Origin of the sequence: Herbaspirillum sp. WKF16, assembly GCF_028993615.1 — a bacterium.
Classification (GTDB): domain Bacteria; phylum Pseudomonadota; class Gammaproteobacteria; order Burkholderiales; family Burkholderiaceae_D; genus Herbaspirillum.
This window is the reverse complement of the sequence record NZ_CP118632.1, coordinates 4,648,917-4,760,449: the sequence shown is the minus strand read 5'-3', so window position 1 is coordinate 4,760,449 and position 111,533 is coordinate 4,648,917. Positions and strand designations below refer to the sequence as shown.

Genomic DNA, 111,533 nt, shown 5'->3' with positions numbered 1-111,533 from the left:
TCGGCCGAGCGCCACGGCTTCTGGGTGGTGGAGGACGATATCTTCCGCGAGCTGGGCCAGGCCACCGACCCCATGCTGGCCGCGCTCGACGGCCTGCAGCGGGTGATCTACGTGGGCAGCTATTCGAAGACCATCGCGCCCTCGCTGCGGGTCGGCTATGTCGCCTGCCAGCGCGACCTGGCGCGCCAGATCGTGCATACCAAGATGGTGCTCACCCTGACCAACTCCGAGATCAACGAGCGCCTGGTGCACAACGTGCTGACCGAAGGCCATCACCGGCGCCACGTGCAAACGCTCAACGCCACGCTGCTCAACGCCCAGTCCACGCTCAACGCCAAGCTGGCCGAGGCCGGCCTCACGCCGTTCACGGCCGCGCGCGGCGGCATGTTCACCTGGGCCACGCTGGAAGACAGCAAGCTGTCGGCGCGCGAGATCGCCGACCGCGCGCGGCAGAAGGGCATCTGGCTGGCGCCGGGCGATTTCTTCCACCTGGCCGCGCCCGAGAAGGCCAGCTTCCGTTTCAACGTCGGCTATGCGGACGCGCCGGAACTGTTCGAGTTTTTCCGCTCGCTCTAGGACGGGCCCGCTTACACTTCTTCACGCGTGCGCCGCGGCGCGCCAGTAGAATGGAACGCCCATCTTCCGGAGGAAGCCACGCATGACCATCCCCGTTTCCGCTGCCGGCGTGCACGCCGTCGTGTTCGATTTCGGCGGCGTTTTGTTCGACTGGAGCCCGCTGCACGTCTACCGGCACCTGATCGCCGACGACGCCGAGCGCCTGCATTTCCTGACCCACGTCTGTTCGCCCGAATGGAATGTCCGCCAGGACGGCGGCCGTTCGCTGGTCGACGGCACTGAGCAGCTGGTGCGCGAGCATCCGCAGCACGAGGGCCTGATCCGCGCCTTCTACGACCGCTGGAAGGAAATGCTGCGCGGCCCGCTGGACGATGGCGTGGCCTTGCTCAAGGAGTTGCATGCCAGGCAGGTGCCGCTGTTCGGCCTCACCAACTGGTCGGCCGAGACCTTCCCCTATGCGCGCGAGAACTACGACTTCCTGGACGTGTTCCAGGACATCGTGGTCTCCGGCGTGGAGCAATGCATCAAGCCCGAGCCGCGCATCTACCAGATCGCGCTGGCGCGCTACGGGCGCCACCTGGCCGGCTTGAAGCCGGGCGAGCTGGTGTTCATCGATGACGTGAAGAAGAATGTCGAGGCGGCGCAGGCGCTCGGTTGGCATGGCATCCATCATGTGGATGCCGGGAGCACGCGGGAACAGTTGAAGGGCCTGGGCTTGCCGTTATAGGTTGAGGCGCAATGAAAGTCACTGGGTTCCTGCTTTCGCAGGAACGGCGGGCCGTGGGAACATCTCGCGCAATCGAGGGTGCAAGTTCTCTCCACCCTGTCGTCCCTGCGAAAGCAGGAACCCAGCGTCGTCCAGCGGTCGTCGATATATGACCAACGTCACTGGCCGGCGACAACGGATCGGCGCGGACGGGTCAGTTGCAATTACCGCCGTCGATATCGCACAGCGCAGGCGGTGACGCGCCGGCAGATGCCATCGCGCCGGTTTCCTGCCGCAAGAACGCCGCCCATTGCTCCGGCCGTCCCAGCCACGTCCCGGTGTCCAGCGCCTCCAATGCGTCGCCCCGCTGCAATACGAAGGTGGGAAAGCCGCGCCCGCCGACATGGTTCAGCAGCGCGCGGCTGGCCTCGATGTGGTTCGTCAATTCTTCCGCTTCCACCAAGCGCATGACGCGCGCGAAATCCTCTTCGCCCACACCCAGCTGCAGCGCCAGCGCAGACAGGGTCGCCTCGTCCGAGATGCGGCGCCCGTCCCGGTAATGCGCGCGCTGGATCGCCGCCAGCATGTCCAGGCCGGCGTCCGCTCCCTTGAGCGCCTGCATCGCAAGGATCGCGGCGATCGGCGGCGCCGAGTCGAACACCGCGCCGGTGTCGGCCAGCAAGCCGTTGAAATAATTGTCGCCGAACACCTGGCCGGTGATCTGGGCGATGCGGCGGTCGTGCGGCATCACATAATCGCGCAGCGCGGCGTCGACCGGGCGGCGGTTGCGCCCGGCCATCATGCCACCGCCGTGCGCCTGCACCGGCAGCACCTCGCGCGCCGCGGCCACCAGCGGCGCGGCGCCGTAGCACCAGCCGCACAGCGGGTCGTGGATGTAGTGCAGGACCTGGGTCGGCGCCGGCGCGCTCATGCTCAGTAACCCACGGTGAAGCGGGCGCGCACGTGCCGCGGTTGCTCCAGCTCGTCCAGCAGGGCGATGGCGTAGTCTTCGTAGGAGATCCAACTCTTGCCATCGTCGCCGGCCAGCAACTGGTCGTTGCCGAGACGGAACTTGCCGGTACGCTCGCCCGCCACGAACAGGGCGGAGGGCGAGAGGAAGGTCCAGTCGATGTCCCCCACCGCGCGCAGCTCGTTAAGGAAGTCGCGGCCGGCCGACGCTTCCGGCTTGTACTCTGCGGGGAATTCCGGGGTGTCGATCAGCGCCTTGCCCGGCGCGATTTCCAGGCTGCCGGCACCGCCCACCACGGCCAGGCGCTTGACGCCGGCCTGCTTCAGCGCGGGCAGCAGGTCGGCCGCCGTGTAGCTGGCGAAGCGGCCGCTGGAGACCACCGCGTCGGCGCCCCGGATGGCGGCCGCCAGCGCGGCGCCGTCCTTGACGTCGGCGCTGCGCGCGGTGACGCCGGCGCGCTCGGGGAGGCGGGCGGCGTCGCGGGCGATGGCGACGACGCTGTGGCCGCGGCGCAGGGCTTCGTCGAGGATGCGGCTGCCGACGTTGCCGGAGGCGCCGATGATGGCGATGTTCATGGGGTTTCCTTTCGTGTTGTCCGGGAGAGAGTGGGGAAAAGCTTAACGGCTTCTTTCGAACGGAAAAACTGCATAATCCAATACAGTTTGTTTCTGAAAACGTTCAGATAAAGGAAGCCCCATGGACCGCCTGACGGCAATGCAAGTATTCGTGACCGTGGCCGACAGCGGCAGCCTGTCGGCCGCGGCCCGGCAGCTGGACCTGTCGCGCCCGGTGGTATCGCGGCACGTGGCCGAGCTGGAGGAGTGGGTGGGCGCGCGGCTGCTGCACCGGACTACGCGGCGCCTGTCGCTCACGCCGGCCGGCAACGAGATCCTGCCGCGCTGCCGGCGCATGCTGGAATTCTCCGACGACCTGCGCCACGCGGTGGTCGCGCCCGAGGAGACGCCGCGAGGCTTGCTGCGCATCACTTCCAGCACCTCATTCACGCAGACCCAGCTGGTGCAGGCGGTGGTCGACTACGGCCGGCGCTACCCGGAAGTGGCGGTCGACCTGGTGGCGCTGGACCGTACGGTCAACCTGGTGGAGGAGCGCATCGACCTGGCCATCCGCATGACCACGCGGCTGGAGCCCAACCTGATCGCGCGCCAGCTGGCGGTGTGCCGCTCGGTGATCTGCGCCACTCCCGAGTACCTGGCGCGCCATGGCGCGCCGCAGCAGGTGGAAGACCTGGCCCTGCACAATTGCCTGACGCATTCCTACGTCGGCCGCAGCCTGTGGCAGTTCGAACCCAGGAGCGGCGGCAAGGCGTCGTCGGTGGCGGTGGGCGGCAGCATCAGCGCCAACGAGGTGACGGTGCTGCTGCAGGCGGTGCTGGCGGGCGTGGGCATCGGCCACATGCCGGCGTATTCGGTGGCTCCGCTGGTGGCGTCCGGCCGATTGGTGGCGCTGCTGCCGGAGCATGAGCCCACGCGCCTGGGCATGTACGCGGTGTATGCCTCGCGCAAGCACATGCCGGCGACGCTGCGTACGATGCTGGATTTTCTGGCCGAGCGTTTCGCCGGGCAGCCGTTCTGAAACGCAGGTCCGCCGGCGCGTTGCCGGGGAAGCCTAGGGCGTGATGCTCAGGAGTTTGTGCACCAGCTCGGAAGAGGTCGACGCGGCGAACTTGCGCATCAGCCGGGCGCGGTGCATTTCCACCGTGCGCGGGCTCAACTCCACCTGGCGCGCGATCAGCTTGCTGGTCTTGCCTTCCACCAGCAGCGCGGCGATCTCGCGCTCGCGCGGGGTCAGGCCGGGCGCGATCGGGCGCTTGGCGCTGACATCCTCGAAGGTCCAGATGCCGGCCGCATGCGGGTCGCCCAGCACCAGCGAGTGGCCGGTGACGTGGCACCAGAACATCTCGTCGCTGGAGCGCTTCATGATGCGCTCGTCGGAGTAGAAACCCTTTTCGTTGAGGATGGGCACCAGGCGCAGCCCGGTGCGCTCGAACTCGTCGGCGGTGGGATAGATCTCCTGGAACGACATCAGCCGCAGCGCTTCCACCGGATAGCCGAACATCTCCGCCATCGCCAGGTTGCCCTGCTGGATGACGCGGTTGTGCGAGACGCACATGCCGATCGGGGCATGCATGAATACCTGTTCGAAGTCGATGGGCGGTGGCGTGCTCATGGTGTGCTGCTGATCCCTGGGAGTCCCTCGGCGCCTGGCGGGCGGCCCAGCGCGGATGCGGGCCGGCCGGACGGTGTATGCTGCATTGCGCCAGGTATTTTTACCGTATTGTATGGCCTATTTCGCTGACCTATGATGATTGGCGCTTTTTTAACATCCAGTTAGTTATGCTCGCAACACAAGAGCCGAAAGGAGACTCGTGAACAAAGTGTATCCAGACGCGGCCACCGCGTTGAAAGACATCGTCAAGGACGGCCAGACCATTGCAGTCGGCGGCTTTGGCCTGTGTGGCATCCCCGAGGCGCTGATCGCCGCCCTGCGCGATTCGGGCGTGCAGAACCTGACCGCCATTTCCAACAACGCCGGCGTAGACGGCTTCGGCCTGGGCCAGCTGCTGTCCACCCGCCAGATCAAGAAGATGATCGCCTCCTACGTGGGCGAGAACAAGGAGTTCGAACGCCAGTACCTGGCCGGCGAACTGGAGCTCGAATTCACCCCGCAAGGCACCCTGGCCGAGAAGCTGCGCGCCGGCGGCGCCGGCATCCCGGCCTTCTTCACCAAGACCGGCGTGGGCACCCTGGTGGCCGAAGGCAAGGAAATCCGCGAATTCGACGGCGCCAACTACGTGATGGAGCGCTCGCTGGTGGCCGACGTCTCGCTGGTCAAGGCGCAGAAGGCCGACAAGGCCGGCAACCTGGTCTTCAACAAGACCGCGCGCAACTTCAACCCCAACGTCGCGATGGCCGGCAAGATCACCGTGGTCGAAGTGGAAGAACTGGTCGAGGTCGGCCAGCTCGATCCGGACCAGATCCACACCGCCGGCATCTTCGTGCACCGCATCGTGGTCAACGCCACGCCCGAAAAGCGCATCGAACAACGCACCGTGCGCGCATAAGGAGACAGACAAATGGCATGGACCAGAGATGAAATGGCTGCGCGCGCAGCAAAGGAATTGCAGGACGGCTTCTACGTCAACCTCGGCATCGGCTTGCCGACCCTGGTGGCGAACCACGTTCCCGACAACATCGAAGTGTGGCTGCAATCGGAAAACGGCCTGCTGGGCATCGGCCCCTTCCCGACCGAGGATCGCGTCGATCCCGACCTGATCAACGCCGGCAAGCAGACCGTGACGACCATTCCGGGCTCGTCATTCTTCAGCTCGGCGGACTCCTTCGGCATGATCCGCGGCGGCAAGATCAACATCGCCATCCTGGGCGCGATGCAGGTCTCGGGCAAGGGCGACCTGGCCAACTGGATGATCCCCGGCAAGATGGTCAAGGGCATGGGCGGCGCGATGGACCTGGTGGCCGGCGTGGGCCGCGTGGTGGTGCTGATGGAGCACGTGGCCAAGGCCAAGGACGGTTCCACCTCGAAGAAGATCCTGAACGACTGCAACCTGCCGCTGACCGGCGTGGGCGTGGTCAACCGCATCATCACCGACCTCGGCGTGATCGACGTCACCCCGAACGGCCTCAAGCTGATCGAGCTGGCCACCGGCGTGAGCAAGGAAGAAGTGGTCGAGAAGACCGAAGCGCCGCTGGATGTGAGCGCGGTGTGATCTGATTGCTGAAGCTTGATGAAGAAGGGCGCCGAAGTTGGCGCCCTTTTTCTTTTGGTGGCGTTCGCCGCGTTGCGACGTCAGCGCAACGACGCTGGATCCTGACTTTCGTCAGGGCGACAAATGCGGAGAAAACTTGAACCCTCCGTTGATCGAGTCCATCCCCTGCCTGTCGTCCCGGCGCAGGCCGGGACCCAGCGTCGTTCGTCGCGCCGTCAGCTCACGACATCAATTCCACGCCCCGGTCGTCTCCAGGAACGGCGACAACCCGGCCTCGCCCCAGCGCAACGGCAAGGCGTTCTCCAGCAATCGCGCCGACTCCACCGTGAAGCGCAGCAGCCGCTGCGCGCCGGCGAAGGATTCCACCTCCGGCCCCTCCCAGACCACCTCTGCCGTCACCCCCAGGTAGAGCAGGGCGCCCGCCTCGAAGTCGGCGAACAACAAGCCCGCGCGCGGCTGCACCAGCAGGTTGCCGATGGTGTTGAAGAAGGAGTTGCCGATGAAGTCCGGCACGGTCAGCGTGGCCCCGCCGTCCACGCGCACGAAGCCGGGCTTGCCGCCGCGATGCGAGACGTCGGTCCCATGGCGATGCGCATGCCCTTGCGCCTCGGCGTCGTCGCCGGCCAGGGCGGTGGCGATGAAGAAGGTGTCGGCGGCACGCACCATCTGCGCCATGCGCGGCGTCAGCGCCGGCGCGTCGGTGACGACGGCGGCCGGCAGGGCGGCGGCGTCCAGCAGTTCCGGCTTGCGGGTCTGGATGTACTTGGGGCAATTGCCGAAGCTCTGCTCGATGGCGATCTCGATGCCGCCCGGCGTCAGCGCATGCGCCACGCCGTTGGCGCGGTTGCGGCGCCGCGTGTGCGGCTCGAGGCCCAGCAGCCCGAGCTTGGCGCCCTCGCGCAGGTTGGCGCGCAAGGGATCTTGCTGCGCGATGTGCATACCTGTCAGGCGCAGCGTGCGCTCATCGGGCGAACGCACGAAGCCGGGCGCGCCGGTGGCGATCGAGGCCCAGGGGCGGCCGTCGGCATCGGTCGAGCCGATTACCAGGAAGGGCAGTTGCTCGAAGAACTGGCGGTGCTGGTCGGGCATGAAATCGCGGATCACGCGCGGGCCGACCGCCGCCATCTTCTCCAGCATGCCGGCGCGCTGCTGGGCATGCAGTTCGCCGCGGTGAAATGCCTGGTGCGGCGCGCCCGGCGCGGGAGCGGCGATCTCGGGAATGGATGGCATGGTGGTCTCCCTGCGGCGAGGATCAGGCGGCGATGGCGTGCGGCGACGCCACCATCGGCACGAAGCGCGGCAGTTGCTCGACGCGCGCGATCCAGCCGCGCACATTGGGGTAGGGCGCCAGGTCGACGCCGCCTTCGGGCACGTGGGCGACATAGGCGTAGCAGGCCAGGTCGGCGATGGTGGCGTGGCCGGCGGCGAGGAAGTCGCGTCCCGCCAGGTGCTGCTCCAGCAGGCCGAGCACCGACAGCGTCTTTTCCAGCGCCAGCGAATAGTCGAGGTCGCGCTTGAGCAGCTTGACCAGGCGCACGCGGTTCGGGCCTTCGAAGATCTCGCCGGCCGCCAGCGACAGGAATTGCTGCACATGGGCCGCGCCCAGCGGATCGGACGGCAGCCATTGCTCGCCGCCATAGCGCTTGGCCAGGTAGACCAGGATCGCGGTCGAGTCGTACAGCGTGACGTCGCCGTCGACGATCACCGGGATCTGGCCGCGCGGGTTCAGCTTGATGAAGTCGGGCTGCTTGTGTTCGCCGCCGGGGATGTTGACGTCGATCACTTCGTGCGGCAGCGCCAGCATGGACAGCAGCAGTTTCACGCGGTGCACGTGGCCGGACAAGGGGAAGCTGTAGAGGCGGATGGCTTGTTGCGTTGTCATGTTTCTCTCCCGGAGATGTTGGGGTTTGGCGATGATTGGATGCTTGCGTCGGATCGTGGTACAATCTGAACCGAACGATCGGTACAATAGACCATGGGCATTCCCGATGTCAACCGATGCGCGGAAAATATTTTTTGTCCCGGCGTGCGGGAAGGCGCCGCACCCGGGCCGCCAAGCGGTCTTATAATCGCTTCAAACCAAGAGTTCCGGCTTCCTCCGGAGGCGGGCCGGGCCCGCGCCGGCCGCCCTCCGGAGCTTCCAGCAAAGACAGAAAACGCCATGCCAGCACCCAGCCTCTCGCGCGATGAAGTCGCGCAAATCCTGCTCGCCGAATTTCGCCGCTCCGGCTACGAGGGCGCCAGCCTGTCCACCCTGTCGGCCGCCACCGGCCTGGGCAAGTCCAGCCTTTATCACTATTTCCCGAACGGCAAGGTCGACATGGGGCGCGCCGCCATGGAGGTGGTGGGAACCTGGATGCGCGAGAAGATCGTCCCGCTGCTCACCACCGACGCCGAGCCGGAGAAGCGCCTCAAGCGCTACTTCGCCGCCATGAGCGACTTCTACGACAAGGGCACGCTGCCCTGCCTCACCGACCTGTTCACCATCGGCGAGGCGGCGGGCTACTTCCAGCAACAGTTCAAGCAAAACATCGGCAACACCATCAAGTTGATCGCGGGCGTGCTGGAGCAGGCCGGCTTCACGCCGGCCGAAGCCGCGCGCCGGGCCGAGGACGGGCTGGTGATGATGCATGGCGCACTGGTGGTTTCGCGCGCCCAGGGCAGCACAGCGGTATTTTCACGCGTGGTACGCGGCATTCCCGACATGTTGCTGGCGCGATAAGGGTTCGCGCCCGGCGCCGCACTTTCCTTTCCTTCCTCCCATCTTTCCCAGGGGCCGCGCCGCAAGGCGGCGGCCCTTGTCGCATCCGGCCGTCGCCTGCCTTCGCCCGATCCCCCATTTCGCCTGGCCGTTGCAAACCGGCACGCGGCAATTTCCCCGCTTGACAGCCGGCTAGTTACTTCTATAATGCTAGTAACTATCTTCATGAAAGTAAGTCGACGCCAACGGCGCGGCTCCATCCATCCGACACAAGGAACAGCAATGAACACCAAGACAACCCAGGGCCGCGCCCTCATCACCGGCGCATCGACCGGCATCGGCGCCACCTACGCGGACCGCCTGGCGGCGCGCGGGCACGACCTGATCCTGGTCGCGCGCGACGTCGCGCGGCTGGAAAACGTCGCCGCCGGCGTGAGGGAAAAGCACGGCGTGCAGGTGGAGCTGCTGCCGGCCGACCTGACCAACAAGTACGAACTGCTGCGCGTCGAGCAGCGCCTGCGCAGCGACGACGGCATCACGGTGCTGGTCAACAACGCCGGCATGGCGGTGCAGGGCAAGCTGATCGACGCCGACATCGACCGCTACGAAGCCATGATCCAGCTCAACGTGATCTCGGTCACGCGCCTGGCCGCGGCGGCCGCCGCCACCTTCGGCAAGCGCGGCAGCGGCGACATCATCAACGTCGCCTCGGTGCTGGCGCTGGCGCCCGAGATGTTCAACGGCACCTACAGCGGCACCAAGGCCTACGTGCTGAACCTGTCGCAATCGATGCAGACCGAGCTGGGTCCCCTGGGCGTGCGTGTGCAAGCCGTGTTGCCGGGTGCGACCCGCACGGAAATCTGGGAACGTTCCGGCGGCAGCATCTCGCAACTGCCGCCCGAGATGTTGATGGAAGTCGACGACATGGTCGACGCCGCGCTGGCCGGCCTCGACCTGGGCGAAGGCGTGACCATCCCTTCGTTGCCGCAGATCGCCGACTGGAACACCTTCCAGTCCGCCCGTCACGCGCTGGGCCCCAATCTCTCGCTGAGCAAGCCGGCCGCGCGCTATCTCGACAATGCCGGCTGAACAGGCGCCCAAGCGCCGCGCCACCTCCGGCGCGCGCGTGCAGGCGCAGCCGTCGTCCTTGCAGGACTGTCCGGTCGCCCGCACGCTGCAATTGATCGGCGAGTGGTGGACGGTGCTGATCGTGCGCGACGCCTTCGCCGGCAAGACGCGCTTCGACCAGTTCCGGCGCAGCCTGGATATCTCGCCCGCGATCCTCACCAAGCGCCTGCAGGCGTTGGTGGATGCGGGCATCATGGTGCGCCGCCGCTACAACGATCATCCGCCGCGCGACGAGTACCTGCTGACCGATTCCGGCCGGGCCTTGCGCCCGGTGATCGCGGCCCTGCGCGACTGGGGCGAGCAACACTTCGGCCGCGCGCAGATCGAGGCCGAGGAGCATGAGCGCGCCGTCGCCTGCGGCGGCGCCGGTGAGAACGCCGCAAAGCGTGCACAATAGGTTCTCCGCGCCGGGACGCGTCCACGCCAAAGGACGCCGGCGCTGAAGCAAAACATAAGGAGAACAGGATGAAGATACTGATCGTGGGCGCCGGCGCAGTCGGCGGTTATTTCGGCGCGCGCCTGCAAGAGGCCGGGCGCGACGTCACCTTCCTGGTGCGCGACAAGCGCGCCGCGTTGTTGCGCGAGCGCGGCTTGCGGGTCAAGAGCCCGGCCGGCGACCTCACGCTGCGCGAACTCAAGCTGGTCGGCAGCGGCCAGCTGCTGCCGCAATACGACCTGGTGATCCTGAGCTGCAAGGCCTATGACCTGGAGGACGCGATCGCCTCCGTCGCCCCGGCCATCGGCGGCGATGCCGTCATCCTGCCGCTGTTGAACGGCATGCAGCACCTGGATATCCTGGAGCAACGCTTCGGCGCGACACGCGTGCTGGGCGGCCAGTGCGTGGTGGCCAGCACGCTGGATGCTGAGGGAGTGATCCAGCACCTTAACGCCTTCCACGGCATGACCTTCGGCGAGCGCGCGGGCGGCGTCACGGCGCGCGCGCGGCAGATTCATGAAACCCTGTCCGGGGCCGGCTTCGAGGTCAACCTGAGCGAGAACATCCTGCAATCGATGTGGGAGAAGTGGACCATGCTGGCCACGCTGGCCAGCTCCACCTCGCTGATGCGCGCCGCCATCGGCGACATCCTGCAGGGGCCCGGCGGCCTGCAATTCCTGGAAGGCGTGCTGGCCGAATGCGCCGGCATCGCCGAGCTGCAAGGCTACAAGCCCGGCGAGGCCTTCTACAACCGCACGCGCGGCTTGCTGGCCGAGCACGGCTCGGCGCTGACCGCATCGATGTTCCGCGACATCAGCGCCAACAACCGCATCGAAGCCGACCACATCATCGGCGACCTGATCAGGCGCGGCGACGCCAAGGGCGCCAAGACCACGCTGCTGCAGCTGGCCTACCTGCACCTCAAGTCGTATGAGGCGCATCGGGCGCGCTTGCAGGCTTGATTGTTCTGTCGTGGTCCGACCGTCGTTGGGGCACGAACGACGTCACTGGGTTCCTGCTTTCGCAGGAGCGATGGATAGGTGGGTGGGTTTAAGACGCTGGAGGTTCAACTTACCCCTTCCCTGTCGTCCCTGCGAAAGCAGGGACCCAGCGTCGTTCAGCGGCGGCCGAAGCAGAGCGAACCTCACTGCATCCCTGTCTTCGTGAACGAGGGAGAGAAGCGGAATCACCCCCCGAAAGCCTCGACTCACCACCCCCCGCCCAACGCGCGAAACACCGACACCGCCGCGCGCGCATTGTCGGCATGCACCTGCGCCATCTCGTCCTGCGCCGCCAGCAGCAGCCGGTCCTCGGTCAACACCTCGGCCAGGCTCAGCACGCCGCCCTTGTAGGCTTCCTCGGCATTGGCGCGGGCGCGCTGCTGCGCGTCCACCTGCGCGGCCAGGTCGCGCGACTGCTGCTCCAGCTGCACCAGCGACATGATCGCGTTCTCCACATCCTCGGCCGCGCCCAGCATACTCTTGCGGTACAGCGCCAGCGCCTCCGCGTTGGCGCCCCTGGCGCGCGCGATCTCGGCATCGATGCGGCCGAAGTCGAACAGGCGCCAGCGCAATCCCAGTCCGCCTTGCGCCTGCAGGCTGTTGGCCGTCAGCAGGCCGGCCGCGCCCAGGCTCTGGAAGCCCACCAGCGCCGACAGCGAGAGATCCGGATACCACGCCGCCATGGCCTGGCCGATGCGTTCGCTGGAGGCCGCCAGGCGGCGCTCGGCGGCGATCACGTCGGGCCGGCGCCGCATCAGTTCCACGCTGCTCTGCGCGACCGCGATGGCCGGCACGCTGCCGGCGTAAGCGGGCAGCGTGAGCCGCTGCGCATAGGTGCCGGGCGCGGCGCCCATCAGTACGTCGAGGCGGTTGAGCTGGCGCTCCAGTTCGATGCGCAAGGGCGGCAGCACTGCGCGCGATTGCGCCACGCGGGCATCGGCCTGCGCGGTCTCGGCCACGCTGGCCAGGCCATCTTTCAAGCGCAGGCGCACGATCTCGCCCAGGTCGGACGCGGCCTTCACCTGGTGCTCGGCCAGCGCGATACGCGCCTGCGCGCCGCGGATGCGGAAGTAGGCGTCGGCCGCCTCGGCCGCCACCGAGATGCGCACGCCGGCCTGCTGCGCCTCGGCCGCCTGCAGCTCGGCATCGGCGGCCTGCGCGCCGCGCTTGAGCGCGCCGGCCAGGTCCAGTTCCCAGCTGGCGCCGGCATCCAGGTCGAACAGGTTCTGCGTGCGCTGGTAGCCCGGCATGCTGCGGGCGATCTCGCCCAGGGGGCTTTGCAGCGACTGCCGGGCGCGCGCGGCCTGGCCGTCGAGATTGCCTTCCGGCAGCCGGCGGGCGCCGGCGACCTGCGCCGCCGCGCGCGCCTGTTCGACCCGGGCCAGCGCGGCCGACAAGTCGAGGTTTTGCGCCAGCACGCGATTGATGATCTCCACCAGCGCGGCGTCGCCGAAGCCCTCCCACCAATGATCCAGCGCAGGCATGGGCGCGGCCGCCTGCCGTTGTTGCAGCAGGGCGACGTTGTGCAGCGGCGCATCCTCGAATGCAGGGCGCTGGTAGTCCGGGCCGGTGGTGCAGGCGCTCAGCACGAGCGCCGCCGCCAGGGCGCCGCACAGCGAAGTCAGCGCGGGCAGGCGGCCGGCGCGGGAAGGGGAGTGGAGATGCATGGTGCTGGCCTTTTCATCAGTATCCGTTGCCTGGAAGCGGCATCCGGAGGGTGGACGAGCTTGTTTTTCGATAGTTACTTGCAAAATGATAGTGGCAAGTTTAAACTCACTATCGTTTTGAAAGCAACTGCTATTTGAAAGCTGTCGCATCCGAGGGATAAGGCGGCGCCGGACGGCAGGCCGCATCCACCTTTCACGCCATCGAGGCCATCATGACTACCCAAAGCACCATCGGCGCATCCGCGCAGCCAGCCGGCACGGCGCCGGCGGCGAAGAAGAAATCCACCCTGCTCAAATTCGCGGTCGCGGCCATCGTGGTGGTCGCGGTCATCGCCTGGCTGGCGCATTGGCTCGCAGTCGGCCGCTATATCGAGAGCACCGACGACGCCTATGTCGGCGGCGACATCACCGTGATCGCGCCCAAGGTGGCCGGCAATATCGAGACCGTGCTGGTGAAGGACAACCAGGCGGTGCGCGCCGGCGAGCTGCTGGTCAAGCTGGATGACCGCGACTACCAGGCGGCGCTGGCCAAGGCGAACGCCGCCGTGGCCGCGCAGCAGGCCGCGCTGGCCAACCTGGAGGCCGAGCGCAAGCTGCAGGAGTCGGTGATCGAGCAGGGCCGCGCCGGCGTGGCCGCCAGCTCGGCCGAGACCGCCCGCGCCCGCGACGACCAGGCGCGCTACCAGAGCCTGTCGGCGAAGTCGGCGGTGTCGCTGCAAAGCGCGCAGAAAGCCGATGCCGACTACAAGCAGGCGCAGGCCAATGGCCAGAAGGCGCAAGCGGGGCTGAACGCCGCGCAGCGCCAGCTGGATGTAATCGCCACCCAGAAGCAGCGTGTGCAGGCGGCGCTGCAGCAAGCCCACGCCGAGCGCAGCCTGGCCGAACTGAACCTGGCCTACACCGAGCTGCGCGCGCCGGTCGACGGCGTCATCGGTAACCGCCGCGCACGCGTCGGCGCGTATGCCACCATCGGCGCCCAGCTGCTGTCAGTGGTGCCGGCGCAAGGCCTGTGGGTGGACGCCAACTTCAAGGAAAACCAGATCGCCCACATGAAGGAAGGGCAGGCCGTGGTGATCAAGGCCGACGTGCTGCCGGGCGAAGAATTCCACGGCCGCGTGCAGAGCCTGGCGCCCGCCACCGGCGCGCAGTTCAGCGTGCTGCCGGCGGAGAACGCCACCGGCAACTTCACCAAGATCGTCCAGCGGGTGCCGGTGCGGGTCGCGCTTGACGCCGACGCCGCGCGCCTGGGCAAGCTGCGCCCCGGCCTGTCGGTGACGGCCGAGGTCGACCAGCGCGGCCCGCGGAGCTGAGCGTGAGCGCCGCCACCGCAGCATTGCCGGCTGCACCCAAGCCCATATCGATCCCGGCCGGGCCGGGCGAGCTCACCACCCGCCAGCGGGTGCTGGCCTTCGCCACCATGTGCGTGGGCATGTTCATCGCGCTCCTGGACATACAGATCGTCTCGGCCTCGCTCTCCGACATCGGCGGCGGCCTCTCGGCCGGCGCCGACGAGACCGCTTGGGTGCAGACCAGCTACCTGATCGCCGAGATCATCGTCATCCCGCTGTCGGGCTGGCTGGCGCGGGTGATGTCGACGCGCTGGCTGTTCTCGGCCTCGGCGGTCGGCTTCACCATCGCCAGCCTGCTGTGCGGCATGGCCTGGGACATCAACAGCATGATTGCCTTCCGCGCGCTGCAGGGCTTCCTCGGCGGCTCGATGATCCCGATGGTGTTCACCTCCGCCTTCTTCTACTTCCAGGGCAACCAGCGCGTGCTGGCCGCCGCCACCGTCGGCGCGCTGGCCTCGCTGGCGCCCACCATGGGACCGACCATCGGCGGCTGGATCACCAGCAACTACTCGTGGCACTGGCTGTTCTTCATCAACCTGGTCCCCGGCGCCTTCGTCGCCATCGTGGTGCCGATCATGGTCAAGATTGACAAGCCCGACCTGTCGCTGCTGCGCGGCGCCGACTACCCCGGCATGCTGCTGCTGGCGTTGTCGCTGGGCTGCCTGGAATACGCGCTGGAAGAAGGCCCGCGCTACGGCTGGATGAGCGACGACGTGATCCGCGCCACCGCCTGGGTCTCGATCATCACCGGCGTCGCCTTCATCTGGCGCAGCCTCACCTATGCCCACCCGGTGGTCGACCTGCGCGCGCTCAAGAAGATCAACTTCGCGCTGGGCTGCTTCTTCTCCTTCGTCACCGGCATCGGCCTGTTCGCCACGATCTACCTCACGCCGGTGTTCCTGTCGCGGGTGCGCGGCTATTCGGCGCTGGATATCGGGCTGGCGATTTTCTCCACCGGCATCTTCCAGATCCTGGCCATCCCCTTCTACATGATGCTGGCGCGGCGCGTCGATTTGCGCTGGCTGATGATGTTCGGCCTGGCCTGCTTCACCTTCTCGATGTGGCAGTTCACGCCCATCACGCATGACTGGGGCTGGCGCGAGCTGCTGGTGCCGCAGGCCTTTCGCGGTTTCTCGCAGCAATTCGCGGTGGCGCCGGTGGTGACCCTGACGCTGGGCTCGATCCCGCCGGAGCGCCTGAAGCTGGCCTCTGGCCTGTTCAACCTGATGCGCAACCTGGGCGGGGCGATCGGCATCGCGGTGTGCGGCACCATCCTCAACGACCGCACCAACCTGCATTTCCTGCGCCTGGCCGAGCACCTGAACGCCGGCAACGAGGCGATGCAGGACATGCTGGGCGGCGGCGCCCGCAACCTGCTGGCGGCCGGGCTGGATGCCGGCGCCAACAGCGCCGGCGCGCTGCGCAACCTGGCGCGGCTGGCCATGCGCGAGGCGCAGACCCAGGCGGTGGCCGACGCCTTCCTGGTGATCATGCTGTGCCTGCTGGTGGCCACCCTGATGGTGCCGCTGATGCGCAAGGTGGAAGCGCCCAAGGCGCCGTCGCCGGACGCGCACTGATCGGCGCGCCGCAAAGCAAAACGGGATGGCCGCGGCCATCCCGTTTTCATTGGCGCCTGGCAGAAATCAGTTGAGCGCCTCCAGGCACAGCGCAATCCCCTGGCCGCCGCCGATGCACAGCGACACCACCGCGCGCTTGCCGCCGCTGCGGCGCAGCGCGTGCGCCGCCTTGGTCAGCAGGATGGCGCCGGTGGCGCCGATGGGATGGCCGTGGGCGATCGCGCCGCCGTCGGGGTTGTAGCGCTCGTCGGCGATCCTCAGTTCCGACTGCACCGCCAGCGCGATGGCGGCGAAGGCCTCGTTGACCTCGAAGCGGTCCACCGAGCCGATGTCCCAGCCGGCGCGCGCCAGCGCGGCGCGGATCGCCGGGATCGGGCCCAGGCCGAAGTAGCCGGGCTCGACGCCCGATACCGCCACGCCGCGGATCGCCGCCAGCGGATCCAGGCCCAGTTGCGCGGCCGTGGCGCGCGTGCTGACCAGCATCGCCGCCGCGCCCGCGTTCACGCCCGGCGCGTTGCCGGCGGTGATGGTGCCCTCGGGGCGGAAGGCCGGCCTCAGGCGCGCGAGCGATTCCACCGTGGTGTCCGGGCGCACCGCCTCATCGCGCGCGAAGTTGAGTTCGCCCTTCTTGCCCTTGAGCAGCAACGGCGCGATCTCGCCGTCGAAATGCCCGGCCGCCTGCGCGGCGGCGAAGCGCTGCTGGCTGCGCGCGGCATAGGCATCCTGGTCGCCCCGGCTCAAGCCGTACTTGCTCGCCAGGTCTTCGGTATGCCAGCCCGAATGCTTGCCGGAGAAGGCGTCGTTGAGGCCGTCCAGCAAGATCGCGTCGACCACCGGCGCGTCGCCCATGCGGGCGCCGGCGCGCATCGACGGCAGCAGGTAGGGCGCGCGCTCCATGTTCTCCATGCCGCCGGCGATCACCAGCGAGGCCAGCCCGGCGCGGATCTCGGCGTAGGCGTTGATCACCGCCTGCGCGCCCGAGCCGCACACGCGGTTCACCGCCAGCGCCGGCACTTCCACCGGCAAGCCGCCGTGGATGGCCGCCTGGCGCGCCGGGTTCATGGCGTTGCCGGCCTGGATCACGTTGCCCAGCACCACGCTGTCGACCTTGGCGGCGTCGATGCCGCTGCGTTCCAGCAAGGCCTTGACGGCATGCGCGCCCAGCGCGACAGCCGGCGTGTCCTTCAGGCTGCCGCCGAAGGCGCCGATGGCGGTGCGCACCGGCGAGCTGATGACGATGTCCTGTTCCATGTTCTTTCCTTTCGAAGAGGGCGCCGGCAGGGCGGCGCGAAATCTGCCGTGCCAGCTTATGCAGTTAACTTGCGACATGCAAGTTAGTAGTTCTACTGCAGTTTCCCTCCAGGCAAGAAAGGCTCAGCGCCTCGCGCCGGTAGCGGCGCCTGCGATATGGCGATCCAGCGACCAGGCGCCGCCGCCTTGCGCGGCGAAATACAGCGCCAGCAACAGCATCAGCACCGGGTACTCGATGCCGCGGTCGATCCATGGCCAGGTCGGCCCCAGGATGTAGCTGATGGCGGCCATTTGCAGCGCCATCAGCAGGGCGACCGGACGGGTCAGCAGTCCGGTCGCCAGCATCAGCCCGCCCACGCCTTCCAGCAGCGCCACCAGCAAGCCCAGGAGTGGCGCGGCCGGCAGGTGCAGCACGCTGTCGATGAGCTTGACCGAGGCCGCCATCGGATCGGCCATCGAACCGTGCGAGGTGCCGGCCAGCTTGGGCCAGCCGTGGGTGAACATGATCAGGCCGAAGGCCGCGCGCAGCAGCGCGGCGCCGGCGCCTTCCAGCGCCGCGCTGCGGCCGGCCAGCGCGACGCGCCACAGCGGCAGGCGGCGTTCAGACATAGCCGCCGTTGGCGCGCAGCACCTGCGAGTTGATCCAGGCGCCGTCCGGCCCCGCCAGGAAGGACACCACGCGCGCGATGTCTTCCGGTTCGCCCAGGCGTTCCAGCGGCGCCAGCTTGCGCAGGTGCTCGACCTGGGCCTCGCTCTTGCCGTTGAAGAACAGTTCGGTCGCCACCGGGCCGGGCGCCACCGCATTGACGGTGATCTCGCGCCCGCGCAGCTCGGCCGCCATGATCTTCACCAGCGCCTCGACGCCGGCCTTGGAGGCGACGTACGGGCCGTAGGTCGGGAACGCCATGCCCAGCACCGAGGTCGAGACGGCGACGATGCGCCCGCCCCGCTCCACGTGACGGCCGGCCTGTGCCAGCACGTTGAAGCTGCCGCGCAGGTTGGTGGCGATGGTCTTGTCGAACACCGCCAGCGAATCCGGCGCGATCGGCGCGTTGTGCATCACGCCGGCGCTGTTGACCACCACGTCGATGCGACCGAAGGCTTTCTTCGAGGCATCGAACAGGCGCGCCATGTCGTCGGCGTCGGCGACGTCGCCGCGGATCGCCTCGGCCTCGCCGCCGGCCTGCCGGATCTCGGCCACCAGGCCCTCGGCCTGCTGGTGATTGCTGGCGTAGTTGACAACAATGGCGAAGCCGTCTTCGGCCAGCCGCAGGGCGATGGCGCGTCCGATGCCGCGCGACGCGCCTGTCACGATGGCGCTTTTTCGTATATCGTTCATGGCAATTTCCTTTCGTTCCGTTGGGGATCCGGCCCGCGCATTACAGCGGGCGACAGGCAAATTATCGGACCCGGGAGCCGCTTGCGGAAGGCCGCAGGCGGCCAAAACAGTATTCAACCGGCCACAACAATCGCGGCCCTCGCCAAACACTCATCGCCATGGACAGACTGGAGTCGTACCGCCTCTTCACGCTGATCGTGAACCTCGGCAGCTTCACCAAGGCCGCCGGCGTGCTGGGCATCCCGCGCGCCTCGGCCACGCATGTGATGAAGGCGCTGGAAGAGCGGCTCGCCACGCGCCTGCTGGAACGCACCACGCGCAACGTCCAGCCCACGCCGGACGGGCGCAAGTTCTACGAGCGCTGCTGCCGCATCCTGGCCGAGGTGGAAGACGCCGAGGCCGCCATGGACAGCAGCGCCGCCGCGCTGGCCGGCTCGCTGCGGGTCGGGCTGCACGGCACCCACGCACGCCTGGTGATCCTGCCGCGCCTGGCCGAGTTCCACGCGCGCCATCCCAACATCGACATCAACATCAGCGCCGGCGATCGGCTGGTGGACCTGGTGGGAGAGGGCATCGATTGCGTGGTGCGCATCGGCGTGCCGCGCGACTCCTCGCTGGTGGCGCGCCCGCTGGCGGTGGTCAGCGACGTGGTGGTGGCCAGCCCGGCCTATCTCGAACGCTTCGGCACGCCCAGGAAGCTGGAAGACCTGGCGCACCACCTCTCGGTCGGTTTCTTCTCGCGCAACCACGACATCCGCTATCCCTTCGTCTTCGCCGACGGCAACCAGACGCGCGAGATCAAGGTGCCCAGCTGGATCGCGGTCGATACCGCCGACTGCTACAAGGAGAGCGCGCTGCAGGGCTTCGGGCTGATCCAGGTGCCGCGCTTCGGCGTGGCCGAGCATCTCGACAGCGGCGCGCTGGTGCAGGTGCTGTCCAATTTCTCCTCGCCCCGGGTGCCGGTGCTGGCGCTCTATCCGCAACACAACCAGCAACCGCCGCGCGTGCGGCTGTTCATCGATTGGCTGGCGGAAATCTACGCGCAATATTTCGGCGCCTGATCGCCTGGACGCCGGACTGCCTCAGCCATCCTGTTTCTTGATGCGCTTGAAGGAGTCGGGTATCCAGGGGCGCATCGCCACGATCAGCGCGTTGCCGTGGCGACGCTCCAGCGGCAAGGCCAGATCTTTCCGATGGGCCTTCAGGAACTCCTTGGTCAGTCGCGCCATGCGGCGTTGCAGCTCGGCGTTGCTCTCTTCCGAGAGCATGCCGCTGATCATGATCATCTTTTCCCCGGGTTGATCGAAATGGGAGTTGAAGAAATCATTGCGTAGCTGCTCGCGGAAATACTGTTGGATAGGCCCGGCCGGCAACCATGAAAAGTCGGGCGCCACGCGCAGCCGGATGCGATCGTTGGGCAGCAGGTCGATGATGCCCAGCTTGTCCAGCTGCGCCAGCAGCCGCGTCAGCTCGGTGCGCGGCAACAGGTAGGCATCGACGATCTGCTCCGGCGTCCAGCGGTTCAGTACGTGCACCGCGACCAGCAACAACTTCGGGTCCGATACCAGTTTCTTCTCCTGTTCGCGCGTCAGGTGCACCGGCGCGGGGTTGTCCTCGGCGACCATGTGTGCCAGGTCGCTGATCTGCATTTCCAGCAGGCCGCAAATCTGATCCAGCCGGTCCAGCGTGAAGCTGCGTTCGGCGAAGACCCGCTTCACGCTCGCTTCGCTCAATTCCAGCCCCTTGGCCAGTTGCGCGTAGGTGACGCCGCGTGCCTTGAGTACGTTCTTCAATGCGTTGACCAGCGATTCGGCCTGGGCCATGACTTCCCCTTTTTTCTGTTTTGTGTGCGGTATCGGTATTGTATTTCGATACCGGACATGCCGGGAAATACACTTTGGCAGGAAGCGCTCAACAACGGCAACACCCGTTGCTACATTGCGTTCCACCGGGCAGCCAGGGTGGTTGCACCGGGCTGATCACTTCACAAGGAGAAGAAAATGAATGCCATGTTCCTGCGCCGCATGTCCCTCGGTGTCGTCGTCGCTGCCGCCCTGCTGGCCGGCCCGGCGCATGCCCAGTCGACGCCCAGCAACGCCTCGACCATTTCAGTGGTGACCTCGGTGGTGTTGCCGGCCATGTTCATCTCGGAGGCGGGCACCTATGTGGTCAAGGGCGTGCAAGCCTCGGGCCAGGGCACCCTCTATGTGCTGGAGAAGGCCAGCGACGGCGTGCGCGGTTCCCTGACCATCGCCGGCAACATCAGCGGCGCCGTCTCGGTGGGCGTGGGTGAATCGGTGCGCTTCGTCGCCACCTCCAGCGGCATGCTGCTGGTGTCGGCCGGCAAGGTGCTGGCGATCATCCCCAATGAACTCGGCCGTGCGCTCATGAAGAGCGACAAACTGTCCTGATCGGGAGGCCGGCATGAACGTCTTTTCCGCATCGTTGCGCCGCGCACGCGCGGCCCTGTTCCTCGGCGCCGCGTTGGCCATGCCGCTGGCCGCGCATGCCGGCCAGACCTGCGAACGCAAGGAGCTGCGCGAGACCGCCGTGCGCCAGCAACTGGAGATGGCCGTCAAGGCCGTCGATCAGCTCAACGCCAGCGGCGCCGACGTGGTCGTGATCGGCCGCGTCGGGCAAGACCTGAGCCAGTACGGCCAGCGCTATTCGCACCTGGGCTTCGCGTACCGCGACGGCGGCAACTGGTTCGTGGTGCACAAGCTCAACGAGTGCGGTACGGCGCTGAGCAATATCTATGAGCAAGGCATGGGGCAGTTCTTCATGGACGATCCGTTCCAGCTGGAGGCGTATGTCTCTGTCCCGCGTCCGGAGATCCAGGCCCGGCTGCGCGCGGCGATCCGGCCGGCGCAGGCGATCAGCATGCACGACCCGCGCTACAACATGCTGGCCTACCCCTGGGCCACACGCTACCAGCAATCCAACCAGTGGGTGGACGAGACGCTGGCGCACGCCATGGAGCCGCAGATCGCTACCCGCGAGCAGGCCCAGGCTTGGCTGAAGTTCAAGGGCTATGAGCCGGCGGTGTTGAACCTGGGGCCGATGACCCGTCTGGGCGGGCGCATGTTCAAGGCCAACATTGCTTTCGACGACCATCCGAACGAGAAGCGCTTTGCCGATAAAATCGAGACCACCACGGCCGATTCGGTATTTGCTTTCTTGCAAAAGTCAGGTATCGAAGAGCGCCATTTCGTGATCCGCCCCTGACACCATGCCCTTAGCCCGCTTGATTCGTCCCGTTGTTTCCGCGCGCGCCGCCTTGTCGGCGGTGCTGCTTGCCTTCCTGTCATCGTCCGCTTGGGCCGCGGGCGACATCGTTGCCGGGCGCGCGGCCTTCGCCAAGTGCGCCAGCTGCCATCAGGTGGGGCCGTCGGCGCGCGCCGGCTTCGGCCCGCAGCTGCAACGCGTGATCGGGCGTCGCGCCGGCTCCACCGCCGACTTCAAGTATTCGCCGGCGATGGCCAACGCCGGGTTCGTCTGGACCGAGGACAAGCTGCGTGCCTTCATGAAGGCGCCGGGCGACGTGGTGCCCGGCAACAAGATGCGCTTCTGGGGCATCGGCAGCGATCGTCAGATCGACGACATCCTGGCCTACCTGCGCAGCACCACGCAATAAGCCGACAAGCAAGGCAAGCTCAGCCTTGCGGCGGCAGCCCCATGCGTCGCCGCGCCAGGTGGATGGAGCCGTTGCGCACCGCCCAGCGCATCGGCGCGGCGGCCACCGTCACCGAGCGGCGCAGCAGTTCGCTGCGCAGCGGCGAGCGTTGCGTCACGCCCAGCATCTGCTGCGCCCAGTCCGGCAGCAGGTCGACGCCGGCGCGCATCATCAGGCGCGTCCACGGTTGCGCCAATGCGTTGGGCGCCGGCGCGTTCAACACCAGTTCCAATGTCTTCAGCGTGCGCTGGTCGCACAGCAGTTGCGGGCGCATGCTTTCGATATAGGCGTCGATGGCCGTGCGAGAGCGCGGCACGTCGGCCGCGCCCAGCGCCTCGGCGATCTGCGCGATCTCGTCGTAGTAACGGTCCTGGTCGGCAGCGGAGAAGCCCGGGTTGCGATAGCGCAGGTAGCCGCGCAGGAAGCAACTCACCTCGGCCGCATGCACCCAGGTCAGCAGTTGCGGATCGCTGGCGGCATAGGCCTGGCCATTGGGGCCGAAACCGTTGATGCCGGCGTGGATGCGGCGCACGTGGGCGATGAAGCGTTCGGCGTCGGCGCGGCTGCCGAAGGTGGTGCCGGCGATGAACTGGGCGGTGCGGCGCAGCCGGCCCAGCATGTCGGCCTGGAAGTTGGAGTGGTCCCACACGCCGGCCAGCGGCAGCGGGTGCAGCATCTGCAGCAGCAGCGCGGCGACGCCGCCGGTGAGCATGGCGGTGAAGTCGCTGTGCACCTGCCAGGCGGCCGAGTCGGGGCCGAACAGGCCGGGGTCGCCGGGCGGGTTGAGGAAGTCGGCGCTGCCCGGCGGACGGCTGATGGCGAGCACGCTGGCTTCGATACGGGAGCGCAGGAATTCCATGGCGTGAGAATCCGGCGCATGGCCGGCAATGAGTCCAGGCGGCAGTGTGCCACAGCCTTCCGGATGCCGCCGGGAGGGCGCTTCTAACTGACATTTCTGTCAGAAAAAATTCCCTGCAACAACCCGTCGCGCGGGCCTGTGCGCCGCTACAATAGCCACGCCGAGCGGCCGCCCGAGAACAAGAACAGGCAGGGTCCGGCTCCGCGGCCGGGGAGCCGCGCGGGCGGGAGCAGGACGGCCGCTGCAGTCGGCGCCGCCGGTATCACGCATCAAGACGAAATCAGGGAGTGCGGCAAGCGCCGGGGATTCGCGCCGCCGCACATGAACAGACAGCAAAGCGGGAGAGACGCGGGCCATGCCTGCGCGCATTTGCATTTCCGCTTCACCGGGATCGTAGTTCAATGAATATGGTTGCGCTGGCCTTGCGCCGCCCATACACCTTCATCGTGATGGCGATGCTGATCGTGCTCGCCACGCCGCTCACGCTGAAGACCATGGCCACCGATATTTTCCCCGAGATCAATATCCCGGTGGTCAGCATCATCTGGAACTACAACGGCCTGTCGGCGCAGGAAATGGGCCTGCGCATCGCGGCCCAGAACGAGCGCGGCCTGACCACGGTGGTGAGCGACATCGAGCACATCGAGTCGCAATCGCTGGCCGGGGTGTCGGTGATCAAGGTGTTCTTCCAGCCCAAGGCCAACATCCAGCAGGCGGTGTCGCAGGTGGTGGCTTCGGTGCAGTCGCAGATCCGCCAGCTGCCGCCGGGCATCACGCCGCCGCTGGTGATCAAGTATTCCGCCTCCAGCATCCCGGTGATGCAGCTGGCGCTGTCTTCGCCCACGCTGCCCGAGCAGGCCGTGTTCGACGCCGCCGTGCAGACCCTGCGCCCGCAGTTGATCACCATTCCCGGCGTGGCCGTACCCTATCCCTACGGCGGCAAGACGCGCCTGATCTCGGTCGACCTCGACACCCAGGCCATGCAGGCGCGCGGCCTGGCGCCGATCGACGTGGTCAACGCCGTCAACACGCAGAACCTGATCCTGCCCTCCGGCACCGCCAAGTTCGGCGCCACCGAATACACGGTCAAGATGAACGGCTCGCCCGAAGCGGTGGCCGGCCTGAACGAGCTGCCGGTGCGCACCGCCAACGGCGCCACCATCTATCTGAAGGACGTGGCCAACGTGCGCGACGGCTTCTCGCCGCAGACCAACGTGGTGCGCCAGGACGGCGCGCGCGGCGTCCTGCTGTCGATCCTCAAGAACGGCGGCGCCTCCACCCTGGATATCGTCGACAACCTGCGCAAGATGCTGCCCACGGCCGCGCAGACCCTGCCGGAAGACGTCAAGATCACGCCGCTGTTCGACCAGTCGCTGTTCGTGAAGGCGGCGGTGGCCGGCGTGATCAGCGAGGCGCTCATCGCCGCCGGCCTGACCGCGGCCATGGTGCTGCTGTTCCTGGGCAACTGGCGCAGCACGGTGATCATCGCGCTGACCATTCCGCTGTCCATCATGGCCGCCATCCTGGTGCTGGCCGCCATGGGCGAGACGCTCAACCTGATGACGCTGGGCGGGCTGGCGCTCTCGGTGGGCATCCTGGTCGACCAGGCCATCGTCACGATCGAGAACATCGAGCGCCACATGCACCTGGGCAAGCCCCTGCACGACGCCATCATCGTCGGCGCCGGCGAGATCGGCGTGCCAGCCTTCGTCTCCACGCTGTGCATCTGCATCGTGTTCGTGCCGATGTTCTTCCTCTCCGGCGTGGCGCGCTTCCTGTTCGTGCCGCTGGCCGAGGCGGTGGTGTTCGCGATGGTGGCGTCCTACATCCTCTCGCGCACCCTGGTGCCGACGCTGGTGATGCTGCTCATGGGCAGCCACGGCCAGGTCGACAGCGCCAAGAAGAGCCTGCTGCAGCGCGTCTATCTCGCCTTCGACAACCGCTTCGAACGGGTGCGGCGCGGCTATACGCTGGTGCTGTCCTCGCTGCTGTCGCACCGGCGCCGCTTCGCGCTGGGCTTCCTCGGTTTCTGCCTGCTGTCCTGCCTGCTGTTCCCGTTCCTGGGCCGCGATTTCTTCCCCAGCGTCGACGCCGGCCAGATCCGCCTGCACATGCGCACCCCCACCGGCACACGCATCGAAGAGACCGCGCGCACCGCCGACGAGGTGGAGCGATACATCCGCACGCTGATCCCGGCCAGCGAGCTGGAAACCATCCTCGACAACCTGGGCGTGCCCAACTCCGGCATCAACCTCTCGTACAGCAACGCCGGCACCATCGGCACGCTGGACGGCGAAATGCTGATGGCGCTCAAGGAAGGCCACCGCCCCACCGAGGAGCTGGTGGCGCTGCTGCGGGCCGAGCTGCCCCGGCGTTTCCCGGGCGTGGAGTTCTTCTTCCAGCCGGCCGACATCGTCACCCAGATTCTCAACTTCGGCTTGCCGGCGGCGATCGACGTGCAGTTCACCGGCCCCAACATGGAAGCCAACGCCCAGCTGGCCGCCGAGCTGACCAAGAAGATCCGCCAGGTGCCCGGCGCGGTCGACGCCCACGTGCACCAGCGGCTGGACGGCCCGGCGCTGGACCTGCGCATCGACCGCACGCGCCTGCAGCAGTTCGGCCTGTCGGCCTCCAACGTCGGCCAGAACCTGCTGATCGCGCTGTCGGGCAGCTCGCAGACGCAACCGGCTTTCTGGCTCAATCCCAACAACGGGGTGGTCTACAACATCGCCGTGCAGTCGCCGCAGTACACCGTCGATTCGCTCGACGCGCTGCTCAACATCCCGGTCGGCGCCGGCGCCAACGCCGCGGCCAATGCCGCGCTGCCCAACGCCGGCACGCAGCTGCTGGGCAACCTGGTGGAGGCGCGCGCCGGACGCCAGATGGCGATCGCCTCGCGCTACAACATCTCGCCGGCGGTGGACGTCTTCGTCAGCGTCCAGGGCACCGACCTGGCCACCGTGGCCGGCAAGGTCGAGAAGCTGGTGGACGAGATCCGGCCCAGGCTGCCGCGCGGCAGCCAGGTGGTGATCCGCGGCCAGGTGGAAACCATGCAGTCCTCCTTCATCGGCCTGGGCGTCGGCCTGGCCATGGCCATCGTGCTGGTCTACCTGCTGGTGGTGGTCAACTTCCAGTCGTGGATCGACGCCGCCATCATCATCGCCGCGCTGCCGGCGGCGCTGGCGGGCATCGCCTGGATGCTGTTCATCACCGGCACCACGCTGTCGGTGCCGGCCCTGACCGGCGCCATCATGACCATGGGCGTGGCCACCGCCAACAGTATCCTGATCGTGGCGTTTGCGCGCCAGCGCAGGGAGGAAGGCGCCACGCCGCTGGCGGCCGCGCTGGAGTCCGGCGCCACCCGCATCCGCCCGGTGCTGATGACGGCGCTGGCGATGATCATCGGCATGATCCCCATGGCGCTGGGCCTGGGCGAGGGCGCCGAGCAGAATGCGCCGCTGGGGCGCGCGGTGATCGGCGGCCTGCTGTTCGCCACCGTATCGACGCTGTTTTTCGTGCCGGTGGTGTTCGCCGGCGTGCATCAGAGACTGGCCCGCCGGGCGGAGCGACGTGGGTCGCGCATTCCGCCGGCCGGGCATGTGCAACAGGAGAGTTGAGTCATGTCGCAAGAACGCCATTCCGAACTGGGCATCCATGCGCTGCCTGAAGAGGCCGACCTGGCCAAGCGCCAGCAGATGATGAAGCGCGCCAGGCTGGTGCTGGTGGTCGTGCTGGTATTGCTGGCCGCGGGCGCCGCGCGCACCGTGATCAGCCGCGTGGCCAATGCGCGCGAGCTGCAGGCCGGCACCGAGGAGCGCGCCAAGACCTTCGTGCGCGTGACCGAAGCCAGGAGCAGCGCCGACGGCCAGATGCTGTCGCTGCCGGGCACCCTGCAGGGCTTCGTGCAGTCGCCGATCTCGGCGCGCTCGGGCGGCTACCTCAAGCGCTGGCACAAGGACATCGGCGCCCAGGTGAAGAAGGGCGAACTGCTGGCCGAACTGGACACGCCGGAAATCGACCAGCAGCTGTCGCAGGCCGTGGCCGCGCGCGCCCAGGCCGCTTCCAGCATGGAGCTGGCCAAGAGCTCGATGGCGCGCTGGGAAGCGCTGCGCAAGAAGGACGCGGTCTCGCAGCAGGAGCTCGACGAGCGCCGCAGCGCCTACGCCCAGGCCAACTCCAACCTGGCCGCCGCCGAAGCCAACGTCGAGCGCCTGCGCCAGGTGGAAGGCTTCAAGCGCATCGTCGCGCCGTTCGCCGGCATCATCACGCGCCGCAACGTGGACGTCGGCGACCTGATCGACCCGGGCGCCGGCCGCCCGTTGTTCGTGCTGTCGCAGACCGATCCGCTGCGGGTGTATGTGAACGTGCCGCAGTCCTTCGCCAACCTGGTCAAGCCGGGGCAGACCGTGGTGGTCACCCAGGCTGAGCTGCGCGGGCGCAAGTTCGAAGGGAAGGTTGCCCGCACCGCTGGCTCGATCGACCCGGCCACGCGCTCGATGCAGATCGAGGTCAGCCTGCCCAATGCCGACAACGCGCTCTTGCCGGGCGCCTTCGTGCAGGTCGCGCTGCCGCTGAAACCCAGCGGCACGCTGCTGGTCTCGGCCGATACGCTGATGTTCCGCCGCGACGGCTCGCTGGTGGCGTCGGTCGATGCGCAGAACAAGGTGCGCCTGAAGAAGGTGCAGGTCGGCCGCAACTTCGGCCTGACGGTGGAAGTGCTGGAGGGCCTGCAGGGCGACGAGCGCCTGATCCTCAACCCTTCCGATTCGCTCACCGAAGGCGACGTCGTCGAGCCGACCATGGACAAGAAGGATGCCGGCGCCGACAAGAAGAAGGCTGCATCGTGAACACCCGCCGCAGCCTGATCGCCCTGGCTTGCGCGCTGGCCCTGGCCGGTTGCGCGGTCGGTCCTGATTACCGCAAGCCCGACGTCGACGTGCCCGCGGCCTGGGCGCCGGAAGCGCCGTGGCGCCCGATGCAGCCGCAGGACGCCGCCGCGCGCGGCCCGTGGTGGGAGCGCTTCGGCGACGCCCAACTCAATGCATTGCAAGAGAAGGCGCTGGCCGGCAACCAGACGCTGGCGATCGCCGCCGCGCGGCTGGGGCAGGCGCGCGCGCAGCTCAACGTCGTCTCGGCCGGCCAGTCGCCGCAGGTGGGCATCGGCGCGCGCGCCGCGCGTGCCCGCATCTCGGCCAATCGTCCGCTGACCAACTACAATTCGCCCAACTTCGCGACCGTGCAGAACGACTTCGCGCTGGGCCTGAACGTCAGCTACGAGGCTGACCTGTTCGGCCGCGTGCAGCGTTCGCTGGAGGGCGCCGCGGCCTCGGCCCAGCAGTCGGCGGCGGACTTCGAGAACACCCGCCTGTTGCTCACCGCCGAGCTGGCCGGCAACTACTTCAACCTGCGCGAGCTCGACATCGAGCTCGACGTGGTCGCGCGCGCCATCGCGCTGCAGCGCCGCGCCCTGGAGCTGGCCACCTCGCGCCACGACCTGGGCGCCACTTCGGGACTGGACGTGGCGCAGCAGCAGGCGCTGCTGGACACCACGCTGACCCAGGTCGACATCCTCGGCAAGCAGCGCGCGCAGTATGAGCACGCCATCGCCACGCTGACCGGCACGCCGGCCCCGGTGTTCGCCATCGCGCCCTCGACGGCCGCGATCGCCTTCCCCGAGATTCCGCCGGGCGTGCCGTCCGACATCCTGGAGCGCCGTCCCGACATCGCCTCGGCCGAGCGCGCCATGGCCGCCGCCAACGCCCAGATCGGCGTGGCCAGCGCGGCCTACTATCCGAGCTTCATGCTGCAGCCGTCCTACGGCGTCGACAGCCGCAACTGGGGCGCGCTGTTCAACGCGCCCAGCGTGCTGTGGTCGCTCGGCGTGTCGGCCACGCAAAGCCTGTTCGACGGCGGCCGCCTGCGCGCCGGCGTGGACTTCAGCAAGGCCGGCTACGAAGCGGCCGTGGCCGGCTACAAGCGCACCGTGCTGACCGCGATGCAGGAAGTGGAAGACGGCATCACCGGCATCGCCTCGCTGGACCGCGCCTACGCCCAATCGCAGGCGGCCATCGCCAGCGCGCGCCGCGTGCTGGACCTTGCCAACAGCCGCTACGAGGGCGGCGTTACGCCTTACCTGGACGTCATCACCGCGCAGCAATCGCTGTTGAACAGCGAGCGCCAGGCGGCGCAGCTGATGGGCCAGCGCCTGCTGACCTCGGTGTTCCTGATCAAGGCGCTGGGCGGCGACTGGCGCGAGCGCCGCGAAGCGCAATCGCAGACCGTCTCCCCGACGGATAAACCCGACGCCGGGTGATGTCCTGCAATCGCTTGTACGCAAGGTAATTTTGCTGCCTTGCGGGAGCGCTGTCCGGCGATGTTGGTGCAGTGGCAATACCACTGAAAGCCTTTCCTGACGCCGCTGACAGCCGGCTGTCAGCTAGCGTTCGCAGCGAGATCAATTGCCGCATAAACCCCCGCATGCTCGACAATATGAGCGGCCGCGCGTCTGCCTAGAATGGTGCCATTCCATCTCCAGCAACACATATCGAGGTCGCCATGAACTGGTTCTATAACCTGAAGATAGCCAGAAAACTGATTCTTTCCTTCGCCGCCGTCATCGTGCTGACGGTCATCCTCGGCGTATTCGCCATTCGCCAGCTCAAGGAGGTCAACCAGGCCTCCACCGACATGGCCACCAACTGGTTGCCGACCATCAAGGCGGCGCAGGTCCTGCAGGCGTCGCTGCCGCGCATGCGCATCTCCGAGCTGCAGATGGTCACGGCCAACCAGGACGCCGACCGCGCCGATGCCGACAAGGCCATCAAGTCGCGCCTGGAGATCCTGGCCAAGCAGCGCGCCAGCTACGAAGCGCAGATTTCCGAACCTGAAGAGAAAGCCATCTACGAGCAGTTCAGCAAGTCCTTCGCCGCCTATGTCGAGGTCGACAAGCAGCTCAAGGCGCTGGCCATCGAGGGCAAGGAAGAAGAAGCGCGCACCCTGTTCAAGGGCGAATCCAACAAGCTGTTCCGTCTCATGAACGAGCAGCTCGACGGCATCGTCAAGGTCAACGAAGCCGGCAGCGCGCGTTCCGACCAGGCCGCCGAAGACATGTACCAGGCGGCCAAGTTGTGGATCGCGGCCTTGCTGGCCGGCATCGTGGTGATTGCCTTCGGCCTGGCCATCGCAGTGGCGCGCCTGGTGTCGCGTCCGCTCAATGAGGCGGTGGAGGTGGCGCAGCGCGTTGCGCAGGGCGACCTGACCGTCAGCATCCGCACCGGCGGCCGCGACGAGACCGGCATGCTGATGCAATCGCTGCGCGCCATGAACGACAGCCTGCAGAAGATCGTCGGCGAAGTGCGCCACGGCACCGACACCATCGGCACCGCCTCGCAGGAAATCGCCAGCGGCAACCTCGACCTGTCCTCGCGCACCGAGCAGCAGGCAGGCTCGCTGGAAGAGACCGCTTCGGCCATGGAAGAGCTGACCTCGACCGTCAAGCAGAACGCCGACAACGCGCGCCAGGCCAATCAATTGGCGGTGTCCGCTTCCGAGATCGCCAGCCAGGGCGGCGAGGTGGTGGGGCAGGTGGTGCAGACCATGGAAGGTATCACCGAGAGCTCGCGCAAGATCGCCGACATCATCAGCGTGATCGACGGCATCGCCTTCCAGACCAACATCCTGGCGCTGAACGCGGCGGTGGAAGCCGCCCGCGCCGGCGAGCAGGGGCGCGGCTTCGCGGTGGTGGCCTCCGAGGTGCGTTCGCTGGCGCAGCGTTCGGCCGCCGCCGCCAAGGAAATCAAGGAACTGATCGACGACTCGGTGGAGAAGGTCGGCGCCGGCAGCCAGCTGGTGGAGCGCGCCGGTTCGACCATGACCGAGGTGGTGGCCAGCGTCAAGCGCGTGACCGATATCGTCGGCGAGATCACCGCCGCCAGCCACGAGCAGAGCACCGGCATCGAGGAGATCAACCGCGCCATCACCCAGATGGACGAGGTGACCCAGCAGAACGCCGCGCTGGTGGAAGAAGCCGCCGCCGCCGCGCAATCGCTGCAGGACCAGGCGGGACGCCTGTCGGAGGTAGTCAGCGTGTTCAAGGTCAATCGCTGATCATTGCGCTCGAAAGAAAAAGCCCACGCCGGCGACGGCGTGGGCTTTTTTTATGAGGCGTTCAGCGGTTGTCGCGGCATCACGGAAGCCGCTGGGTTCCTGCTTTCGCAGGAACGACAAGCAGCGGGAGCATCTCGACCCGCCGAAGATCCAAGTTAGCTCCACCCCGTCGTCCCTGCGAAAGCAGGGACCCAGCGTCGTTCGCCGAGCTCGTGCCTTAGCCCGCGTCCTTCGGCAACTCAAAGCTGTATCCGACGCCATACACCGCCTGGATCGCGTTGTGCCCCGGAAAGAACGGTTCCAGCTTGCGCCGCAGGTTCTTGATGTGGGTGTCGATGGCGCGGTCGGTGACCGAGCGGTATTCGTCGTGCAGGTGGTTCAGCAATTGCTCGCGCGAGAACACCTGGCCGGGGGCGGCGGCGAAGACCTTGAGCAGGCGGAACTCCAACGGCGTGAGGTTGAGCGGCTCGCCGCGCACGCTGGCCTGGCGGCGCGTCTCGTCGATGGCCAGCGGCCCTTCGGCGGCGGGCGTCTCGCCGGCCGCGCGCTGCGCCACGTTGGCGTTGCGGCGCAGCATCGACTTCACCCGCGCGACGATCTCGCGCGGGGAGAACGGCGTCTTGCCGATGTAGTCGTCGGCGCCCAGTTCCAGCCCGCGCAGGCGGTCTTCCTCGTCGGCGCGCGCGGTCAGCATCAGCACCGGCACGTCCGAGAAGACGCGCAACTGGCGGCACACTTCCCAGCCGTCGCATCCCGGCAGCATGATGTCCAGCAGCACCAGGTCGGGCCGTCGCGCCCGCACCGCCGGCACCGCCTCGTCGCCGCGCGAGACATGGCGCGAGGCGTAGCCGGCGGCGGCCAGGTATTTTTGCAGCAGCTCGGCCAGCTTGGGTTCGTCCTCGACGATCAGGATGTCGGCGCTGGCCGGCGCCTCGAACTGGAACGGCTCGCTCATACCGCGCTCCCCGGCGCCGCGTGGCCGGCCGGCAGCGTCACCGTGATGCGCAGCCCGCCCAGCGGCGAGGCTTGCGCGGCGATGCTGCCCTGGTGCGCCACCACGATGCGGCGGCAGATCGCCAGCCCCAGCCCGGCCCCGCCGCTGGCGCGGTTGCGCGAGGCCTCGACCCGGAAGAAGCGTTCGAACAGGCGCGCCAGCGCCGCCGCCTCCACGCCCGGCGCGCTGTCGTCGAGGACCAACTGCCATTGTTGCCGCTCCAGCCGGCAGTGCAGCTGCAGCCGGCCGCCGGGGTCGGTGTAGCGCAGGCTGTTCTCGAACAGGTTGTTGAACAGCTGCTGCAGCCGCGCGCCGTCGGCGTGCATCGGCATCGACTCGGGCAGTTGCGCGGCGAGCGACAGGCCGCCCTTGCGGCAGCGCTCCTCGTAGATCTGCACGCTGTCGCGCAGCAGCGGCGCCAGGTCGAGGTCGGTCTTGCGGTAGGCCAGCGCGCCGGCGTCGGCCAGCGACAGGTCGTACAGGTCGCCGACCAGCTTGTTGAGGTGATCGACCTCGCTCTTGAGCGAACGGATGGTCTGCTCGTCGGGTTGCAGCACGCCGTCTTCCAGCGCCTCCAGCTGGCCGTTGAGGATGCCCAGCGGGGTGCGCAGTTCATGCGAGACGTCGGCCATGAATTCGCGCCGCAGCTTCTCGTTGCGTTCCAGCGTCATGGCCAGCAGGTTGAAGTCCTGCGCCAGGCGGCCGACCTCGTCGCCGGATTCGATCTCCACCCGCGTGGCGTAGTCGCCGCCGGCCAGGCGATGGGTGGCGCGCGCCACGCGCGTCAGGGGCTTCAACAGCACGCCGGAGATGCGCACCACCATGAAGGCCGCCAGCATGATGGCCACCACCGCGATGATGATCTGCGCCAGGAACTGGCTTTGCTGGAAGCGCAGGTCGACCGCGCCGATCACGCTCTCGAAGGGCGTCTGCGCGATCCAGCCGACGATGGCGTCGTCCTGCAGCAGCGGGCGCAGGCGGGCGTCGGGGCCGACGTTGGGGTAGCCGATGACGAACTTGCGGTTGGCGTCCAGGAGCGAGAAGCGCAGCGTGGCGCCGGTCAGGTCGGAGGGGGTGAAGGTAGGGCCGCTGCTGGGGCCGGGCAGGGCGCCGCTGTGCTCCACGATGGCGGGCTTCATCAGCTCGAACCAGGTGCGCGGATTGTTACGGATGAACTCCCAGCTGCCGTGTTCGCGGTAGGCCTGCTCCACGCGCGGCACCATGTCTTCCATGCGCTGCTGGGCCTGTTCGTTGAGGTAGCCGAGGAAGTCGCGGGTGAAGATGAAGTGGCCGGCGCCGTTGATGGCCACGATCAGGGCCACGATCAGCGCCAGCATCGCGTAGAACAGTTTCAGGCGGATGTTGGCGCGGTAGAAGAAGCGGTCGGCGAGGTCCGCGATCGGGGCGGCTGGGAGCTTGGGCACGGCGGTCGATGATGTCAGAAGGGCGCTTGCGCGCATGCGGGAAGCCGCCAGCTTATCAAGATAAGGCGCGCAAGGGGCCGCTTGTTGCAAATGAGGTTTTGCTCATTTTTCCTTCACATTTGGTTTTTATGCTGGCCGGTCCGATAGCTCATTGCGCCCGGCCTTGACAGAGTTTCAAGCCAAAGGACGGGCAGAAAGTTCAAGACGATGCCCAACAAGAACATCCCGTCCCGTCCTGCCAAACTGGCGCTGGCCCTGCTGCTGGCGGCCGTCCTGGCCGCCTGCGGCAAGTCCGGCAACCAGCCGCCGGCGCAATCCCAGGCCGAGATCGGCTATGTGGTGGTCAAGGCCCAGCGCCAGGTCGTCACCACCGAACTGCCCGGCCGCACCACCGCCTACCTGGCCGCCGATATCCGCCCGCAGGTGGGCGGCATCATCCAGAAGCGCCTGTTCAAGGAAGGCGCCGACGTGAAGGCCGGCCAGCCGCTGTACCAGATCGATCCCGCCAGCTACCAGGCCGCCTACGACAGCGCCCGGGCGTCCCTGCTCAAGGCCGAGGCCACGCTGGCCGCATCGAAACTGAAGGCCCAGCGCTATGCCGAACTGGACAAGATCGATGCCGTCTCCAGGCAGGACAACGACGACGCCCAGAGCACGCTGCGCCAGAACCAGGCCGACGTCGAGGTGCAGAAGGCGGCGGTGAAGACGGCCGCCATCAACCTTGAATACACGAAGATCCTGTCGCCGATTTCCGGCCGCATCGAAAAGTCCAGCGTGACGCCGGGCGCGCTGGTGACCGCCAGCCAGACCACGGCGCTGACCACGGTGCAGAAGATCGACCCGATCTACGTCGACGTCACCCAGTCCACCGTCGACCTGCTGCGCCTGAAGCGCGAGTTGGCCAGCGGCCAGATCAGGAAGAGCGGCGCCAACTCGGCCCAGATCAAGGTGCTGCTGGAAGACGGCTCCACCTACGACCGCAGCGGCAAGCTGGAATTCTCCGGCCTGTCGGTCGACACCGGCACCGGCATGATCACGCTGCGCGCGGTGGTGCCCAATCCTGACGGCGTGCTGCTGCCGGGCTCGTACGTGCGCGCGGTGCTGGAAGAGGGCGTCGACGAGCGTGCGCTGCTGGTGCCGCAGAAGGCGGTCAGCCGCGACCAGACCGGCGCCGCCACCGCGCTGGTGGTGGGCGCCGGCGGCAAGGTCGAGCAGCGCCTGGTCTCCGTGGCGCGCGCCGTGGGCAACAACTGGTGGGTGACCAAGGGCCTGGCCGAGGGCGACAAGCTGATCGTCGACGGCCTGCAGAAGGTGCGCCCCGGCGACACCCCGCGCGCCATCGACATCACCGACACGCTCAAGAAGGACCTGGCGCGCGAAGCCGCCGCCGCGGCCGCCGATCCCTCGCTGGGCGGCGGCGCCAAGAGCGGCGACGACAGCGGCAGCAGCAGCGACGCCGCCGGCGCGGCCGCGAAGTAAGGGGCGCACATGGCACGTTTCTTCATCGACCGGCCCATCTTCGCGTGGGTCATCGCCATCATCATCATGCTGGGCGGGATGATGTCCATCCGCTCGCTGTCGCTGGAGCAGTATCCCGACATCGCGCCGCCCAAGGTCAACATCAAGGCCACCTACACCGGCGCTTCGGCCAAGACTTTGGAAGACTCGGTCACCCAGGTGATCGAGCAGCAGATGAAGGGCCTGGACAACCTGCAGTACATGTCGGCCAGCTCCAGCTCGGCCGGCACCGCCACGGTGGCGCTGACCTTCACCGCCGGCACCAATCCCGACGTCGCGCAGATGCAGGTGCAGAACAAGCTGCAGCAGGTCACGGCGCGCCTGCCGCAGGCGGTGCAGAACAACGGCGTGACGGTGACCAAGGCCTCCACCGACATCCTGATGGTGCTCTCGCTGACCTCGGACGATCCGCGCATCACCAACATCGACATCGGCGACTTCATCAGCAGCACGCTGACCGACCAGATCAGCCGCGTCGAAGGCGTGGGCGACGTCACCGCCTTCGGCACCAACTACGCCATGCGCGTGTGGCTCGATCCGGCCAAGCTGCAGAAGTACGCGCTGATGCCCTCCGACGTCACCAGCGCGCTGGAGGCGCAGAACACCGAGGTCTCCGCCGGCGAGATCGGCGCGCTGCCGGCCGTGCCCGGCCAGCAGATCAACGCCACCATCACGGCCCGCAGCAAGCTGACCACGCCGGACGAGTTCCGCGGCATCATCGTCAAGTCCTCGTCCGATGGCGCGGTGGTCAAGCTCTCCGACGTGGCGCGCGTGGAACTGGGCGGCGAGAGCTACCAGGTCGCCTCGCAGCAGAACGGCAAGCCGTCCTCGGCGCTGGCGATCCAGCTGGCCACCGGCGCCAACGCGCTCTCCACCGCCGATGCGGTGAAGAAGAAGATGGCCGAGCTGGAGCCCTACTTCCCGGCTTCGATGAAGCTGAAGACCAACATCGCCTACGACACCACGCCCTTCGTGAAGGTGTCGCTGGAAGAGGTGGTCAAGACCCTGATCGAAGCCATCGTGCTGGTGGTGCTGATCATGTACCTGTTCCTGCAGAACATCCGCGCCACCTTCATCCCGGCCATCACGGTGCCGGTGGTGCTGCTGGGCACCTTCGGCATCCTCGCCATGTTCGGCTACTCGATCAACACGCTGACCATGTTCGGCATGGTGCTGGCCATCGGCCTGCTGGTGGATGACGCCATCGTGGTGGTGGAGAACGTCGAACGCCTGATGACCGAGGAGAAGCTCAGCCCCAAGGAAGCCACGCGCAAGTCCATGCAGGAGATCACCGGCGCGCTGGTGGGCATCGCCATGGTGCTGTCGGCGGTGTTCATCCCGATGGCCTTCTTCGGCGGCTCCACCGGCGTGATCTATCGCCAGTTCTCGATCACCATCGTCTCGGCCATGGCCTTGTCGGTGATGGTGGCGCTGACGCTGACGCCGGCCCTGTGCGCCACGCTGCTCAAGCCGCACGCCGGCGGCCACGTGCAGCGCGGCCGCTTCTTCACCTGGTTCAACAAGACCTTCGACCGCAGCGCCAGCCGCTACCAGGGCGGGGTCGGCGGCCTCCTGAAGCGCGGCAAGCGCGGCCTGCTGATGTATGCGCTGATCGTGGTCGCCATGGCCGTGATGTTCATGCGCCTGCCGACCTCCTTCCTGCCCGAGGAAGACCAGGGCGTGCTGATGGCGCAGATCCAGCTGCCCACCGGAGGCACCGCCGAGCAGACCACCGCGGTGGTGAAGACGGTGCAGGAATACTTCATGAACAAGCCGGAATCGGTGGACTCGGTGCTGGCCATCGTCGGCGCCGGCGTCGGCGGCAACAGCCAGAACGGCGCGCGCGCCTTCATCCGCCTGAAGGACTGGGACGAGCGCCGCGGCGCCGGCCAGTCCGCTGCCGAGCTGGTGCGCCGCGCCAACGCCGACCTGTCGAAGATCCGCGGCGCCAGGGTGTTCCTGATGAACCCGCCGGCGGTGCGCGGCCTGGGCCAGAGCTCAGGCTTCGACCTTGAGCTGAAGGACGTCGGCGGCGTCGGCCACGACCAGCTGTTGAAGGCGCGCGACCAGTTCCTGCAGGCGGCGCGCCAGAATCCCAAGCTGGCCAACGTGCGCGTGACCGGCCTGGACGACACGCCGCAGCTGCGCGTGGCGATCGACGACCGCAAGGCCGATGCCCTGTCGATCTCGACGGCCGACATCAACTCCACCATGGCCACCGCCATGGGCGGCACCTACGTCAACGACTTCCTCAGCAACGGCCGGGTGAAGAAGGTGTACGTGCAGGGCGACCGCCAGTTCCGCATGCAGACCGAGGACCTGAACACATGGTACGTGCGCAACTCGGCCAGCCAGATGGTGCCCTTCTCGGCCTTCATGAGCAGCAAGTGGACCTTCGGGCCCTCGCTGCTGGAGCGCTACAACGGCGTGTCCTCGTTCGAGGTCGTGGGCGAGCCGGCGGCCGGCATCAGCTCCGGCGACGCCATGGGCGAAGTCGAGAAGCTGGTGGCGCAGCTGCCCTCCGGCGTGGGCTTCGAGTGGACCGGCGCGTCCTACCAGGAACGCCTGTCAGGCAACCAGGCGCCGATGCTCTACGCGATCTCCATCCTGTTCGTGTTCCTCTGCCTGGCCGCGCTGTATGAGAGCTGGTCGGTGCCGTTCGCGGTGATCCTGGCGGTGCCGCTGGGCATCATCGGCACGGTGCTGCTGACCGGCTTGTTCGGCATGTCCAACGACGTCTACTTCCAGGTCGGCCTGTTGACCACGGTGGGTTTGTCGGCCAAGAACGCGATCCTGATCGTGGAGTTCGCCAAGCAGCTGCACGAGTCCGGCAAGAGCCTGCGCGAGGCGACGCTGGAAGCGGTGCAGCTGCGCCTGCGGCCGATCCTGATGACCTCGCTGGCCTTCATGATGGGCGTGCTGCCGCTGGCGGTCGCCGCCGGCGCCGGTTCGGCCAGCCGCCGCGCGATCGGCACCGGGGTGCTGGGCGGCATGCTGTCGGCCACCCTGCTGGGCATCTTCTTCGTGCCGCTGTTCTACTACCTGATCGGTTCCTGGCTGGACCGTCGCGCCGCCGGCCGGGCCGGGCGCGACGACGGCCACGACAATCATTCCATGCAAAAGGAGGGCGTGTGATGCGAGCGCTCATTCAACACAAGACCCTGCTGGCGCTGGCGTTGGCCGCCGCGCTGGCCGGTTGCGCCAACCTGGCGCCCGACTACGCGCAACCGGCCGCACCGGTGCCGGCCAACTGGTCGCAGCAGGTCGACGGCAAGCAAGTGGTGCCTGCCGCCGGCGGCAAGGGCGAGCAAGGCGTCGGGGCCGACAGCATAGGCTGGCGCGAATTCTTCCTCGACCCGCGCCTGCAGCAGGTGATCGCCGCCGCGCTCGACAACAACCGCGACCTGCGCGTGGCCGCGCTCAACATCGAGAAGGCGCGCGCCCAATATCGCATTACCGATGCCGACCGCTACCCGGCGGTCTCGGCCACCGGCACGGGCAGCGCCAGCCGCACGCCGGCCGAGCTGTCCACCAGCGGCAGCGCGACGGTAGCGCGCCAGCAAAGCGTGACGCTGGGCATCAGCGCCTACGAGCTGGATTTCTTCGGCCGCCTGAAGAACCTCTCCGACGCCGCGCTGGAAACCTACCAATACAACGTCGAGACGCGACGCAGCACCCACATCAGCCTGGTGGCCGAAGTCGCCACCGCCTGGCTGACGCTGGCGTCCGACCGCGAGTTGAAGAAGCTGGCCGAAGACACCCACGCCAGCCAGTCGCGCACCTTCGAGTTGAGCCGTCGCAGCCACGATATCGGCACCGTCTCCGGCGTCGACCTGGCCAGCCAGGAAGCCACGGTGGAATCGGCGCGCGCCGACGTCGCGCGCTATACCAGCCAGGTGGCGCAGGACATCAATGCGCTGCGCCTGCTGGTGGGCGCCGACCTGGATGAACAGTGGCTGCCGCAGGGCTTGCCGGCGGCCGCCAGCGTGTTGCCGGCGATGCCGGCCGACCTGCCCTCGGAAGTGCTGCTGCGCCGCCCCGACGTGCTGGCCGCCGAACATACGCTGAAGTCCGCCAACGCCGACATCGGCGCCGCGCGCGCTGCCTTCTTCCCCAGCATCACGCTGACCGCCAGCGGCGGCACCGCCAGCCGCACGCTGGGAGGCTTGTTCAAGCCGGGCAGCGCGTCATGGAGTTTCGCGCCTTCGATCAACCTGCCCATCTTCAACGCCGGCAGCCTGCGCGCCAGCCTGGACGCGGCCAAGATCACGCGCGACATCGACGTGGCCAACTACGAGAAGGCGATCCAGACCGCCTTCCGTGAAGTGGCCGACGCGCTGGCCGTGCGCGCCACGCTGGACCAGCGCCTGGACGCCCAGGGCAAGTCCACCGCCGCCAGCGAGAAATCCTTCCGCCTGTCGGAGGCGCGCTACAAGAACGGCATCGACAGCTACCTCACCACGCTGGTGGCGCAGCGCACGCTGTACGCTGCGCAGCAGGCGCTGATCTCGCTGCGGCTGACCGAGCAGGGTAACCGCATCACGCTGTACAAGGTGCTGGGCGGCGGTTGGAATGAGCGGACGCGGGGTGGGGCGGCGTCTTGATGGGCATGCCTGCGTCATTGCTGAACGACGCTGGGTTCCTGCTTTCGCAGGAACGACAAGCCATAAGCATCTTGAACATCAGGAGGTGTTGACCACCGCTTCGGTGTCGTCCCCGCGAAGGCGGGGATCCAGCGTCGTTCAGCGGACGTTGATGCACAACGAACGCCACTGGGTTCCTGCTTTCGCAGGAACGACTAGCAGGAGGGAATTCAGTCCACCGGCTGTACAAGTTCTCTCCTCCGTCGTCCCGGCGAAGGCCGGGATCCAGCGTCGTTCGTCGCACCTCACCGGACTCCGTTCGGACTGAGTAGCCGCTTTGGCGGCGTATCGAAGTCGGCGTGGATGCAGTTGTTGTTGTTGTTTGGGTAGTCTGGTCTTGCCGCGTGCAGATGTACCGGCTTTAGACTTATCTTTCTCCGGTCGAGAGGGAGCGCCGGGGGCGGCCCGGCAGCCGCTCACTTTCTTTGGCCCGCCAAAGAAAGTAAGCAAAGAAAACGGCCCCTAAGTGCCAGCCCCTTCGGGGTTCCCGTCGGAGCGGCGCAAAAAGTGGGGTCGTCAGAGTCGCTGCGCTCCGACTGACGCCCTGATCCACTTTTTGCGCCGCTCCGACGGCTGGCCCACAAGGGGAAAGCGTATCCGGCTCGCCTGCGGCCTCGCGCTGTCTCTTACTCGCCTGCGGCATCGATTCCTTGGCTCGCTATCTCAATTAATCCGTCGTCCCCGCGAAAGCGGGGATCCAGCGTCGTTCGTCGCACCTTACCGGACTCCGTTCGGGCTGAGTAGCCGCTTTGGCGGCGTATCGAAGTCGGCGTGGATGCAGTCGTTGCTGTTTGAGTAGTCAGGTCTTGCTGCATGCAGATGTACCGGCTTGATACTTATCTTTCTCCGGTCGGAAGGGAGCGCCGGGGGCGGCCCGGCAGCCGCTTACTTTCTTTGGCGAGCCAAAGAAAGCAAGCAAAAAGATAAGAAAAGGCGCGGCCCCTAAGTGCCAGCCCCTTCGGGGTTCCCGCCGGAGCGGCGCAAAAAGTGGGGTCGTCAGAGTCGCTGCGCTCCGACTGACGCCCTGATCCACTTTTTGCGCCGCTCCGACGGCTGGCCCACAAGGGGAACAGCATATCCGGCTCGCCTGCGGCCTCGCGCTGTCTCTCACTTGCCTGCGGCATCGATTCCTTGGCTCGCTATCTCAATTAATCCGTCGTCCCCGCGAAGGCGGGGATCCAGCGTCGTTCAGCGGACGTTGATGCACAACGAACGCCACTGGGTTCCTGCTTTCGCAGGAACGACAAGCAGGAGGGTGATTCCATCCGCCGGCTGTACAAGTTCTCTCCTCCGTCGTCCCGGCGAAGGCCGGGATCCAGTGTCGTTGGTTGCGCACCGGAGAACTCCGCGCTGGCTTCGATACGCCGTTTCACGGCTACTCAGCCCGAACGGAAATGGGTGAGGCGCGCCAAACGACACTGGATCCCCGCTTTCGCAGGGACGACAGGTAGTGAGATAGCTTGAACGTGCCGAGCCTGATGCCAACTTATCCGTTTCGTCCCCACGAAGGCAGGGGCCCGGCAGGCCCGCAGCAGAAAAGAAAACGGCCCGCATCGCGGGCCGTTCTGCTTCAGGCATGGGCAATATCAGCGGGCCGCCAGCCGCGCCTGTTCCGGCGTCACATCGATCTCATGCGCCAGGCCCTCCACCACGTTGCCGTCCATCTGCGCCTGGCTCAGCTTGAAGGCGTCGACCAGGCGGGTCAGGTGCGCGGCCTGCTGGCTCATCGACTGCGACGCGGCGGCCGCTTCCTCGACCAGCGCGGCGTTCTGCTGGGTGTTTTCATCGAGCAGCGAAATGGCGTCGTTGACGGCCTGGATGCCCTGGGTCTGCGCCCGTCCGGCTTCGCTGATCTCGGCCACGATGGCGGTCACGCGCTGCACGCTGCTCACCACTTCTTGCATGGTGCCACCGGCTTCCTGCACCAGGCGGTTGCCGTCGGCCACGCTGGCCACCGAGCTGTCGATCAGGGTCTTGATTTCCTTGGCGGCGGCGGCCGAGCGCTGGGCCAGCGAACGCACCTCGGAGGCCACCACCGCGAAGCCGCGGCCCTGCTCGCCGGCGCGCGCCGCCTCCACCGCGGCGTTCAAGGCCAGGATGTTGGTCTGGAAGGCGATGCCGTCGATCACGCCGATGATGTCCACGATCTTGCGCGAGGAGTCGTCGATCACGCCCATGGTGGTGACCACCTGGCTGACGACATCGCCGCCCTTGGCGGCGATGTCCGAGGCCGAGCTGGCAAGCTGGTTGGCCTGGTGCGCGTTGTCGGCGTTGCGGCGCACGGCCTGCGTCAGGTCGTCGAGCGCGGCGACGGTTTTCTCCAGCGTCTCGGCCTGGTGCTCGGTGCGTTCCGACAGGTTCTGGTTGCCCACGGCGATCTCGGACGAGGCGCCGGCGATGGTGTGCGTGCCGATGCGCACCTGCTGCACCAGCGAGGCCAGCTTGTCGCGCATCAGCCGGATTTCGAACAGCAGGCTGGAGGCGTCGTCGCGCTGCGTATCGATGGCGGCCGACAGCTCGCCATGGGCGATGCGGCCGGCGATCTCGACCGCGTAGCGCGGTTCGCCGCCCAGCTGCCCGAGCAGGCTCTTGCGGATCAGCCAGGCGGTGGCTATCGAGACGGCGAGGATCACGCCCGCGCAGGTCATGATCAAACGCAGCGAGCTGTCGAACAGGCCTTCGGCCATGGCGCTGGCTTGCGCATTTTCCTTTTGCACCGACTTCAGCAGCACATCGATGTCCTGCACGATCTGGCGGCGCAGCGGGCTGCATTCCTTGACCAGGAAGACGCCGTATTCGGCCAGCTGGCCGGCCTCGCGATACTTGCGCGGGCGCTTGAGCTCCTCGGACATCGCCAGCAGGCCCGACTTCACCTTGGCGAACTGGGCGTCGCCGCCGAACACCGGTTCGAGCTGCCTGAGGGCGTCCAGGTAGAGCGCCTTCTGCTCGTCGAGGATGGCCAGCTCCCTGGCGGCATCGGCCTGGTCTTCGAAGATGAAGGCGTTGCGCGCGGCCAGGCCGGTCTGGTCCAGGGCTTCGCGGGCGACGTAGAGGGGCTCCAGCTTGGTGGCGCGCACGACGTCCTGGTGCTTCACCGCCGCCGAGATGGCGTTCATGCGCATGAGCGCGAAGGAAACCAGTATCAGCATCAGCACGATCACGATGCCGAAGCCCAGACGCAGCTGCGTCCCGATGTTGAACCTGCCGAGGTAATTCATTTCAGTTTCGCCTTATCGATTCGTGGAGAAAAGACTTCCGCGCGCGCCGGATGAGCGTACGGGATGGGCTCTTCTTGTGTCTGTCAGGCGACGGCGGTGCGGCTGCCGGCCGTGACCGCGCCTGATGAGGCTGAATTGTAAAAGGGAACGATCGTACGTCGAACGCATTTTTGCTGAATTGCCGTCATTTTCACGAAGAACGCGGAGAGATGGCGACAGTTTGTTTCTGTATAGGAAAAAAATACACGAGGAATTGTGAGGATCTTCGGCGATGCGCGGCTCTCCCGACTTCACAAAGAAAAACGGGACAGCCGAAGCTGTCCCGTTGTTCATGCCGGCGTCAGGCGCCGCGCCGTCGGAGCCGGCTCAGTTCGCCGAGCGCACCGCCTGGCGCGCCAGCAGGATCCAGTGGCCGTGCTGCTTTTTCCAGACTTGCAGGATCTTGATGTTGACGTGGCCCGGCTTGCCGGAGTCGTTGGTGTCGGCATCCAGCGTGTGGCGCACGATGGCGTTGTCGCCGACGATCTTCACGGTCTGGTCCAGCAGCTTGATGTTGACGAAGTCGGACGCGCCGGTCTTGAGGTCGTCGATGAACTCGGCCTGGTTCTGCACCTTGCCGCCGGAGTGGCCGTAGCTCAGGTCCTTGGAGGTCAGCGCCTCGAGTTGCTTGAGGTCGGGATCGACCATCACCACGCGCAGTTTCTCGACGGCGGCCTCCACCGCCTGTTCATCCTTGCCGGCGGCCGATGCCGGCGCATGGGCGATCATCATGGTGCAGGCCAGGGCGCCGCACAGCAGCGTGAATTTCTTGAACATCTCAGTCTCCTTTTGTTGGGTGGTGCGGGTAAATGATTTATGAGGTATGTCGTCGTATGAATTATTTGGCGCGAGCGTGGGCAAGTCTCCTGTCGAATGTCGGTACGGTGGATGAAAGCGGTGACGCTCAGCTGACTTCCTGCGCGCGGCGCAGGCGTTCGCGGCTGTTGGTCAGGTGGATGCGCATGGCCGCGCGCGCGAAGTCGGTGTCGCGCCGGGCGATGGCGTCGAAGATCTGCTCGTGCTCGCGGTTCACGCGCTGCAGGTATTGCGTGAGCTGGTCGGGTGGGATCCGACTGGACGGCAGCCGCGTGCGCGGCAGGATGGTGGTGCCCAGGTAGTTGATGATCTCGGCGAAGTAACGGTTGCCGGTGGCTTCGGCGATCTCCTGGTGGAAGCGGAAGTCGGGCGCCACCGTGGTTTCCGAACGCGCCACGTTGCTGGTGAAGTCGTCCAGCGCCTGCCGCATCACCGCCAGGTTGGCGTCGCTGCGGCGCGCCGCCGCCAGGCCGGCGGTCTCCGTCTCCAGGCTGATGCGCAGCTCCAGCACCGCCAGCACCTCGAAGGAGGTCTCCAGGTCGGCCGGATCGAGCCGGAACATCGCCGGCGGGCGCGGCGCCAGCACGAAGGTGCCGATGCCGTGGCGGGTCGCCACCAGTCCGGCGGCCTGCAGGCGCGACAGCGCTTCGCGCACCACGGTGCGGCTGACCTGGAACTGGCGCACGATCTCGGCCTCGGTGGGCAGCTTGTCGCCGGGGCGCCAATGCTGGGTAAGAATCAGCTGCTCGAGCGCCTGCACGAGCTCGCGCGAGAGATTGCGGCGGCCCGCGGCGCGGGCCGGCACTGCGGCTGGTGCGGGAAAGCCGCCGTTGGTCTCCGCGGCGGCTTTCCCGGTGCGCTGCCCAGCCTCGGCAGCGAGTGTATTTATCATTGTGGCGATCAAAGTTGGGGCCGCCGTTGTCCGGCCCGGTGTTTCGTAGAAGCGACTTCTCGAATGCTATTGACAAGCTCTGATGCGCCGATAATAATCCAGTCCAAGTGATATGACAACGTACAAGATTAAACTTGTATCGGATGAAATAATCAGCTTTGTTTGCAGAGATCACACAACAAGAATAATTACAAACACTCAGGAGACGGCTCGTATGAGCGGAGAAAACGATTCGGGCGCGTGGCAATCCGCGCGCTTTTCACGCCTGTTGCTGACCGGCGCCGCCGGCGGCGTGGGCAAGATCCTGCGTCCCCGGCTGGCCGGCTTTGCCGACGTCGTGCGGGTGTCGGACCTGGCCCGCGCCATCGAGACCGCCGATGCGGCGGCATCCCATGAAGAAGTGCTGGCCTGCGACCTGGCCGACCGCGCCGCGGTCGATGCCATGGTGGCCGGCTGCGAGGCCATCATCCACCTGGGCGGCGTCTCGGTGGAGCGCCCCTTCGAGGAAATCCTGGAAGCCAACATCAAGGGCGTGTTCCACATCTATGAAGCCGCGCGCCGCCACAAGGTCAGGCGCGTGATCTTCGCCAGCTCCAACCACGTCACCGGCTACTACCGACAGGACCAGAAGATCGACGCCCGCGACCTGCGCCGCCCGGACGGCTACTACGGCCTCTCCAAGTCCTACGGCGAGGACATGGCCCAGTTCTACTTCGACCGTTACGGCGTGGAGACCGTCAGCATCCGCATCGGCTCGATCTTCCCGGAAGCCAAGGATCGCCGCATGATGGCCAGCTGGATGAGCGTGGACGACTTCGAGCAACTCCTGCGCCGCGCCCTGTTTACCCCCGGCGTGGGCCATACCGTGGTCTACGGCATGTCCGACAACGCCACCACCTGGTGGGACAACCGCCATGCGGCCCATCTCGGCTACGCGCCCAAGGACAGCTCGGAAATCTTCCGCGCCAAGGTGGAAGCCCAGCCCAGGCCGGCGCCGACCGATCCGGTGGCGGTCCTGCAGGGCGGCGCGTTCACCACGATCGGTCCTTTCGACCCCCTGGCAGGCTGAACGGCGTTGATCGCGCGGCGGCCCTATTCGCCCCGATTGGATCGTATGTTGTCATACATCTTGGGGCGAGGCGGCGGATCGCACCGGCGCAGCCCCATCCCGATTCAAGCACCACCGCAGCATCGCATCACGGCACCACCGCATCACCGGCATCACCTGATCACGCAGCAAGGCAGTACCCGGCTCCCGGGCCGCCCGCGCGCAGCAGGATCGCGCACGCCAGGCCCGAGGCATCCGGGATTCCGCATCCCTGGACCATTTGATTTGATTTGAATAACCGGCAGCCATGAACTTCACACTCGACTTCAGCAGTCTCGCGCCTTATTGGCCCGTGTTCCTGCGCGGCGCGTGGCTGACGCTGAAGATGACCACTGTCGCGATCATCGTCGGCGTCGCCATCGGCGTCATTGTCGCCTTCGCCAAGAGCAGCAAGAACCTCCTGGTGGCGCGCGCCTGCGGGATCTACATCGAGGCGGTGCGCAACACGCCGTTCCTGGTGCAGATCTTCCTCCTGTACTTCGGCCTGGCCAGCCTGGGCGTGCACATGCCCACCTTCGCCGCCGCCGTGCTGGCGATGATCATCAACATCGCCGCCTATGCGGCCGAAATCATCCGCGCCGGCATCGACTCGGTGCCGCGCGGCCAGATCGAGGCCGCCGAATGCCTGGGCCTGTCGGTCTGGCGCATCCGCTGGCACGTGATGCTGCAGCCGGCCATCGAGCGCGTCTATCCGGCGCTGACCAGCCAGTTCCTGCTGATGATGCAGGCCTCGGCGATGGCCTCGCAGATTTCGGCCGAGGAGCTGACCGCCATCGCCAACACCGTGCAGTCGGACACCTTCCGCTCGCTGGAAACCTACATCGTGGTGGCCGGGCTGTACCTGGCGCTGTCGGTGCTGGTGAAGCTGCTGTCGTACGCCTTCGGCGAATACGTTTTCAAGCGCCGCCGCACCATCCGCCGCGCCGCCGCCCAGGCGCGGCGCAGCCCGGTGTCGCGCATGCCGGCGGCCAATGCCGCGGCTGCCGCGGCAGGCATGGCGCCGGTGGCGCACGTGCCGTTCATCCATGGCATCTCCCAGCCCCAGCCGCGCGAGACTGCAGAAGGGAGCGCATCGTGATCGGATCTTTTTCCTGGACCCACCTGTTTTACCTGGTGCAGTCGATCGGCTGGACCCTGGCGCTGTCGGTGCTGGCCTTCGTGCTGGGCGGCATCGCCGGCTTCGTGGTGATGATGGCGCGCATCTCGCCGCGCGCCTGGCTGCGCAACCCGGCCATCCTGTTCATCGAATGCATCCAGGGCATCCCGCTGCTGATCCTGCTGTTCATCGTCTACTTCGGCCTGTCGGTGTACGGCTTCGCGCTGCCCGCGCTGGTGGCCGCCGGCATCGCCATGATGGTGTACACCAGCGCCTACCTGGGCGACATCTGGCGCGGCTGCGTCGAAGCCATGCCGCGTCCGCAATGGGAAGCCTCGGAGTGCCTGTCGCTGACGCGCTGGCAGACGCTGCGCCTGGTGATCATCCCGCAGGCCACGCGGTTGTCGCTGCCGCCCACCATCGGCTTTTTGGTGCAGCTCATCAAGATGACCTCGCTGGCCTCGGTGATCGGTTTCGTCGAGCTGACCCGCGCCGGCCAGATCATCAACAACTCGATTTTCCAGCCCTTCCTGGTGTTCACCCTGGTCGGGATCTTCTATTTCTTACTGTGCTACCCGCTGTCGCGCTGGAGCGCATCCATGGAGAAAAAGCTCAATGTCAGCAATCGCTAATCCAGAACCGGTGGTGCATGCTTCCGGCGCGCCGTCCGCGCAATCCGGCCAGCCCATCGTCAAGGTCGACCAGATCTACAAGAGCTTCGGCTCCAACCAGGTATTGAAGGGCGTGTCCTTCGAAGTGGGGCGCGGCGAGATGATCGCCATCATCGGCGCCTCCGGCTCCGGCAAGAGCACCGCGCTGCGCTGCATCGACCGCCTGGAAACCATCGACTCCGGCAGCATCGAGGTGGCCGGCATCCGCGTGGACGATCCCAACGTCGACCTGCACAAGCTGCGCACCGAAGTGGGCATCGTGTTCCAGAGCTACAACCTGTTCCCGCACCTGACCGTGCTGGAGAACGTCATGCTGGCGCTGCGCCACGTGAAGATGCAGGGCAAGGCGGAAGCGCAGAAGGTGGCCCTGGCCGCGCTGGCGCAGGTGGGCCTGGACGAGAAGGCCGGCGCCTATCCCGAGCAGCTCTCCGGCGGCCAGCAGCAGCGCGTGGCGATCGCCCGTTCGCTGGCGATGGCGCCCAAGGTCATGCTGTTCGACGAAGTCACCTCGGCGCTGGACCCCCAACTGACCGGCGAAGTGCTGCGCGTGATGGAAGACCTCGCCGCCGGCGGCATGACCATGATCCTGGTCACCCACGAAATGAACTTCGCCAAGCGCGTGGCCGACCGCATCATCTACATGCATCAGGGCCGCGTGTGGGAAGTCGGCCCGGGCGAGATGCTGGATAACCCGCATACGCCGGAACTGCAGGCGTTCCTGGCGGCGGATCTGTAACCGGCGCATCGGTTTGGCAATAACGCAGTATCGGCACCAGCAGCACACAAGAAGAAGCACCCATCGACACAAGAACGGAGACCTACCATGCAACTCAAGAAAGCCTTTACCCGTACCTGCATCGCCGCGCTGATGTTCGGCGCCTTCGCCCATTCCGCCATGGCCGATCAACTGGACGACATCAAGAAGGCCGGCAAGATCCGCGTCGCCATCGCCATGGGCACGCCGCTGTTCAGCTACGCCGACGACAAGCTGCAACCGGCCGGCTCCGACGTCGATACCGCCAAGCAGCTGGCCCAGGACCTGGGAGTGCAGCTGGAAATCGTCTCGGTGACCAACGCCGCGCGCGTGCCGACCCTGCAAGCCAACCGCGCCGACATCGTGGTGGCCGACCTGTCGATCACGCCGGAGCGCCAGAAGGTGATCGACTTCTCGATCCCCTACGCCGTCATCAGCATCATCGTCGGCGGCCCCAAGAACATCCAGATCAAGGACTATCCGGACCTCGCCGGCAAGCGCATCGGCCTGACCCGCGCCACCGTCAACGACACCCTGACCACGCAGCAGGCCAAGGACGCCGAGATCGTGCGCTATGAAGACGACGCTACCCTGATCACCTCGATGGTGACCGGCCAGGTGGAAGTGTTCTCCAGCACCCCGTCCAACCTGCAGGAAATGCAGAAGAAGGCGCCGGGCAAGAACCTGGAGCTGAAGTTCGAGCAAAAGGTCTTCGACCTGGGCATCGCGCTCAACAAGAACCAGCCGCGCCTGAAGGACTGGATCGACAACTGGGTCAAGACCAACATGAAGAACGGCAAGCTCAACGCCATGTACAAGAAGCACCACGGCCGCGACCTGCCGGCGTCGGTGCAGAACGTGCAGTAAGTTTTACCGGTAGTGCCCCGGCGCGGAGGACCCGCGCCGGGTTTGTTTGCTCCATCTCCACACCCGATTGCCGGCTGATTGCTCAGCCGGCTTTTTTTTGGGAAGCGTACGGCGAGGGATGGGCCGGGGAGCGTCAGAAGTTGTAGCGCAGGCCGGCCGACATCAGGCTGTTCTCCAGCTTCGAATTGTTTTCTCCCACCGTCGATCTGCCCACGTATTGATACTCGGCGCGCAATGCCAGCGCAGGCGTGAACCTGTATTCGGCGGCTACCCCCAGCATCGGCACGATCCGGGTGGAATTCTGGGTGTAGACATCATTGTCAAAGGAGTAGGTCTCTCTGGCCTTGGTGAACTTCGCCATGGCGCCGAGCTTGCCGAGCAGGGAGAAGTCCGATGACAGCGGCAATATTCCCACCGCGCTCAGCCCCAGCCCGGAAGACTTGCTCGTGGTATTGATCGTGGGTGATTCCATACGATAGTTTCCGAAGTGGACATACTCCAGCTCGGCGGCAAGATGGCGGGAAAATTGATAGCCGCCATAGAGTTTGAAGCCGGTTCCGCCGTCCTTGGTGGATGCCTTGGCAGGGAAGACCATGTTGCTCACCTTGTTTTGGGCATAGCCCGCGCTTGCGCCCATGTACCAGGGGGAGCCTGCATCGGCGGCGTGGGCGAAGGCGGAAGCGGAAGCAGCCAGCACGGCTGCAAGGATCAGGGGAGAGGTGCGCACTGGAAATGTATCTTTCGAAGAGTCGTATTGAATGAAGAAGGAAGGCCCGGCCTTCCCTGCGGAACCATGGACGACCTTGCCATCGCCCGCGTTCGGTCGGGCTGCGGGAGATCGATGCCATAGCCGGGCGGGAGCTTAGCGATGCCTTGCGTGGGGCACGGCAGAAGACGCGGAAAAGCCGTCTTGATGGCTGTTATTCAATACGAGGGAAGAAATATTTCTAGCGATGACAAGGGAGGGCGTTGTTCGGCTTTCTCATCGGCGTCAATAGCGGATATCCGAAGCTGTTGCGGCATAGGGGGAATCACGTAGTTATCGCCGCTGCGAGTTTCAGTATTCTTGCGCAGCGGGAAACGCCATGCGTCGCATTTGCCATCAATAATCCAATGCGCCTGAGATGCGGTTCATGGCATGTCCGATGCGCGTCCAACAACTACACAGCGCGCCCCGCCTTCCACCAAGGGATCGTCCCAAGCGATGCCGAGGATGTCCGCCCCGGCAGGCCTGCCGCGGGCGGAAAGCGATCGGACGAGAAAACCAACCCTAACCCATCCTATCCACATTCAGGGGACACCATGAAAAAAACAGCATTTGCCCTGGCCGCCCTGGCCGCAACCGGCGGCGCCTGGGCGCAGTCCAGCGTCACCGTCTACGGCCTGATCGACACCGGCATCACCTACACCAGCAAGGTCGGCGCCAACAACGGCAGCCGCTTCAGCGTCGACTCCGGCGACCAGGCGGCCTCGCGCATCGGCTTCAAGGGCACGGAAGACCTCGGCGGCGGGCTGTCGGCAATCTTCAACGTCGAGAACGGTTTCGCCAACGACACCGGCGGCATGAGCACCGCCGGCGTCCTGTTCGATCGCAAGTCGGTGGTCGGCCTTTCCGGCCCGTTCGGCACGGTGACCATCGGTCGCCAGACCGACTACCTGGAAGACATCGGCTCCAAATACGCTTCGGTGGGCGTGTTCGGCTCCAATGGCATCAAGGGCGCCCATTTCAACAACCTCGACCGCATCGCCGGCGGCGCGCGCACCGACAATTCGGTGCGCTTCGATTCGGCCAGCTACGGCGGCTTCACCGGCAGCCTGTTCTACGGCTTCGGCGAGATCGCGGGCAAGACCTCGGCCGGACAGGCCTTCGGCATCGCCGGCAACTACGCCAATGGCCCGTTCGGCATCGGCGCCGGTTACTACCAGAGCAAGTTGTCGGCCGCCGCCGGTACCGGCCAGCCGGGCGACACCGGCCTGAAGACCTTCACCATCGGTTCCAGCTACCAGTTCGGCCCGGCCAAGCTGTACGGCACCTGGTCGCAGGTCAGGCAACCCTCGCTGGCCGCCGTGGCGACCACCGGCCTGGTCAACAACAGCACCTTCGGCAACAAGGCCAACATCATCGACCTGGGCGTGGACTATTCCCTGACCTCCAACCTGCACGTGATGGGCGGCGTGATCTACGATCGCACCAACTTCAAACGCGCGGGCGCCGGCGCCACTACCGGCTCGACCACGCAGATCAACCTCGGCGTGGACTACTACCTGTCCAAGCGCACCGACGTGTACGCCATGTACGCCAACCAGCGCGCCAAGGACACCAACAACCCGGGCGTGGTCAACGGCTCCTACACCAACTCGCCGACCGGCGACGTGTCGCAGAACGTGGTGCGCCTGGGGCTGCGTCACCGCTTCTGATGTGCATGGCCTTGCGAATCGCGCAGCTTGCGCTTCAATGAAAACAGGCGCCGGTATCGGCGCCTGTTTTTTTACGTGGACGACGATGAGGCCGGGCCTCAGGCGCCGTCGGGAATCTCCGGATCCACCAGCTGCGCCAGCAGCTGCAGCGACTCTTGCCAGCCGGCGTAGCAGAACTCCAGCGGGATCATCGGCGGTATGCCTTCCTGCACCACCTCCAGCTCGCTGCCCACCAGCGTGGCGCGGATGCTGACGGTCACCTTCATCTCGCCCGGCAGGTTGGGGTCGTCGAACTTGTCGGTGTAGACGATGCGCTCATTGGGCGTCAGTTCGACGTAGGTGCCGCCGAAGGAGTGCGAGCTGCCGGTGCTGAAGTTGGTGAAGGACATCTTGTGCGAACCGCCCACGCGCGCGTCCATGTGATGCACGCGGCCGGTGAAGCCGTGCGGCGGCAGCCACTTCACCATCGCGTCGGGATCGAGGAAGGCGCGGTAGACGCGCTCGGGTTTGGCGCGCAGCACGCGGTGCAGGCGCACGGTGTTGGGAGTGCTCATGGTGTCTCCTCCGGGGAATCAGGCCGCCGCGGGATTGTGGCAGACCACTTCGATATTATGCCCATCCGGATCCAGCACGAAGGCGCCGTAGTAGTCGGGATGGAAATGCGCGCGGATGCCGGGGCCGCCGTTGTCGCGCCCGTCGGCGCCCAGCGCGGCGGCATGGAAGGCATCGACCGGCGCGCGCTGCTCGACGCGGAAGGCCACGTGCATGGGCGGCTGGTTGGGCGTACCGCGGCTGATCCAGAAGTCGGGCTTGCCGTTCTCGCCGAAACCGGCGACGTCGGTGTGGCCGGTGACGGCGGCCGGGAATTCCATGATCAGCGTATAGCCGATGGGGGCCAGCGCCGCCTGGTAGAAAGCCTTGCTCTTGTCGAAGTCGCTGACGATGACGCCGGTGTGGTCGATCATGCTTCGGTCTCCTGTTGTAGTGGGAAGAGCGATCATAGGGGGCGCGCGCGGGCGTGGTCAATGGGCCGCGATCGATGCGCGATGGCCGGAATGAAGAGGTAACGTTATCATTCCCTTTTCAGCGCCCACGTCTTTCACGCCTTGCCATGCCCAGCTCATCCGAATTCTCCTTCCCCCGCCACGCAGTCATCATCGGCGGCGGCGCCGTCGGCCTGATGAGCGCCATCCACGCGCTCGACCAGGGCTTGCAGGTGAGCATCCTCGACTTCAACGAGGCCGGCAGCGAAGAGGCGTCCAGCTACGGCAACGCCGGCTGGCTGTCGTCGCATTCGGTGATCCCGCCGGTGGAGCCGGGGATGTGGAAGAAGGTGCCGGGCTACCTGATGGATCCGCTGGGGCCGCTTTCCATTCGCTGGCGCTACCTGCCCGGCCTCGCGCCCTGGCTGCTGCGCAACCTTGCCGGCGCGCGGCGCGAGCGCATCCGCGCCACGGCGAAGGCGCTGCGCACGCTGGTGGCGGATGCGCGCCTGCTGCACCAGGAGGTGGCGCAGCGCGCCGGCGCAGGCCACCTGATCGATACATCCGGCGTGCTGCATGTTTACCGCTCGCGCCGGCATTTCGAGAACGACGCCTTCGGCTGGAGCGTGCGCCGCGAGCTCGGCATCCGGTGGACCGAGATCGAAGGCGAGGAGCTGCGCCGGCGCGAGCCCGATCTCGACGCGCAATTCGGTTTTGCCGTGCACGTGGACGAGGCCGGGCACTGCAAGGATCCCGGCGCCTACATGCAGGCGCTGGACGCCTATGCGCGCGCCCGCGGCGCGCGTCGCGTGCAGGGCCGCGCCACCGGTTTTCGCATCGAACAGGGACGGCTCAAGGCGGTGCGCACGCAAGACGGCGAGATCGCCTGCGACGCCGCGGTGATCTGCGCCGGCGCGCGCTCCAGGCAGTTGGCGGCGCAGGCCGGCGACCGCGTGCAATTGGAGAGCGAGCGCGGCTACCACGCCACCATCGCCGGCCACGCACTGCAGGCCACCGCGCATACGCCGATGATGGTCTCCGAATTCAAGGTCATCGCGACCCAGATGGAAGGCGGCCTGCGCATCGCCGGCCAGGTCGAGTTCGCCTCCTTCGAGGCGGCGCCCGACTGGCGGCGCGGCGAGATCATGCGCGACATCGCGCAGAAGCTGTTTCCCGGATTGCCGCGCGAGCTGCCGGCGCAGGATGTGAAGTTCTGGCTGGGACGCCGCCCCAGCACGCCGGACGGCATGCCCTGCATCGGCTATGCCGCCGCCAGCCGCGATATCGTGCACGCCTATGGCCACGGTCACATCGGCCTGGGCTGCTCGGCGCGCACCGGCCGCATCGCGGCGCAGCTGCTGGCGGGCCAGGCGCCCGAGATCGACCTGGCGCCGTTCAGCCCGCAGCGTTTCTGATCCTTCAGAAGACGATGTCGCGCGCCGCCGCCAGGGTGGCGCGCACGCCGTAGGAACCCAGACGGGACAGCGTGGCGTTGTGGTGCGCCACGATCTGCGCCGCCTGCAGCACGCCGTTGTCGGTGGTGGTGTGGCCGTCCTGCGCCAGCGTGACCGGATAGCCCAGCGCCAGCGAGCGGCGCACCGTCGATTCAACACAGAAATCGGTCTGCATGCCGCACACCACCAGTTGCGAGATGTGCCGCATCTTCAGCATCGATTGCAGGTCGGTGTGATGGTAGGCGTCGGAGCCGCGCTTGCGCAGCGGCACGTCCTGCGGCGTGGTCTGCAGCCCGGCCGCCAGCTGCCAGCCGTCGTTGCCGTGCGCCATGGCGCCGTCATCCTCGTGCTGGACCACGATCACCGGCGCCCGCGCGGCGCGCGCCCGTTGCGACAGCAGGTTGATGTTGGCGATGGTGCGCTCGGCCTCGGCCACGGCGTGCGGGCCGGTGCACAGGGCGTGCTGTACGTCGATGATGAGCAGGGCGGTGGGCATGGAAGCTCGAATGGTCGTGTGATCGTCACCGATGGTAACGGATCCGGCCGCGCCCTGCCGCGATCTTTACGCCGACAGGTGTTCCCGCAGGTGCCGCCCGGCGTAATCCCGGCGGAACGAGCCGCGCCTCTGGAGCTCCGGCACCACGCCGTCGACGAAGTCGTCGAAGCCGTGCGGCAGGTGCGAGGGCGAGATCACGAAGCCGTCGGCGCCGCCCTGCGCGACGATGTCCTCCAGCCAGTCGGCGACATCGGCGGCAGTGCCCGCCACCTGCGGCGTGAGCACGCCCTGGGCGTAGAGCCGGCCAGCGTCGGCCAGCGTCAGCCGGCGTTCCGCCGAAATCTCCCGCAGCAACTTGAACAGGCCCTGGATACCGCTCACCTGCACGTCGCCGATGGGCGCGTCCAGCGGGTAGGCGGAGAAGTCCACGTTCATGTGGCTCGACAGGGTGGACAGGCCCACCAGCGGATCGGCCAGCGCGTTGGCCTGCGCGCGCAGCTCCTCGGCATGCGCGCGCGACTGGCCGACGAAGGGCATCACGGCCGAGAGGATCTTGATGTCTTGCGTACGTCGCCCGAATTTCTCCGCGCGGCCCTTGAGGTCGGCATGGAAGCGCTGCAGGCGCGCCAGGTCGGGCTGGATGTTGAACACCACCTCGGCCCAGCGCGCGGCGAAATCCTGGCCGCGATCCGACGAGCCGGCCTGGATGATCACCGGGCTGCCCTGCGGCGTGGCGGGGATATTGAGCGGGCCGCGCACGCTGAAGTGCGCGCCATGGTGGTCGACGGCTGCAACCAGGCCGGCATCGGCGTAGCGGCCGTCGTCGTCCAGCCGCAGCGCATCGGCCTGCCAGCTGCGCCACAGCTTGTGCGTGACGTCGAGAAATTCGTCGGCGCGGTCGTAGCGCACGTCGTGCGGCAGGGTTTGCTTCAGGCCGAAATTATCGGCCTCGCCCTGGTTGACCGAGGTCACCACGTTCCAGGCCGCGCGTCCGCCCGAGAGATGGTCCAGCGTGGCGAACTCGCGCGCCAGGCTGTAGGGCTGCGAATAGGTGGTGGAGCGCGTCGCGCCCAGGCCTATCCTTTGCGTCACCGCCGCCAGCGCGCCGAGGAGGGGCAGGGGATCGAGCCGGGTCGCATCCTGGTCGCCCAGGGCGATGCCGTGGCGGTGGCTCTCGCCGTAGCGGGTGGACACCGCCAGCCGGTCGGCGAAGAACAGCAGGTCGAACTTGCCGCGTTCCAGCGTCTGCGCGATGTGGCGGTAGTAGTCCAGCTCCAGGAAGCCGCCGCGGCGGCTTTCCGGGTGGCGCCACAGCGCCTGGCTGTGGGCGGCGTTGCCGGCGATCAGGAAGGCGGCGAGATGCATGCTGGAAGATCCCCTTACAGAAGCACCTCGGGATAGACCTTGTCCTGCACGCGCACGGCGTTCTTGATCAGGCCCAGCTTGAGGAAGGCGTCGGCGATCTGCTGCTGCTCGGCGACGATGCCGGCATCCACCGCCACCGTGGTGTAGTTGCGGCGCTCGGTGGCCAGTTTCAATACCTTGGCGTCCACGCCCAGCTGCGGCGCCAGCAGGTCGGCGGTTTCCTGCGGGTGCGACTGGGTCCAGTTGTTGGCCTTCCTGAGCTCGGCGAACAGGGTGCGCACGATGTCCTTGTTCTGGTCGACGAACTTCGGCACGGCAAGATGGAAGGTGCGGTTGTTCGACAGCCCGGCGCCGTCGCGCAGGATACGCGGGCGGGTGCTGATCTCCTGGCCGGCCAGGAAGGGATCCCACAGCGTGGCGGCGTCGACGTTGCCGGACTGGAAGGCCGCGCGCACGTCGGCGGCGTTGGTCACATAGACCGGCTCGATGTCGTTGTAGGACAGGCCGGCCTCCTCCAGCGCCCTGAGCAGCAGGAACTGCACGTTCCAGCCGCGCCCGGTGGCGACCTTCTTGCCCTTCAGATCCTTCACCGAGCGAATCGGCGAATCCTGCGCCACGAAGATGGCGATGCCCTTGGGGTAGGGCTGCTCGGCGCCCAGGTAGACCGCGTTCACGCCGGAGGCGTTGGCGAACACCGAAGGCGTATCGGCGGCGTGGCCGAAATCGATGGCGTTGGCGTTGAGCGCTTCGGTCAGCTGCGGGCCGGCGGCGAACTCGAACCACTTGACCGACCAGCCCTGGGGCTGCAGCGCCTGCTCCAGCTTGCCGGTGCCCTTGAGGATATTGAGCGTGTTGAACTTCTGGTAACCGATGCGCAGCACCTTCTCGGGCGCGGCCAGCACCAGCGGCGCGCCGCCGGCCAGCGCGCCGGCCGCCAGGCCCTGCAGCAGCAGGCGTCGTTTCAGATTCCCTTGTTCCCCGTTCATGGCCGCCCCTTTGTCCGTAGCTGAAAAGACAACAGGGTAGGGATGAGCCCGCCGCGCGGGAACGAATAATTCCGCGCAAGCAAATGCAATCCGCGCAGCGCCGGCGGCAAGCCTCGCCCGGCCTGGTGTTGCCGGTGCGACACTGCGTCAATTTGTCCCATTCCGGCAGGCTGGCGGCTTGGGTAAAATGCCTGTTCTTCTTCAAGCCCGCATTGCCTCCCATGACCGCCTGGTTCGACAACGTCGAAAGCTTCCTGCGCCGCGCCTCCGGCCTGCACATCGTGCTGGCCCTGCTGCTGGTGTGCGCCCTGCTGTGCTGGGCGGTGTGGGTATGGGCCACCGGCGAGGGCCGCGTGCCGTTCGGCATGCTGGACTTCTGCATCACGCCCACGCCTCCCAAGTGACGCGCGCCGCCTGCACGGCATGAGCGAAGCGGCCTACAATGGCCGCTTCTTTTTTGCCTGTCCTTTTCCGCATGCCGCCTTCCGATCCGCACGCATTCCACCCGCGCCTGATGCTGCAAACGCTGGCGCGCGGCGACGGCCTGCTCGGCATGCGCGCGCACGGCCTGTTCGGCCCGCGCGGCGGCATGGTGACGGTGGCGCAGATCGACTGGACCTACGGCGAAGGCGCCGGGCGCTGGAGCGTGCCGGCCCCGGTCGGCTTCGGCGACGACGAGCCGGGCTACACGCCGGCCCACATCCGGCGCGATGCCGATGCCGAAGCGGCGGCGCTGGAACTGATCCGCGAACTGGGTTTCCTGCCGCTGCGCGAGGACGCGCTGCAATGGCGCGCGCAAAATCCCCTGCACGCCGCCGGCCCCTTGTGGACGCTGGTGCAGGAAGATTTCTTCGGCGACTTCTGGGCCGACCAGGCGCCGCGCCTGCAGCAACTGGGCTGGACGCTGGTGGCCAAGCCCGGCTTCGCCCACGAGAGCGTGCCGGTCACCGCCTGGCGCTTCATCGTCAGCGACGAGACCGGCGAGGTGCTGGGCAAGGAAGTGGCGGCGCCGCTGCAGCCGCGCGCATTCTCCACCGAGGTGTTCGACGGCCTCGATCCTTCCGGGCGCTGGCTGCTCTCGATCGGCATCGAGGTCGACGGCGAGACCATGGACGTCGGCCCGATGGTGGCCGACCTGCTGCGGCGCGATCCGCGCTGGGCCGACGCGCAGCAGGTCGAGAAGATCGACCCGCACGCCGTGATCTCGCTGCGCGCGCCGGGAGGCCGGCGCATCGACGCCATGGCCGGGCCCCTGAAGGCGGTGGTGCTGGCGCTGCTCGACCTGCTGGACGACAGCAAGCGGCGCGACGGCCCGCTGCGCCTGACGCCGTGGGACGCGCATCGCCTCGACGCCATCCACGGCGCGCTCCTCGGGCTGGACGGCGGCGCGCCCTGGCACATGAGCGGTGAGGCCGGCGTGCTCGGGCTCGCGCGCCGCCTGCGCGCCGCCGGCGGCGTGCGCAGCGCCGAGGCGCCGGCGGGGCTGGGCATCTGCTTGCGCGCCTACCAGCTGCAAGGCCTGGCCTGGCTGCAATACCTGCGCGAACACAAGCTGGCCGGCATCCTCGCCGACGACATGGGCCTGGGCAAGACCGCGCAGGTGCTGGCGCATATCCTCACCGAGAAACAGGCCGGCCGCCTCGACCTGCCGGCGCTGGTGGTAGTGCCGACCTCGCTGCTGTTCAACTGGCGCGAAGAAGCGCGCCGCATCGCGCCCGAGCTGCGCGTGCTCACGCTGCACGGCGAGGGCCGGGCGGCGCGCTTCGCCGAGATCGCCGCCGGCGGCGCCGACCTGGTGCTCACCACCTATCCGCTGCTGTGGCGCGACCTCGACCAGCTGGCGCCGCAGCGCTTCCACCTGCTGGCGCTGGACGAGGCGCAGACCGTCAAGAACGCTTCCTCGCGCGCCGCCGCCGCCGCGCGCAAGCTGCAGGCGCGGCATCGCCTCTGCATGACCGGCACGCCGCTGGAGAACCATCTCGGCGAGCTGTGGACGCAATTCCATTTCCTCATGCCCGGCTTCCTGGGCGATGCGCGCAGCTTCTCGCGGCTGTGGCGCAAGCCCATCGAAGAGCAGGGGCAGACCGTGCGCGCGCGGCTGCTGGCGCAACGCGTGCGGCCTTTCATCCTGCGTCGGCGCAAGGACGATGTGCTGCAGGAGCTGCCGCCGCGCACCGAGATCGTCGAGCGCCTGCAACTGCAGGGCCGCCAGCGCGAACTCTACGAAAGCGTGCGCATCGCCGCCGACAAGCAGGTCCGCCGCGCCTTGCTGCGGCGCGGCCTCACCGGCTCGCAGGTGACCGTGATGGACGCGCTGCTCAAGCTGCGCCAGGTCTGCTGCGACCCCTACCTGCTGAAAGGCGGGCGCATGCCCAAGGGCATCGAGCGCGCCAAGATCGAGCTGCTGCGCGACATGCTGCCGGCGCTGGTGGCCGAGGGCCGGCGCGTGCTGGTGTTCTCGCAGTTCACCACCATGCTGGGCCTGATCGAAGCCGAGCTGCGCGAGCTGGCATTGCCGTTCCTCACGCTCACCGGCGACACCGACCCCGCCGCGCGCGGCGAGGTGATTGCGAGGTTCCAGGCGCACGAAGCGCCGCTGTTCCTGGTCAGCCTGAAGGCCGGCGGCGTCGGCCTGAACCTCACCGCCGCCGACACCGTGGTGCTGGTCGATCCCTGGTGGAACCCGGCCGTGGAAGAGCAAGCCATCGCCCGCGCCCACCGCCTGGGCCAGACGCGCCAGGTGTTCGTCTACAAGCTGGTGGTGGAAGGCAGCATCGAGGAGCGCCTGCTGGAACTGCAAGCCCGCAAGTCGGCCCTGGCCGACGGCATACTCGGCCGCGACGACGCGCAGGCGGTCAAGTTCGGGGAAGAAGAAGTGCTGGCCTTGCTGGCGCCGCTGGGGGCGGGGATTGCGGAGAAGGTGGCCGGTTGAGGCCGGCCCCTTGCCACTGCCGCAAACCTACCTGGGGAAATAGGCCGACAGATCCGGCAGCGGCGTGCCGGCGGCTTTCTGGTAGGACTCGCCCAGGCGTCCATTCTTCATGTTGACGGTGACCCAGTTGTCGATCCAGACCTTCAACGCGGTCTCACCCTTGCGCATGCCGATGCCTTGCGGCACCACCTTCACCGAGAACTTGGTCTCGATGTGCTTGTCCGGATTGCGGCGCGCGGTTTCCACCACCAGCTCCTTGGCGGTGCCGATCGCATCCACCTGTCCCGACAGCAGCGCCACGGCGTTGGTAGCGTCGTCGTCGAAGCGCACCATGGTGGTTCCCTTGGGCACCAGCGGGATCAAGAGCGTGTCCTGCAGGTTGCCGCGCACCACGCCCACGCGCTTGCCGGCGAGATCGGCCAGGCTCTTGATCGGTGTGGAGGCGAAGCCGGCCACCACCGAATCGGCGGCGCTGTAGGGCAGGCTGAAGTCGATCACCTTGGCGCGCTCGGGCGTGATGCTGAACGAGGCGATGACGATGTCGGCCTTGCCGGTCAGCAGATACGGTACGCGGTTGGGGCCGGTGACCTGCACGATCTCCAGCTGCACGCCCAGGTCCTTGGCCAGCATCTGCGCGGCGGTGACGTCCGAGCCGTAGGGTTTGAGCTTGTCGTCGGCCATGCCGAAGGGCGGCGAATTGAGGTCGATCGCCACGACGATCTTGCCGCGCTGGCGGATGTCGCCCAGCGTATCGGCATGCGCGGCGCGCAATCCGGCCAGCGCGCACAGCGTCAGCAGCGGGACGAGCAGGGCCAGCCTCCTGATGGAAGTCATGTTTGTCTCCTTGATGTTGTAGTGGTCCGCGCCTGGAAGGTGATGGAGCAGGCGGCCGGCGGGAAGCCGTCCTGCCCCCGTTTTGCGCTTACTTGTCGACCAGCTGCGAGGGCGTGCGCCAGGCGATCAGCGCGCCCAACAGCAGCCAGCCCGTGAGCGCATACATGCCGGCGTGGCTGCTTTGGGTGGCGTCCTTGAGCCAGCCGATCATGTAGGGCGAGAAGAAGCCGCCCAGGTTGCCCAGCGAAGTGATCAGGCCGATGCCGCCGGCGGCCGAGGCGCCGGCCAGGAAGGCGGTGGGCAGCGGCCAGAACAGGGGCGCCGCCGACACCGCGCCGATGGAGGCGACGGTCAGCGCGGCGATCGCCAGCACCGTGTTGTTCTCGAACTGCACCGAGGCGACGAAGCCGACCGCGCCGAGCAGCAGCGGCAGGATCAGGTAGAAACGGCGCTTGCGAGTGGCGTCGCTGCGGAAGCCGAAGAAGATCATGGCGATGGCCGCGGCCACATAGGGGATCGCGGTGACCAGGCCGATGTTGAGGTTGCCCGTGATGCCCGCACCCTTGACCAGCGTGGGCAGCCACAGCGTGATGCCGTACTGGCCGATCACCAGGCAGAAGTAGACCATGCCCATCATCCACACCCGGATGTCCTTGAACAGCAGGCCCAGCGAGCCGTGCGCCACCTTGGCCTTGTCTTCGGCCTGGATATTGCGTTCCAGCACGACCTTCTCCTGCTCGGTCAGCCACTTGGCCTTGCGGATGCCGTCGTCCAGCCAGAACAGCGTGACCACGCCGAGCACCACCGCCGGCATCGCCTCCAGGAAGAATAGCCAGCGCCAGCCGGCCAGGCCCATCACTTCATGGAAGCTGTCCAGGATCCAGCCCGACAGGGGGCCGCCGAAGATGCCCGCCAGCGGCATGGCCGCCATGAAGATCGAGATGATGCGGGTACGGCGCTGCGCCGGGTACCAGTAGGTCAGGTACAGGATGATGCCCGGGAAGAAGCCGGCCTCGGCGATGCCCAGCAGCGAGCGCAGGATGTAGAACTGCATCGGCGTCTGCACGAACATGAAGGCGGCCGAGATCAGGCCCCAGGTCACCATGATGCGGGCGATCCACTTGCGGGCCCCGACCTTGTGCAGGATCAGGTTGCTGGGCGTCTCGAAGGCGGCATAGAACAGGAAGAAGATGCCGGCGCCCAGGCCGTACACGGTCTCGCTGAACTTGAGGTCGGAGAGCATCTGCAGCTTGGCGAAGCCGACGTTGACGCGATCGAGGTAGGCGATCACGTAGCACAGCGTGAGGAACGGCAGCAGCCGCCAGGTGACCTTGCGGTAGATCGGACCTTCCTCATCCCTTGCCAGGGACATCCCCGGGTTTTTTGTCTCTTCCAATGTGTGGTTCATCATTCGCCTTTTAAATATTCAAAGTCTCTATGGCACAATTGCGTGTCGATTGAAACGACGCGCTGTCCTGGTTGGTGCGGCTTGCGCGATTTCGTTCTGATCTTCCCCCGATTCCCCCGTATGATTTCCCGTTGATGCTTCAGCGCCAGCCGCAGCGACCTTGATGAGGCCCATGAAAAAAGACAGCAACAAGCCAGTCGCAGCGCCCGGCAAGAAAAGCAAACTCAGCGACGTCTCCACCCTGGCCGGCGTGTCGGTGGCCACCGTCTCGCGCGTGATCAATTCGCCCGGCGCGGTGCGCAAGGTGCTGCGCGACAAGGTCGAGCTGGCCATGGCCGAACTCAACTACATTCCCGACGCCGCCGCGCGGGCGCTGTCCTCGCGCCGCATGAACACCATCGGCGCCATCATGCCCACGCTGTCGACGGCGATCTTTTCCGAGTGGGTGGTGGCCTTGCAAAACCGGCTCGACGCCGCAGGCTTCTCGCTGCTGATCTCCAGCTCGGAATACTCGCCCGACACCGAGTTCAAGGCGCTCACCAGTTTCCTCAATCGCGGCGTCGACGGCGTCATCCTGACCGGCAGCAACCATCTTCCCGCCAGTTACGCGCTGCTCCAGCAGCACAACATCCCGGCGCTGTGTTCCTTCACCCACGACTGCGGCGGCGAGCTGCCCTGCGTCGGCTTCGACCACCGCCAGGCCATGCGCGAGCTGGCCGACTACCTGGTGCGCATCGGCCACCGCGAGATCGGCGTGATCACCAGCCCGCTGACCCACAACGACCGCCTGCAGGCGCGCATTGTCGGTATCCGCGACGCGCTTGCCTCGGTGGGCGCCGCGTTGCCGCCGGAGCGCCTGATCGAGGTGCCGTATTCGGTGGAGGAGGGGCGCAATGCCTTCAACCACCTCATGGCCAGCCATCCCGGCATCACCGCCGTGATGTGCACCACCGACATGCTGGCGGTGGGCGCTTTGCTGGAAGCCAACCGGCTCGGCTATGAGGTGCCGCAGCATGTCTCCATCACCGGCTTCGACGATCTCGAACTGATCCGCCATATGCTGCCGCCGCTGACTTCGGTGAAGAGTCCCTCGCGCCTGATCGGCGAGCAGTGCGCCGACGCCATCGTCGGCCTGGTCACCGGCAAGCCGGCCGTCATCGCCGACATCTTTACCCAGCCCGTGATCCGGGCCTCTTCCGCCAAGCCGCGCGCCAAGGCCGGCAAGCGCTGAAGGTTGCGGCCATCAGGTCCTGAGATCGGCCAGCCGCACCGCGCGGTAGCCGGCCGGCTGGCTGGCGTCCAGGATGATGTTCTGGGCCATGCTGTCGTCGCGCGTCGGATGGTCCTCGCGATAATGCCCGCCACGGCTTTCGCGGCGCACGCCGGCGGCCAGCGCCATCATTGCGCCCACTTCCAGCAGGTTGCGCAGTTCCAACGCATGCACCATGTCGGCCGGCGAGGTAATCTCGGTGTCCTTCATCAGCATATCGCGCAACTCGTCGCACTCATCCATGAAAGTTTTCAGGCCAATTGCATTGCGGATCACCAGCAAGTGGCGGTTGGCCGAGCGCTGCAGGCGCGCGCGCAGGTCCGGCAGGCGATGTGCGCCGCTGCGAGCGAATTGCGCCAGGAACGCGCGCTGCTCGCCAAAGACATCGCCGAGATGCGGATGATCCATGTCCCTGGCGCGTTGCGCCGCCGCCAGCCCGGCGCGGCGGCCAAACACCTGGCAGGTCAACGCCATGTTGCCGCCCAGGCGATCGGCGCCGTGCGGACCGGCGGCCACCTCGCCGGCGGCGAACAGGCCGCACAGGTTCGATTGCGCATCCTCGTCGATGTACAGGCCGCCGTTGATGGCATGCGCCGAGCAGGCGATCTGCACCCGGTCGCGGTACAGGTCGACATCCTGCTTCTTGTACCACTCATAAGTGAGCGGCCACATGCGCGCGATGCTGCGCGACTTGTCGGCCAGCAGCGTGGCGAAATCGGTATTGCGGAAGTCCATGAAGACGCCGCCCTCGAGCGTGCCGCGCCCATCATTGATGGCGCGCTGGATCGAGATCTCGATATAGCGTGAGATGTCGCTGGAGCTGAACGGGAAATGACGCTCCTTCTGCTGGATCACCTCGCGCAGGCTCACGCCCGGCGGCAGGTAATCCTTCACGAAGGGCTTGCCGTCGCGGTCGCTCAAGTTGGGATGCGCATCCCACAGGTAGTTGCCGAACAGGTTGACGAAGGGCGAGACGATGCTCACTCCGGCCTGCATGAATTCCATGTTGGTCAGCCACGCGCCGGCGCGATGCGCCATCGCGTAGCCGTCGCCGGTGATGTCGGACGGATAGAGGTTCTTGGCGAACAGCTGGCTGGCGCCGCCGGTGGTGACGATGGTCGACTTGGCGCGGATCACCACCGGACGACCCTCGGCGTCCAGCGCGTGCACGCCGTGGCACTGGCCGTCGCGCGCGATCAGGTTGACCACCATCATGCGGTCCATCACCTTGATGCCGCGGCGCGAGGCTTCCGTGCCAAGCGCCTTGAGCACCGGCTTGAAATGGTCGTGGATGACGTGCGAGCGCGGACGCGAAGAAAAGCAGGCGCGGAACACCAGGTAGTGATCGTCCTCGCGCTCGAAATGCACGCCGAATTTTTCCAGGTACTGCAGCGATTGTTCGGCTTCCTCGGCCAGGATCTTCGACAGGCGCGGGTCCGACATGCCCTGGCCGGCACGCAGGATGTCGTCCAGGAACACGCCCGGATTGTCCAGCGGATCACCGGCGCCGTCGGGCACGTTGTAGGCGCCGACCTCGGCCACGCTATGGAAGGTGGCGCCGCTCTTGCGGAACTCGCCCTTGATCACCACCAGCACCTCGGCGCCCTGGTCGTCGGCCTCCAGCGCCGCGCGCAGCGCCGCGCCGCCGCTGCCGATGATCAGCACATCGGTGCTGATTTCACGATATTCGTCTTGCACTTGCTGTCTCCTTGTCGTGTCGCCGCGCTCAGCCGAAATGGCGCGTATCCATCAGGCGCGGCGGGCGCGGCACGTTCACCTTGAACGGGATCAGGTCCAGCACCTGGGTTTGCAGGTCCACGCCCGGCGCAATCTCTTCCACCTGCAGGCCGTCGGCCTGCAGCGAGAACACCGCGCGCTCGGTCACGTACAGCACCGACTGGCCCTTGCGCAAGGCCTCGCGGCCGTTGAAGGTGACCTGTTCCACCTGCGGCACGAACTTGGAGAACTTGCCTTCGGCGCGGATGCGCAAGCCGCCCTCTGCCGCCGCGACATCGGCGCCGCCGGCCGAGAACGAGCCGCAGAACACCACCTTGCCGGTGCGATGCGTGATGTCGATGAAGCCGCCGCATCCCGGCACGATGCCGTTGAACTTGCTGACGTTGACGTTGCCGGCCGCATCGATCTGGCCGAAGCCGAGGAAGGTCGCATCCAGCCCTCCGCCCAGGAAGAATTCGAACACCCGCGGCGAGTCGACGATGGCTTCAGGATTGATGTTGGTGCCGAAGATGGCGCGCTCGCCCGGCACGCCGCCCAGCGAGCCGTGTTCCGGATAGAAGGTGGCGCGGTCGGCCTGGCCGCGTTCGACCAGGATCTTGGGAATGTCCACCGGAATGCCCACGCCCAGGTTGACCACCTCATGCTCTTGCACCTCATCGGCGGCGCGGCTGACGACGATGCGCGCCACGCCCGGCTCGACCCTGGCGATGTGATGGATGGGCATGCGGATCTCGCCGGTCAGCGCCGGATTCAGCAGCTCGCCGCCGGACACGCTTTGTTGCGGATCGATCACCACCGCGTCCACGCAGATGCCGGGAATCTCCACCATGCGCGGATGGATGCTGCCGCTCTGGGTCATGCGCGCCACCTGCACGATCACCTTGCCGCCGGAATTCTTCACCGCCATGGCGAGGTTGCGCACGCCCAGCGAGACCGGCTCGTTTTCCAGGCTGATGTTGCCGTTCTCGTCAGCGGTGGTGCCGCGCAGCAGCGCGATGTTCAGTTTGGGCAAGCGGTATTCCAGATAGCCTTCGCCGTCGACCTCGATATGGCGCGCCAGCGGCGTTTCGGCCGCGCCGTTGATGCGCCCGCCTTCCACCTGCGGATCGACGAATGTATTCAGGCCTACCTGGGTCAGCGTGCGGCTGCGCCCCGAGGCGATGTCGCCCATCATTTGGAAAATCGTCCCCATCGGCACAACGTGCGCCTCGAAGGCGTTTTCCTTGAGCATCTGCGTGTAGCGCGAGGTCTTCAGGAAACTGAAGCCGCTGCCGACGGCGCGCCGGATCATGCCCGGCTGGGCCAGGTGCTCCAGCCCGCGCTCCACGCCCATGCCCACGATGATGGGATGGATCTCGGTCAGCCCGCGCGGCGCGCCGGTCTCCCGATAGCGATCGCCCAAGGCTTTGAGCAAGGTCTCGGGCGAGAGCACATTCTCGCAGCCGCAGATCACGATCGTGTCGTCATCCCTGACCAGGCCGGCGGCCTCGGCTGCGCTCAGTACAGATACTTTTTTCATCGACTTTATTCCATTATTTGTAAGCGCTTACAAAAAAGAATAAGACAGAAGAACCGGTCAAGTCAATGCATCAGTGCCAATTTGTATTGTGCAGTGCAATCGATCGCATCTTTCTCGATGGACAAATTTCGTTTGTATTTGAAAGCGATTACAATAAAAGCCATCACTTTAACAGGAGAAGCCATGACCATTACCCATGCCCGCCTCGGCGACACCGTAACCTTCAGCAAGACCGTCGGCGAGGCCGACGTTTACCTGTTCGCCGGCATCACCGGCGACTTCTCACCCAACCACGTCAACGAGCAGTTCATGCAAGGCACGGCCTACGGTCGCCGCATCGTGCACGGCGCGCTGCTGGTAGGGTTCATGTCGACCGCCTCGGCCAGGATGCAGGCCGGCAGCATCGAGCGCGGCATCGACACCACACCGGTGTCGCTGGGCTACGACGGCCTGCGCTTCCTCAAGCCGGTGTTCTTCGGCGACACCGTGACCGTCCACTACAAGATCAGCGCCATCGACGAAGAACGCGCCCGCACGGTGGCCGACATGGAGGTGACCAACCAGCATGGCGAGCTGGTGTCGGTGGGCAAGCACATCACGAAGTGGGTGAGCAATGAGGCCAGGCTCTGAGCGAGGATGGAGGACGGGTGGGGGAAAGAGGGCGGAGGATGCCAGTCAAGTTGTCCGGCATCAGTACTGGTATCCCAGCGAGAACCCGGCCGCCTGCGCGCCGGTGCGGAAGTTCTGCGGCTTGTACAGCGCCCATCCGATGAACATGTCGTAGCTCAGGCCGAGCAGGTTGCCGCGCATGCCCAGCGCCGCGCCGGCCAGCTTGTCGCCCAGCAGCTTGCTGACGGCGGGACCGTAGAGCTTGCCGATATCCAGGCCGGCGTAGAGCGAATGGTTGCGCTCTCCCAGTGGTGCGTCGATCTCGTTGCGCATGAAGAATCCGCGCTCGGCGGCCAGGCTCAGTTCGCCGTCGAAGCCGCGCACGGTATACCGGTTCCCGATGGATAGCTGTTCGCTCGCATGGAGCACCGAGCGTGTGCTCTGTCCGCGCAAGGCGCCGATGTAGGTCAGCGACTGGCCGGCCAGCGCAAAGGGCGCCAGCAGGCTGGCATCGATGGTCTGCAGCGTGTAGCGCAGGGTCGGGTCGCCAGGCTGGCGGAACGCGGGATCGGCATCGCCGTTGAACCAGCTCACGCCCCAGCGATTGGCCAGCGACAGGTCCAGTTGGGCGCTGCCGAGACGGCGCCGGTGCAGCCAGGCAATCTCCGCGAAGCTGGCGTTGCGGCGCTGGTTGTCCAGCTCGGTATCTTCCAGGTAGGCGCGGCTCCAGCGCTTGCCGATCTTGAACTGGATGCTGTTCTTTTGCTGCTGGTCGCGCTGGATCATCCAGGTCGCCCTCACATCCATGTTGTCCGATTTGCCGCTGGAGGTGAAGGACTGGAAGAGGCCGGCGAAGCGCTGGTGATACCGATAGCTGCCGGCGGCAACGGCGAAGCTCCAGTCGCCATAGGGCACCGACCAGGAGAAATTATTGCCGGTGGTGCCGCGTTGGTTGCCGCTGCGATCGGCGTCGGTATTGAGCGTGACGTTGAACAGGTCGTTGAGCCCCAGCGGATTGTCGAGCGCGAGATTGAGGCCGGCCTGCAGCTTGCCGGTGCCCTTGGCGCCGCTGTCGTCGAGCGACGCCGACAGCCGCCACGGCTTTGTCGCCGCGACATTGATCACGATATCGCTTTCGCCCAGGCGATCACCGGGCGAGATCTGCATCTCCACTTCATGCGAAGGCACGCGCTTCATCTGTTCCATGCCTTGCTCCAGCTCGCGCAGGTTCAGCAGATCGCCGGGACGGGCAGGAAAGGCGCTTCTCCAGCTGCCCGGCATCCCCGGCCTACCCAGGCCGATGGAGCCGATCACGCCTGGAATCAGCACCAGCGTCAACGTGCCCGCCGAGAGGTCTTGCTCCGGGATGCCGACGCGTGTGGTCGAGTATCCGCGCGCCAGCAGCAGCGCCGACATGCGCCGGCCGATCAGGTTGAGGCCTTCGCGGCCGATACACTTGTCCCTGTAGACATCCAGCGCCTGCTGCAGAAAATGGAACGCATCCAGCGGCAACAAGCTCGCGCCCAGCCGTGACTGCGCCGGCGACAATTGCGCGGGCAGCGCCAGGCGCAGCTCGCGGATGGCGAAGCAGGGCGCTTCCTCGGGGAGCGCGGCATCGTCGGTCGAATGCGCCTTATCCTCCTGTAGTTTGACTTCGGGCGCTTGCTGCAGCTGCATGCGTTCCTCGGCTTGTCGCTGCAGCTGCTCGCGCTGCTGCAGCAGCTCAGACTCCCGTCGGGCGCGACGCTGCGCATCGGCATCTGGCGCCTGGGCCATCGCCTGGCCGGCGGCCAGCGACAGCAACATCCACATCAACACGCCGCTTGCGGCAAGCCTTGCCCGATACGGACGATTCCGGTTCATCGCATTCACTGCGGATTTCCAAATGAGAAAGCCGCGGCGGACTGCGACTTTGGGTGGCGATCAATCCGACCACGAGGTGCTGTCGGCACGGCTGGCATGGAGAGTGCCAAGGCCGTCGATCATAGGGAATTCGCCGTCGCTCGCCCATCGCTGGCGGCTGAAATGTGCGCCGTAATTTTCCGAGATTTAACGGAAGCTCAAGAGTTCGTATTTCTTCTATTGGATTCGCTGGCGATTTGCTCGACTCTTCGGAGTCCTTCCAATCCGGAATCCGCCAGTGAACAAGCCGAGCCCATCCCGCGTCCGTCTCCACCTCCGCCTCATTTCGCTGATTGGCGCCATCGTCGTCATGCATGGCGCCATCGCACCGCCGGACGCCCGCGCCCAGATCGTCGCCGCCCCATCCGGCCCGCACCGTCCGGTGATCGACAGCACCGCCAACGGCCGTGCGCTGGTGCAGATCGTGGCGCCCAATGCGGCCGGCGTATCGCATAACCAGTACCAGCAGTTCAACATCGGGCGCGGCGGCGCCCTCCTCAACAACGCCACCGGCAACGCGCTCACGCAGCAAGGCGGCTGGGTCGGCGCCAACCCGAGCCTGGGCGGCAAGCCGGCGCGGCTGATCGTCAACGAGGTCAACAGCACCAACCCCAGCCAGCTGCGCGGTTACCTGGAAGTGGCCGGCCAGCGGGCCGACGTGGTGGTGTCCAATCCCAACGGCATCCTGGTCGACGGCTTCGGTTTCATCAACGCCAGCCGCGGCACCCTCACCACCGGCACGCCGGTCTTCGGCAGCGGCGGCGCGCTCGAGGCGCTGCGGGTCACGCAGGGCAGCATCGCCGTCGGCGGCGAGGGCTTCAACGACAGCGGCACCGCCCAGGTCGACCTGATCGCGCGCAGCGTGCAGCTCAACGCCGCGTTGTGGGCCGATCGCGCCAACGTGATCACCGGCGCCAACCGGGTCGACTACGCCAACCTGGGCGTGCAGGTGATTGCCGGCGCGGGCGGCGCGCCGACGGTGGCGCTGGACGTGGCCGCCATCGGCGGCATGTACGCCAACCGCATCCGGCTGATCGGCACCGAGGCCGGGGTGGGCGTGAGGAGCTACGGCAAGATGGCCTCGGCCGGGGAGTTCGAGATCGACAGCGCGGGCAAGGTCACGCTCCATGGCCCCACGAGCGCCGCCGCAGCGATGCGCATCGGCAGCGGCGAAGCCATCGTGAACCGCGCCACCTTGTCCTCGGGCGCGGCCATGGCGTTGCAGGCGGGCGTGATCGACAACGCCGGCGGGAAAATCCTGTCCGGCGGCGACCTGGCCCTCGCGGCCGGCGCGCTCGGCAATACCGCCGGCGAGATCCGCAGCAACCGCAACGCCAGCCTGGGACTGCGCAGCGATTTCTCCCACGCGCAGGGCGACGCCATCGGCGCGGCCGGCGACCTGGCCATCGCCACCACGGGCGACTTCAGCAACCAGGGGGAATTGGCCGCAGGCGGCAATGTGAGCGTGCGGGCCGCCAATATCGTCAACCGCAAGGACGGGCTGCTCTTTGCCGGCCAAACGACCTTGCTGCAAGCCGAACAGGGCATCGTCAACACCGGCCGCATCTATGGCGAGGATGTCGCCATTGCCGCCAGGAGCGTCACTAACGACCACGAAGGCGTCTACGGCGATAACGTCCCGGCCGGCGTGATCGCCGCGCGCAATAGCCTGAACATCGGCGCGGCCAACATCGTCAATCGCGAGCATGCGTTGATCAAGAGCGATGGCGATATCGCCATCGGCGGCGCATTGGACGGCAATGGCAAGGCGGTGGGCAAAGCCGCCAGCGTCACCAACAGCTCGGCCGCCATCGACGCCGGCGGCAAGCTGACGATTGCCAGCGCCGCGCTGTTGAACGCCAATGCGCACTTTGCCAGTGAGCTTCAGCTTGATCCGAGCAAGACACGTAGCTGGACCGAGTACGAGATCGACGGCTACAGCCACGTCTACGCCGCTGACGCGGTTTATCTGGAGCCGGATGGCAGCGTGATGCAGCTCGTGGTGCGGGACACCGGCGGGCGCTTCAACCACTACACCATCCGCGAGATCACCGAGACCACCCGTAGCACCGTCGTCACGGCAAGCGATCCGGGCAAGATTGTCTCGCGTGGCGATATGCTGTTCTCCGGCGGCACGGTGACCAACGACAAGAGCGCCATCGTGGCAGGCGGTGCGCTCAATGGAACGATCGATGGCGCCAGCAACGGCGGCACCAATCCTCAGGGGGAGATCCACGTTCACCGCGATGTTGTCTCCATACACCGCACCACCAAGAGCTGTGCCGGCGGTACAAGGACCTGCAACAAAGACAGCATCAGTTATCCCAGCTACGACCTGCCGGTCACCCACTTCGATCTGGGTATCTGGAAGGCGCAAGCCCACACTACACCGGACAGCCGCGCCAATCCCGCCGCCGGCCAGGCGCCGCAGGTGGCGCTGCTGGCATCGAGCCAGCTTTATCGTCCGGGGACGGCCCCCGGCAGCACGCACTACATCGAAACCGACCCGGCCTTCGTCAACTATCGCCTCTTCCTCTCCAGCGACTATCAACTGGGCCGCCTGGCCATGGATCCGCAGCGCGCACAAAAGCGCCTGGGCGACGGCTACTACGAGCAGCAACTGGTCAACGACCAGATCCTGAGGCTGACCGGACGCAAGCAGCTCGGCGCCTACGCCAGCGACGAAGACCAGTACCGGGCATTGATGGACGCCGGCGTGACCTATGGGCAACGCTTCGGCCTGGCCCCGGGCATTGCCCTGTCGGCGGCGCAGATGGCGCAACTGACCAGCGACCTGGTGTGGCTGGTTGAGCAAGACGTCAGCTTGCCTGACGGCTCCACCCAGAAAGCGCTGGTGCCCAAGGTGTACCTGTCCCGCCTGCGCGAGCAGGACCTCAAGCCCACCGGCGCCCTGATCGCCGCCGACAGCATCGACCTGCGCATCAACGGCAGCCTGGCCAATGCAGGCACCCTGCGCGCCAACACCACGCTGGCCATCGCCGCCTCGCAGGACATCGACAACACCCTGGGCACGATGGCCAGTGACGCCGGCGCCGGCACGACAACGCTGAGGACAGGCCGCGATTTCAACAACCGGTCGGGCACGATCAGCGGCAACCGCGTGGCCATCGTGGCCGGACGCGACGCCAACATCGGCACGATCGCCAATACCAGCCAAAGCGTCCACGGCACGCAGGTCGCCCTGGAGCGCAGCGGCGGCGTCGACGCCGGCACGCTCTGGCTGCAAGCGCAGCGCGACATCAACCTCAACGCCGCCGCCGTCAACACCACAGGCGACGCCGCGCTGACCGCCGGCAACAACCTGAACCTGAACGCGGTCAAGACGCAGGAAGAACTCAAGGTCACCTACGACGACAGGAACCATCTCTACAAGAAGCAGGAGCAGGCCAACGGCACGACGATGCGCAGCGGCGGCAATACGGCGCTGGCCGCAGGCAACGATCTCAATGCGCAAGCCGCATACGTCAACAGCGACAAGGCCATCACTGCCACCGCCGGCGGCAACATCAGCATCGGCGCGGCCGCGCAAGCCGGCAGCTACGACCAGGAGGTCTATATCTCCTCCTCCGGGCCGCTCACCTCGAGCAGCATGCACAGCAAGGACAAGCAAACCGGCACGCAGGCCATCGGCTCGACCTTCTCGGGTGACACCGTCAACCTGCAGGCGGGCCGGGACATCCGCGTTGCCGGTAGCAACGTGGTCTCCAGCGCCGGCACGCAGCTCGCGGCGCAAGGCAACATCGACATCCTCGCCAGCGAGAACGTCCAGAGCCAGACCTACAGCAAGGTCGAGAAGAGCTCCGGCCTGCTCTCCGGCGGCGGCGTTGGCGTCACCATCGGCAGCCGCACCCTGGAAAACGAGCAGGCCAGCCGGCAGGTCAACCACAACGCCAGCACCATCGGCGCCGTCAACGGCAACGTGAACGTTGTGTCCGGCCAAGCCTACACGCAGGCCGGCAGCCATGTCGTGGCGCCGCAAGGCGACCTCCGCATCCAGGCCGGCAAGATCGACATCGGCGCGGCAATCGACACCGCCGACGCCACGCAGGACACGCGCTTCAAGCAAACCGGCGTCAGCTTGCAGATCGTCAATCCGGTGCTCTCGGCCGCGCAGGCGGTGCAGCAATTGAAGCAGGCCTCGGAGAAGGTCAAGGACAGCCGCATGAAAGGCCTGGCGGCGGGCGCAGCCGCCTTGACCATCGCCAACACGGCAACTCAGGTGGGCGAGAGCAAGGCGCTGGCTGGCGGCATCGACCTGGCGGTCTCGCTGGGAACGTCGAAGAGCCAGAGCCACAGCGAGCAGCACAGCACTACTGCCGTCGGATCGGCAGCGCTGGCCGGCGGCGATCTCAGCATCATCGCCAAGGGTGCCGGCCGGGACAGCAACCTGAACGTGCAAGGCAGCAAGCTGGAGGCAGGCCGCAACGTCCTCCTGAACGCCGACAACCAGATCAACCTGAGCGCATCGCGCAGCACCAGCGAACAACACAGCAGCAACAGTAACAGTTCGATGAGTGTGGGCGCTTCCGTCGGCACCTCCGGCTTGATGTTCAACGTGGCCGCCTCGGGCGGTCGTGGCAAGGGCGACGGCAGCGATGTCAGCCACACCAACACCCAGGTCAGCGCCGGCAATACGCTGACGATGAGCTCCGGTGGCGATACCACCCTGAAGGGCGCAGTAGCCAAGGGCAAGCAAGTCGTGGCCGACATCGGCGGCAACCTCGCCATCGAAAGCCAGCAAGACAGCAGCACCTACCAGAGCCGGCAACAGAGCCTGGGCGGCAGCCTCTCGGCCGGCCCCGGCAGGGGCGTCTCCGGCAGCATCAACGCCAGCCGCAGCCGGGTCGACGGCAACTACCAGAGCGTCACCGAACAGAGCGCCATCAACGCGGGAGACGACGGCTTCCAGGTTAAGGTGGCCGGCAAGACCGACCTCAAGGGCGCCAAGATCGCCAGCACCGACAAGGCGGTGGAGGAGGGCAAGAACCGGTTGCAGACGGCCAGCCTGGCCACCAGCGACATCAACAACAAGAGCGAATACAAGGCCGAGAGCCAGAGCGTCAGCGCAGGTGCCGGCAACAACGGCGGCAGATCCATCTTGAACGGCGCCGGCGTCGGCGTAGGCGGCGCCAGCGGCAGCGAAAGCAGCGTGACCACCGCAGGCGTCTCGGGCATCGCCGGCGACACCAAGGTCAGGAGCGACAAGGACAGCAGCAAGGCCCTGGTGAAGAAATGGGATGGCAGGCAGTTGCAGGAGGATGTGGAGGCGCAGGCCAAGATCACGGAAGCATTCGGCAAGCAGGCATCACAGGCAATCGGCGACTACGCCGGCGCCCAACTCAAGAAGGCTGTCGATTCAGGAGATACGGAAGCCATCGAGAAATGGAAAGAAGGCGGCGCCTATCGCGTGGCCCTGCACACCTTGGCGGGAGGCTTGTCAGGAGGTGTAGCCGGCGCGGCGGGAGCAGGCGTCACCGCAGCAACAATGCCCCAGATCGCGGACGCGATCAAATCGATGGGCTTGCCTGAGGGCGTGACCAAGGGACTCATCGCCGCCACGGGAGCCGCCGTAGGGGCAACGGTCGGCGGCGTGCAAGGCGCTGCCAGCGGCTTTAACCAGACTGCCAACAATTACCTCAAGCACGAAGAAGATCAGCAGAAGCTCAAGGCAAAAGCTGACTGCGCCACCAGCGGAAACCCTTCGCAATGCCGTCGCGACGTGGAGAAGGAATACAACCAGCTAGGCCGTGAGCGCCAGGGACGTAAATGTACTGACGCCGAAACCTGTCGTGCGAATCGGGATGAGATCGCTGGCGACTTGCAGACGACATTGGCAAGGCAAGAAGAACTGGATCGCAAGTCCTATCAAGGCAAGCAAAAGCTGACGGAGATCGAGACGCAGGAATATATCTCCAACAGCGAGCAGATTTCGAGAATGAACTCGGCCTTGGAAGAGACTCAGCGGCAGCTTCGGAAGGTGATTCCGTACGATCAGTGGACGGCGGCGGAGAAAGAGAAAGCTTTTGCGGATGCGATGACTGCGGTTGGTGGATTGGGCGCGACAGGTGCTGTGGGACGGGTGCCGTCTAGGCAAAAAGCCGATGGTGCAAAGGACGCGTCATGGGGCTTGTCAATCTCTGAAACCAAGATAATGATCTCATCGGCACAGGAAGAATATAAGGGAACTACAGTCGTGGGACATGCGTTGTCTAAACACGCGGGGCGAAATCCTGATTTATGGGGAGATATTACAGGTTCAACGAAAACGTGGAATGAGCAAGGTATGCAGCAGTTGCGAGAGATAATTCGCGGTCCAGGAGAGTTTTTAAAGAAAGAATCAGGAAATGGGATTTCATTTATGGAGAAGCGTCTTCCAGATGGACGTGGTGTCCGTCTGAATATGGATCGCACATTCAAAGGATTTTTAGATTAAATATATGAACGGACTTGTGGAACTAATCTTTGAAGCCGTGCAAAACGGTGCGGTTAAACATCTTGTGGATGATCTGCTTAAAGGGGGAGTTGTCATTGGATCTTCACACAGCGAACTGGGCGTGTGTGAGCTGAATGTAATTGACGAGAATTACCTAACGTCTCTATGGGAAGCGGAAACCGCAGTATCTGTTTTTATAAGAGCAGATCAAATTTCTATTGGCGGGGTATTAATTAATCGGCCTGTAATACGTATTCTTCGGTATCAAAATTCGAATGATGTGTCACTTATATTCGATAGTGCCGATGTTATAGAAAGTGATCGAGAAGAGGCTCTTCGAGGCCTTGCCGCTGGTGCAAAAATACTCGCAAAGAACTCTGAAGTTCCAAAATTCTATTGTGGATTCGAACCAGCAACCGATGAGAAGACCAGACTATTCTGTGGTGAAGTAATGGGTCCAATAAGGTCTCTTTAGAATGGTTGTTGAGTTGCATCGAAAACTGCCCCACTTTTCCCGGAAATTTATATCCTAAGTTGAACCCATGTTTGGAGTGAACCCCTCGGGCTGGACCAAGGCCCGGTACTAAAGCAATAAGGCTCCGCCATAATTTGTTCAGCACGTCCCCGACACGTGAATAATGGGACTGAGAGAAGGCACTTTTAATCAGACCAATAAGTCTTCACTCCAACTCCGCCACTTCCTCCAACCCCCGCCTCTCCGCATCCACCGCAAACCGCAACGCGCACAAGCCGGCGATCAGCGCCAGGACGGCGCCCAGCGCATAACCTGCCGCCACCGCGTGCCGGTCGCCGCTGGCGATCAGCCAGCCGAACAGCACCGGGGCGATGAAGCCGCCTACGCCGGTGCCTACTGCGTAGAAGATCGAGATGGCCATTGCGCGCATCTGCAGGGGGAAGACTTCGCTGGCCGTGAGGTAGGCCGAGCTGGCGGCGGCGGAGGCGACGAAGAAAACGGCGCTCCAGCATAGCGCCAGCGTGAGCGCGGTGAGCAGGCCGGCGTTGAAGGCCCAGGCGGTGGCGGCCAGGCCGGCGCCGGCGAGCAGGTAGGTGGCGGCGATCATGCGGCGGCGGCCTATGCTGTCGAACAGGTGGCCGAGCAGGATGGGGCCGAGCACGTTGCCCAGCGCGAAGGGGAAGATGTAGAGCGCCACCCGGTTGTCGGGGATCTGGTAGAAGCGCGTGAGCACCAGCGAGTAGGTGAAGAAGATGGCGTTGTAGACGAAAGCCTGCGCGATCATCATCAGCGCCACCATCAGGCTGCGCGCGCGGTAGCGGTGCAGCAGGATGGCGGCGATCTCGCGCAGGGTCAGCATGCCGCTGCCGGCGCGGCGCGCGTCGGGCCGCGCTTCGGGCGGGGGCAGCGCGCCGTGTTCGGCGGCGACCTGCGCCTCGATGCCGGCCACGACTTCTTCCGCGCGCGCGTGATGGCCGTGCATCAGCAACCAGCGCGGGCTCTCCGGCACGTGGCGGCGCACCAGGATGATGGCCACGGCCAGCACCGCGCCCAGCAGGAAGCACACGCGCCAGCCCAGGGCCGGGCCCAGCACGCGTTCGTCCAGGATCACCAGCGACAGGCCCGCGCCCAAGGCCGCGCCTATCCAGAAGCTGGCGTTGATGATGAGGTTCACGCGCCCGCGCACGCGCGCCGGGATCAGCTCATCGATGGCGGAGTTGATGGCGGCGTATTCGCCGCCGATGCCCAGGCCGGTGACGAAGCGACAGAGCGCCAGGAACAGGAAGTCGGTGGCGAAGGCGGTGGCCAGCGTGGCGATCATATAAACCGCCAGCGTCACCATGAAGAGCTTCTTGCGGCCCAGGCGGTCGGTGAGGCGCCCGAACAGCAACGCGCCCAGCACGGCGCCGGCGATGTAGAGCGAGCCGGTCCAGCCCACTTGCGCCGGATCCAGGCCCAGCGTGTCGGGGCGCTCCAGCACGCCGCCGATGGAGCCGACCAGGGTCACCTCCAGGCCGTCCAGCACCCAGGCGATGCCCAGCGCGATCACCACGCGCCAGTGCCAGCGCGACCATGGCAGGCGGTCGAGGCGGGATGGGATGTCGCTGGCGCCGGCAGCGGTGGTCATGCGGTCTCCTTTGTCGGGCTTTCAGAACCAGACAGGGATTGGCGGCATGCGGTTCCCGGCGGTGTTCCCTTGAGAAAACTGTTGCGTGCTTGTCCACTCAGTCATTTCCTGATGCCGCCATCGAGCGCGGGCCGCTACCATGCGGCCTTCGAAATCAACACGGCAGGGAGCGGCGCGCGGGATGGGTTGGATGGATACGATCATGCAATATGCGATCTACCTCGTATTGGGGCTGTGCGTGGTGTGCCTGCTGGCATCCATCGCGGCCTTCGTCGCCCTGGAGCGGCGCTGGCAGGTGCGCGCCGTGCGCGTTTCCGCGGAAGATACGGCTGGCGCGCCCGGCAGGGAGGGGGTGAGCGATGAGCTGGCGTCGCCGCTGCAATGGCAGGAGCTGCGCCACCGCCTGGAAGAGATGCAGATCATGGCCGACGAGAGCGGCCGTCCCGGTCCCTACAAGAACGTCGCCTGAGATCGTTTGCGGCGACCGGCATTCCTACACACGGCAGAGGTGTTGTCCGCTTGGCGCCGCCCCGGCGCGCCGCCGATACTGCATGCATGATGGGCGCCGCCGCGTGCGCCGACAACGCATGTGGAGACAGCAGCGCCATGAATACCCCGGACCTTTTCCATCGATTTTCCGTCGCCTGCTCGCGGGTGGTCGGCGCGTCCTGGACCTTCGTCACGGCGCTGGCCGTGATCGTGCTGTGGGCCGTCACCGGGCCGCTGTTCGGGTATTCCGACACCTGGCAGCTGCTCATCAATACCGGTACCACCATCGTCACCTTCCTGATGGTGTTCCTGATCCAGAACGCGCAGAACCGCGACGCCGAGGCCACGCAGCTCAAGCTGGACGAGCTCATCCGCGCCATCCAGGGCGCGCGCAACAGCATGGTTGACGTGGAAGACCTGTCCGATGAGGAATTGACGCGCCTGAAGCAGGAGTTCGTGCGCATGGGCGACCATCCGGACGACCCGGTGCGCAAGCGCCTGAAGAAGACGCTGGGACGCAGCCGCCATAGTGGCGACCAAGGCGCCGACGAGAGGCGCGACGAGAACGACAAGGATGGCGGCGACGCCGGCCGGCGTCCGCAGGCCGCGCCCGACGCGCCGCCGCGTCGCAAGCAGCAACGCCAGTTCGAGGAGTACACCCAACCGCTGCGGGTCAGCCAGCGGCAATGGACCTGAAGCGCGGCATGCCGCCGCAATGCGAGGAGACCATCATGAAACACCAGACCCAAATCCATTCCGACAGCGCGCTGGAAGACAAGCCCGACGCCCGCCACGCGCCCGAGCCGGCCGCGCGCGACGACAAGCTCGGCGAGACGCGCGGCAAGGGCCGCACCGGCTTGCGCCCGGGCGGCGAGAGCGACGCCGAGCAGATGCTCGATCGGCAGAACCTGGAGCGATCGCGCGACCGCTCCTGATCAGTTGCGCCGCGCGGTCGCGCGCGTGCCGATGAAACCGAGGATCAGCAGCGCGCCCAGCATCTCCACCAGCGCGATGCCGGCCAGGCCTTGGGTATAGCGTCCGGTGCTGGTCTTGAGATAGCCCAGCAGTTGCGGCGAGAAATAGCCGGCCAGGTTGGCGACCGAATTGATGACCGCCAGGCCGATGGCGATGGCGTTGCCGGAGAGGTACTGTCCTGGCAACTGCCAGAAGATCGGGATCGCGCCCATGGTGCCGGCCGACGACAGCGCCAGCGCCACGATCAGCCCGGCGGCGTTCTTCTCGCCCACGCACCAGGCGGCCAGCAACAGGCCGACGGCGCCGATGGCGGCGGCCGCTGCCGTGTGCAGGCGGGTTTCCTGGCGCCGGTCCGAGAGCCAGCCGTTCAAGACCATGCCGCCCCAGCCGCAGGCGTAGATGCCGCCCATGATCCAGCCCAGCGTCTTGATGTCGGTGAAGCCGACTTCCTTGACCAGGCTCGGCCCGTAATACACCAGCGTCGCGTTGCCGGCGATGATGCAGAAGAACACGCCGATCAGCAGCCAGATCTTCGCGCTCCTGAGCGAGGCCAGGAAGCTGTGCTCGCGCGGGCCGAGCTGGCGCTCCTCGTCGGCCATCTCGGCGGCGATGTGGGCCTTCTCGCGCTCGGACAGCCATTTCGCCCGCGACGGCAGGTCGGTCAGGATGAACAACGCGGCGATGCCGGCCAGCACCGAGGGGATGCCCTCGATGATGAACAGCCATTGCCATCCCTGCATGCCGAAGGCGCCCTGCGCGAGCTCCATGATGTAGGCCGCCAGCGGACTGCCGATCATCAGCGACACCGCCGAGGCCGAGACGAACACCGAGAGCGCCTTGCCTCGGCGGTGCGCCGGCAGCCAGTAGGTGAGGTAGAGGATCACGCCCGGCTGCAGGCCGGCCTCGAAGGCGCCCATCAGGAAACGCAGGAAATAGAACTGGCCCGGCGTCTGCACCCAGGCCATGGCCACGCAGATCACACCCCAGCCGATGGTGATGCGCATGATGGTTTTGCGCGCGCCTATCTTTTGCAGCAGCATGTTGCTCGGTACCTCGAACAGGAAGTAGCCGATGAAGAAGATGCCCGCGCCGGCGCCATAGACGGCGTCCGACCAGTGCAGGTCGCTCATCATGGTCAGCTTGGCGAAGCCGACGTTGACCCGGTCGACCCAGGCCAGGAACCAGATCAGCGTGACGCAGGGCACGATGCGCCAGGCCACGCGGCGGAAGGTGGCGTCATGTTCGTTCAGCGCCGTGGAAGCGGGTAGCGGCGGTGCGGTATCGGCGGCAGGCATGGTCTCCCCTCGGATGTGGATGGTGTGCGCACGGCAAGTCGCCGGAGGGGACCTGGGCCGATGCGGCGCCATCTTCCAAGCACTTTCCATGCCCATCCCGGCCGGCAGCCTGCGCTGCCGATGCCGGGTGGCACGTTGGCTGGCGTCATTTCCGTTTGTGATAACAAGAAATAATCAAAACGAGGGTCTCGTCGCGGAAGCATCCCGACCCAAAAACCGGCACCCGCAGCGCAAGGCTTGACGGGCCTGGATTTGCGGCGGATTTGCAGGGCGTTTGCCGATAGCGTTGTTTCTATGGCCGCGATAGGCGTTTGCGATTGTTCCACTTCGCAGAACACTCAATTCCTGTTCGGCATGTTTTTCCGGCGGCGGCTCATCCCTACACTGCAGTCATCGATGAACGACATCGCAACGCAAGAAACGATGCGGTTCTGAGAGAGAGGCACATGTCATCTCACACAACCGAAACATGTACCCGCAACCCTAATTCGTGAACACCCAAAAGGAGAACATCATGTCTGCAAAGTATATCGTCGCCGCCGCCCTGGCCCTGTCCGCTTCGTCCCTGGCTTTCGCCGAGGCACCGTATCCGGTTGAAAAGCCTTTCGTGTCGCACACCACCCGCGCCGCCGTGAAGGCCGAGCTGGCCAAGGCGCAGCAACAAGGCCTGGCCAACCAGGTGGACTCGGTCTTCCCGGCCGTGACCTCGGCTCCTGCCAACCGCGGCCTGCAAACCGCAGGTTCGCAAGGCGCGCTGTACACCGGCGCCTGATCCGGCGGGAGGAAGGATGCGGGCGGTTGAGTCCTGCCGGCGCATCCCTCCTTCGGCTGTTCTATCCACCAGCAAGTAAAACAAGAAAAGAGGAACCATCATGTTGCATCAATTGTTCGTGCGGGGCACGGCTCTCTATCCGCGGGTCTACCTGCAATTCGCCGCATTGGTGGGATTGCTGATCGCGGCCGAGTTCAGCATGGGCACCCTGAGCATGATGCTGACCCAGCGCGCACTGCACCGCGTTTCGCAACGCGTGCGCAGCCGCCGTGAAGCCTCGCGCGCGACGCGCGATGACCATATCGACGGCAACTGCTGCGCCTGAGGCGACGTTCCTCTTTTGTTGCGCCATCGAGCCCGATGCGGAAATCGTCCGCATCGGGCTTGCGTCTTTCTGGCAGCCGGAAAAGTGATCTAGACTGGAGGCTTCACGCCACCCGCTTCCGGAACGTCCGCCATGCCACGCCAGCTCCACCTGCTCCTCATCGATCCGCAGAATGACTTCTGCGACCTGCCCGCGTCCCATCTGCCGCCGGATCCCGTACAGGGCCGGGCGCAGGCGCCGGCCTTGCCGGTGGCCGGCGCCCATGCCGACATGCAGCGCGTGGCGCGGCTGATCGACGAGGGCGGGGCCGGCTTGTCGGCCATCAGCATCACGCTCGATTCGCATCACCGGCTCGATATCGCGCATCCAACCTTCTGGCGGCGCGGCGACGGCGCGCCGGTGGCGCCCTTCACCCAGATCGAAGCGGCCCAGGTGCGCGCCGGCGAGTTCGCGCCGCGCGACGGGCAATCGCTGCCGCGCGCGCTGGCCTATCTCGACGCCCTGGAAACCAGCGGCCGCTACCGCCTGATGGTGTGGCCGGTGCATTGCGAGATCGGCAGCTGGGGCGGCGACGTCCATGCCGACGTGCGGGCCGCCTATAACCGCTGGGAGGATGCGACGCTGCGCGTGGCGGCCAAGCTGCGCAAGGGCAGCAATCCCTGGACCGAGCATTACTCGGCGGTGCAGGCCGAAGTGCCCGACGCCGACGATCCGGACACCCAGCTCAACCTGCCCTTCATCGGCGAGCTGGCCCGGGCCGATGCGGTCTACATCGCCGGCGAGGCCGGCAGTCACTGCGTGCGCGCCACCACCGAGCACATCGCCCAGAACCTCGACGCCGCCGGCCGCGCGCGGCTGGTGCTGGTGACCGATTGCATGAGCCCGGTGGCGGGCTTCGAGCAGCAGCACCGCGATTTCCTGGCCGCCATGCAGGCGGCCGGCCTGCGCCTGGCGACATCGGTGCAAGTGTTGCAGGAGCTGCGCGCCAACGCCGCCTGAGGACGCGCCGCAACGCCGCCTCCGGCGCGCCTCATGCCAAAACGGCATGGGACGCCGGCGGTGCCGTTTCGGTATAGTTGCTGCCGGGTCAAAGGGGCCGGCCCTGCGCGCAAGCGCGGGCCGGACGCAACGGGATGCCGCGCGCGGATAACAGCGCCGGCGCGCCAGAGAGGCAGGCAACGATGGAAATCAAATGGGTCGAGGACTTCCTCTCGGTGGTCGAGACGCTCAATTTCAGCCGTTCGGCCAAGCTGCGCAATGTTACGCAGCCGGCTTTCGGGCGCCGCATCCGCTCGCTGGAGACCTGGCTGGGCGCCGAGCTGTTCGACCGCTCCTCCTATCCCTGCACGCTGACCCCGGCCGGCGAGTCCTTCGTGCCGATCGCCAGGGAAATGCTCAACCAGTCGATGCAGGCGCGCCTGGTGCTGCGCGGGCAATTGGCCGGCGCGCAGTCGGCGGTGCGCTTCGCCATGCCGCACACGCTGCTGCTCACGCTGTTCCCCAAGCTGCTCTCCGAGATCGAGAAGAAGGTCGGCGCGATCGCCACCACCGTCATGGCCGGCAATGTGCACGATGCCGTGATGTCGCTGGTGGAGCGCAACTGCGACCTGCTGATCTGCTACGACCATCGGCAACAGGGCATCGCGCTCGACCCCGAGCGCTATGACGTGCTGTCGCTGGGCAAGGAGCCGCTGCGCCCCTACGTCAAGACCATGCCCGGCGGCGCGCCCAAGTACGTGCTGCCCGGCACGCCCAACGATCCCCAGCCCTTCCTGAGCTATTCACCGTATTCCTCGCTCTCGCGCATCGTCGAGAAGGCGCTGCACACCAGCCCGCGCCGGGTGCACCTGTTCCGCCGCTTCGAGACCGACCTGGCCGAGGGCCTCAAGAGCATGGCCGTGGAAGGCCACGGCATCGCCTGGTTGCCGGCCAGCGCGGTGGCGCGCGAGATCGCCGAGGGCAAGCTGACGCTGGCCATCGCGCCCAACGACCGCGAGGCGCTTGAGCAGGGCCTGTGGTGCGACGAAATGGATATCCGCGTCTATCGCCGGGTGGACGGCGCCAGCCCCGACATCGACCGCATCTGGAACTACCTCAAATCCGAACACGGGCCGCAATAACGCCGCATGGGCGCAATCTGCGCCGCCCTCATTCAAGCAAACCAAGGAGCCGCACATGAAATTCCTCAGCAACCAGCAGATCAGCGAACTGCTCACCACCGAAGGCGCCATCGCCTCGATGCGCGAGGCCTTCGCCGGCGCGGCCGACGGCGCGCACCAGGGGCGCGTGCGCACCAGCGCCTCCAACGGCGTGATGCTGTCGATGATGGGCGCCGTGATTCCCGCCGCCGGCATTGCCGGCGCCAAGGTCTACACCACCATCAAGGGCCAGTTCAAGTTCGTGATCCAGCTGTTCTCCACCGAGACCGGCGCGCCCCTGTGCACCATCGAGGGCGACACCATGACCGGGCTGCGCACCGCCGCCGCCACCGCGGTGGCCTGCGATGCGCTGGCGCGTCCGGATGCCGCGGTGCTGTCCGTGATCGGCACCGGCGTGCAGGCGCGTTCGCACGTGCCGGCGCTGCTGCAGGTGCGCAAGTTCAAGGAGGTGCTGGTGGCCGGCCTGTCGGGCCAGCAGGAACTGGCCGAGGAAATCACCCGCACCCTGGGCGTGCCGGCGCGCGTGGTCGAGATCGACGAGGCCGCGCGCAGCGCCGATGTGCTGGTCACCGTGACGCGCGCGGCCACGCCGCTGTTCGACGGCAAGCTGTTGCGCCCGGGCGCCTTCGTGGCGGCGGTCGGCGCTTCCAAGGCCAACGTGCGCGAGCTGGACGACACCGCGATTGCGCGCGCGGCCGCCCTGTTCGTCGAGTGGAAGCCGCAGGCCCGGCAGGAAGCCGGCGACCTGGTGCAATGCGCCCCCGGCACCTTCGACTGGGACCAGGTCATGGAGCTGGCGCAGGCGGTGGACGGCAGCGCGCCCTACCAGCGCGGCGCCGACGACATCGTCATCTACAAGGCCATCGGCATCGGCCTGGAAGACGTGGCGCTGGCGGGACTGGCCTATCGCAAGGCCTGCGTCAAATACGGCTGGTAAGCCTGTCGTGGGACGATGAAAAAACGCCGCGATCTGCGGCGTTTTTTATTTTCCGGCGACGGCGTTCAGGCCGCCGCCTTGCGCGCCCCCGCCGGCTTGGCGCGCAACGCGATCGCGGTCGCGGTCAGCACGATGGCGATGCCGGCCACGGTGCCGGCGGTGACCGGTTCGTCCAGCAGCAGCCAGGCCCACAGCGAGGCGGTCATGGGCACCAGGAAGGTGACGGTGATGGCCTTGGTCGCGCCCTCGGAGGAGATCAGCTGGAAGAACAGCGCATAGGCGACGCCGGTGCACACCACGCCCAGCACCAGCACCGCCAGCAGCGCGGGCAGGGTGCCGGCGGCCAGCGCATGCGGCACGCCCGGCGCGGCGAAGGGCGCCAGGCACAGCGCGGCGGCGAACTGGCTGCCGCAAGCCATCGCGATGGGCGAGATGCCGGCGCCGCGCATGCGCGTATAGGTCGCCGCATAGCCATAGCTGGCGGCCGCGCCCATGCCGGCCAGCACGCCCAGCACCACCATCGCGTCGGCCGGCACCGGCCCCACGCCGACCAGCACCGCGACCCCGGACAGGCCCAGCACGAAGGCGCCCAGGCGCACCGCCGTCAGGCGCTCGCCCAGCAACAGGAAGCCGAAGGCGGCGGTGAACACCGGCGCCAGCGAGTTCATGGTCGCCATGTAGGAGGAGGGGATGTGCAGCGCCGACCAGGCGAACAGCGAGAACGGCAGCGCCGTGTTGCCGATGCCGATGACCAGGTAGGGTTTCCAGTTGCGGCGCCAGTCCAGCCGCACGCCGCGCGACCTGGCGTAGGCCAGCAGCACGATGGCCGCCAGCGAGGCGCGGCCGAAGGTGGTGAGCATGGGGCCGAACACCGGCGCCGCGATGCGCATGAGCATGAAGCTGGTGCCCCAGATGGCGGCCAGCAGCAGGAGCCTGGCGATGTTGGACGGTGACATGATGGGCGTGCCGGAACGGTCGGAATGACTGGAGTGGCGAGTCTAATGCGCGCGGGCGCGCGCTGCCCGGTACAGTTCGGGCATTTTCCACCGGGCCACTTGCGCAGACGAAACAGCGCGGCCCTGCGCCGGCGCGCAACTGTATATGTCGCCGCCCTTGCGCAGCTGCTAATGTCTGGGATCGATACAACACGGAGGGGCGCGTGCTCACGATCTACGGCAAGGACAGTTCCATCAATGTGCGCAAGGTGCTGTGGGCCTGCGCCGAACTCGGCATCGACTACGCGCGCCAGGACTGGGGCGCGGGCTTTCGCTCGACGCGCGAACCGTCTTTCCTGGCGATGAATCCCAACGCCATGGTGCCGGTGATCGACGACGGCGGCTTCGTGCTGTGGGAGTCGAACTCCATCCTGCGCTACCTGGCGGGCCAGTATGGCGACGGCTCCCTCTACCCGGCGCCGCCGCGCGAGCGCGCCCGCATCGACCAGTGGATGGACTGGCAGGCCAGCGACCTCAACCGCGCCTGGAGCTATGCCTTCATGTCATTGGTGCGCAAGTCGCCCGCGCACGGCGACGCGCAGCAGGTGGCGTCCTCGCTGGAGAGCTGGAGCGGCTTCATGCGCGTGCTGGAACAACAGTTGCGGCAGACCGGCGCCTTCGTCGCCGGCCCGGCCTTCACCCTGGCCGACATCCCGGTCGGGCTGTCGCTGGTGCGCTGGTTCGCCACGCCCTTCGCGCGTCCCGAGTTGCCGGCCGTGGCCGCCTACTGCGATCTCCTGGAAACCCGCGAGGGCTACCGCAGGTTCGGGCGCAACGGCATGGCCTGAGCGCGGCGGGGCCTGTACACTTCGGTCTCGTCCCACTCATCATTGCCGGATCGTCCATGGCCACCCGAAAGAAAAAACTGCTGTTCCTCGCCGCCTTCCTGGGCTGCCTGCTGGCCTCCAGCGTGCCGCTGATCGCCTTGCTGTTCTACTGATCGCCGCGGCCGGGCAAAAAAAAAGCCCCCGGAGACTCAAGCCGGGGGCATAAAACCAAATCCAACAGGATTCAGAGGAGACATCTGCAGGGTTTGCCGTCGTCGGCGGCAGATCCCGTGTTGCTTGCGCCGCGCCGCCAGGGCGCCGCGCGGAAATTCATCAGGCCGAAGCGAAGCTGGCGGCGCGGCGGTAGCTGCAGCGGGCCAGCGGATGCTTGTTCCACTTGGCTTCGGCGAACAGGTAGACGCCGACGGCCGTGCCGGCCACTGCGATCAGGGTAAAGAGGACTGCGGCCATCAGGAAGGTGGTGAACATGGTGAGCTCCTTTCGATGGTTTCATCTTAGGGAAAGGCGTCCACGATGGCTTTAGTGAATTCCCCTAGAAACCGCGCCGGCGCCTCAGGCAATTCCCGAGGCGCGGCGTGGCGGGGTGAAGCGGGTTGAAATGCGGCGGCGCCGGTCGGCGCCGGCTCATCAGTAGCGTTCCAGCCAGTGCGCGTAGGGCGCCGGCAGCGTCCACGAGGCACGCTCCAGGCCCAGTTCCTTGGCAGCCTGATAAGGCCAGTGCGGGTTGGCCAGGTGGGCGCGGCCCACCATCACCAGGTCCAGCTGCCCCTCCTTGACCACGCGCTCGGCGATCTCCGGCGTGCCGAAGCCCCAGGCTGACGACACCGGCACGTCCGCCTCGCGGCGCACCCGCTCGGCGATCGGGCCGAGGAAGGCCGGGCCCCAGGGGATGTTGGTGTCGGGAATGGTGAAGCCCATGGTGACGCTGATCATGTCCATGCCCGCGGCCTTGAACTCGCGCACCACGCCGATCGACTCCTGCAGGGTTTGCTCATCGCGGCCGTCGTACTCGATGACGCCGAAACGCACCGTCAGCGGCAGGTGTTCCGGCCACACCTCGCGCACCGCGCGCAGGGTTTCAAGCAGGAAACGCGCGCGGTTCTCGACGCTGCCGCCGTAGATGTCGTCGCGCTGGTTGGAATGCGCCGAGAAGAAGCTCTGCGCCAGGTAGCCGTGGGCGAAGTGCAGTTCCAGCCATTCGAAGCCGGCGTCGCGGGCGCGCACGGCGGCGTCGACGAAGTCCTGGCGCACGCGGGCGATGTCGTCCAGGTCCATGGCCTTGGGAACCTTGGGCAGGCCGCGGCCGAACGCGACGGCGGAGGGAGCGATGGTGTCCCAGCCGCGGGCATCGCCGGCGGCGATATGGTCGTCGCCTTCCCACGGGCGGTTGGCGCTGGCCTTGCGGCCGGCGTGGCCGATCTGGATGCCCGGCACCGCGCCGGCCGCCTTGATGGCCTGCACCACCGGCACAAAGGCCTGCGCCAGCTCGTCGGACCAGATGCCGGTGCAGCCCGGGGTGATGCGGCCTTCAGGCGCCACCGAGGTGGCTTCCACGATCACCAGGCCGGCGCCGCCGCGGGCGATGCTGGCGTAGTGCGACAGGTGCCACTCGTTGACGCGGCCGTCGACGGCCATGTACTGGCACATCGGCGGCACCGCGATGCGGTTGCGCAGGGTGAGGTCTTTGAGTTTGAACGGTTGGAACAGGGCGGACATGTTGGCCTTTTGATAAAGAGGGGCGTCGAAGGCGTTGCAGTGGTGGAAAGTTTGTTTCCTGCAGGTATATTGTTCGTTAGTTCGAATATACTCGAACTATAGAATCAGTATAACCCAAGGTGTATCATTCCGCTGATGCGACCCTACAAACATCCCGCCGCCGAAGAACTGGTGCTTGAGCGCGTGCTCTACGCCCTGAGCGATTCGATCCGCCTGGACATCGTGCGCCACCTGGCGCACGTCGCCTGCGCGACCTGTGGCGAGCTCGACGGCGGCCGCCCCAAGTCCACCGTCTCGCACCACTTCAAGGTGCTGCGCGAGTCGGGCCTGGTGCTCACCGAGAACACCGGCACCTCGCACATGAACACCCTGCGCCGCGCCGACATCGAGAGCCGCTTCCCCGGATTGCTGGCGGCGATCCTGTCGCAGGGCCAGCCGGCGCCGGCCAAAAGGAAAAAGGCGGCCTGAGCCGCCTTTTTTTCGCCCTCACCCCGGGCCAACTGCCCTCATCCCATTGCCTGTCGTTCCTGCGAAAGCAGGAACCCAGTGGCTTTTGTCGTGCCTCGACGACCGTTGAACGACGCTGGGTCCCTGCTTTCGCAGGGACGACACGGAGGAGGGGCTGGCATCCTCGCTTGTTCAAGACACTCTCACTACCTGTCGTTCCTGCGAAAGCAGGAACCCAGTGGCTTTTGTCGTGCTTCGACGACCGTTGAACGACGCTGGGTCCCTGCTTTCGCAGGGACGACACGGAGGAGGGGCTGGCATCCTCGCTTGTTCAAGACACTCTCACTACCTGTCGTTCCTGCGAAAGCAGGAACCCAGTGGCTTTTGTCGTGCTTCGACGACCGTTGAACGACGCTGGGTCCCTGCTTTCGCAGGGACGACATGGAGGAGGGGCTGGCATCCTCGCTTGTTCAAGACACTCTCACTGCCTGTCGTTCCTGCGAAAGCAGGAACCCAGTGGCTTTTGTCGTGCTTCGACGACCGTTGAACGACGCTGGGTCCCTGCTTTCGCAGGGACGACATGGAAGAGGGGCTGGCATCCTCGCTTGTTCAAGACACTCTCACTACCTGTCGTTCCTGCGAAAGCAGGAACCCAGTGGCTTTTGTCGTGCCTCGACGACCGCTGAACGACGCTGGGTCCCTGCTTTCGCAGGGACGACATGGAGGAGGGGGCTTGCATCCCCGCCCCATTCATCCTCAAAGCCTCCCCGCCGCCACCTCCGCATCCAGCGCCGCCCGCGCGCAGGCCGTTGCGTATTCCTCCACTTCCACCGGCGTGTTGCCGCGCAGTTCTTCGCAGGCCACGCGTCGGAACGGCACCGGATTGTCGTTGCGGTGCAGGTGGTAGCTGCCGATCCAGCTGCCGTCGCGCTGTTCGTTGCTGGAGACGCGGATGAAGTAGCCGCGGTGTTCCGCCACGCCGGCGTCGAGCTCGGCGTCGATCATCGCGCGAGCGAAGGAGATGCCCGCCACCTGCGCCGCAATCAACGAGGCGAAGGGGTTGCCGCGCAGTTGCGGGTAGCCGGCGCCGTCGATGCTGACCGCGCAGACGACGTCGCCGTCACGCGCAGGGGTGCAGGCCACGCTGATGCGCCGGCCTCGATAGGTTGCTCCGTGGAGTTGGGTCATTGCGTGGCGAAGAGTTGAGGTCGGCATTCATGGTGGCCCTTCGTCCCGTCGCGGTCAACCTGCGTCGCGAATTTGTGTACGATGGCGTCTTCCCTCAAAACACAAACGATACGCCAATGAACATCTTCATCACAGGCGCCACCGGTTACATCGGCGGCTCCGCGGGACGCAGCCTGGCCGCCGCCGGCCACACCATCCGCGGGCTTGCGCGCGACGCGTCGAAGTCGGAAGCGCTGCGCGCCCTCGGCATCGAACCGGTGCCCGGCACGCTGGACGACAGCGCCCTGCTCGCGGACGAGGCCAGGCGCGCCGACGCCGTGATCAACTGCGCCAGCAGCGACCACCGTCCGGCCATCGAGGCGCTGCTCGGCGCGCTGGAAGGCAGCGGCAAGATCCTGCTGCACACCAGCGGCTCCAGCCAGGTGGGCGACGCCGCGGCCGGCAACGTGCTGAACTCGCAGGTGTTCGACGAGAACACGCCGCTGGTGGTCGGCGCCGAGAAATGGGCGCGCTATGAACTCGACCAGCGCATCCTGGCCGCGCCCGGCATGCGCGGCATCGTCATCTGCAACACGCTGATCTACGGTCACGGCACCGGCCTGCAGCCGGACAGCGTGCAGATACCCGCGCTGGTGGCGCAGGCGCGGGAAAGCGGGGTGATGAAGATCGTCGGCCGCGGCGTGAACCGTTGGGCGACGGTGCATATCGGGGATGTGTGCGCGCTGTATCGGTTGGCGCTGGAGGCGCCGGACAGCAAGGGCTTCTACTTCGCCGAGAACGGCGAGTCGTCCTACGCCGAGATGGCCGGGGCCCTTGCCGGCCGCATGGGCATCGGCCGTATCGAGAACCTGAGCGAGGAAGAGGCGATCGCGCTGTGGGGCCTCAACAAGGCGCGCTATTCGCTGGGTTCGAACAGCCGCGTGCGGGCATTGCGCGCGCGCAGCGAGCTGGGCTGGCGGCCGGCGCATGCGTCGGCGGTGGAGTGGATCCGCGACGAGATGCGCTTGCCGGGCTAGGGGCTCCTTGGGCGGCAGCGGCGTGCAGTGCTCATGATGCGCCACGCAAGTCGCCGGGTTCCGGCTTTCGCAGGAACGACATGGAGCAGATGGCGTCGGCCGTCATGGGGGCGGGTAGCCCTCTGCCCGCCATCTCCGCACTGCTGAAAAAAATAGACTTTCTTGGTAGAGTCGCTGCCTATCGCCGCATCCGCGCATTGCCGACAACGAAAGCCTTCATGACGCCCCAGCTCGACACCATCCTGATCTACGCCAGAAACCCCGCCGCCAGCGCCGAGTTCTACCGCAGGCACTTCGGTTTCCTGACCAGCGGCGAGATGGTCGAAGGCCTGATCGCACTGAGCTCGCCGCAGTCCGGCGCCGGCATCCTGATCCACCAGGCCGCCAAGAGCCTCAAGCAGGGGCAGGCCGGCGTGAAGCTGATGTTCAGCGTGCCCGATGTGGAAGCGTTCAAGGCGCAGTGCGCACGGCAAGGGCTGGAGTTCGGCAGCGTCCACCAGGCCAACGGCTATGCCTTCGCCAACGCCAAGGATCCCGACGGCAACTCGGTAGCGATCTCCAGCCGCGCCTATCGGCAGGGCGCCTGAGCGCCCGCGAATCAGGCCAGCTGTTCCAGCTTGCTCACCGCCAGGTCGGCGCGCCCGGTCAGTTCCTTCACCAGCTCCTTGAACGGCTCGCCTTGCTCGTGCCGCGCCAGATCCTCGGCGCTGTCCCAGCGCTCCAGCATCACCAGGCGGTCGGCATCGGCGTCGTCGCGATGCAGGTCATAGCGCTCGCAGCCGGGTTCGCTCCTGACCAGCAGCACCGCCTTCTTCAGCGCGGCGGTGACGGCTTCGCGATGGCCGGGGCGGGCGGTGATGGTGGCGACGACGATGATGGGACCTTGCATTGTTCTTCCTTTCGACAGTGGGTTTGCACGGGGACAGTATCGCAGGAGCCGGCCCGGCTGGCGATGGGCGCGGCGGACATTCAGTTTCAACCCGGGATTGATAATCCCCCGGGCAATCTGGACGCGGGGATATCCGCATCTTATAATCCGCAACGCGTGCAAGACGCCTCCGGATCCGCGGAAAGGGTTGAACCCACTTGTGCATGTCTTCCCATTCACGCCTTTTGTGCAGCCGATGTTGCGGATCTTCGGCATTTGACGCACGGAGGTGTCCATGAAACGCATTCCCCCCCGGCCCGATATCGGGCACTTGAAAAAACAGGCAAAGGCCTTGCTGGCCGATTATCGCCAGGGCGCTGCCGTCGCCTTGCAGCGCTTCCGCGAGTCGCTGCCCGCCGCGCGCGGCCAGGACGACGCCGGCCTGCTGGCCCGCTCCCTGCGCTTGCACGATGCCCAGTCCTGCCTTGCGCGGGAATACGGGTTCCCTTCATGGGCCGACCTGCAGGGCTTCGCGCTTGCGCGCCAGGCGCTGGCCGACGATCCGGCCCTGGCCGTGCGGCATTGGCTGCAGGCGCTCTATGCGGCCGATGTCGCCGGCGGCAATGACGCCAGCCGGGCGGCGGTGGCCGTGCGGCTGCTGGAGGAGGATCCGGCCTTGCCGGGCGACGACCCTTATCTGGCATGCGCCGTCGGCGACGAGCAAGCCCTGAGGCGCGCCACCGCGCAAGATCCGTCATGGATTCATCGCGCGGGCGGCCCGCTGCGCCTGCCGCCCCTGGTGGCGGTGACCCACTCGGCGCTGGCCACGCAAGCCGGCTACGGCGAGCGCGTGCGCGCGTGCGCGGCATTCCTGCTCGGCGCCGGGGCCTCGCCCAACCAATCCATCGGCAACCGGATGTTTCCCGCCTCGGTGGCGCATCCGCACGAGGCCGAACGATTGTCCGCACTCTGCGGCGCCGCCGGCAAGGCGCGCGATGCGCAACTGACCCGGCTGCTGCTCGAGGCCGGCGCCGATCCCGACGACGGCGAATCGCTCTACCATTCGCTGGAAGCGCCCGAATGCACCCGGCTGCTGCTTGAGGCCGGCGCCGTGATCGCCGGCTCCAACGCCATCTACCGCGCGCTCGACCTCGACAGTCCCGCTGCGTTGCAGCTGCTGCTCACCCATGGCGGCAATCCGAACGAAGCGCCCTTGGGGCCGCCCACCGCCGAGTGGGGATCGCCGCTGCTCTGGGCGATCCGCCGCCGTTGTTCGCTCGCGCACATTCAAGCCCTGATCGACGCCGGCGCCGACATCGATGCCCGCACTGCCGACGGCATAGCGGCCCATGTCGTGGCGCAGCGCTTCGGCCGCGTCGACGTCGCCGGGTTGCTCGGCCATGCCGATGCGCACGGGGCGACGCTGGCCGTGGACGACGCCTTCGTCGCCGCCTGCGCGCGCGGCGATCTCGCCGCGGCGCGCGCGATCCAGGCCGGCCATCCCGGTGTGATCGCCGGCCTCGATGCGCCCCGGCTGCGCATGCTGCCCGAGCTGGCGGCGCAAGGCTGCGGCGAGGCGGTGAGGGTCATGGTGGAATGCGGCTGGCCGCTGGAAGTGAGGGGCGGCGATATCGACGGCTCCGCCCTCAACCAGGCGGTCTTCCGCGGCGACGCCTCCCTTGCGCATTTCCTGCTGGCGCGCGGCGCCGACTGGCGAACCTTGCACGGGTTCGGCGACAACGTCTGCGGCAGCCTGTCCTGGGCGTCGCTCAACCGGCCGGTTGATGGCGGCGACTGGGTCGGATGCGCCCAGGCCCTGCGCGCCGGCGGCCTGCCGCCCGTGCGACCCGGCCTGGAAGGCGAGGGCGTGGTGATGATAGCGGAGCGACGCTACCAGTTCCCCGAGGATGTGGCCGAGGCCCTGCTCGCCGGCTGATCACATCGCCGGGTAATTCGGCCCGCCGCCGCCCTCAGGCGTCACCCACACGATGTTCTGGGTCGGGTCCTTGATGTCGCAGGTCTTGCAGTGCACGCAGTTCTGGGCGTTGATCTGCAGCCGGTCGGAGTTGTCCTCGTTCTTCACGAACTCGTACACGCCGGCCGGGCAGTAGCGCGACTCGGGGCCGGCGTACCTGGCCAGGTTGACCTGCACCGGCACGTTCCTGTCCTTCAGGGTCAGGTGCGCCGGCTGGTCCTCGCCGTGGTTGGTGTTGGAGATGAACACCGACGACAGGCGGTCGAAGGTCAGCTTGCCGTCCGGCTTGGGATAGGCGATCGGCGCGAAGTCCGAGGCCGGGCGCAGGCATTCGTGGTCGGCGTGCGTGTGGCGCAGGGTCCATGGCGCCTTGCCGCCGAAGAGCACCTGGTCGATGCCCACCAGCAGCGTGCCGGTAACCAGCCCCTTGCTCATCGAGGGCTTGAAGTTGCGCGCCTTGTGCAACTCGTCCTTCAGCCATGAGGCCTCGAAGGCAACGATGTATTCCACCAGCTCGTCGTGCTGGCGCTGCTCGCCCAGCGCATGGAAGGCCGACTCGGCCGCCATCATGCCGCTCTTGATCGCCGCGTGGCTGCCCTTGATGCGCGAAGCGTTCAGGAAGCCGGCGTCGCAACCCAGCAAGGCGCCGCCCGGGAACACCAGTTTCGGCAGCGACTGCACGCCGCCGGCGGTGATCGCCCGCGCGCCATAGGAGATGCGCTTGCCACCTTCGAAGAACTTGCGGATCTCCGGGTGGGTCTTGTAGCGCTGGAATTCTTCAAACGGCGAGAGGTAAGGATTCTGGTACGCCAGGCCCACCACGTAGCCCACCGCCACCTGGTTGTTCTCCAGGTGATACAGGAAGGAGCCGCCATAGGTGTCGTTGGCCAGCGGCCAGCCGGCGGTGTGCACCACCAGTCCCGGCTGGTGCATCTCCGGCTTGATCTCCCACAGCTCCTTGATGCCGATGGCATAGGTCTGCGGATCGCGGCCGGCGTCCAGCTTGTACTTCGCAATCAGTTGCTTGCCCAGGTGGCCGCGCGCGCCCTCGGCGAAGAAGGTGTACTTCGCGTGCAGCTCCATGCCCAGCTGGAACTCGGGGCCGGGTTCGCCTTCCTTGTTGATGCCCAGGTTGCCGGTAGCCACGCCCCTGACCGAGCCGTCCTCGTTGTAGAGGATCTCCGCGGCCGGGAAGCCCGGGAAGATCTCCACGCCCAGCGCCTCGGCCTGCTGGCCCAGCCAGCGGGTGACGTTGGACAGCGAGATCACGTAGTTGCCATGGTTCTGGAAACAGGCTGGCAGCATCCACGAGGGCGTCTTGTAGGCTTTGCTGGCGGAGAGGAAAAGGAAGCGGTCCTCGGTGACCGGGGTGTTGAGCGGGGCGCCCTGTTCCTTCCAGTCGGGAATGAGCTCGGTCAGGGCGCGCGGATCCATGACCGCGCCGGAGAGGATGTGGACGCCGACCTCGCTGCCTTTTTCCAGGACGCACACCGAGACCTCGCGGCCGGCCTGCGCGCCCAGCTGTTTGAGGCGGATCGCCGCCGACAGCCCGGCCGGGCCGCCGCCGACGATCACCACGTCGTACTCCATCGATTCGCGCGGGCCGTATTGTTCCAGCAAGGACTGCATCGCCATCACCTCACCCCAGCTGCCTGACCAGTTCGGGCACGGCCTCGAACAGGTCGCCCACCAGGCCATAGTCGGCCACCGAGAAGATCGGCGATTCGGGATCCTTGTTGATGGCGACGATCACCTTGGAATCCTTCATCCCGGCCAAATGCTGGATCGCGCCTGAAATCCCGACCGCGATGTAGAGCTGCGGCGCGACCACCTTGCCGGTCTGGCCGATCTGGTAATCGTTGGGCACATAGCCCGCGTCGACTGCGGCGCGCGATGCGCCCAGCGCGGCGTTGAGCTTGTCGGCCAGCGGCTCGAGCAGGCGGGCGTAGTTCTCGCCGGAGGCCAGGCCGCGTCCGCCTGAGACCACGATCCTGGCCGAGGCCAGCTCGGGACGGTCGGTCGACGTCGTCTGGCGCGACACGAAGCGCGACAAGCCGCAGTCGGCCACCGCGGCGATGGCGTCGACGGCAGCGCTGCCGCCTTCGGCCGCGGCTGCTTCAAAGGCGGTCGAGCGGACCGAGACCACCTTCACGGCGTCGGCCGAACGCACCGTCGCGATGACGTTGCCGGCGTAGATGGGATGTTCGAAGGTTTGCGCATCCACCACCCGGGTGACTTCCGACACCTGCGCCACATCCAGCAGCGCCGCCACGCGCGGCAGCACGTTCTTGCCGGCCGCCGTCGCGGTGACCATGATGTGGCTGTAAGGCGCGGCGATCGCCAGCGCCTGCGCGGCCACATTCTCGGCCAGGCCGGCCTCGAAATGCGGCGCGTCCGCCACCAGCACCCGGGCCACGCCGGCCACGGCGGCGGCGGCGGCGGCCGCGCCGCCGCAGCGGTGGCCGCAGACCAGCAGATGGACTTCATCGCCGCATTGGCCGGCGGCCGTCACCGCGTGCAGCGTGGCGCTTTTCAGCGATTGGTTGTCGTGTTCGGCAATGATCAGGACGGGCATGGAATATCCTCAGATGACGTTGGCTTCGTTTTTCAGTTTGGCGACCAGGGCCGCCACATCCGCCACCTTCACGCCGGCGGCGCGGGCCGGCGGCTCGGCCACCTTGAGGGTGGACAGGCGCGGCGCGATGTCCACCCCCAGCGCCTGCGGCGTGGTGATGTCGAGCGGCTTCTTCTTGGCTTTCATGATGTTGGGCAGCGTCACGTAGCGCGGCTCGTTCAGGCGCAGGTCGGTGGTGACCAGCGCCGGCAGCTTCAGTGCGATGCTCTCCATGCCGCCATCCACCTCGCGCGTCACCACGGCTTCGCCGTCGGCGATCTGCAGGGTCGAGGCGAAGGTCGCCTGCGGCATGCCGGCCAGCGCCGCCAGCATCTGGCCGGTCTGGTTGCTGTCGTCGTCGATGGCCTGCTTGCCGACGATCACCAGCGGCGGCTGCTCCTGCTTCACCAGGGCATGCAGCAGCTTGGCCACGGCCAGCGGCTGCAGCTCTTGGTCTGTCTCGACCAGGATGCCGCGATCGGCGCCGATGGCCATCGCGGTGCGCAGGGTTTCCTGGCACTGCGACGGCCCGCAGGAGACCGCGATCACCTCGGTGGCGGCGCCCGCTTCCTTCAGGCGCACGGCCGCCTCCACGGCGATCTCATCGAACGGGTTCATGCTCATCTTGACGTTGCCGATATCGACGCCGGAGCCGTCCGATTTGACGCGCACCTTCACATTGAAATCGACCACGCGTTTGACTGCGACAAGTATTTTCATGGCTTCATCTGCCTCAACAGGAAATGGGTTCAGGGAATGCGGCTTGCCGCAGAAAAAAGGAGCGTCGCTAGACGCAATGAATGCGCGCCAGAACGGCCTTCGACTCCGGCTCCAGCGGCTCGGCTTGCAAGGGCGAGGCATCGCCCGCACACACGGCCTGGCCGGCTGCGATCTCGGCGGCGCCGCGCACCCGCCAGCGTCCGGCCAGCGGCAACAAGGCCCAGGCGACGGCATCGTCGACGCGGCAGGCGCGTTCGATCACGCGCAGCTCGCCGCGCAGCACCGAGCGGCGCACCATCAGGTTCAGCAGGCGCGGCTGCAAGCTTCCGGGCAGGCGTTGCGCATGCAGCTGCGCCTCGCCGGGAAAGCTGATCGGCTGCAAGGGCAGCGCGCAGGCGCCGCCGGAGGGCCCGGACAGCTCCACCGCGCCGGCCCCCAGCAGCAGCGCATGGCGGTCCACGCCGGGGAAACATGAGAAGGGACCGTCGGCGGCGATGTCGGCCAGGCTGATGCGCCAGTCGAACGACTCAAGGTGCGGCTGACCCACCGGCCGGCCGATCCGGCCCGACGCCAGCAGGCGGGTCAGGCCGCCGCCGTTGCGCCACAGCGTGGCCGGCACGTCCGCGAGCACGATGGTTTGCATGGCGTCGCTCATGGGCAGGGCGGCAATTACGACACCGCGCCCGAACCGTACTTGCCCACCAGCAGCTTGCCGGTCGAGAAGCGTTCGATCGAGTACGGATCCAGCGATACATCGGTAGGCAGGCCCAGCGCGCACTGCGCCAGCACGCGGCCGACCGCGGGGGAGAGCTTGAAGCCGTGGCCGGAGAAGCCGAAGCCGGCGACCAGTCCCTCGACGCCGGGCAGCTTGCCCAGCACCGGGTTCCAGTCCGGGGTCACGTCGTACACGCCGGTCCACGAGGTCGCCAGGCCCGCCGTCTCATAGCTGGGGAAGCGCGCCGCCACCTGCTCGCCGATCTCCACGATCGCGTCCAGCGGGACATCGCCCTGTTCGGTGTCCGGCTTGTCCAGCGTCTCGCCGACCACGCCTTCGGATACCAGCATCTGCGTGCCGCCGTAGCTGCGGCCGTAGAGCATGCCCTTGGATGCCAGGTCCTTGAACACCGGCATGTTGAAGGTGTAGGCCTGCGGACCTTCCAGCGCCAGCACGGTATGACGTTCCGGGCGCACCGGCAGGCTCAGGCCGGTCCAGCCGGCCAGCTCGGGAGTCCAGATGTTCTGCGTACTGATGACGGTATTGCTCATGAAGCGGCCGGCGCTGGTGTCCACGCCGGTGACGCGGCCATTCTCGATGATCAGCTGGTCCACGCTGACGCCTTCCTTGACGGTCACGCCCAGGCGACGCGCGGCGCGGGCAAACGATGTCGCCACCAGGTAGGCGTCGGCGAAGCCTGCCTCCGGTTCGAAGCTGATCAGCGCGGCGTCGTCGAAGCGGGCGATCGGCAGCAGCTCGCCGGCTTGCCGGGCGTCGAGGTATTGCAGCGGGATGCCTTGCTCTTCCTGGCCCTTCAGTGACGCGCGCAGCGGTTCGAGCTTGTCGTCGTCCGCGGCCCAGATCATGTAGCCGCACTTGACCAGCCCGCAGGAGGCCTCTTCGTCTTCCACGTAGGCGGAGAAATTGTTGAAGGCCTTCCACGACAGTTGGGCCAGCTCGACGTTCTCCTGCACCGAATAGTGCGTGCGCAGGATGCCCGAGGACTGCGAGGTGGTGCCTTCGCCGACCGTCTTGCGATCCAGCACCAGGACCTTGCGCGCGCCCAGCCGGGCCAGGTGGAAAGCGGTGGAAGTACCGATGACTCCGGCGCCGATCACGATGGCGTCATAAGCGTTCAAAGCAGCGTTCATAGCATCCTCTTCAATCAGAATGGGATGCAGTGTGACCCGAAAAAATCGGCAGGCGCGGCAGCATTAGAGAAACTAATGTTTTGAAGAAGTGGCGTTAACATTAGCGTTTCCGGGCCGTTTCCATTCCATCATCTGCATCGTCGCGCGGGCCCGAAACATGCGCCGCCGCTGCCTGACCCCATTCAAGGACACACCATGTCTGACATGCCATTCGACCTGCACGCCCTGCAAGCCTTCGTCGCCGTCTGCGAGGGCGGCTCCATGATCGAGGCCGCGCGCAAGCTGGGCGTGACGCAAAGCGCCATCAGCCAGTTGATCAAGTCCCTGGAGACGCAAAGCGGCATGCTGCTGCTGGATCGCGAGTTCCGCCCCTCGCGCCCGACCGCCGCCGGCCGCCTGTTGATGGAGCTGGCGCAGGACCTGCTGGAACACGCGCAGCGCGTCAACGAACGCCTGATCGACGCCTCGCGCTCGGAAGTGGCCCAGATCCGCCTGGGCGGCGTGGACTCGTTCTCGGCCACGCTGGGGCCGATCCTGGTGCAGGCCATTTCCAAGAGCGCGCGCCAGATCTCGCTGTGGTCGGGGCTCACGCCGATACTCTCCGAGCAGCTGCAGCGCCGCGAGCTTGATCTCGCGGTGTGCACCGAATCCACCGTCAACGACTTGCGCATCGAGCAGCGATTGCTGTTCTCGGAATGCTTCGTGGCGGTGATCCCCAGGAGCGTGGCGGAGCAGCATGCCGACGACGGCAACGATTACCAGAACGCGCTGCAAAGCCTGCCGCTGCTGCGTTATACGCGGCGCTCGGTGATCGGCCAGCAGATCGAGCGCTATCTCAAGCACATCAAGCTGGAGGCGCCGCGCCGCCTCGAATTCGACGCCACCGATCCGATGCTCAACCTGGTCGCCTGGGGCATGGGCTACGCGGTGACCACGCCGCTGTGCCTGTGGCAGTCGCGCCATTGCCTGCCCGACGTGGTGCTGGTGCCGCTGCCGCCCAGCCAGCTGGGGCGGCGCAATTTCTTTCTGCTCTCGCGCGAGGGCGAATGGAACGGCCTGGCCGAGGAGGTCTCGCTGCTGACCCGCCAGGCGCTGCAAGACAAGATTTCTCCCGCCATCCGCAAATCGCTGCCGGGGTTGCCCAAGGACGCCTTTTCCTGGAAGTGACCGCGGCCTTACCTGTGCTCCAGCCTCCAAGGAACGCCATGCAGACGACCAGCTTCGATTTCCACCAGGGCAGCGCGCCGCTGCTCATCTCCATTCCGCACATGGGCACCTTCATCCCGCCGGCGCTGGCCGCAGGCATGACGCCGGCGGCATCGGCGGTGGCCGACACCGACTGGCATCTCGATCGCCTGTATGCCTTCGCCGAATCGATGGGCGCCTCCTTCATCCGCGCCCGCGCTTCGCGCTACGTGATCGACCTGAACCGCCCGCCGGACGACGAGAGCCTCTATCCCGGCCAGACCACGACGTCGCTGTGTCCCACCGAGACCTTCCGCGGCGAGCCGCTCTATCGCCCTGGATGCGAACCGTCGGCCGAGGAGGTCCGGCGGCGCCTGGAGCAGGTCTGGCAGCCCTATCACCAGCGGCTGGAGCAGGAGCTGCAGCGACTGCGCGCGGCGCATGGCTGCGCCCTGCTGTGGGACGGCCATTCGATCGCCAGTCATCTGCCGCGCCTGTTCGAGGGCAAGCTGCCCGACTTCAATATCGGCACCAACCAGGGACAAAGCTGCTCGCCGGCGATCGGCGCGGCGGTTTCTTGCGCGGCGCAGCATGCCTGTGAAGGGCATCCGGCCGGCTTCACCTGGGTCGCCAACGGCCGCTTCAAGGGCGGCTACATCACGCGCCGCTACGGCCGGCCGGCGCTGGGCATCCACGCGGTGCAGATGGAGATGTGCCAGTCGCTCTACATGGACGAACACGCGCCGTTCGGCTACCTGCCTGAGCGCGCGCACGCCGCCGTGCCGGTGGTGCGCGGCATGATCGACGCGGCGCTGGCGGCGCTGCGCGCAGGGGCGGCAACGTCGCCCGATGCCGGCCGGCAAGCCGGCGCGGCGGCTTGAGCGATCGAGGTGCGCGCCGCGGCGCAAATGCACACCCGCTGGGCATGTGCGCACCGCTGCGGCGCAGCTAGATTAGTGCCGAAGATAGTTTGTATTAGTTTTTCTTAAGCGGGCTTGGCCTTGGTCATGAGTCAGTAATATCGCCCTGTCACGTCATCTGCGGCCGGCATCGTCGGGAATCCGGCCAGCAAGCAAACCAAGAAAAAACGCAGGCATGGCGGCGATGCACGCAAGCGGGACGGGTGCACAAGCCATGTCGCGCACGACGTCACCAAGAGATCTCATATCCAATCTGAAGGAGCAAGCAATGAACCAGAATCGACGCAAGGTCATGAAGCAGGCCATCACGCTGGCGGCCGCCGGCTCGCTAGGCTTCCCTCTCATGTCGCGCGCCGCGGCGCCCACCGTGATCAACTATGGCGGTTCGGCCTGGCTGGGCCACTACTCGGCCTACATTGCGATGAAGACCGGCCTGATGGCCAAGTACGGCATCGACCTGCGCTGGCAAGCTTTCTCCACCTCCTCGGCGCGCATGGCCGCCGTGATGGCCGGCAACGTCGACATCGCCGGCACCGGCGTGGTCTCGGCGCTGGCGCTCATGGCCAGCGGCGCCAAGCAGTTCCAGCTGATCGCCACGCCCAACAACTTCGGCCGCGCCGAAGGCCTGCTGGCGCGCGAGTCGATCAAGAGCGTGGCCGACCTCAAGGGCAAGAAGATCGGCGTGACCTACGCCTCCAGCGCCCACGTGCTGCTGCTGGACGTGCTCTCGCAGGCCGGCATCAATCCGGACAAGGATGTCTCCATCATCAACCTGCCGGCGACCGAACTGCTGACCGCCTACAAGGCCAACCAGATCGACGCCGCCGGCGCCTGGACCCCGACCTTCGACCGCATCCGCGCGCTGCCCGGCACCAGAATGCTGTTCGACGATTCCTCCTTCTCCCTCTACAAGAGCTACAAGATGTCGCCCGGCCCGGACGTGCTGCTGACCCGCACCGGCTTCGGCAAGGAAAACCCGGCCGCGGTGAAGGCCTTCATGCAGGCCATCTTCGAGGCCAATGCGCTGCTGACGCAAAAGCCCGAAGAGGCCGCCAAGATCCTGCTGGAGCTGACCTCGCTGTCGATGGAGGAGCAGCTGGGCGTGATCAGGCAGACCGAATGGTTCACCCTGGCGGACCAGAAGGCGCTGATGAGCGATCCGGGCAACTTCGTGGTGGGCTTGCAGAAGCTGGCCGAGATGCTGCTCAAGCTCAAGCAGATCGACTCCATGCCGCAAGTGCGCCAGTGGGTCAACACCACCTATCTGTGAGGCACCTGCATGGCTGAGAAAAAAGAGTGGCTGCAAGGCGGCGCGCTGGTCACGCTGTCGGCGGTGTCGCTGCTGGCCTTCCTGCTGGTGTGGGAAGGCGTCTGCCGCGCCGGCGTGGTGGATGCGGTATTCCTGCCGGCGCCGAGCCAGATCCTGGGACGCGCGCTGCGCATGTGGGAGCAGGACACGCTGGTCATCAACATCCTCGCCTCGGCGCGGCGCGTGATGGTCGGCTTCCTGGCGGCGGTGCTGGTCTCGATCCCGCTGGGCATCATGCTGGGTACGTCCAAGGTGGCGCGCGCGGTGTTCGATCCCATCCTGTCGTTCCTGCGTCCGCTGCCGTCGATGAGCTGGATCCCGCTGACGCTGCTGTGGTTCGGCATCACCGAGACGCAGAAGTACAGCATCGTGTTCATGGGCGCCGTCACGCCGGCGCTGCTGTACGTGATCGAAGCCACGCAAGGCATCGATCCGCTGCTCATCCGGGCCGCCCGCAACCTGGGCGCCAACCGCTGGCAGGTGATGCGCGAAGTGGTGCTGCCGGGCTGCATGCCGCAGATCCTGTCGGGGATGAAGGTGATCCTCGGCCTGTCGTGGACCTGCGTGATCTCCGCCGAACTGGTGGCGGCCAAGGAGGGCCTGGGCTTCATGATCATGAACGGCAAGGAGTTCTTCCAGACCGATACCGTGGTGCTGGGCATGGTGCTCATCAGCTTCACCGTGCTGATCACCGACATTGTGTTCCGACTGATCCAAAGGAGTGTGCTGTCATGGCAGAAATGAACAACGCCGCCGACGAGCGCCCGATGATCGAGTTCCGCGGTACCGGCAAGTCGTTCGGCGCATTGAAGGTGCTGGAGCGGGTCGACCTGCAGGTGGCCAGGGGCGAGTTCCTGGTGCTGCTGGGCGCCTCGGGCTGCGGCAAGTCGACCATGCTCAACCTGGTCTCGGGCTTCGAACGCGCCAGCGCGGGCAGCGTCTGGGTCAACGGCCGCGAAGTGAAGGATGTCGACCCGGCCTGCGGCATGGTGTTCCAGCAGTACGCGCTGTTCCCGTGGAAGACGGTGCGCGAGAACGTCGAGTTCGGCCTGAAGATGCGCGGCGTGGCGCGCGCGGAGCGCGCCAGGGTGGCCCGGCACTACATCGAGATGGTGGGCCTGAAAGGTTTCGAGGACAGCTTCCCCAACAAGCTCTCCGGCGGCATGAAGCAGCGCGTGTCGATCGCCCGCGTACTGGCCAACGATCCCGACGTGATGCTGTTCGACGAGCCCTTCGCGGCGCTCGACGCGATGACGCGCCAGGTGCTGCAGGAGCAGTTGCTGCAGATCTACGAGAAGAGCGGCAAGACCGTCATCTTCATCACCCACTCGATCGACGAGGCGCTGATGCTGTCGACCCGCATGGTCGTCATGGGCGCCAAGCCCGGCCGTGTGGTGCAGGACATCAGCAACGACCTGCCGCATCCGCGCACGGCCGAGGTCCAGCTCTCGCCGCGCTACATCGAACTCAAGCGCTCGATCTGGGAGACGGTGCAGGTGGAGGTGATGAAGGGGCTGGAAGGCGTGAAGTAGCCCTGAAGGAAAGCGCGATCCGCATGGCCGCCTTCGGGCGGCCATTGCGCATCCGGCGTGCGCAGAAACATTCAGTACAGATCGTTGCGCACCGACTTGAGATAGCCCTCGTCCAGCTGGCGCGCCGCCGCTTCATCGGCGCCGGTGAGCGCGGCCTTCATCTGTCCGGGCGACGGCACCATGGCGCGGTCCAGGCGCGCCCCGTCGTCCCATAGCCGCGCGCGGTTGATCGCCTTGCCGCAATGGAACAGCACTTCGTCCAAGGTGACCACGATGGCGCATTTCGGCGGTTTCCCTTTCTCGGCCAGGCGGTCCAGCAATGCGGCGTCGGTCGAGATGGCCGCGCGGCCGTTGATGCGCATGAAGACTTCCAGGCCCGGGAACAGGAACAGCATGCCGACGCGGTCGTCCTCGGCCAGGTTGCGCAGCGAGGCGATGCGGTTGTTGCCCGGCCAGTCGGCAAAGGCCACGCGCTGGTCGTCGAGCGCCTGCACGAACCCGGCCGGGCCGCCGCGCGGCGAGGCATCCAGGCCGGCGGCGCTGCCGGTGGCCAGGCAGAAGAAGCTGGCCACCTCAAGATAGGCGCGGTGGAATGGCAGCAGGCGCGGCAGCACGCCCTTGACGATCATCTCGGACGGCGGCGAATACAGGAGATCGAGGTCGGCGGCGGTGGCGGGTTCGGAAACGGTGGTCATGGCGGTACTCCGGCGAACGGGAAGATCAGCATAATCGGGTTCGTCATGGCGGTGATAGACTATCCGCGCCATTAAATAGCGCAACGGCGCCAACATGACTTTGCAACGGCTGAACCAGAAAATTGCCCAGGCCTCGCTCATCAGCGGCGACGATCCGCCATTGGTGGCGCTTGCCGGCCGCCAGGCCGATGCCAGGGAGTCGGGGCCGCACCACCACGCCACGGGGCAACTGATCGGACTGCTCTCAGGCCTGCTGAGCGTGCGCACCCGCATGGGCGCCTGGGTGCTGCCGACCACGCGCGCCGTGTGGATCCCGCCGTCGCACCTGCATGCCGCGCGTTCGCATGGGCCGTTCGAGGGCTGGGCCGTCTACGTGGCGGCGGAGGCTTGCGGCGGCCTGCCGCGACAGCCGCAGGTGATCGAGATGACGGCCCTGTTGCGCGAGGCCGTGCTGCGCGCCGCCGAGTGGGATATCGGGCCGCTGCGGCCGGACCAGAAGCGGGTGGCGGGCGTGATCCTGGACGAGATCGGCGCCTCCGCCGCCGATACCTTCATGCTGCCCATGCCGCAGGACGTTCGCCTGCAGCGCATCGCCGGCGCCCTGGTCGAGCGGCCCGACGATGCCCGCACGCTGGAGCAATGGGCGCAGTGGGCGCACCTCGCGCCGCGCACGCTGAGCCGCCGCTTCGTCGACGAGACCGGATTGAGTTTCACCGCCTGGCGCCAGCGCGCGCGGCTGCTGCGCGCCCTGGAGTTGCTGGCCGCCGGCGAATCGGTGACCGCGATCGCGCTGGAGCTGGGCTACGACAATGCCAGCGCCTTCATCGCGCTGTTCAGGCGCACCTTCGGCGTCACGCCCGGGCGCTATCTGGCGGCGAATCTTCCCAGGATCTGAGTTCCGGCGACGGGCGTGAAAAAAGCCGCCCTCGGGGCGCTAATGCCGTTCAGTTAAGCACTGAACGGCATTATTTTCTGGTTGTCGGAAGTCAAGCTCCGTTCGCCCTGAGTAGCCGCCTAGCGGCGTATCGAAGGGCGGCTTAGGGCGATGCTCTTGGCAAACAGGCTTCGATACGGTCCTGCGGACCTACTCAGCCCGAACGGGGCGCATAGCGAGCATCGCGCTTAACTGAACGGCATTAGCCCGGCCGGGCGGCTTTTTCCGTTCGGACGAACGACGTCAGAAATTGCGCGTCAGCGTCAGCCGCAACGTGCGCGGCTCCACCGGATGGAAGTGCATGTCGTTGACGCCGTCGGTGGCTTCGCCCGGCAGGCGCGACGGGTAGTAGTAATCGATGTCGCTGGCCTTGCGGTTGAACAGGTTGAAGATGTCCAGGCCGACGCGGGTCCTGGCGTCGATTTTGTAAGCCACGCGCGCGTAGGCCAGGGTGGTCGATTGCGAACGCACGCTGTTGTCCTCGATCAGCGGCCGCGGGCCGAAGTAGCGCAACTGGAAGGCGCCCGACCAGCGGCCCAGGTCGGTCAGCGTCACGCCGAAGGAGGCCACCTTGTCGATCGATCCCGGAATGTAGTTGCCGGCCGGATCGTCCTGCGCGTAGCGGGCGCGCGAGGCCGCCAGGTCGATGTCGAACATCAGCCAGGCGCTGGCGATGTAGTGGTTGTTCCACTCCACGCCGTAGCGCTTGCTGGCGCGGCTGGCCTGGGTCTCGCCGGCATCGCCGACGAACACCAGCTCGGAGTCGATATCCAGCCGCCACAGCGAGAGCGAACTCTGCAGGCCCGGCACGATCTCGGTGCGCGCGCCGACCTCGTAGCCCTTGGTGCGCACCAGGGGCGTCACTGGCGAGGCCGGGTCGCCGTTGGGCAGGCGGGTCTGGGTCGTGCCGCGCGCGTCGTTGCTGTGGAAGCCGGTGCCGTAGTTGATGAAGTACTCGGTCTGCGCCCAGGGGCCGAAGATCAGCGACAGCTTGGGCGAGGCGATGTGGTCGCCGGCGCTGCCGGAGTTGCCGGCGATGCTACTGTTGACGTTGAAGCGATAGGCGTCGTAGCGCACCCCGGCGATGGTGCGGAACTTGTCGGCCCACTGCACGGTGTTCTCGGCGTAGGCGCCGATGCTGCCTTCGCGCACGTTGCTCTGGCTGACCACGCCGGTCTGCTCGCGCGCCGTGGTGTTATAGAGCGCCACCGGCGAGAGCCAGTCGTAGCGGCCCTGCAGGCCGAGCTTGTTGGTCATGTCCATCGCCCCCAGTTTGCCGAACCAGGTCTGGTTGGCGTCGAAGCCGGCCATGCGGCGCTTCTCGCTCTGGTGGAACTGGTCGCCGCCGCCCGGGTTGGCGAGGAAGTAGGTGAAGTCGTTGTAGAGGTCCAGCTTCGATTGCACCAGGTAGGCGTTCATCTGGAACAGGCCGTCCGCATCGCGCTTGTGCATCGCATAGGACAGGCTCAAGCGCGAAGTGTTGCCGCCGTCGCTCGGATCGATCGCGCCGAAGCGCCCGACCTGGCCGCTTTGCACCGCGCGCTGCGGGATCTGGTCGCTGGAGTTCCAGCGATTGCTGTAGGCCATGGCCGTGATCTCGTAGCCGTCGGCGCGGGTGCCTGCGCTGTAGCGCAGGGCGCCGCTGTACTTGCGCTCGGCCTCGGCATTGTCCCAGGGGCCGTTGTTGCGGGTGACTTCCAGCCCGTACAGCAGCTTGCCATTGCCGGCAGCGAAGGAGTCCGCCAGCACCGCGCGCTGGTAGCCGTGCGCGCCCGCCGAGAGCGAGGCGATACCCTGCGGCAGGGTATTGGCCAGCCGCAGGTGGGCCGCGCCGGCCGAGGCGAAGTCGCCCTCGTCGGCGAAGTAGGGGCCTTTCTTGTAGTCGATGCGCTCCACCAGCTCCGGGATCAGGAAGTTGATGTCGGTGTAGCCCTGGCCGTGCGCGTGCGTGCGCATGTTGACCGGCATGCCGTCGATGTAGGTGGCGAAATCGGTGCCGTGGTCGAGGTTGAAGCCGCGCAGGAAATACTGGTTGGCCTTGCCGTCGCCGCTGTGCTGGGTGACGATCATGCCGGGCACGAACTCCAGGATCTCGCCGGTGCGCAGCGTGGGCCGATTGGCGATCAGGGCGCCGTTGACCGTGCCCTGGCTGGCGGCGCTGGAGCTGCCCACCGAATTGTCGTAGTTGCCTGTCACCTCGACCTGGTTCAGGCCGTCCCCCTCCGCCGCGTGGGCGGCGTTCCATCCCTGGCAGGCCGCCAGGACCAGTGCGGCCGTCGCCGCCTTGTTGCGCTTTGTCATGCTTGCTTCCCGTTGGTGGCCGCCGGTCGCGCCGGGACGGCCGTTTCTTGTGGAGCGCGCCTCCCCGCGCGCCGCGATCAAGGGAGCAGGCGTCGAAGGCTTGGGCAACGGCCGAAGCAAGGCAACCGCGTGGACGGACATGCGCGCGGCGGGGCCACGGGAGATCCCGCGCCGTCAGGCGCTCTTTATCTTTGTCGGGAAACGATTGGTCTTGCCAGGCAGTCGCGACACACCCCGGTCGCCTGCGTCCATCCGTCCTGGCCGGTATCCGGGCTGACAGGACCGATCGCCACGCCTTCCCATGCAGCCAGGCTGCACAGTGGACTTTGGAAGCGACCTGCCGCATCGATGGACGCGGCGCCTGTCTTACCGTTGCGGGGGCAGCACACGTTGACCGCCGATGACGCCGGCGCGTGTTTCCCGTTTAACTGCGGCCGGGATTGAAGAGTCGGCCGCGAGCACCAAAACGGCGGCTATGTTACCTGTTAAGGCTGCGCCAGCCAATATTCGCTATGCTGGCGGGCCGGCATCATGCAACAACACCAACAGGGGAGGAGACACCGGATGAACGACATCAAGCAACGCATCGCCGCCAGTTTTGCCGCCCAGGGTTTGATGGCCACCCTGGGAGCGCAGCTGGCCTCGGTGGAAGACGGCGAGGTCAGGATAGAACTGCCGTTCTCCCGCCACCTGTCGCAGCAGCAGGGCTTCCATCATGCCGGCGCGACCACCACCATCCTCGACAACGCCTGCGGCTACGCGGCGCTGACGCGCGCTCCGGCCGGCTGCGAGGTGGTCACCGTGGAGTTCAAGGTCAACTTCGTGCGGCCGGCCATCGGCGAGCGCTTCGTCGCCATCGGCCGCGTGCAGAACGCCGGTCGCTCGCTGGCGGTGTGCAGCGGCGAAGTGCTGGCGCATGCCGGCGGCGCGGCCAAGGTGGTGGCGCTGATGCAGGCCACCATGGCCTATGTCGCCGCCTAGCTGGTCCGGGTCACCTTGTTGAGGTGGCGCGGGCGGTCGGCGTCCATACCGCGCGCCGCCGACAGCTGCGCCGCCATCACGTAGAAGGCCTGGATCGCGACGATGGGGTCGAGGTCGGGCGTGGCCGCCACCGGCAGCGTCAGGTCGCGCTGCGGGATGTCGGCGGGCGCCGCCAGCAGCACCTTGGCGCCGCGGTGGCGCATCTCGTCGGCCAGCTGCACCATGCCGGCCTGGCTGGGGCCGCGCACGGCGAACATCAAGAGCGGATAGCCATCGTCGATCAGGGCCATCGGGCCGTGCTTGATCTCGGCGCCGCTGAAGGCCTCGGCCTGGATGGCGCAGGTCTCCTTGCACTTGAGCGCCGCTTCCAGCGCCAGCGGGAAGCCGATGCCGCGTCCCACCACCATGATGCGGTCGCTGCCGGACAAGGACTCCACGGCGGTCGACCAGTCGCAGTCGGCGGCGCTCCGCAAGGCGTCGGGCAGGCGGTCCAGCGCCTGCAGGAAGGCGCTGTCGTCCTGCCAGTGGCCGGCGAACAGGGCGCCGGCCACCAGGCTGGCGATGAAGCTCTTGGTGGCCGCCACGCTGGACTCGATGCCGGCATGCAGCGGGATGCTCCACTCGGCGGCCCGCGCCAGCGGCGAGTCGGCGTTGTTGACCAGCGCCACCGTGGTGGCGCCGCCCTCGCGGAAATAACGGATCGGCTCCACCACGTCCGGGCTCTGGCCCGACTGCGAGATGGCGATGGCTAGCGCGTTCCTGGCGATCAGCGGCGCGCGGTTCAGCGTCACCAGCGACATCGGCAGCGAGGCCACGATGTGGCCCAGGCGCGCCATGGTCAGGTAGGCGCAATAGCCGGCCGCGTGGTCGGAGCTGCCGCGCGCCACGGTGACGATGCCGGAGGGCGGCGCGGCGCGCAGCCGGCGTCCCAGTTCGGCGTAGCGTTCGCGCTCGCGCGTGAGCTGCACGGCCACGTGGTCGGCGGCCGAGCGCGCTTCCTTGAGCATCTGCGATTGGTCAGGCATCGGCGAGGTCAATCTTTTCTCCTTCCACATAAACGGCCTTGATGGCGAATTGCCGGTCCATCACGATGATGTCGGCATGGCAGCCGGCGGTGAGGCGGCCGCGATCGGCCAGGCCGAGATAGTCGGCCGGATAGGTCGAGGTGCGCAGCGAGGCTTCGGCCACGTCCAGGCCCAGCGACACCAGGTTGCGCAGCGCCTGGTCCATGGTCAGGATGCTGCCGGCCAGCGTGCCGTCGTCCAGGCGCACGCCGCCGGCGCACTTGTGCACCACCTGGCGGCCCAGCGCGTAGTCGCCGTCGGGCATCCCGGCCGCGGCGGTGGAGTCGGTCACGCAGTACAGGCGCGGGATGGCGCGCAGCGCGGCGCGGATGGCGCCGGGATGCACGTGCAGCAGGTCGGGAATCAGTTCGGCGTACTTGGCGTGGGCCAGTGCGGCGCCGGCCATGCCGGGCTCGCGATGGTGGAAGCCGCTCATCGCGTTGAACAAATGGGTGAAGCCCGAGGCGCCGTGCGCCAGCGCCGCCACGCCGTCGTCGTAGCTGCCCAGCGTATGGCCGATCTGCACCTTCAGGCCGCGGTTGGCCAGCTTGCAGACCAGCTTCAGGTGGCCGTCGACTTCCGGCGCGATGGTGATCAGCTTCAGGGGCGCCAGGCTGTTGAGGTAGTCGACCTGTTCCAGTGATGCCTCGATGGCGAAGTCGGGCTGCGCGCCCAGCTTGCCGGGATTGATGTAGGGTCCTTCCAGGTGCACGCCGAGGATGCGCGCGCGGCCGGCGGCGCGTTCGCGGCAGGCCGCGCCGACCGCCTTGAGTGCGCGCTCCAGCTCGTCCAGCGGCGCCGTCATGGTGGTGGCCAAGAGGCTGGTGGTGCCGTGGCGCGCATGCAGCCGGGTCAGGGTATCGACCGCGTCGCCGCCTTCCATCACGTCGCGCCCGCCGCCGCCGTGCACGTGCAGGTCGATGAAGCCGGGCAGGATGTAGTCGCCCTCGTCGATGATGCGCGGCTCGCGCCGCAGCGGACGCCCTTCGATGGAGCGGATGCGCTCGTCAAAGACGATGTCGCCGCTGACCCAGCCTTGCGGGGTCAGCACGTTGCCATGGATGTTGTCGATGGAGTTCATGGGATCGGTTCCTGGATCATTGCTTGCTGGATTGCATGGCGCGCTGCGCCAGCAGCAGCGCGCCGTCGGCGGCGTCGGAACGGGCCGGGACGATGCGCTGGCGCAGCCGCGCATCGAGATACGGTTGCAGCGCCGCGGCCAGTCCGCCCGACAGCGCCAGCGGCAGGCGCCGCGACGGATCGAGCGTCTCGGCCATCAGCGCGATCTCGGCGGCGGCGGCCTGCAGCAGGCCGCGCGCGGCGGCGTCGCCGCCGGCGTTGGCCACCACCGGGCGCGCCACCCGCGCGAAGGCGGCCTGGTCGGCCAGCGACAGCCAGTCGAGCAGCGCGGCGCGCTCGTCCTGGGCGTCGTCGGCGGCAGCTTCCTCGCGGCACAGCGCCAGCACCGCCTCGGTCATCGGGCCGCGCGCGGCGCGTCCGTCCAGCGCCAGCTGGGCGTGGTGCACGGCGCGCATGCCGATCCAGGCGCCGCTGCCGTCGTCGCCGGTGGGGAAGCCCCAGCCGTCCACCACGCGCTGGCGGCCGTCGATGTCGGCGGCGATGCCGATGGTGCCGGTGCCCACTGCGATCACCGCGCCGGCGCGGCCTTCGTGCGCGCCCAGCAGGGTGGTCACGCCGTCATTGGCGATCTCCAGCGCGCCGAAGCCGGGGGCGCAGGCGCGGAAGTCGGCCGCCCACTGCGCCACGTTGTAGCCGGCGATGCCGATGCCCACCGCCAGGCTGGCGTCAGGCGCCAGCGGCAGGCCGGCGTTGGCGAAGGCTTGGCCGATGGCGGCGACGATGACGTTCCAGGC

The 111,533-nt window shown here is 66.8% G+C and carries 99 protein-coding genes and 1 riboswitch (2 of these 100 cut by a window edge); of the genes, 55 read left to right on the top strand and 44 right to left on the bottom strand.

Translation table 11 applies throughout. From position 1 onward, the window contains the following. Together Herbaro_RS21465 and Herbaro_RS21460 are read left to right on the top strand one after the other, a co-directional pair. Positions 1-576, top strand: partial view of an aminotransferase-like domain-containing protein gene (locus tag Herbaro_RS21465; RefSeq protein ID WP_275011630.1) — the final stretch only. It extends 843 nt beyond the left edge of the window; the window shows 576 of its 1,419 coding nt (coding positions 844-1,419); its start codon lies beyond the left edge, outside the window; it ends in the stop codon at positions 574-576. A gap of 82 nt (positions 577-658) precedes the next feature. Then, on the top strand, positions 659-1,303 hold the full coding sequence (locus Herbaro_RS21460; RefSeq protein ID WP_275011629.1) for an HAD family hydrolase: 645 nt from the start codon (positions 659-661) through the stop codon (positions 1,301-1,303). A 193-nt stretch (positions 1,304-1,496) separates the two neighbouring features. Here the strand turns inward: Herbaro_RS21460 and Herbaro_RS21455 are convergent, their stop codons facing one another. Together Herbaro_RS21455 and Herbaro_RS21450 are read right to left on the bottom strand one after the other, a co-directional pair. Then, a complete protein-coding gene (locus Herbaro_RS21455; protein ID WP_275011628.1) occupies positions 1,497-2,213 on the bottom strand; it encodes a DsbA family protein in 717 nt (238 codons plus the stop codon). Between the two features lie 2 nt (positions 2,214-2,215). Then, entirely contained in the window at positions 2,216-2,827 is a 612-nt protein-coding gene (locus Herbaro_RS21450; RefSeq protein ID WP_275011627.1) for an NAD(P)-dependent oxidoreductase, read from the bottom strand. Positions 2,828-2,948: 121 nt separating this feature from the next. Between Herbaro_RS21450 and Herbaro_RS21445 the strand changes: the two genes are divergently transcribed. Continuing rightward, the gene (locus Herbaro_RS21445) at positions 2,949-3,845 is read left to right on the top strand and encodes a LysR family transcriptional regulator (RefSeq protein WP_275011626.1); all 897 of its coding nucleotides are present in this window, start codon (positions 2,949-2,951) and stop codon (positions 3,843-3,845) included. 33 nt (positions 3,846-3,878) lie between these two features. On the opposite strand, the gene Herbaro_RS21440 is transcribed toward Herbaro_RS21445, so the two are convergent. Then, on the bottom strand, positions 3,879-4,439 hold the full coding sequence (locus Herbaro_RS21440) for a PAS and helix-turn-helix domain-containing protein (RefSeq protein WP_275011625.1): 561 nt from the start codon (positions 4,437-4,439) through the stop codon (positions 3,879-3,881). A gap of 199 nt (positions 4,440-4,638) precedes the next feature. On the opposite strand from Herbaro_RS21440, the gene Herbaro_RS21435 reads away from it, so the two are divergent. Next, a complete protein-coding gene (locus tag Herbaro_RS21435) occupies positions 4,639-5,334 on the top strand; it encodes a CoA transferase subunit A (RefSeq protein WP_275011624.1) in 696 nt (231 codons plus the stop codon). 12 nt (positions 5,335-5,346) lie between these two features. Next, positions 5,347-5,997, top strand: coding sequence for a 3-oxoacid CoA-transferase subunit B (locus Herbaro_RS21430; protein ID WP_275011623.1), 651 nt, complete (start codon positions 5,347-5,349; stop codon positions 5,995-5,997). 228 nt (positions 5,998-6,225) lie between these two features. On the opposite strand, the gene Herbaro_RS21425 is transcribed toward Herbaro_RS21430, so the two are convergent. Both Herbaro_RS21425 and Herbaro_RS21420 read right to left on the bottom strand, forming a co-directional pair. Next, positions 6,226-7,227, bottom strand: a complete 1,002-nt coding sequence (locus tag Herbaro_RS21425) for a pyridoxamine 5'-phosphate oxidase family protein (RefSeq protein WP_275011622.1) — start codon at positions 7,225-7,227, stop codon at positions 6,226-6,228. 22 nt (positions 7,228-7,249) lie between these two features. Next, positions 7,250-7,879 carry a glutathione S-transferase family protein gene (locus tag Herbaro_RS21420; RefSeq protein ID WP_275011621.1) on the bottom strand — a complete coding sequence of 210 codons (630 nt, stop codon included), beginning with the start codon at positions 7,877-7,879 and terminating at the stop codon, positions 7,250-7,252. A gap of 279 nt (positions 7,880-8,158) precedes the next feature. Here Herbaro_RS21420 and Herbaro_RS21415 point away from each other — a divergent pair, with 279 nt between their 5' ends. From Herbaro_RS21415 to panE, 4 genes are all read left to right on the top strand, one after another. Next, positions 8,159-8,719, top strand: coding sequence for a TetR/AcrR family transcriptional regulator (locus Herbaro_RS21415; RefSeq protein WP_275011620.1), 561 nt, complete (start codon positions 8,159-8,161; stop codon positions 8,717-8,719). A 261-nt stretch (positions 8,720-8,980) separates the two neighbouring features. Next, on the top strand, positions 8,981-9,787 hold the full coding sequence (locus tag Herbaro_RS21410; RefSeq protein WP_275011619.1) for an SDR family NAD(P)-dependent oxidoreductase: 807 nt from the start codon (positions 8,981-8,983) through the stop codon (positions 9,785-9,787). Continuing rightward, entirely contained in the window at positions 9,777-10,223 is a 447-nt protein-coding gene (locus Herbaro_RS21405) for a winged helix-turn-helix transcriptional regulator (RefSeq protein ID WP_275011618.1), read from the top strand. The genes Herbaro_RS21410 and Herbaro_RS21405 overlap by 11 nt, the downstream gene beginning before the upstream one ends. Before the next feature lie 68 nt (positions 10,224-10,291). Further along, complete coding sequence (gene panE, locus Herbaro_RS21400; RefSeq protein ID WP_275011617.1) at positions 10,292-11,224, top strand: 2-dehydropantoate 2-reductase; 933 nt, start codon at positions 10,292-10,294, stop codon at positions 11,222-11,224. Between the two features lie 245 nt (positions 11,225-11,469). Here the strand turns inward: panE and Herbaro_RS21395 are convergent, their stop codons facing one another. Beyond that, a complete protein-coding gene (locus tag Herbaro_RS21395) occupies positions 11,470-12,930 on the bottom strand; it encodes an efflux transporter outer membrane subunit (RefSeq protein ID WP_275011616.1) in 1,461 nt (486 codons plus the stop codon). A gap of 212 nt (positions 12,931-13,142) precedes the next feature. On the opposite strand from Herbaro_RS21395, the gene Herbaro_RS21390 reads away from it, so the two are divergent. After that, a complete protein-coding gene (locus Herbaro_RS21390; protein ID WP_275011615.1) occupies positions 13,143-14,240 on the top strand; it encodes an HlyD family secretion protein in 1,098 nt (365 codons plus the stop codon). Positions 14,241-14,347: 107 nt separating this feature from the next. Beyond that, on the top strand, positions 14,348-15,856 hold the full coding sequence (locus Herbaro_RS21385) for a DHA2 family efflux MFS transporter permease subunit (protein ID WP_446719343.1): 1,509 nt from the start codon (positions 14,348-14,350) through the stop codon (positions 15,854-15,856). Between the two features lie 66 nt (positions 15,857-15,922). Here the strand turns inward: Herbaro_RS21385 and Herbaro_RS21380 are convergent, their stop codons facing one another. From Herbaro_RS21380 to Herbaro_RS21370, 3 genes are all read right to left on the bottom strand, one after another. Continuing rightward, the gene (locus Herbaro_RS21380) at positions 15,923-17,107 is read right to left on the bottom strand and encodes a thiolase family protein (protein ID WP_275011614.1); all 1,185 of its coding nucleotides are present in this window, start codon (positions 17,105-17,107) and stop codon (positions 15,923-15,925) included. Positions 17,108-17,230: 123 nt separating this feature from the next. Then, the gene (locus Herbaro_RS21375; RefSeq protein WP_275011613.1) at positions 17,231-17,716 is read right to left on the bottom strand and encodes a DoxX family protein; all 486 of its coding nucleotides are present in this window, start codon (positions 17,714-17,716) and stop codon (positions 17,231-17,233) included. Beyond that, the gene (locus Herbaro_RS21370) at positions 17,709-18,446 is read right to left on the bottom strand and encodes an SDR family oxidoreductase (protein WP_275011612.1); all 738 of its coding nucleotides are present in this window, start codon (positions 18,444-18,446) and stop codon (positions 17,709-17,711) included. The genes Herbaro_RS21375 and Herbaro_RS21370 overlap by 8 nt, the downstream gene beginning before the upstream one ends. 158 nt (positions 18,447-18,604) lie before the next feature. Here Herbaro_RS21370 and Herbaro_RS21365 point away from each other — a divergent pair, with 158 nt between their 5' ends. Then, positions 18,605-19,507, top strand: coding sequence for a LysR family transcriptional regulator (locus Herbaro_RS21365; protein ID WP_275011611.1), 903 nt, complete (start codon positions 18,605-18,607; stop codon positions 19,505-19,507). Between the two features lie 21 nt (positions 19,508-19,528). Here the strand turns inward: Herbaro_RS21365 and Herbaro_RS21360 are convergent, their stop codons facing one another. After that, positions 19,529-20,269, bottom strand: coding sequence for a helix-turn-helix domain-containing protein (locus tag Herbaro_RS21360; RefSeq protein ID WP_275011610.1), 741 nt, complete (start codon positions 20,267-20,269; stop codon positions 19,529-19,531). A 177-nt stretch (positions 20,270-20,446) separates the two neighbouring features. On the opposite strand from Herbaro_RS21360, the gene Herbaro_RS21355 reads away from it, so the two are divergent. The 3 genes from Herbaro_RS21355 to Herbaro_RS21345 are packed head-to-tail and all read left to right on the top strand — an operon-like array spanning position 20,447 to position 22,080. Then, the gene (locus tag Herbaro_RS21355) at positions 20,447-20,857 is read left to right on the top strand and encodes a hypothetical protein (RefSeq protein ID WP_275011609.1); all 411 of its coding nucleotides are present in this window, start codon (positions 20,447-20,449) and stop codon (positions 20,855-20,857) included. Positions 20,858-20,870: 13 nt separating this feature from the next. Continuing rightward, positions 20,871-21,671 (top strand): DUF2145 domain-containing protein, encoded by an 801-nt coding sequence (locus Herbaro_RS21350; protein ID WP_275011608.1) that lies wholly within the window; start codon positions 20,871-20,873, stop codon positions 21,669-21,671. Between the two features lie 4 nt (positions 21,672-21,675). Then, positions 21,676-22,080 (top strand): c-type cytochrome, encoded by a 405-nt coding sequence (locus Herbaro_RS21345; protein ID WP_275011607.1) that lies wholly within the window; start codon positions 21,676-21,678, stop codon positions 22,078-22,080. Between the two features lie 19 nt (positions 22,081-22,099). Here Herbaro_RS21345 and Herbaro_RS21340 read toward each other — a convergent pair whose 3' ends face one another. Beyond that, on the bottom strand, positions 22,100-22,978 hold the full coding sequence (locus Herbaro_RS21340; protein WP_275011606.1) for an oxygenase MpaB family protein: 879 nt from the start codon (positions 22,976-22,978) through the stop codon (positions 22,100-22,102). A gap of 401 nt (positions 22,979-23,379) precedes the next feature. Between Herbaro_RS21340 and Herbaro_RS21335 the strand changes: the two genes are divergently transcribed. From Herbaro_RS21335 to Herbaro_RS21320, 4 genes are all read left to right on the top strand, one after another. Next, entirely contained in the window at positions 23,380-26,595 is a 3,216-nt protein-coding gene (locus Herbaro_RS21335; protein WP_275011605.1) for an efflux RND transporter permease subunit, read from the top strand. Between the two features lie 3 nt (positions 26,596-26,598). Further along, positions 26,599-27,825 (top strand): efflux RND transporter periplasmic adaptor subunit, encoded by a 1,227-nt coding sequence (locus Herbaro_RS21330; protein WP_275011604.1) that lies wholly within the window; start codon positions 26,599-26,601, stop codon positions 27,823-27,825. After that, complete coding sequence (locus tag Herbaro_RS21325) at positions 27,822-29,291, top strand: efflux transporter outer membrane subunit (RefSeq protein WP_275011603.1); 1,470 nt, start codon at positions 27,822-27,824, stop codon at positions 29,289-29,291. Before Herbaro_RS21330 ends, Herbaro_RS21325 begins: the two co-directional genes overlap by 4 nt. A 242-nt stretch (positions 29,292-29,533) precedes the next feature. Beyond that, positions 29,534-31,084: a methyl-accepting chemotaxis protein gene (locus tag Herbaro_RS21320; RefSeq protein ID WP_275011602.1), complete on the top strand. Its 1,551-nt coding sequence runs from the start codon at positions 29,534-29,536 to the stop codon at positions 31,082-31,084. 217 nt (positions 31,085-31,301) lie between these two features. Here the strand turns inward: Herbaro_RS21320 and Herbaro_RS21315 are convergent, their stop codons facing one another. Together Herbaro_RS21315 and Herbaro_RS21310 are read right to left on the bottom strand one after the other, a co-directional pair. Beyond that, positions 31,302-32,039 (bottom strand): response regulator, encoded by a 738-nt coding sequence (locus tag Herbaro_RS21315; protein ID WP_275011601.1) that lies wholly within the window; start codon positions 32,037-32,039, stop codon positions 31,302-31,304. Beyond that, positions 32,036-33,502, bottom strand: coding sequence for an ATP-binding protein (locus Herbaro_RS21310; protein WP_275011600.1), 1,467 nt, complete (start codon positions 33,500-33,502; stop codon positions 32,036-32,038). The genes Herbaro_RS21315 and Herbaro_RS21310 overlap by 4 nt, the downstream gene beginning before the upstream one ends. A gap of 207 nt (positions 33,503-33,709) precedes the next feature. On the opposite strand from Herbaro_RS21310, the gene Herbaro_RS21305 reads away from it, so the two are divergent. Genes Herbaro_RS21305 through Herbaro_RS21295 form a run of 3 tightly spaced genes read left to right on the top strand, consistent with a single transcriptional unit; the run spans position 33,710 to position 39,624 of the window. Next, complete coding sequence (locus Herbaro_RS21305; RefSeq protein WP_275011599.1) at positions 33,710-34,981, top strand: efflux RND transporter periplasmic adaptor subunit; 1,272 nt, start codon at positions 33,710-33,712, stop codon at positions 34,979-34,981. 9 nt (positions 34,982-34,990) lie between these two features. Next, positions 34,991-38,155: an efflux RND transporter permease subunit gene (locus Herbaro_RS21300; protein ID WP_275011598.1), complete on the top strand. Its 3,165-nt coding sequence runs from the start codon at positions 34,991-34,993 to the stop codon at positions 38,153-38,155. Beyond that, a complete protein-coding gene (locus Herbaro_RS21295; protein ID WP_275011597.1) occupies positions 38,155-39,624 on the top strand; it encodes an efflux transporter outer membrane subunit in 1,470 nt (489 codons plus the stop codon). Before Herbaro_RS21300 ends, Herbaro_RS21295 begins: the two co-directional genes overlap by 1 nt. A gap of 1,625 nt (positions 39,625-41,249) precedes the next feature. Here Herbaro_RS21295 and Herbaro_RS21290 read toward each other — a convergent pair. The 3 genes from Herbaro_RS21290 to Herbaro_RS21280 all read right to left on the bottom strand — a co-directional run bounded on the left by Herbaro_RS21290 (position 41,250) and on the right by Herbaro_RS21280 (position 44,628). Then, a complete protein-coding gene (locus Herbaro_RS21290; protein WP_275011596.1) occupies positions 41,250-42,881 on the bottom strand; it encodes a methyl-accepting chemotaxis protein in 1,632 nt (543 codons plus the stop codon). Between the two features lie 366 nt (positions 42,882-43,247). Then, positions 43,248-43,697 carry a nuclear transport factor 2 family protein gene (locus Herbaro_RS21285; protein WP_275011595.1) on the bottom strand — a complete coding sequence of 150 codons (450 nt, stop codon included), beginning with the start codon at positions 43,695-43,697 and terminating at the stop codon, positions 43,248-43,250. A gap of 127 nt (positions 43,698-43,824) precedes the next feature. Continuing rightward, a complete protein-coding gene (locus Herbaro_RS21280; RefSeq protein ID WP_275011594.1) occupies positions 43,825-44,628 on the bottom strand; it encodes a FadR/GntR family transcriptional regulator in 804 nt (267 codons plus the stop codon). A 214-nt stretch (positions 44,629-44,842) separates the two neighbouring features. Between Herbaro_RS21280 and Herbaro_RS21275 the strand changes: the two genes are divergently transcribed. From Herbaro_RS21275 to Herbaro_RS21255, 5 genes are all read left to right on the top strand, one after another. Beyond that, positions 44,843-45,697 (top strand): NAD-dependent epimerase/dehydratase family protein, encoded by an 855-nt coding sequence (locus tag Herbaro_RS21275; protein ID WP_275011593.1) that lies wholly within the window; start codon positions 44,843-44,845, stop codon positions 45,695-45,697. A 286-nt stretch (positions 45,698-45,983) separates the two neighbouring features. Continuing rightward, complete coding sequence (locus Herbaro_RS21270; protein ID WP_275011592.1) at positions 45,984-46,814, top strand: amino acid ABC transporter permease; 831 nt, start codon at positions 45,984-45,986, stop codon at positions 46,812-46,814. Then, on the top strand, positions 46,811-47,464 hold the full coding sequence (locus tag Herbaro_RS21265) for an amino acid ABC transporter permease (RefSeq protein WP_275011591.1): 654 nt from the start codon (positions 46,811-46,813) through the stop codon (positions 47,462-47,464). Before Herbaro_RS21270 ends, Herbaro_RS21265 begins: the two co-directional genes overlap by 4 nt. Next, entirely contained in the window at positions 47,448-48,239 is a 792-nt protein-coding gene (locus tag Herbaro_RS21260; RefSeq protein ID WP_275011590.1) for an amino acid ABC transporter ATP-binding protein, read from the top strand. The genes Herbaro_RS21265 and Herbaro_RS21260 overlap by 17 nt, the downstream gene beginning before the upstream one ends. Positions 48,240-48,326: 87 nt before the next feature. Next, positions 48,327-49,124: a transporter substrate-binding domain-containing protein gene (locus Herbaro_RS21255; protein ID WP_275011589.1), complete on the top strand. Its 798-nt coding sequence runs from the start codon at positions 48,327-48,329 to the stop codon at positions 49,122-49,124. 133 nt (positions 49,125-49,257) lie between these two features. Here the strand turns inward: Herbaro_RS21255 and Herbaro_RS21250 are convergent, their stop codons facing one another. Then, positions 49,258-49,851: an outer membrane beta-barrel protein gene (locus Herbaro_RS21250; protein ID WP_275011588.1), complete on the bottom strand. Its 594-nt coding sequence runs from the start codon at positions 49,849-49,851 to the stop codon at positions 49,258-49,260. Positions 49,852-50,426: 575 nt separating this feature from the next. Here Herbaro_RS21250 and Herbaro_RS21245 point away from each other — a divergent pair. Next, the gene (locus Herbaro_RS21245) at positions 50,427-51,542 is read left to right on the top strand and encodes a porin (protein ID WP_275011587.1); all 1,116 of its coding nucleotides are present in this window, start codon (positions 50,427-50,429) and stop codon (positions 51,540-51,542) included. Positions 51,543-51,640: 98 nt separating this feature from the next. Here the strand turns inward: Herbaro_RS21245 and Herbaro_RS21240 are convergent, their stop codons facing one another. Beyond that, positions 51,641-52,096 carry an SRPBCC family protein gene (locus tag Herbaro_RS21240; RefSeq protein WP_275011586.1) on the bottom strand — a complete coding sequence of 152 codons (456 nt, stop codon included), beginning with the start codon at positions 52,094-52,096 and terminating at the stop codon, positions 51,641-51,643. Between the two features lie 18 nt (positions 52,097-52,114). Further along, on the bottom strand, positions 52,115-52,507 hold the full coding sequence (locus tag Herbaro_RS21235) for a VOC family protein (RefSeq protein WP_275011585.1): 393 nt from the start codon (positions 52,505-52,507) through the stop codon (positions 52,115-52,117). Positions 52,508-52,653: 146 nt separating this feature from the next. On the opposite strand from Herbaro_RS21235, the gene Herbaro_RS21230 reads away from it, so the two are divergent. Continuing rightward, entirely contained in the window at positions 52,654-53,940 is a 1,287-nt protein-coding gene (locus Herbaro_RS21230; RefSeq protein ID WP_275011584.1) for an NAD(P)/FAD-dependent oxidoreductase, read from the top strand. 4 nt (positions 53,941-53,944) lie between these two features. On the opposite strand, the gene Herbaro_RS21225 is transcribed toward Herbaro_RS21230, so the two are convergent. The 3 genes from Herbaro_RS21225 to Herbaro_RS21215 all read right to left on the bottom strand — a co-directional run bounded on the left by Herbaro_RS21225 (position 53,945) and on the right by Herbaro_RS21215 (position 56,826). Beyond that, complete coding sequence (locus Herbaro_RS21225) at positions 53,945-54,475, bottom strand: cysteine hydrolase family protein (RefSeq protein WP_275011583.1); 531 nt, start codon at positions 54,473-54,475, stop codon at positions 53,945-53,947. A gap of 66 nt (positions 54,476-54,541) precedes the next feature. After that, entirely contained in the window at positions 54,542-55,840 is a 1,299-nt protein-coding gene (locus Herbaro_RS21220; RefSeq protein WP_275011582.1) for an LLM class flavin-dependent oxidoreductase, read from the bottom strand. Positions 55,841-55,854: 14 nt separating this feature from the next. Continuing rightward, positions 55,855-56,826 carry a sulfonate ABC transporter substrate-binding protein gene (locus Herbaro_RS21215; protein WP_275011581.1) on the bottom strand — a complete coding sequence of 324 codons (972 nt, stop codon included), beginning with the start codon at positions 56,824-56,826 and terminating at the stop codon, positions 55,855-55,857. 221 nt (positions 56,827-57,047) lie between these two features. On the opposite strand from Herbaro_RS21215, the gene Herbaro_RS21210 reads away from it, so the two are divergent. Then, positions 57,048-57,230, top strand: a complete 183-nt coding sequence (locus tag Herbaro_RS21210) for a metallothio multi-domain protein (RefSeq protein WP_275011580.1) — start codon at positions 57,048-57,050, stop codon at positions 57,228-57,230. A gap of 71 nt (positions 57,231-57,301) precedes the next feature. Next, a complete protein-coding gene (locus tag Herbaro_RS21205) occupies positions 57,302-59,758 on the top strand; it encodes a DEAD/DEAH box helicase (RefSeq protein WP_446719290.1) in 2,457 nt (818 codons plus the stop codon). Between the two features lie 27 nt (positions 59,759-59,785). On the opposite strand, the gene Herbaro_RS21200 is transcribed toward Herbaro_RS21205, so the two are convergent. Together Herbaro_RS21200 and Herbaro_RS21195 are read right to left on the bottom strand one after the other, a co-directional pair. Continuing rightward, positions 59,786-60,592, bottom strand: coding sequence for a transporter substrate-binding domain-containing protein (locus Herbaro_RS21200; protein WP_275011578.1), 807 nt, complete (start codon positions 60,590-60,592; stop codon positions 59,786-59,788). 88 nt (positions 60,593-60,680) lie between these two features. Beyond that, a complete protein-coding gene (locus Herbaro_RS21195) occupies positions 60,681-61,964 on the bottom strand; it encodes an MFS transporter (protein WP_275011577.1) in 1,284 nt (427 codons plus the stop codon). Between the two features lie 208 nt (positions 61,965-62,172). Here Herbaro_RS21195 and Herbaro_RS21190 point away from each other — a divergent pair, with 208 nt between their 5' ends. Beyond that, positions 62,173-63,231, top strand: coding sequence for a LacI family DNA-binding transcriptional regulator (locus Herbaro_RS21190; RefSeq protein ID WP_275011576.1), 1,059 nt, complete (start codon positions 62,173-62,175; stop codon positions 63,229-63,231). A gap of 12 nt (positions 63,232-63,243) precedes the next feature. On the opposite strand, the gene Herbaro_RS21185 is transcribed toward Herbaro_RS21190, so the two are convergent. Then, complete coding sequence (locus Herbaro_RS21185) at positions 63,244-64,968, bottom strand: FAD-binding protein (RefSeq protein WP_275011575.1); 1,725 nt, start codon at positions 64,966-64,968, stop codon at positions 63,244-63,246. Between the two features lie 28 nt (positions 64,969-64,996). Continuing rightward, a complete protein-coding gene (locus tag Herbaro_RS21180; RefSeq protein WP_275011574.1) occupies positions 64,997-66,526 on the bottom strand; it encodes an acyl CoA:acetate/3-ketoacid CoA transferase in 1,530 nt (509 codons plus the stop codon). A 183-nt stretch (positions 66,527-66,709) separates the two neighbouring features. Between Herbaro_RS21180 and Herbaro_RS21175 the strand changes: the two genes are divergently transcribed. Then, positions 66,710-67,156 (top strand): MaoC/PaaZ C-terminal domain-containing protein, encoded by a 447-nt coding sequence (locus Herbaro_RS21175; RefSeq protein ID WP_275011573.1) that lies wholly within the window; start codon positions 66,710-66,712, stop codon positions 67,154-67,156. A gap of 60 nt (positions 67,157-67,216) precedes the next feature. Here the strand turns inward: Herbaro_RS21175 and Herbaro_RS21170 are convergent, their stop codons facing one another. Further along, the gene (locus Herbaro_RS21170; RefSeq protein ID WP_275011572.1) at positions 67,217-68,947 is read right to left on the bottom strand and encodes a ShlB/FhaC/HecB family hemolysin secretion/activation protein; all 1,731 of its coding nucleotides are present in this window, start codon (positions 68,945-68,947) and stop codon (positions 67,217-67,219) included. A 328-nt stretch (positions 68,948-69,275) separates the two neighbouring features. Here Herbaro_RS21170 and Herbaro_RS21165 point away from each other — a divergent pair, with 328 nt between their 5' ends. Both Herbaro_RS21165 and Herbaro_RS21160 read left to right on the top strand, forming a co-directional pair. Next, a complete protein-coding gene (locus Herbaro_RS21165) occupies positions 69,276-75,491 on the top strand; it encodes a hemagglutinin repeat-containing protein (RefSeq protein ID WP_275011571.1) in 6,216 nt (2,071 codons plus the stop codon). Positions 75,492-75,495: 4 nt separating this feature from the next. Further along, complete coding sequence (locus Herbaro_RS21160) at positions 75,496-75,966, top strand: Cdi1I family immunity protein (protein ID WP_275011570.1); 471 nt, start codon at positions 75,496-75,498, stop codon at positions 75,964-75,966. 205 nt (positions 75,967-76,171) lie between these two features. On the opposite strand, the gene Herbaro_RS21155 is transcribed toward Herbaro_RS21160, so the two are convergent. Continuing rightward, complete coding sequence (locus Herbaro_RS21155) at positions 76,172-77,593, bottom strand: MFS transporter (RefSeq protein WP_275011569.1); 1,422 nt, start codon at positions 77,591-77,593, stop codon at positions 76,172-76,174. Positions 77,594-77,795: 202 nt separating this feature from the next. On the opposite strand from Herbaro_RS21155, the gene Herbaro_RS21150 reads away from it, so the two are divergent. From Herbaro_RS21150 to Herbaro_RS21140, 3 genes are all read left to right on the top strand, one after another. Continuing rightward, complete coding sequence (locus tag Herbaro_RS21150) at positions 77,796-78,062, top strand: hypothetical protein (RefSeq protein ID WP_275011568.1); 267 nt, start codon at positions 77,796-77,798, stop codon at positions 78,060-78,062. Between the two features lie 137 nt (positions 78,063-78,199). Next, on the top strand, positions 78,200-78,778 hold the full coding sequence (locus Herbaro_RS21145) for a low affinity iron permease family protein (RefSeq protein WP_275011567.1): 579 nt from the start codon (positions 78,200-78,202) through the stop codon (positions 78,776-78,778). A 35-nt stretch (positions 78,779-78,813) separates the two neighbouring features. Then, positions 78,814-79,017 carry a hypothetical protein gene (locus Herbaro_RS21140; protein WP_275011566.1) on the top strand — a complete coding sequence of 68 codons (204 nt, stop codon included), beginning with the start codon at positions 78,814-78,816 and terminating at the stop codon, positions 79,015-79,017. Here Herbaro_RS21140 and Herbaro_RS21135 read toward each other — a convergent pair whose 3' ends face one another. After that, on the bottom strand, positions 79,018-80,352 hold the full coding sequence (locus Herbaro_RS21135; RefSeq protein WP_275011565.1) for an MFS transporter: 1,335 nt from the start codon (positions 80,350-80,352) through the stop codon (positions 79,018-79,020). Between the two features lie 514 nt (positions 80,353-80,866). Between Herbaro_RS21135 and Herbaro_RS21130 the strand changes: the two genes are divergently transcribed. The 5 genes from Herbaro_RS21130 to Herbaro_RS21110 all read left to right on the top strand — a co-directional run bounded on the left by Herbaro_RS21130 (position 80,867) and on the right by Herbaro_RS21110 (position 84,545). Continuing rightward, positions 80,867-81,124 carry a DUF4148 domain-containing protein gene (locus tag Herbaro_RS21130; RefSeq protein WP_275011564.1) on the top strand — a complete coding sequence of 86 codons (258 nt, stop codon included), beginning with the start codon at positions 80,867-80,869 and terminating at the stop codon, positions 81,122-81,124. A gap of 100 nt (positions 81,125-81,224) precedes the next feature. After that, positions 81,225-81,449 carry a hypothetical protein gene (locus Herbaro_RS21125; RefSeq protein WP_275011563.1) on the top strand — a complete coding sequence of 75 codons (225 nt, stop codon included), beginning with the start codon at positions 81,225-81,227 and terminating at the stop codon, positions 81,447-81,449. A 132-nt stretch (positions 81,450-81,581) separates the two neighbouring features. Continuing rightward, entirely contained in the window at positions 81,582-82,448 is an 867-nt protein-coding gene (locus Herbaro_RS21120) for a cysteine hydrolase family protein (protein WP_275011562.1), read from the top strand. A gap of 182 nt (positions 82,449-82,630) precedes the next feature. Further along, positions 82,631-83,569, top strand: coding sequence for a LysR family transcriptional regulator (locus tag Herbaro_RS21115; protein WP_275011561.1), 939 nt, complete (start codon positions 82,631-82,633; stop codon positions 83,567-83,569). 55 nt (positions 83,570-83,624) lie between these two features. After that, positions 83,625-84,545: an ornithine cyclodeaminase family protein gene (locus tag Herbaro_RS21110; protein WP_275011560.1), complete on the top strand. Its 921-nt coding sequence runs from the start codon at positions 83,625-83,627 to the stop codon at positions 84,543-84,545. Positions 84,546-84,610: 65 nt separating this feature from the next. Here the strand turns inward: Herbaro_RS21110 and Herbaro_RS21105 are convergent, their stop codons facing one another. After that, positions 84,611-85,501: a DMT family transporter gene (locus Herbaro_RS21105; protein ID WP_275011559.1), complete on the bottom strand. Its 891-nt coding sequence runs from the start codon at positions 85,499-85,501 to the stop codon at positions 84,611-84,613. Positions 85,502-85,704: 203 nt separating this feature from the next. On the opposite strand from Herbaro_RS21105, the gene Herbaro_RS21100 reads away from it, so the two are divergent. Beyond that, positions 85,705-86,328, top strand: a complete 624-nt coding sequence (locus Herbaro_RS21100) for a glutathione S-transferase family protein (RefSeq protein WP_275011558.1) — start codon at positions 85,705-85,707, stop codon at positions 86,326-86,328. Between the two features lie 312 nt (positions 86,329-86,640). Here Herbaro_RS21100 and Herbaro_RS21095 read toward each other — a convergent pair whose 3' ends face one another. Beyond that, a complete protein-coding gene (locus Herbaro_RS21095) occupies positions 86,641-86,796 on the bottom strand; it encodes a hypothetical protein (RefSeq protein ID WP_275011557.1) in 156 nt (51 codons plus the stop codon). A gap of 159 nt (positions 86,797-86,955) precedes the next feature. Beyond that, positions 86,956-88,044 (bottom strand): NADH:flavin oxidoreductase/NADH oxidase, encoded by a 1,089-nt coding sequence (locus tag Herbaro_RS21090; RefSeq protein ID WP_275011556.1) that lies wholly within the window; start codon positions 88,042-88,044, stop codon positions 86,956-86,958. 135 nt (positions 88,045-88,179) lie between these two features. On the opposite strand from Herbaro_RS21090, the gene Herbaro_RS21085 reads away from it, so the two are divergent. Further along, positions 88,180-88,512, top strand: a complete 333-nt coding sequence (locus Herbaro_RS21085; protein WP_275011555.1) for an ArsR/SmtB family transcription factor — start codon at positions 88,180-88,182, stop codon at positions 88,510-88,512. Between the two features lie 735 nt (positions 88,513-89,247). Here the strand turns inward: Herbaro_RS21085 and Herbaro_RS21080 are convergent. Continuing rightward, positions 89,248-89,679, bottom strand: a complete 432-nt coding sequence (locus Herbaro_RS21080) for a hypothetical protein (protein ID WP_275011554.1) — start codon at positions 89,677-89,679, stop codon at positions 89,248-89,250. Positions 89,680-89,795: 116 nt separating this feature from the next. Between Herbaro_RS21080 and Herbaro_RS21075 the strand changes: the two genes are divergently transcribed. Both Herbaro_RS21075 and Herbaro_RS21070 read left to right on the top strand, forming a co-directional pair. Continuing rightward, positions 89,796-90,695, top strand: coding sequence for an NAD-dependent epimerase/dehydratase family protein (locus tag Herbaro_RS21075; protein WP_275011553.1), 900 nt, complete (start codon positions 89,796-89,798; stop codon positions 90,693-90,695). A gap of 218 nt (positions 90,696-90,913) precedes the next feature. Continuing rightward, complete coding sequence (locus Herbaro_RS21070; protein ID WP_275011552.1) at positions 90,914-91,282, top strand: VOC family protein; 369 nt, start codon at positions 90,914-90,916, stop codon at positions 91,280-91,282. An 11-nt stretch (positions 91,283-91,293) separates the two neighbouring features. Here the strand turns inward: Herbaro_RS21070 and Herbaro_RS21065 are convergent, their stop codons facing one another. Then, positions 91,294-91,584 (bottom strand): putative quinol monooxygenase, encoded by a 291-nt coding sequence (locus Herbaro_RS21065; RefSeq protein WP_275011551.1) that lies wholly within the window; start codon positions 91,582-91,584, stop codon positions 91,294-91,296. A gap of 274 nt (positions 91,585-91,858) precedes the next feature. On the opposite strand from Herbaro_RS21065, the gene Herbaro_RS21060 reads away from it, so the two are divergent. After that, positions 91,859-93,499, top strand: coding sequence for an ankyrin repeat domain-containing protein (locus tag Herbaro_RS21060; RefSeq protein WP_275011550.1), 1,641 nt, complete (start codon positions 91,859-91,861; stop codon positions 93,497-93,499). Here Herbaro_RS21060 and Herbaro_RS21055 read toward each other — a convergent pair whose 3' ends face one another. From Herbaro_RS21055 to Herbaro_RS21035, 5 genes are all read right to left on the bottom strand, one after another. Further along, entirely contained in the window at positions 93,500-95,167 is a 1,668-nt protein-coding gene (locus Herbaro_RS21055) for an electron transfer flavoprotein-ubiquinone oxidoreductase (RefSeq protein WP_275011549.1), read from the bottom strand. 10 nt (positions 95,168-95,177) lie between these two features. Further along, positions 95,178-96,113, bottom strand: a complete 936-nt coding sequence (locus Herbaro_RS21050; RefSeq protein WP_275011548.1) for an FAD-binding protein — start codon at positions 96,111-96,113, stop codon at positions 95,178-95,180. A gap of 9 nt (positions 96,114-96,122) precedes the next feature. Further along, positions 96,123-96,872 carry an electron transfer flavoprotein subunit beta/FixA family protein gene (locus Herbaro_RS21045; protein WP_275011547.1) on the bottom strand — a complete coding sequence of 250 codons (750 nt, stop codon included), beginning with the start codon at positions 96,870-96,872 and terminating at the stop codon, positions 96,123-96,125. A gap of 67 nt (positions 96,873-96,939) precedes the next feature. Further along, positions 96,940-97,515, bottom strand: coding sequence for a HutD/Ves family protein (locus tag Herbaro_RS21040; protein WP_275011546.1), 576 nt, complete (start codon positions 97,513-97,515; stop codon positions 96,940-96,942). Between the two features lie 26 nt (positions 97,516-97,541). After that, entirely contained in the window at positions 97,542-98,726 is a 1,185-nt protein-coding gene (locus tag Herbaro_RS21035) for an NAD(P)/FAD-dependent oxidoreductase (RefSeq protein ID WP_275014071.1), read from the bottom strand. Between the two features lie 207 nt (positions 98,727-98,933). Between Herbaro_RS21035 and Herbaro_RS21030 the strand changes: the two genes are divergently transcribed. From Herbaro_RS21030 to Herbaro_RS21010, 5 genes are all read left to right on the top strand, one after another. Next, positions 98,934-99,905, top strand: a complete 972-nt coding sequence (locus tag Herbaro_RS21030; RefSeq protein WP_275011545.1) for a LysR family transcriptional regulator — start codon at positions 98,934-98,936, stop codon at positions 99,903-99,905. Positions 99,906-99,943: 38 nt separating this feature from the next. Further along, on the top strand, positions 99,944-100,804 hold the full coding sequence (gene hutG, locus Herbaro_RS21025) for an N-formylglutamate deformylase (RefSeq protein WP_275011544.1): 861 nt from the start codon (positions 99,944-99,946) through the stop codon (positions 100,802-100,804). A gap of 307 nt (positions 100,805-101,111) precedes the next feature. Continuing rightward, positions 101,112-102,113, top strand: a complete 1,002-nt coding sequence (locus Herbaro_RS21020) for an aliphatic sulfonate ABC transporter substrate-binding protein (protein ID WP_275011543.1) — start codon at positions 101,112-101,114, stop codon at positions 102,111-102,113. 9 nt (positions 102,114-102,122) lie between these two features. After that, positions 102,123-102,896 carry an ABC transporter permease gene (locus Herbaro_RS21015; RefSeq protein ID WP_275011542.1) on the top strand — a complete coding sequence of 258 codons (774 nt, stop codon included), beginning with the start codon at positions 102,123-102,125 and terminating at the stop codon, positions 102,894-102,896. A 23-nt stretch (positions 102,897-102,919) separates the two neighbouring features. Continuing rightward, positions 102,920-103,684 carry an ABC transporter ATP-binding protein gene (locus Herbaro_RS21010; RefSeq protein WP_446719342.1) on the top strand — a complete coding sequence of 255 codons (765 nt, stop codon included), beginning with the start codon at positions 102,920-102,922 and terminating at the stop codon, positions 103,682-103,684. A gap of 71 nt (positions 103,685-103,755) precedes the next feature. Here the strand turns inward: Herbaro_RS21010 and Herbaro_RS21005 are convergent, their stop codons facing one another. Beyond that, positions 103,756-104,379 carry an MSMEG_1061 family FMN-dependent PPOX-type flavoprotein gene (locus Herbaro_RS21005; protein ID WP_275011540.1) on the bottom strand — a complete coding sequence of 208 codons (624 nt, stop codon included), beginning with the start codon at positions 104,377-104,379 and terminating at the stop codon, positions 103,756-103,758. A 94-nt stretch (positions 104,380-104,473) separates the two neighbouring features. Here Herbaro_RS21005 and Herbaro_RS21000 point away from each other — a divergent pair, with 94 nt between their 5' ends. Next, positions 104,474-105,274 (top strand): AraC family transcriptional regulator, encoded by an 801-nt coding sequence (locus Herbaro_RS21000; protein WP_275011539.1) that lies wholly within the window; start codon positions 104,474-104,476, stop codon positions 105,272-105,274. Between the two features lie 282 nt (positions 105,275-105,556). On the opposite strand, the gene Herbaro_RS20995 is transcribed toward Herbaro_RS21000, so the two are convergent. After that, entirely contained in the window at positions 105,557-107,614 is a 2,058-nt protein-coding gene (locus tag Herbaro_RS20995) for a TonB-dependent receptor (protein WP_275011538.1), read from the bottom strand. 242 nt (positions 107,615-107,856) lie between these two features. After that, positions 107,857-108,095: riboswitch (cobalamin riboswitch) on the bottom strand. Between the two features lie 83 nt (positions 108,096-108,178). Here Herbaro_RS20995 and Herbaro_RS20990 point away from each other — a divergent pair. After that, positions 108,179-108,595: a PaaI family thioesterase gene (locus tag Herbaro_RS20990; RefSeq protein ID WP_275011537.1), complete on the top strand. Its 417-nt coding sequence runs from the start codon at positions 108,179-108,181 to the stop codon at positions 108,593-108,595. Here Herbaro_RS20990 and Herbaro_RS20985 read toward each other — a convergent pair. The 3 genes in view from Herbaro_RS20985 to Herbaro_RS20975 are tightly spaced (at most 16 nt apart) and all read right to left on the bottom strand, a layout consistent with a single transcriptional unit that may run on beyond the window. Beyond that, on the bottom strand, positions 108,592-109,602 hold the full coding sequence (locus Herbaro_RS20985; protein WP_275014070.1) for an SIS domain-containing protein: 1,011 nt from the start codon (positions 109,600-109,602) through the stop codon (positions 108,592-108,594). The two genes, Herbaro_RS20990 and Herbaro_RS20985, sit on opposite strands and share 4 nt — an antisense overlap. Positions 109,603-109,612: 10 nt before the next feature. Beyond that, positions 109,613-110,740, bottom strand: coding sequence for an N-acetylglucosamine-6-phosphate deacetylase (gene nagA, locus Herbaro_RS20980; RefSeq protein ID WP_275011536.1), 1,128 nt, complete (start codon positions 110,738-110,740; stop codon positions 109,613-109,615). A gap of 16 nt (positions 110,741-110,756) precedes the next feature. After that, on the bottom strand, positions 110,757-111,533 hold the 3' portion of the coding sequence (locus Herbaro_RS20975) for a glucosamine kinase nucleotide-binding domain-containing protein (RefSeq protein ID WP_275011535.1). Its footprint extends 135 nt past the window's final position; only the last 777 of its 912 coding nucleotides appear in the window; its start codon lies off the right edge, out of view; the stop codon is at positions 110,757-110,759.

Excerpts from the sequence above, each read along its gene's own strand:
- Herbaro_RS21290 (WP_275011596.1), bottom strand. The coding sequence starts at position 42,881 with ATGAATTACCTCGGCAGGTTCAACATCGGGACGCAGCTGCGTCTGGGC.
- Herbaro_RS21360 (WP_275011610.1), bottom strand. The coding sequence starts at position 20,269 with ATGGCCCAGGCCGAATCGCTGGTCAACGCATTGAAGAACGTACTCAAG.
- Herbaro_RS21445 (WP_275011626.1), top strand. The coding sequence starts at position 2,949 with ATGGACCGCCTGACGGCAATGCAAGTATTCGTGACCGTGGCCGACAGC.
- Herbaro_RS21125 (WP_275011563.1), top strand. The coding sequence starts at position 81,225 with ATGTTGCATCAATTGTTCGTGCGGGGCACGGCTCTCTATCCGCGGGTC.
- Herbaro_RS21355 (WP_275011609.1), top strand. The coding sequence starts at position 20,447 with ATGAATGCCATGTTCCTGCGCCGCATGTCCCTCGGTGTCGTCGTCGCT.
- Herbaro_RS21225 (WP_275011583.1), bottom strand. The coding sequence starts at position 54,475 with ATGCCCACCGCCCTGCTCATCATCGACGTACAGCACGCCCTGTGCACC.
- Herbaro_RS21380 (WP_275011614.1), bottom strand. The coding sequence starts at position 17,107 with ATGGAACAGGACATCGTCATCAGCTCGCCGGTGCGCACCGCCATCGGC.
- Herbaro_RS21015 (WP_275011542.1), top strand. The coding sequence starts at position 102,123 with ATGGCTGAGAAAAAAGAGTGGCTGCAAGGCGGCGCGCTGGTCACGCTG.
- Herbaro_RS21385 (WP_446719343.1), top strand. The coding sequence starts at position 14,348 with ATGTGCGTGGGCATGTTCATCGCGCTCCTGGACATACAGATCGTCTCG.
- Herbaro_RS21340 (WP_275011606.1), bottom strand. The coding sequence starts at position 22,978 with ATGGAATTCCTGCGCTCCCGTATCGAAGCCAGCGTGCTCGCCATCAGC.
- panE (WP_275011617.1), top strand. The coding sequence starts at position 10,292 with ATGAAGATACTGATCGTGGGCGCCGGCGCAGTCGGCGGTTATTTCGGC.
- Herbaro_RS21135 (WP_275011565.1), bottom strand. The coding sequence starts at position 80,352 with ATGCCTGCCGCCGATACCGCACCGCCGCTACCCGCTTCCACGGCGCTG.
- Herbaro_RS21130 (WP_275011564.1), top strand. The coding sequence starts at position 80,867 with ATGTCTGCAAAGTATATCGTCGCCGCCGCCCTGGCCCTGTCCGCTTCG.
- Herbaro_RS21245 (WP_275011587.1), top strand. The coding sequence starts at position 50,427 with ATGAAAAAAACAGCATTTGCCCTGGCCGCCCTGGCCGCAACCGGCGGC.
- Herbaro_RS21320 (WP_275011602.1), top strand. The coding sequence starts at position 29,534 with ATGAACTGGTTCTATAACCTGAAGATAGCCAGAAAACTGATTCTTTCC.
- Herbaro_RS21305 (WP_275011599.1), top strand. The coding sequence starts at position 33,710 with ATGCCCAACAAGAACATCCCGTCCCGTCCTGCCAAACTGGCGCTGGCC.
- Herbaro_RS21090 (WP_275011556.1), bottom strand. The coding sequence starts at position 88,044 with ATGTCCGCCCTGTTCCAACCGTTCAAACTCAAAGACCTCACCCTGCGC.
- Herbaro_RS21285 (WP_275011595.1), bottom strand. The coding sequence starts at position 43,697 with ATGTTCAAGAAATTCACGCTGCTGTGCGGCGCCCTGGCCTGCACCATG.
- Herbaro_RS21345 (WP_275011607.1), top strand. The coding sequence starts at position 21,676 with ATGCCCTTAGCCCGCTTGATTCGTCCCGTTGTTTCCGCGCGCGCCGCC.
- Herbaro_RS21260 (WP_275011590.1), top strand. The coding sequence starts at position 47,448 with ATGTCAGCAATCGCTAATCCAGAACCGGTGGTGCATGCTTCCGGCGCG.
- Herbaro_RS21450 (WP_275011627.1), bottom strand. The coding sequence starts at position 2,827 with ATGAACATCGCCATCATCGGCGCCTCCGGCAACGTCGGCAGCCGCATC.
- Herbaro_RS21295 (WP_275011597.1), top strand. The coding sequence starts at position 38,155 with ATGCGAGCGCTCATTCAACACAAGACCCTGCTGGCGCTGGCGTTGGCC.
- Herbaro_RS21430 (WP_275011623.1), top strand. The coding sequence starts at position 5,347 with ATGGCATGGACCAGAGATGAAATGGCTGCGCGCGCAGCAAAGGAATTG.
- Herbaro_RS20995 (WP_275011538.1), bottom strand. The coding sequence starts at position 107,614 with ATGACAAAGCGCAACAAGGCGGCGACGGCCGCACTGGTCCTGGCGGCC.
- Herbaro_RS21235 (WP_275011585.1), bottom strand. The coding sequence starts at position 52,507 with ATGATCGACCACACCGGCGTCATCGTCAGCGACTTCGACAAGAGCAAG.
- Herbaro_RS21095 (WP_275011557.1), bottom strand. The coding sequence starts at position 86,796 with ATGTTCACCACCTTCCTGATGGCCGCAGTCCTCTTTACCCTGATCGCA.
- nagA (WP_275011536.1), bottom strand. The coding sequence starts at position 110,740 with ATGAACTCCATCGACAACATCCATGGCAACGTGCTGACCCCGCAAGGC.
- Herbaro_RS21080 (WP_275011554.1), bottom strand. The coding sequence starts at position 89,679 with ATGACCCAACTCCACGGAGCAACCTATCGAGGCCGGCGCATCAGCGTG.
- Herbaro_RS21230 (WP_275011584.1), top strand. The coding sequence starts at position 52,654 with ATGCCCAGCTCATCCGAATTCTCCTTCCCCCGCCACGCAGTCATCATC.
- Herbaro_RS21240 (WP_275011586.1), bottom strand. The coding sequence starts at position 52,096 with ATGAGCACTCCCAACACCGTGCGCCTGCACCGCGTGCTGCGCGCCAAA.
- Herbaro_RS21205 (WP_446719290.1), top strand. The coding sequence starts at position 57,302 with ATGCCGCCTTCCGATCCGCACGCATTCCACCCGCGCCTGATGCTGCAA.
- Herbaro_RS21030 (WP_275011545.1), top strand. The coding sequence starts at position 98,934 with ATGTCTGACATGCCATTCGACCTGCACGCCCTGCAAGCCTTCGTCGCC.
- Herbaro_RS21050 (WP_275011548.1), bottom strand. The coding sequence starts at position 96,113 with ATGCCCGTCCTGATCATTGCCGAACACGACAACCAATCGCTGAAAAGC.
- Herbaro_RS21315 (WP_275011601.1), bottom strand. The coding sequence starts at position 32,039 with ATGAGCGAGCCGTTCCAGTTCGAGGCGCCGGCCAGCGCCGACATCCTG.
- Herbaro_RS21415 (WP_275011620.1), top strand. The coding sequence starts at position 8,159 with ATGCCAGCACCCAGCCTCTCGCGCGATGAAGTCGCGCAAATCCTGCTC.
- Herbaro_RS21275 (WP_275011593.1), top strand. The coding sequence starts at position 44,843 with ATGAGCGGAGAAAACGATTCGGGCGCGTGGCAATCCGCGCGCTTTTCA.
- Herbaro_RS21220 (WP_275011582.1), bottom strand. The coding sequence starts at position 55,840 with ATGCATCTCGCCGCCTTCCTGATCGCCGGCAACGCCGCCCACAGCCAG.
- Herbaro_RS21390 (WP_275011615.1), top strand. The coding sequence starts at position 13,143 with ATGACTACCCAAAGCACCATCGGCGCATCCGCGCAGCCAGCCGGCACG.
- Herbaro_RS21020 (WP_275011543.1), top strand. The coding sequence starts at position 101,112 with ATGAACCAGAATCGACGCAAGGTCATGAAGCAGGCCATCACGCTGGCG.
- Herbaro_RS21300 (WP_275011598.1), top strand. The coding sequence starts at position 34,991 with ATGGCACGTTTCTTCATCGACCGGCCCATCTTCGCGTGGGTCATCGCC.
- Herbaro_RS21405 (WP_275011618.1), top strand. The coding sequence starts at position 9,777 with ATGCCGGCTGAACAGGCGCCCAAGCGCCGCGCCACCTCCGGCGCGCGC.
- Herbaro_RS21120 (WP_275011562.1), top strand. The coding sequence starts at position 81,582 with ATGCCACGCCAGCTCCACCTGCTCCTCATCGATCCGCAGAATGACTTC.
- Herbaro_RS21180 (WP_275011574.1), bottom strand. The coding sequence starts at position 66,526 with ATGAAAAAAGTATCTGTACTGAGCGCAGCCGAGGCCGCCGGCCTGGTC.
- Herbaro_RS21210 (WP_275011580.1), top strand. The coding sequence starts at position 57,048 with ATGACCGCCTGGTTCGACAACGTCGAAAGCTTCCTGCGCCGCGCCTCC.
- Herbaro_RS21330 (WP_275011604.1), top strand. The coding sequence starts at position 26,599 with ATGTCGCAAGAACGCCATTCCGAACTGGGCATCCATGCGCTGCCTGAA.
- Herbaro_RS21455 (WP_275011628.1), bottom strand. The coding sequence starts at position 2,213 with ATGAGCGCGCCGGCGCCGACCCAGGTCCTGCACTACATCCACGACCCG.
- Herbaro_RS21070 (WP_275011552.1), top strand. The coding sequence starts at position 90,914 with ATGACGCCCCAGCTCGACACCATCCTGATCTACGCCAGAAACCCCGCC.
- Herbaro_RS21110 (WP_275011560.1), top strand. The coding sequence starts at position 83,625 with ATGAAATTCCTCAGCAACCAGCAGATCAGCGAACTGCTCACCACCGAA.
- Herbaro_RS21005 (WP_275011540.1), bottom strand. The coding sequence starts at position 104,379 with ATGACCACCGTTTCCGAACCCGCCACCGCCGCCGACCTCGATCTCCTG.
- Herbaro_RS21115 (WP_275011561.1), top strand. The coding sequence starts at position 82,631 with ATGGAAATCAAATGGGTCGAGGACTTCCTCTCGGTGGTCGAGACGCTC.
- Herbaro_RS21105 (WP_275011559.1), bottom strand. The coding sequence starts at position 85,501 with ATGTCACCGTCCAACATCGCCAGGCTCCTGCTGCTGGCCGCCATCTGG.
- Herbaro_RS21145 (WP_275011567.1), top strand. The coding sequence starts at position 78,200 with ATGAATACCCCGGACCTTTTCCATCGATTTTCCGTCGCCTGCTCGCGG.
- Herbaro_RS20985 (WP_275014070.1), bottom strand. The coding sequence starts at position 109,602 with ATGCTCAAGGAAGCGCGCTCGGCCGCCGACCACGTGGCCGTGCAGCTC.
- Herbaro_RS21195 (WP_275011577.1), bottom strand. The coding sequence starts at position 61,964 with ATGTCCCTGGCAAGGGATGAGGAAGGTCCGATCTACCGCAAGGTCACC.
- Herbaro_RS21010 (WP_446719342.1), top strand. The coding sequence starts at position 102,920 with ATGATCGAGTTCCGCGGTACCGGCAAGTCGTTCGGCGCATTGAAGGTG.
- Herbaro_RS21000 (WP_275011539.1), top strand. The coding sequence starts at position 104,474 with ATGACTTTGCAACGGCTGAACCAGAAAATTGCCCAGGCCTCGCTCATC.
- Herbaro_RS21075 (WP_275011553.1), top strand. The coding sequence starts at position 89,796 with ATGAACATCTTCATCACAGGCGCCACCGGTTACATCGGCGGCTCCGCG.
- Herbaro_RS21420 (WP_275011621.1), bottom strand. The coding sequence starts at position 7,879 with ATGACAACGCAACAAGCCATCCGCCTCTACAGCTTCCCCTTGTCCGGC.
- Herbaro_RS21215 (WP_275011581.1), bottom strand. The coding sequence starts at position 56,826 with ATGAACGGGGAACAAGGGAATCTGAAACGACGCCTGCTGCTGCAGGGC.
- Herbaro_RS21410 (WP_275011619.1), top strand. The coding sequence starts at position 8,981 with ATGAACACCAAGACAACCCAGGGCCGCGCCCTCATCACCGGCGCATCG.
- Herbaro_RS21425 (WP_275011622.1), bottom strand. The coding sequence starts at position 7,227 with ATGCCATCCATTCCCGAGATCGCCGCTCCCGCGCCGGGCGCGCCGCAC.
- Herbaro_RS20990 (WP_275011537.1), top strand. The coding sequence starts at position 108,179 with ATGAACGACATCAAGCAACGCATCGCCGCCAGTTTTGCCGCCCAGGGT.
- Herbaro_RS21155 (WP_275011569.1), bottom strand. The coding sequence starts at position 77,593 with ATGACCACCGCTGCCGGCGCCAGCGACATCCCATCCCGCCTCGACCGC.
- Herbaro_RS21170 (WP_275011572.1), bottom strand. The coding sequence starts at position 68,947 with ATGTGGATGTTGCTGTCGCTGGCCGCCGGCCAGGCGATGGCCCAGGCG.
- Herbaro_RS21280 (WP_275011594.1), bottom strand. The coding sequence starts at position 44,628 with ATGATAAATACACTCGCTGCCGAGGCTGGGCAGCGCACCGGGAAAGCC.
- Herbaro_RS21065 (WP_275011551.1), bottom strand. The coding sequence starts at position 91,584 with ATGCAAGGTCCCATCATCGTCGTCGCCACCATCACCGCCCGCCCCGGC.
- Herbaro_RS21335 (WP_275011605.1), top strand. The coding sequence starts at position 23,380 with ATGAATATGGTTGCGCTGGCCTTGCGCCGCCCATACACCTTCATCGTG.
- Herbaro_RS21175 (WP_275011573.1), top strand. The coding sequence starts at position 66,710 with ATGACCATTACCCATGCCCGCCTCGGCGACACCGTAACCTTCAGCAAG.
- Herbaro_RS21085 (WP_275011555.1), top strand. The coding sequence starts at position 88,180 with ATGCGACCCTACAAACATCCCGCCGCCGAAGAACTGGTGCTTGAGCGC.
- Herbaro_RS21200 (WP_275011578.1), bottom strand. The coding sequence starts at position 60,592 with ATGACTTCCATCAGGAGGCTGGCCCTGCTCGTCCCGCTGCTGACGCTG.
- Herbaro_RS21160 (WP_275011570.1), top strand. The coding sequence starts at position 75,496 with ATGAACGGACTTGTGGAACTAATCTTTGAAGCCGTGCAAAACGGTGCG.
- Herbaro_RS21055 (WP_275011549.1), bottom strand. The coding sequence starts at position 95,167 with ATGCAGTCCTTGCTGGAACAATACGGCCCGCGCGAATCGATGGAGTAC.
- Herbaro_RS21460 (WP_275011629.1), top strand. The coding sequence starts at position 659 with ATGACCATCCCCGTTTCCGCTGCCGGCGTGCACGCCGTCGTGTTCGAT.
- Herbaro_RS21365 (WP_275011611.1), top strand. The coding sequence starts at position 18,605 with ATGGACAGACTGGAGTCGTACCGCCTCTTCACGCTGATCGTGAACCTC.
- Herbaro_RS21395 (WP_275011616.1), bottom strand. The coding sequence starts at position 12,930 with ATGCATCTCCACTCCCCTTCCCGCGCCGGCCGCCTGCCCGCGCTGACT.
- Herbaro_RS21255 (WP_275011589.1), top strand. The coding sequence starts at position 48,327 with ATGCAACTCAAGAAAGCCTTTACCCGTACCTGCATCGCCGCGCTGATG.
- Herbaro_RS21375 (WP_275011613.1), bottom strand. The coding sequence starts at position 17,716 with ATGTCTGAACGCCGCCTGCCGCTGTGGCGCGTCGCGCTGGCCGGCCGC.
- Herbaro_RS21140 (WP_275011566.1), top strand. The coding sequence starts at position 78,814 with ATGAAACACCAGACCCAAATCCATTCCGACAGCGCGCTGGAAGACAAG.
- Herbaro_RS21045 (WP_275011547.1), bottom strand. The coding sequence starts at position 96,872 with ATGAAAATACTTGTCGCAGTCAAACGCGTGGTCGATTTCAATGTGAAG.
- Herbaro_RS21060 (WP_275011550.1), top strand. The coding sequence starts at position 91,859 with ATGAAACGCATTCCCCCCCGGCCCGATATCGGGCACTTGAAAAAACAG.
- Herbaro_RS21270 (WP_275011592.1), top strand. The coding sequence starts at position 45,984 with ATGAACTTCACACTCGACTTCAGCAGTCTCGCGCCTTATTGGCCCGTG.
- hutG (WP_275011544.1), top strand. The coding sequence starts at position 99,944 with ATGCAGACGACCAGCTTCGATTTCCACCAGGGCAGCGCGCCGCTGCTC.
- Herbaro_RS21150 (WP_275011568.1), top strand. The coding sequence starts at position 77,796 with ATGCAATATGCGATCTACCTCGTATTGGGGCTGTGCGTGGTGTGCCTG.
- Herbaro_RS21370 (WP_275011612.1), bottom strand. The coding sequence starts at position 18,446 with ATGAACGATATACGAAAAAGCGCCATCGTGACAGGCGCGTCGCGCGGC.
- Herbaro_RS21040 (WP_275011546.1), bottom strand. The coding sequence starts at position 97,515 with ATGCAAACCATCGTGCTCGCGGACGTGCCGGCCACGCTGTGGCGCAAC.
- Herbaro_RS21440 (WP_275011625.1), bottom strand. The coding sequence starts at position 4,439 with ATGAGCACGCCACCGCCCATCGACTTCGAACAGGTATTCATGCATGCC.
- Herbaro_RS21350 (WP_275011608.1), top strand. The coding sequence starts at position 20,871 with ATGAACGTCTTTTCCGCATCGTTGCGCCGCGCACGCGCGGCCCTGTTC.
- Herbaro_RS21190 (WP_275011576.1), top strand. The coding sequence starts at position 62,173 with ATGAAAAAAGACAGCAACAAGCCAGTCGCAGCGCCCGGCAAGAAAAGC.